The organism is Roseateles sp. P5_E8 (assembly GCF_054177665.1).
The window spans coordinates 1-111554 of the sequence record NZ_JBGCUM010000009.1; the positions used below are offsets into that span (position 1 = coordinate 1).

The 111554-nt window shown below is 69.4% G+C and carries 104 protein-coding genes and 1 pseudogene (1 of these 105 running past the window's edge); 57 read left to right on the top strand and 48 right to left on the bottom strand.

The features are described from left to right. Positions 1 to 337: 337 nt before the first annotated feature. Complete coding sequence (locus ACXRVZ_RS07305) at positions 338 to 1930, top strand: acyl-CoA dehydrogenase family protein (protein WP_457421708.1); 1593 nt, start codon at positions 338 to 340, stop codon at positions 1928 to 1930. On the opposite strand, the gene ACXRVZ_RS07310 is transcribed toward ACXRVZ_RS07305, so the two are convergent. Both ACXRVZ_RS07310 and ACXRVZ_RS07315 read right to left on the bottom strand, forming a co-directional pair. After that, a complete protein-coding gene (locus tag ACXRVZ_RS07310) occupies positions 1919 to 2908 on the bottom strand; it encodes a hypothetical protein (RefSeq protein ID WP_457421710.1) in 990 nt (329 codons plus the stop codon). The two genes, ACXRVZ_RS07305 and ACXRVZ_RS07310, sit on opposite strands and share 12 nt — an antisense overlap. Further along, entirely contained in the window at positions 2905 to 4050 is a 1146-nt protein-coding gene (locus tag ACXRVZ_RS07315) for a hypothetical protein (RefSeq protein ID WP_457421712.1), read from the bottom strand. The genes ACXRVZ_RS07310 and ACXRVZ_RS07315 overlap by 4 nt, the downstream gene beginning before the upstream one ends. 172 nt (positions 4051 to 4222) lie before the next feature. On the opposite strand from ACXRVZ_RS07315, the gene ACXRVZ_RS07320 reads away from it, so the two are divergent. Then, positions 4223 to 4411 carry a hypothetical protein gene (locus ACXRVZ_RS07320; RefSeq protein ID WP_457421714.1) on the top strand — a complete coding sequence of 63 codons (189 nt, stop codon included), beginning with the start codon at positions 4223 to 4225 and terminating at the stop codon, positions 4409 to 4411. 80 nt (positions 4412 to 4491) lie between these two features. Here ACXRVZ_RS07320 and ACXRVZ_RS07325 read toward each other — a convergent pair whose 3' ends face one another. Then, positions 4492 to 5142, bottom strand: coding sequence for a response regulator (locus tag ACXRVZ_RS07325; RefSeq protein WP_457421716.1), 651 nt, complete (start codon positions 5140 to 5142; stop codon positions 4492 to 4494). 195 nt (positions 5143 to 5337) lie between these two features. On the opposite strand from ACXRVZ_RS07325, the gene ACXRVZ_RS07330 reads away from it, so the two are divergent. The 4 genes from ACXRVZ_RS07330 to ACXRVZ_RS07345 all read left to right on the top strand — a co-directional run bounded on the left by ACXRVZ_RS07330 (position 5338) and on the right by ACXRVZ_RS07345 (position 8089). Then, a complete protein-coding gene (locus ACXRVZ_RS07330) occupies positions 5338 to 5664 on the top strand; it encodes a BON domain-containing protein (protein WP_457421718.1) in 327 nt (108 codons plus the stop codon). Positions 5665 to 5779: 115 nt separating this feature from the next. After that, positions 5780 to 6193 carry a response regulator transcription factor gene (locus ACXRVZ_RS07335; RefSeq protein ID WP_457421720.1) on the top strand — a complete coding sequence of 138 codons (414 nt, stop codon included), beginning with the start codon at positions 5780 to 5782 and terminating at the stop codon, positions 6191 to 6193. Beyond that, positions 6156 to 7601 carry a CHASE3 domain-containing protein gene (locus tag ACXRVZ_RS07340; protein WP_457421722.1) on the top strand — a complete coding sequence of 482 codons (1446 nt, stop codon included), beginning with the start codon at positions 6156 to 6158 and terminating at the stop codon, positions 7599 to 7601. Before ACXRVZ_RS07335 ends, ACXRVZ_RS07340 begins: the two co-directional genes overlap by 38 nt. An 89-nt stretch (positions 7602 to 7690) precedes the next feature. Further along, positions 7691 to 8089 (top strand): hypothetical protein, encoded by a 399-nt coding sequence (locus tag ACXRVZ_RS07345; RefSeq protein ID WP_457421724.1) that lies wholly within the window; start codon positions 7691 to 7693, stop codon positions 8087 to 8089. Here the strand turns inward: ACXRVZ_RS07345 and ACXRVZ_RS07350 are convergent. Continuing rightward, positions 8086 to 10599, bottom strand: a complete 2514-nt coding sequence (locus ACXRVZ_RS07350) for an EAL domain-containing protein (RefSeq protein WP_457421726.1) — start codon at positions 10597 to 10599, stop codon at positions 8086 to 8088. The genes ACXRVZ_RS07345 and ACXRVZ_RS07350 overlap by 4 nt on opposite strands. Before the next feature lie 170 nt (positions 10600 to 10769). Between ACXRVZ_RS07350 and ACXRVZ_RS07355 the strand changes: the two genes are divergently transcribed. From ACXRVZ_RS07355 to ACXRVZ_RS07370, 4 genes are all read left to right on the top strand, one after another. Further along, a complete protein-coding gene (locus ACXRVZ_RS07355; RefSeq protein ID WP_457421728.1) occupies positions 10770 to 11189 on the top strand; it encodes a hypothetical protein in 420 nt (139 codons plus the stop codon). Positions 11190 to 11648: 459 nt separating this feature from the next. Further along, positions 11649 to 13730, top strand: a complete 2082-nt coding sequence (locus ACXRVZ_RS07360; protein ID WP_458232279.1) for a hypothetical protein — start codon at positions 11649 to 11651, stop codon at positions 13728 to 13730. Between the two features lie 169 nt (positions 13731 to 13899). Then, positions 13900 to 15693 (top strand): DUF1800 domain-containing protein, encoded by a 1794-nt coding sequence (locus ACXRVZ_RS07365; protein ID WP_457421732.1) that lies wholly within the window; start codon positions 13900 to 13902, stop codon positions 15691 to 15693. A 12-nt stretch (positions 15694 to 15705) separates the two neighbouring features. After that, positions 15706 to 17121: a DUF1501 domain-containing protein gene (locus ACXRVZ_RS07370; protein ID WP_457421734.1), complete on the top strand. Its 1416-nt coding sequence runs from the start codon at positions 15706 to 15708 to the stop codon at positions 17119 to 17121. On the opposite strand, the gene ACXRVZ_RS07375 is transcribed toward ACXRVZ_RS07370, so the two are convergent. Further along, positions 17118 to 17987 carry an SDR family oxidoreductase gene (locus tag ACXRVZ_RS07375; protein ID WP_457421736.1) on the bottom strand — a complete coding sequence of 290 codons (870 nt, stop codon included), beginning with the start codon at positions 17985 to 17987 and terminating at the stop codon, positions 17118 to 17120. The genes ACXRVZ_RS07370 and ACXRVZ_RS07375 overlap by 4 nt on opposite strands. A gap of 113 nt (positions 17988 to 18100) precedes the next feature. Between ACXRVZ_RS07375 and ACXRVZ_RS07380 the strand changes: the two genes are divergently transcribed. Continuing rightward, positions 18101 to 18979, top strand: coding sequence for a LysR family transcriptional regulator (locus tag ACXRVZ_RS07380; RefSeq protein WP_457421912.1), 879 nt, complete (start codon positions 18101 to 18103; stop codon positions 18977 to 18979). A gap of 66 nt (positions 18980 to 19045) precedes the next feature. Beyond that, positions 19046 to 21103 (top strand): elongation factor G, encoded by a 2058-nt coding sequence (gene fusA / locus ACXRVZ_RS07385; RefSeq protein WP_457421738.1) that lies wholly within the window; start codon positions 19046 to 19048, stop codon positions 21101 to 21103. A gap of 3 nt (positions 21104 to 21106) precedes the next feature. Here the strand turns inward: fusA and ACXRVZ_RS07390 are convergent, their stop codons facing one another. Continuing rightward, positions 21107 to 21520, bottom strand: coding sequence for a nuclear transport factor 2 family protein (locus tag ACXRVZ_RS07390; protein WP_457421740.1), 414 nt, complete (start codon positions 21518 to 21520; stop codon positions 21107 to 21109). 134 nt (positions 21521 to 21654) lie between these two features. On the opposite strand from ACXRVZ_RS07390, the gene ACXRVZ_RS07395 reads away from it, so the two are divergent. The 4 genes from ACXRVZ_RS07395 to ACXRVZ_RS07410 all read left to right on the top strand — a co-directional run bounded on the left by ACXRVZ_RS07395 (position 21655) and on the right by ACXRVZ_RS07410 (position 23910). After that, positions 21655 to 22218, top strand: a complete 564-nt coding sequence (locus tag ACXRVZ_RS07395; protein WP_457421742.1) for a hypothetical protein — start codon at positions 21655 to 21657, stop codon at positions 22216 to 22218. A gap of 287 nt (positions 22219 to 22505) precedes the next feature. Next, positions 22506 to 22697, top strand: a complete 192-nt coding sequence (locus ACXRVZ_RS07400; RefSeq protein WP_457421744.1) for a hypothetical protein — start codon at positions 22506 to 22508, stop codon at positions 22695 to 22697. Between the two features lie 65 nt (positions 22698 to 22762). Next, positions 22763 to 23002, top strand: coding sequence for a hypothetical protein (locus ACXRVZ_RS07405; RefSeq protein ID WP_457421746.1), 240 nt, complete (start codon positions 22763 to 22765; stop codon positions 23000 to 23002). Positions 23003 to 23067: 65 nt separating this feature from the next. Continuing rightward, complete coding sequence (locus ACXRVZ_RS07410; RefSeq protein WP_457421748.1) at positions 23068 to 23910, top strand: HDOD domain-containing protein; 843 nt, start codon at positions 23068 to 23070, stop codon at positions 23908 to 23910. On the opposite strand, the gene ACXRVZ_RS07415 is transcribed toward ACXRVZ_RS07410, so the two are convergent. The 3 genes from ACXRVZ_RS07415 to ACXRVZ_RS07425 all read right to left on the bottom strand — a co-directional run bounded on the left by ACXRVZ_RS07415 (position 23895) and on the right by ACXRVZ_RS07425 (position 25682). Then, the gene (locus ACXRVZ_RS07415; RefSeq protein ID WP_457421750.1) at positions 23895 to 24548 is read right to left on the bottom strand and encodes a PEP-CTERM sorting domain-containing protein; all 654 of its coding nucleotides are present in this window, start codon (positions 24546 to 24548) and stop codon (positions 23895 to 23897) included. The genes ACXRVZ_RS07410 and ACXRVZ_RS07415 overlap by 16 nt on opposite strands. 71 nt (positions 24549 to 24619) lie before the next feature. Further along, positions 24620 to 25156: an RNA polymerase sigma factor gene (locus ACXRVZ_RS07420; protein WP_457421752.1), complete on the bottom strand. Its 537-nt coding sequence runs from the start codon at positions 25154 to 25156 to the stop codon at positions 24620 to 24622. A 43-nt stretch (positions 25157 to 25199) separates the two neighbouring features. Next, positions 25200 to 25682 (bottom strand): Lrp/AsnC family transcriptional regulator, encoded by a 483-nt coding sequence (locus ACXRVZ_RS07425; RefSeq protein WP_457421754.1) that lies wholly within the window; start codon positions 25680 to 25682, stop codon positions 25200 to 25202. 120 nt (positions 25683 to 25802) lie between these two features. Between ACXRVZ_RS07425 and hppD the strand changes: the two genes are divergently transcribed. Next, entirely contained in the window at positions 25803 to 26942 is a 1140-nt protein-coding gene (gene hppD, locus ACXRVZ_RS07430; protein WP_457421756.1) for a 4-hydroxyphenylpyruvate dioxygenase, read from the top strand. Here hppD and ACXRVZ_RS07435 read toward each other — a convergent pair. After that, a complete protein-coding gene (locus ACXRVZ_RS07435) occupies positions 26894 to 27760 on the bottom strand; it encodes an esterase/lipase family protein (protein WP_457421758.1) in 867 nt (288 codons plus the stop codon). The two genes, hppD and ACXRVZ_RS07435, sit on opposite strands and share 49 nt — an antisense overlap. A gap of 34 nt (positions 27761 to 27794) precedes the next feature. Between ACXRVZ_RS07435 and ACXRVZ_RS07440 the strand changes: the two genes are divergently transcribed. Continuing rightward, positions 27795 to 28496 carry an FFLEELY motif protein gene (locus ACXRVZ_RS07440; RefSeq protein ID WP_457421760.1) on the top strand — a complete coding sequence of 234 codons (702 nt, stop codon included), beginning with the start codon at positions 27795 to 27797 and terminating at the stop codon, positions 28494 to 28496. A 64-nt stretch (positions 28497 to 28560) separates the two neighbouring features. Next, the gene (locus ACXRVZ_RS07445) at positions 28561 to 30315 is read left to right on the top strand and encodes a long-chain-fatty-acid--CoA ligase (RefSeq protein ID WP_457421762.1); all 1755 of its coding nucleotides are present in this window, start codon (positions 28561 to 28563) and stop codon (positions 30313 to 30315) included. Positions 30316 to 30381: 66 nt separating this feature from the next. Here the strand turns inward: ACXRVZ_RS07445 and ACXRVZ_RS07450 are convergent, their stop codons facing one another. Genes ACXRVZ_RS07450 through purE form a run of 4 tightly spaced genes read right to left on the bottom strand, consistent with a single transcriptional unit; the run spans position 30382 to position 33977 of the window. Next, complete coding sequence (locus tag ACXRVZ_RS07450) at positions 30382 to 31332, bottom strand: SGNH/GDSL hydrolase family protein (protein WP_457421764.1); 951 nt, start codon at positions 31330 to 31332, stop codon at positions 30382 to 30384. A 25-nt stretch (positions 31333 to 31357) separates the two neighbouring features. After that, positions 31358 to 32353 carry an L-threonylcarbamoyladenylate synthase gene (locus ACXRVZ_RS07455; protein ID WP_457421766.1) on the bottom strand — a complete coding sequence of 332 codons (996 nt, stop codon included), beginning with the start codon at positions 32351 to 32353 and terminating at the stop codon, positions 31358 to 31360. Beyond that, the gene (locus ACXRVZ_RS07460) at positions 32353 to 33516 is read right to left on the bottom strand and encodes a 5-(carboxyamino)imidazole ribonucleotide synthase (protein WP_457421768.1); all 1164 of its coding nucleotides are present in this window, start codon (positions 33514 to 33516) and stop codon (positions 32353 to 32355) included. Before ACXRVZ_RS07460 ends, ACXRVZ_RS07455 begins: the two co-directional genes overlap by 1 nt. Next, positions 33513 to 33977, bottom strand: a complete 465-nt coding sequence (gene purE / locus ACXRVZ_RS07465; RefSeq protein ID WP_457421914.1) for a 5-(carboxyamino)imidazole ribonucleotide mutase — start codon at positions 33975 to 33977, stop codon at positions 33513 to 33515. The genes ACXRVZ_RS07460 and purE overlap by 4 nt, the downstream gene beginning before the upstream one ends. 130 nt (positions 33978 to 34107) lie before the next feature. Here purE and ACXRVZ_RS07470 point away from each other — a divergent pair, with 130 nt between their 5' ends. Beyond that, complete coding sequence (locus ACXRVZ_RS07470; protein WP_457421770.1) at positions 34108 to 35052, top strand: tetratricopeptide repeat protein; 945 nt, start codon at positions 34108 to 34110, stop codon at positions 35050 to 35052. 43 nt (positions 35053 to 35095) lie between these two features. On the opposite strand, the gene ACXRVZ_RS07475 is transcribed toward ACXRVZ_RS07470, so the two are convergent. The 7 genes from ACXRVZ_RS07475 to fba form a co-directional block, all read right to left on the bottom strand. Continuing rightward, positions 35096 to 36763, bottom strand: coding sequence for a serine/threonine protein kinase (locus tag ACXRVZ_RS07475; protein WP_457421772.1), 1668 nt, complete (start codon positions 36761 to 36763; stop codon positions 35096 to 35098). A gap of 217 nt (positions 36764 to 36980) precedes the next feature. Beyond that, a complete protein-coding gene (locus ACXRVZ_RS07480; protein ID WP_457421774.1) occupies positions 36981 to 38108 on the bottom strand; it encodes a hypothetical protein in 1128 nt (375 codons plus the stop codon). Positions 38109 to 38232: 124 nt separating this feature from the next. Continuing rightward, positions 38233 to 39129 carry a phosphoribosylaminoimidazolesuccinocarboxamide synthase gene (locus ACXRVZ_RS07485; protein WP_457421776.1) on the bottom strand — a complete coding sequence of 299 codons (897 nt, stop codon included), beginning with the start codon at positions 39127 to 39129 and terminating at the stop codon, positions 38233 to 38235. Between the two features lie 46 nt (positions 39130 to 39175). Next, positions 39176 to 39547: a response regulator gene (locus ACXRVZ_RS07490; protein WP_457421778.1), complete on the bottom strand. Its 372-nt coding sequence runs from the start codon at positions 39545 to 39547 to the stop codon at positions 39176 to 39178. Between the two features lie 197 nt (positions 39548 to 39744). Then, positions 39745 to 42870 (bottom strand): PAS domain S-box protein, encoded by a 3126-nt coding sequence (locus ACXRVZ_RS07495; RefSeq protein ID WP_457421780.1) that lies wholly within the window; start codon positions 42868 to 42870, stop codon positions 39745 to 39747. Between the two features lie 84 nt (positions 42871 to 42954). After that, positions 42955 to 43380: a gamma-glutamylcyclotransferase family protein gene (locus ACXRVZ_RS07500; RefSeq protein WP_457421782.1), complete on the bottom strand. Its 426-nt coding sequence runs from the start codon at positions 43378 to 43380 to the stop codon at positions 42955 to 42957. Beyond that, positions 43377 to 44441 (bottom strand): class II fructose-bisphosphate aldolase, encoded by a 1065-nt coding sequence (gene fba, locus ACXRVZ_RS07505; RefSeq protein ID WP_457421784.1) that lies wholly within the window; start codon positions 44439 to 44441, stop codon positions 43377 to 43379. Before fba ends, ACXRVZ_RS07500 begins: the two co-directional genes overlap by 4 nt. A 158-nt stretch (positions 44442 to 44599) precedes the next feature. Here fba and ACXRVZ_RS07510 point away from each other — a divergent pair, with 158 nt between their 5' ends. Further along, positions 44600 to 45607: an STAS-like domain-containing protein gene (locus ACXRVZ_RS07510; RefSeq protein WP_457421786.1), complete on the top strand. Its 1008-nt coding sequence runs from the start codon at positions 44600 to 44602 to the stop codon at positions 45605 to 45607. Here the strand turns inward: ACXRVZ_RS07510 and ACXRVZ_RS07515 are convergent. Continuing rightward, positions 45604 to 46506 (bottom strand): pirin family protein, encoded by a 903-nt coding sequence (locus ACXRVZ_RS07515; protein ID WP_457421788.1) that lies wholly within the window; start codon positions 46504 to 46506, stop codon positions 45604 to 45606. The genes ACXRVZ_RS07510 and ACXRVZ_RS07515 overlap by 4 nt on opposite strands. Continuing rightward, a complete protein-coding gene (locus ACXRVZ_RS07520; protein ID WP_457421790.1) occupies positions 46503 to 47057 on the bottom strand; it encodes an NADPH-dependent FMN reductase in 555 nt (184 codons plus the stop codon). The genes ACXRVZ_RS07515 and ACXRVZ_RS07520 overlap by 4 nt, the downstream gene beginning before the upstream one ends. Before the next feature lie 120 nt (positions 47058 to 47177). Here ACXRVZ_RS07520 and ACXRVZ_RS07525 point away from each other — a divergent pair, with 120 nt between their 5' ends. Beyond that, positions 47178 to 47387: a heavy-metal-associated domain-containing protein gene (locus tag ACXRVZ_RS07525; protein WP_457421792.1), complete on the top strand. Its 210-nt coding sequence runs from the start codon at positions 47178 to 47180 to the stop codon at positions 47385 to 47387. Positions 47388 to 47464: 77 nt separating this feature from the next. After that, positions 47465 to 48430 (top strand): PEP-CTERM sorting domain-containing protein, encoded by a 966-nt coding sequence (locus ACXRVZ_RS07530; RefSeq protein ID WP_457421794.1) that lies wholly within the window; start codon positions 47465 to 47467, stop codon positions 48428 to 48430. A 58-nt stretch (positions 48431 to 48488) separates the two neighbouring features. Here ACXRVZ_RS07530 and ACXRVZ_RS07535 read toward each other — a convergent pair whose 3' ends face one another. The 5 genes from ACXRVZ_RS07535 to ACXRVZ_RS07555 all read right to left on the bottom strand — a co-directional run bounded on the left by ACXRVZ_RS07535 (position 48489) and on the right by ACXRVZ_RS07555 (position 59223). Further along, a complete protein-coding gene (locus ACXRVZ_RS07535) occupies positions 48489 to 50708 on the bottom strand; it encodes a molybdopterin cofactor-binding domain-containing protein (RefSeq protein WP_457421796.1) in 2220 nt (739 codons plus the stop codon). A 10-nt stretch (positions 50709 to 50718) separates the two neighbouring features. After that, the gene (locus ACXRVZ_RS07540) at positions 50719 to 51174 is read right to left on the bottom strand and encodes a (2Fe-2S)-binding protein (RefSeq protein ID WP_457421798.1); all 456 of its coding nucleotides are present in this window, start codon (positions 51172 to 51174) and stop codon (positions 50719 to 50721) included. 58 nt (positions 51175 to 51232) lie between these two features. Then, a complete protein-coding gene (locus ACXRVZ_RS07545; protein ID WP_457421800.1) occupies positions 51233 to 55003 on the bottom strand; it encodes an ATP-binding protein in 3771 nt (1256 codons plus the stop codon). Between the two features lie 216 nt (positions 55004 to 55219). Beyond that, a complete protein-coding gene (locus ACXRVZ_RS07550) occupies positions 55220 to 57601 on the bottom strand; it encodes a CHASE2 domain-containing protein (RefSeq protein ID WP_457421802.1) in 2382 nt (793 codons plus the stop codon). Next, on the bottom strand, positions 57598 to 59223 hold the full coding sequence (locus tag ACXRVZ_RS07555; RefSeq protein WP_457421804.1) for a FecR domain-containing protein: 1626 nt from the start codon (positions 59221 to 59223) through the stop codon (positions 57598 to 57600). The genes ACXRVZ_RS07550 and ACXRVZ_RS07555 overlap by 4 nt, the downstream gene beginning before the upstream one ends. Positions 59224 to 59299: 76 nt before the next feature. On the opposite strand from ACXRVZ_RS07555, the gene ACXRVZ_RS07560 reads away from it, so the two are divergent. The 17 genes from ACXRVZ_RS07560 (at position 59300) to ACXRVZ_RS07640 (ending at position 75604) form a co-directional block, all read left to right on the top strand. Then, positions 59300 to 59581 carry a hypothetical protein gene (locus ACXRVZ_RS07560; RefSeq protein WP_457421806.1) on the top strand — a complete coding sequence of 94 codons (282 nt, stop codon included), beginning with the start codon at positions 59300 to 59302 and terminating at the stop codon, positions 59579 to 59581. 56 nt (positions 59582 to 59637) lie between these two features. Further along, positions 59638 to 61245: a carboxyl transferase domain-containing protein gene (locus tag ACXRVZ_RS07565; RefSeq protein ID WP_457421808.1), complete on the top strand. Its 1608-nt coding sequence runs from the start codon at positions 59638 to 59640 to the stop codon at positions 61243 to 61245. 300 nt (positions 61246 to 61545) lie between these two features. Next, a complete protein-coding gene (locus ACXRVZ_RS07570; RefSeq protein WP_458232280.1) occupies positions 61546 to 62451 on the top strand; it encodes a hypothetical protein in 906 nt (301 codons plus the stop codon). A gap of 11 nt (positions 62452 to 62462) precedes the next feature. After that, positions 62463 to 63008: a GNAT family N-acetyltransferase gene (locus ACXRVZ_RS07575; RefSeq protein WP_457421812.1), complete on the top strand. Its 546-nt coding sequence runs from the start codon at positions 62463 to 62465 to the stop codon at positions 63006 to 63008. Beyond that, positions 63005 to 63793 carry an enoyl-CoA hydratase/isomerase family protein gene (locus ACXRVZ_RS07580; RefSeq protein ID WP_457421814.1) on the top strand — a complete coding sequence of 263 codons (789 nt, stop codon included), beginning with the start codon at positions 63005 to 63007 and terminating at the stop codon, positions 63791 to 63793. The genes ACXRVZ_RS07575 and ACXRVZ_RS07580 overlap by 4 nt, the downstream gene beginning before the upstream one ends. Further along, the gene (locus ACXRVZ_RS07585) at positions 63790 to 64290 is read left to right on the top strand and encodes a hypothetical protein (protein WP_457421816.1); all 501 of its coding nucleotides are present in this window, start codon (positions 63790 to 63792) and stop codon (positions 64288 to 64290) included. The genes ACXRVZ_RS07580 and ACXRVZ_RS07585 overlap by 4 nt, the downstream gene beginning before the upstream one ends. Before the next feature lie 12 nt (positions 64291 to 64302). After that, positions 64303 to 64917, top strand: a complete 615-nt coding sequence (locus tag ACXRVZ_RS07590; protein WP_457421818.1) for a DUF4126 domain-containing protein — start codon at positions 64303 to 64305, stop codon at positions 64915 to 64917. After that, positions 64914 to 66194: an adenosylmethionine--8-amino-7-oxononanoate transaminase gene (bioA, locus tag ACXRVZ_RS07595; RefSeq protein WP_457421820.1), complete on the top strand. Its 1281-nt coding sequence runs from the start codon at positions 64914 to 64916 to the stop codon at positions 66192 to 66194. The genes ACXRVZ_RS07590 and bioA overlap by 4 nt, the downstream gene beginning before the upstream one ends. Beyond that, on the top strand, positions 66181 to 67395 hold the full coding sequence (gene bioF, locus ACXRVZ_RS07600) for an 8-amino-7-oxononanoate synthase (protein ID WP_457421822.1): 1215 nt from the start codon (positions 66181 to 66183) through the stop codon (positions 67393 to 67395). The genes bioA and bioF overlap by 14 nt, the downstream gene beginning before the upstream one ends. Next, on the top strand, positions 67392 to 68066 hold the full coding sequence (bioD, locus tag ACXRVZ_RS07605; RefSeq protein WP_457421824.1) for a dethiobiotin synthase: 675 nt from the start codon (positions 67392 to 67394) through the stop codon (positions 68064 to 68066). Before bioF ends, bioD begins: the two co-directional genes overlap by 4 nt. Continuing rightward, on the top strand, positions 68063 to 69103 hold the full coding sequence (gene bioB, locus ACXRVZ_RS07610) for a biotin synthase BioB (protein ID WP_457421826.1): 1041 nt from the start codon (positions 68063 to 68065) through the stop codon (positions 69101 to 69103). Before bioD ends, bioB begins: the two co-directional genes overlap by 4 nt. A gap of 69 nt (positions 69104 to 69172) precedes the next feature. After that, positions 69173 to 70906, top strand: a complete 1734-nt coding sequence (locus ACXRVZ_RS07615; RefSeq protein WP_457421828.1) for a hypothetical protein — start codon at positions 69173 to 69175, stop codon at positions 70904 to 70906. Between the two features lie 28 nt (positions 70907 to 70934). Beyond that, positions 70935 to 71177 (top strand): hypothetical protein, encoded by a 243-nt coding sequence (locus ACXRVZ_RS07620; RefSeq protein WP_457421830.1) that lies wholly within the window; start codon positions 70935 to 70937, stop codon positions 71175 to 71177. Positions 71178 to 71282: 105 nt separating this feature from the next. Further along, positions 71283 to 71414: a hypothetical protein gene (locus ACXRVZ_RS07625; RefSeq protein ID WP_457421832.1), complete on the top strand. Its 132-nt coding sequence runs from the start codon at positions 71283 to 71285 to the stop codon at positions 71412 to 71414. After that, positions 71407 to 73389, top strand: coding sequence for an ATP-binding protein (locus ACXRVZ_RS07630; protein WP_457421834.1), 1983 nt, complete (start codon positions 71407 to 71409; stop codon positions 73387 to 73389). Before ACXRVZ_RS07625 ends, ACXRVZ_RS07630 begins: the two co-directional genes overlap by 8 nt. A gap of 3 nt (positions 73390 to 73392) precedes the next feature. Then, positions 73393 to 74301, top strand: coding sequence for a hydroxymethylglutaryl-CoA lyase (locus ACXRVZ_RS07635; protein WP_457421836.1), 909 nt, complete (start codon positions 73393 to 73395; stop codon positions 74299 to 74301). A gap of 175 nt (positions 74302 to 74476) precedes the next feature. Next, positions 74477 to 75604: an HD-GYP domain-containing protein gene (locus ACXRVZ_RS07640; RefSeq protein ID WP_457421838.1), complete on the top strand. Its 1128-nt coding sequence runs from the start codon at positions 74477 to 74479 to the stop codon at positions 75602 to 75604. Positions 75605 to 75753: 149 nt separating this feature from the next. Here the strand turns inward: ACXRVZ_RS07640 and ACXRVZ_RS07645 are convergent, their stop codons facing one another. The 3 genes from ACXRVZ_RS07645 to ACXRVZ_RS07655 form a co-directional block, all read right to left on the bottom strand. After that, the gene (locus ACXRVZ_RS07645; RefSeq protein ID WP_457421840.1) at positions 75754 to 76176 is read right to left on the bottom strand and encodes a nuclear transport factor 2 family protein; all 423 of its coding nucleotides are present in this window, start codon (positions 76174 to 76176) and stop codon (positions 75754 to 75756) included. A gap of 73 nt (positions 76177 to 76249) precedes the next feature. Next, positions 76250 to 78508, bottom strand: a complete 2259-nt coding sequence (locus ACXRVZ_RS07650) for a M56 family metallopeptidase (protein WP_457421842.1) — start codon at positions 78506 to 78508, stop codon at positions 76250 to 76252. Beyond that, positions 78505 to 78903: a BlaI/MecI/CopY family transcriptional regulator gene (locus tag ACXRVZ_RS07655; protein ID WP_458232281.1), complete on the bottom strand. Its 399-nt coding sequence runs from the start codon at positions 78901 to 78903 to the stop codon at positions 78505 to 78507. Before ACXRVZ_RS07655 ends, ACXRVZ_RS07650 begins: the two co-directional genes overlap by 4 nt. Positions 78904 to 79043: 140 nt before the next feature. On the opposite strand from ACXRVZ_RS07655, the pseudogene ACXRVZ_RS07660 reads away from it, so the two are divergent. Then, positions 79044 to 79202, top strand: a pseudogene (locus ACXRVZ_RS07660) (hydroxymethylglutaryl-CoA lyase); the annotation flags it as partial. Positions 79203 to 79343: 141 nt separating this feature from the next. Here the strand turns inward: ACXRVZ_RS07660 and ACXRVZ_RS07665 are convergent. From ACXRVZ_RS07665 to ACXRVZ_RS07675, 3 genes are all read right to left on the bottom strand, one after another. Beyond that, positions 79344 to 79832, bottom strand: coding sequence for a hypothetical protein (locus ACXRVZ_RS07665; protein ID WP_457421846.1), 489 nt, complete (start codon positions 79830 to 79832; stop codon positions 79344 to 79346). Between the two features lie 310 nt (positions 79833 to 80142). Further along, entirely contained in the window at positions 80143 to 80331 is a 189-nt protein-coding gene (locus ACXRVZ_RS07670) for a PLD nuclease N-terminal domain-containing protein (RefSeq protein ID WP_457421848.1), read from the bottom strand. A gap of 252 nt (positions 80332 to 80583) precedes the next feature. Next, complete coding sequence (locus tag ACXRVZ_RS07675; RefSeq protein WP_458232282.1) at positions 80584 to 81987, bottom strand: aminotransferase-like domain-containing protein; 1404 nt, start codon at positions 81985 to 81987, stop codon at positions 80584 to 80586. A 292-nt stretch (positions 81988 to 82279) separates the two neighbouring features. Between ACXRVZ_RS07675 and ACXRVZ_RS07680 the strand changes: the two genes are divergently transcribed. Genes ACXRVZ_RS07680 through ACXRVZ_RS07715 form a run of 8 tightly spaced genes read left to right on the top strand, consistent with a single transcriptional unit; the run spans position 82280 to position 89276 of the window. Further along, a complete protein-coding gene (locus ACXRVZ_RS07680; RefSeq protein ID WP_457421852.1) occupies positions 82280 to 82762 on the top strand; it encodes an MSMEG_0572/Sll0783 family nitrogen starvation response protein in 483 nt (160 codons plus the stop codon). After that, positions 82762 to 83751 (top strand): Nit6803 family nitrilase, encoded by a 990-nt coding sequence (locus tag ACXRVZ_RS07685; RefSeq protein WP_457421854.1) that lies wholly within the window; start codon positions 82762 to 82764, stop codon positions 83749 to 83751. The genes ACXRVZ_RS07680 and ACXRVZ_RS07685 overlap by 1 nt, the downstream gene beginning before the upstream one ends. 34 nt (positions 83752 to 83785) lie before the next feature. Beyond that, a complete protein-coding gene (locus ACXRVZ_RS07690) occupies positions 83786 to 84868 on the top strand; it encodes an MSMEG_0568 family radical SAM protein (RefSeq protein ID WP_457421916.1) in 1083 nt (360 codons plus the stop codon). A gap of 14 nt (positions 84869 to 84882) precedes the next feature. Next, positions 84883 to 85449 carry an MSMEG_0567/Sll0786 family nitrogen starvation N-acetyltransferase gene (locus tag ACXRVZ_RS07695; protein ID WP_457421856.1) on the top strand — a complete coding sequence of 189 codons (567 nt, stop codon included), beginning with the start codon at positions 84883 to 84885 and terminating at the stop codon, positions 85447 to 85449. 4 nt (positions 85450 to 85453) lie between these two features. Continuing rightward, positions 85454 to 86473: a sll0787 family AIR synthase-like protein gene (locus ACXRVZ_RS07700; protein ID WP_457421858.1), complete on the top strand. Its 1020-nt coding sequence runs from the start codon at positions 85454 to 85456 to the stop codon at positions 86471 to 86473. After that, positions 86470 to 87666: an MSMEG_0565 family glycosyltransferase gene (locus ACXRVZ_RS07705; RefSeq protein ID WP_457421860.1), complete on the top strand. Its 1197-nt coding sequence runs from the start codon at positions 86470 to 86472 to the stop codon at positions 87664 to 87666. Before ACXRVZ_RS07700 ends, ACXRVZ_RS07705 begins: the two co-directional genes overlap by 4 nt. A 10-nt stretch (positions 87667 to 87676) precedes the next feature. Next, entirely contained in the window at positions 87677 to 87967 is a 291-nt protein-coding gene (locus ACXRVZ_RS07710) for an MSMEG_0570 family nitrogen starvation response protein (protein WP_458232283.1), read from the top strand. A 22-nt stretch (positions 87968 to 87989) separates the two neighbouring features. Beyond that, positions 87990 to 89276 (top strand): MSMEG_0569 family flavin-dependent oxidoreductase, encoded by a 1287-nt coding sequence (locus tag ACXRVZ_RS07715; protein ID WP_457421864.1) that lies wholly within the window; start codon positions 87990 to 87992, stop codon positions 89274 to 89276. A 6-nt stretch (positions 89277 to 89282) separates the two neighbouring features. Here ACXRVZ_RS07715 and ACXRVZ_RS07720 read toward each other — a convergent pair whose 3' ends face one another. Together ACXRVZ_RS07720 and ACXRVZ_RS07725 are read right to left on the bottom strand one after the other, a co-directional pair. After that, positions 89283 to 89756, bottom strand: a complete 474-nt coding sequence (locus ACXRVZ_RS07720; RefSeq protein ID WP_457421866.1) for a hypothetical protein — start codon at positions 89754 to 89756, stop codon at positions 89283 to 89285. A gap of 84 nt (positions 89757 to 89840) precedes the next feature. Beyond that, positions 89841 to 90299, bottom strand: a complete 459-nt coding sequence (locus tag ACXRVZ_RS07725; protein WP_457421868.1) for a VOC family protein — start codon at positions 90297 to 90299, stop codon at positions 89841 to 89843. 64 nt (positions 90300 to 90363) lie between these two features. Here ACXRVZ_RS07725 and ACXRVZ_RS07730 point away from each other — a divergent pair, with 64 nt between their 5' ends. The 4 genes from ACXRVZ_RS07730 (at position 90364) to ACXRVZ_RS07745 (ending at position 96140) form a co-directional block, all read left to right on the top strand. Then, positions 90364 to 90819 carry a YciI family protein gene (locus tag ACXRVZ_RS07730; protein ID WP_457421870.1) on the top strand — a complete coding sequence of 152 codons (456 nt, stop codon included), beginning with the start codon at positions 90364 to 90366 and terminating at the stop codon, positions 90817 to 90819. Positions 90820 to 90874: 55 nt separating this feature from the next. Beyond that, positions 90875 to 92707, top strand: a complete 1833-nt coding sequence (locus ACXRVZ_RS07735; protein ID WP_457421872.1) for a hypothetical protein — start codon at positions 90875 to 90877, stop codon at positions 92705 to 92707. Positions 92708 to 92772: 65 nt separating this feature from the next. Beyond that, positions 92773 to 94485, top strand: coding sequence for an Hsp70 family protein (locus ACXRVZ_RS07740; protein WP_457421874.1), 1713 nt, complete (start codon positions 92773 to 92775; stop codon positions 94483 to 94485). Between the two features lie 5 nt (positions 94486 to 94490). Beyond that, entirely contained in the window at positions 94491 to 96140 is a 1650-nt protein-coding gene (locus ACXRVZ_RS07745) for a hypothetical protein (RefSeq protein WP_457421876.1), read from the top strand. Here ACXRVZ_RS07745 and ACXRVZ_RS07750 read toward each other — a convergent pair. From ACXRVZ_RS07750 to ACXRVZ_RS07770, 5 genes are all read right to left on the bottom strand, one after another. After that, on the bottom strand, positions 96127 to 97344 hold the full coding sequence (locus ACXRVZ_RS07750; protein WP_457421878.1) for a 6-phosphofructokinase: 1218 nt from the start codon (positions 97342 to 97344) through the stop codon (positions 96127 to 96129). The genes ACXRVZ_RS07745 and ACXRVZ_RS07750 overlap by 14 nt on opposite strands. 67 nt (positions 97345 to 97411) lie before the next feature. Next, a complete protein-coding gene (locus tag ACXRVZ_RS07755) occupies positions 97412 to 99628 on the bottom strand; it encodes a putative bifunctional diguanylate cyclase/phosphodiesterase (protein ID WP_457421880.1) in 2217 nt (738 codons plus the stop codon). Positions 99629 to 99743: 115 nt separating this feature from the next. Then, on the bottom strand, positions 99744 to 102044 hold the full coding sequence (locus ACXRVZ_RS07760) for a YgiQ family radical SAM protein (RefSeq protein ID WP_457421882.1): 2301 nt from the start codon (positions 102042 to 102044) through the stop codon (positions 99744 to 99746). A gap of 87 nt (positions 102045 to 102131) precedes the next feature. Further along, a complete protein-coding gene (locus ACXRVZ_RS07765; RefSeq protein ID WP_056875433.1) occupies positions 102132 to 102338 on the bottom strand; it encodes a cold-shock protein in 207 nt (68 codons plus the stop codon). 137 nt (positions 102339 to 102475) lie between these two features. Continuing rightward, positions 102476 to 102700: a (2Fe-2S)-binding protein gene (locus ACXRVZ_RS07770; RefSeq protein ID WP_457421884.1), complete on the bottom strand. Its 225-nt coding sequence runs from the start codon at positions 102698 to 102700 to the stop codon at positions 102476 to 102478. Between the two features lie 107 nt (positions 102701 to 102807). Between ACXRVZ_RS07770 and bfr the strand changes: the two genes are divergently transcribed. From bfr to ACXRVZ_RS07790, 4 genes are all read left to right on the top strand, one after another. Next, entirely contained in the window at positions 102808 to 103284 is a 477-nt protein-coding gene (gene bfr / locus ACXRVZ_RS07775) for a bacterioferritin (RefSeq protein ID WP_457421886.1), read from the top strand. 107 nt (positions 103285 to 103391) lie between these two features. Then, the gene (locus ACXRVZ_RS07780) at positions 103392 to 103988 is read left to right on the top strand and encodes an RNA polymerase sigma factor (RefSeq protein ID WP_457421888.1); all 597 of its coding nucleotides are present in this window, start codon (positions 103392 to 103394) and stop codon (positions 103986 to 103988) included. After that, positions 103985 to 104470 carry a hypothetical protein gene (locus ACXRVZ_RS07785; protein ID WP_458232284.1) on the top strand — a complete coding sequence of 162 codons (486 nt, stop codon included), beginning with the start codon at positions 103985 to 103987 and terminating at the stop codon, positions 104468 to 104470. Before ACXRVZ_RS07780 ends, ACXRVZ_RS07785 begins: the two co-directional genes overlap by 4 nt. An 18-nt stretch (positions 104471 to 104488) precedes the next feature. After that, positions 104489 to 105601: a hypothetical protein gene (locus tag ACXRVZ_RS07790; RefSeq protein ID WP_457421892.1), complete on the top strand. Its 1113-nt coding sequence runs from the start codon at positions 104489 to 104491 to the stop codon at positions 105599 to 105601. 120 nt (positions 105602 to 105721) lie between these two features. Here ACXRVZ_RS07790 and ACXRVZ_RS07795 read toward each other — a convergent pair whose 3' ends face one another. The 7 genes from ACXRVZ_RS07795 to ACXRVZ_RS07825 all read right to left on the bottom strand — a co-directional run. Then, positions 105722 to 107404 (bottom strand): flotillin family protein, encoded by a 1683-nt coding sequence (locus tag ACXRVZ_RS07795; RefSeq protein ID WP_457421894.1) that lies wholly within the window; start codon positions 107402 to 107404, stop codon positions 105722 to 105724. Between the two features lie 14 nt (positions 107405 to 107418). Beyond that, positions 107419 to 108045, bottom strand: coding sequence for a YqiJ family protein (locus ACXRVZ_RS07800; protein WP_457421896.1), 627 nt, complete (start codon positions 108043 to 108045; stop codon positions 107419 to 107421). A 34-nt stretch (positions 108046 to 108079) separates the two neighbouring features. Continuing rightward, positions 108080 to 108748, bottom strand: a complete 669-nt coding sequence (locus ACXRVZ_RS07805; protein WP_457421898.1) for a PspA/IM30 family protein — start codon at positions 108746 to 108748, stop codon at positions 108080 to 108082. A 1-nt stretch (position 108749) separates the two neighbouring features. After that, the gene (locus tag ACXRVZ_RS07810) at positions 108750 to 109253 is read right to left on the bottom strand and encodes a hypothetical protein (RefSeq protein WP_457421900.1); all 504 of its coding nucleotides are present in this window, start codon (positions 109251 to 109253) and stop codon (positions 108750 to 108752) included. Between the two features lie 113 nt (positions 109254 to 109366). After that, entirely contained in the window at positions 109367 to 110092 is a 726-nt protein-coding gene (locus ACXRVZ_RS07815) for a hypothetical protein (RefSeq protein ID WP_457421902.1), read from the bottom strand. Further along, positions 110089 to 111141 carry a homocysteine S-methyltransferase family protein gene (locus ACXRVZ_RS07820; RefSeq protein ID WP_457421904.1) on the bottom strand — a complete coding sequence of 351 codons (1053 nt, stop codon included), beginning with the start codon at positions 111139 to 111141 and terminating at the stop codon, positions 110089 to 110091. Before ACXRVZ_RS07820 ends, ACXRVZ_RS07815 begins: the two co-directional genes overlap by 4 nt. A gap of 81 nt (positions 111142 to 111222) precedes the next feature. Further along, positions 111223 to 111554: the end of a tartrate dehydrogenase gene (locus ACXRVZ_RS07825; protein ID WP_457421906.1), read on the bottom strand. The gene runs 748 nt beyond the window's last position; only the last 332 of its 1080 coding nucleotides appear in the window; its start codon lies beyond the right edge, outside the window; it ends in the stop codon at positions 111223 to 111225.

A 111554-nucleotide genomic window follows, 5' to 3' on the forward strand; every position in this document is an offset into this window, starting at 1 on the left:
CGACGTTGATGCGACGAACCGGGTTCGCGGGTTCGCTACCCCACCTTGCGGATGCATGCTCATGATTGGCAACTGTTCGGGCTACACGGTTGGACAAGACGGGTGGCTGCGTTGACCATAGGCTCGGGGACGAACTTCAAGCTCCGGGGGACAACAGGTTTGGCGCAGCTACCGCGACACGGAAGGCATTCAGCGCGTGCCGCCAAATGCTTGATTGGAAAGATACAAGGGGACGGCGATGCTCGCGGCATTGAGCCACGAGCACATCGCCGGCGCGGGCCGGCTTGGGAGCGGCCCGGCGCTCGGTCCGCAAGTTTCCTGGGGTGGGATCACTGAGATGTCCACACCGGACAACCTCGTTGACGAGTGGGTCGGCCACAACCTGCTGACCAGCGACCCTGCGCTGCTCGCCGCATTGCGCAGCGCGGCACCCCAGGCCGTCGAGCCGCTGACAGCCTACGGCGCCGAACTCGGCAGCGCCGAGACCGCCCAGCTCGCCCGCGACGCCAACCGCTTCGGCCCTGCGCTGCGCCAGCTCGACGCGCGCGGACGCCGCATCGACGCGGTGGACTTCCACCCCAGCTGGCACGTGCTGCTGGCCATGTACCGCCGCCAGGGCCTGGTGGCCGACGTCTTCGCCACCGACACGCCCGGCCGCTGGGCCAAGTTCGCCGCGGGCTGCTACCTGCACGGTCAGGTGGAGGCCGGCTCACTGTGCCCCGCGACGATGACGCAGGCCGCTGTTCCCCTCCTGGCCCGGCAACCCGAGCTGTTTGCGCCGCTGCGCGACAAGTTCTTCAGCCGCGAGCACGACCCGCGCGATGCGCCCATCGCCGACAAGTCGTCCATCTGGGTCGGCATGGGCATGACCGAGAAGCAGGGCGGCTCCGACCTGCGCCGCGTGACGACCACTGCCACGCAGCAGCCGGACGCAAGCTACGCAATCACCGGCCACAAGTGGTTCTTCTCCGCACCGACGAGCGACGCGCATCTCGTGCTGGCCCGCACAGACGCTGGCCCCACCTGCTTCTGGCTGCCGCGCTACACGCCCGACGGCACGCGCAACGCCGTCCAGGTCATGCGCCTGAAAGACAAGCTGGGCAACCGCAGCAACGCCAGCAGCGAGGTGGAGTTCCACGGCGCCTGGGCGCAGCGCCTGGGCGACGAGGGGCGCGGCATCCCGACGCTGATCGAGATGGCCGGCTACACACGGCTGAACTGCGTCATCGGCAGCGCCGCGCTGCTGCGCGCCGGCCTGGTCCAGGCCCTGCACAACGCTCGTGAACGCAGCGCCTTCGGCCGCCATCTGGCAGAGCAGCCGCTGATGCAGACCGTGCTGGCCGACCTCGCCCTGGAGAGTGAAGCTGCGATGCGCCTGATGCTGCGTCTGGCGCAGGGCTTCGAGCACGGCGAGCCGGCCTGGCAACGCCTGATGACGCCGGCCGCCAAGCTCTGGGTCTGCAAGCGCGCCATCGAATGCACCGGCGAGGCGATGGAGCTGCTGGGTGGCAACGGCTATGTGGAAGACGGCGTGCTCGCGCGGCTGTACCGCGAGGCGCCGGTCAACTCCATCTGGGAAGGCTCGGGCAATGTGATGGCGCTGGACGTGCTGCGCGCCGTGGCCCGCGAGCCGCAGGTGGCGTTGGCGCTGCTCGACGGCTTTGCCGCCAGCTCGGACGCACCGGTGCAGGCCGAGGCGCAGGCGCTGCGCCAGCTGCTGACCGGCGACCCCGCAGCGCTGGAGGCCCAGGCACGCCGCGTTGCCCAAGGCCTGGTGCTGTGCGCACAGGCGCTGCTGATGCGCGAGCAGTCGTCCACCGTCTCGGCCGACGCCTTCATCGCCACCCGCTTCGGCGGCAGTGGCCGCCTGCTCGGCACGCAGGCCGTGCCGCAGGCGGCGCAGATCCTTGACGCTGCGCTAGCTCTGTAGCGCCCAGCGCTTGCAGGACTGGTAGTTGCGTTCAGCGTCCCTGTCGCTGCCCCAGGCGTCCAGCTCCGGCTGGTCGATGGTCTTCAATGCCGCGGCAGCCACTTCACGGTCCTTGGCCATGCAGGCCAGCACTGCGCGCCGGTTGCGCCAGTAGTCGCCCGGATAGGCCGCCACCAGCCGTTCGAGGCCTTGCCGCATCAGCGGCCAACTCACCCGCGTGTTCTCGAACAGCGACTGCTCGTAGTGATGGACGGCCGCATCGTTGTAGAGCCGCGCGTAGCGCATGCTGGCCTCGCCATCGGGCAGGGTGCGCATGGCCTCGCGCACCCAGGCCTCCAGTTGCTGCGGGGTGCCGCCCCATCTCGGCATCAGGCCGTTGATGGCGGCGCGGTAGATGCACTCGTCCCCAGGCTCCTTCGACAGCGCGCGACGCGCCGCCGCCAGCCGTTCGTCCACGCTGACGCGGCGGAACAGCATCACCTCCAGCATCACCTCGGCCGCATGGCTGTCGCCAGACAGCGCGGCTGCATGCTGCTCGGCGTAGGCCTGCACGCGGTCCACGGTGACGCGGTAGTCCTTGCGGCGGTCGCCCGGCGTGGTGTTGGCGAAGGCGCTGCCGGACTGGAACCAGGCCATATCGACCAGCGCGCGCAGATGGCTGGCATGCGCCAGCGCCAGCTCGGGCCGACGCTGCGCCCAGGCCAGCGTTCCGGCGACACGTGCCTCGTGGTAAGCCAACGACTGATCGATGGCCCCACTCCCCAGACCATGACGAAAGCTGCACAAGGCCAGCGCGCCATCGCGGGACCACTGCGGGGCAGCACGCGCAGCGGCGCCAAGGCGCTCCAACTCATCCCAATCGGCCCAGTACGTCGCACTGGCTGCCTGGTAGTGGATGTCGTCGCCCGCCGGCCGCGCATGGGGCAGCGCGTGCGCGCAGAGCAGGCTCAGGGCCAGCAGCGCTTGTCCTGTTCTCATGGCAAGCTCCATTCGAATTCGCGGTCGAAGGCACGCAGCCCTTTCGTGGGCGCCCACACCTTCCAATCCATGTCGCGCGCCTTGGCCAGCGTCGCCAGATCGAGGACACCTTCGAATGCCAGCGGACGCGCATTGCGCACGCCCGGCACCGTCATCTCGCGCTGGACCACCGTCGGGTGCAGCAACTGGCCTTCCGGATTCAACGCGGCCCGGATGGTGATGACGCCACGGATGGTGAAGAGGCTGCCCAGCTTGGGGTAGGGCTCGCTGTCGCTGGTCGGACCGGCGGCTTTCAGACGGTCGATTCCCAGCACATCGGCGGCCTGCATGGCCGTGGCGGCACGGAATTGCACCGGACGGGCACCCGCCCACTGGTGCAGGGCGCAGCGCACCACGGGCTCGGCGACCCAGGGGTTCAACCGGGTGTTGTCCGAGTCGCCGAGGTAGAGCTGGGCCAGCACCGGGGGCAGCGGTGTCTTGGCAGGCTGGCCGCTGGCACGCAGCGTCAACAGCACGTCCTCGGCATCCAACGGCTCGGTCTCGTCGACCTGCCTCGGCTCGCCCCAGCGGGCCAGCAATTCACGCTCGGCCTGTACTGCGGCGCGCCGCACAGGGGGCGGCAGCCCGCGCAGCCGCGCCAGGCGCATGACCAGCTCGCTCGGCCGGGAGCCAATCGGGCGGCACATGCCCGGCAGCTGCAACGCCTGGGCCAGCGCGGCATCCTGGGCGGGCCCGATACTGTCGCGGCCCCACAGGGCGAACTCATTCGCCAGCCGCGCCAACATGCGGCGCGGCCATTCCGGTCCTTCTGGCTGGCGGATTTCCTCCAGTGCCCATCGCGCCATCAGCGCCTGCACGCGCGGCAGGTGCTCGGCCTGCATTGCCTGCGCAGCAGCGCGTGTTTCATCGTCGAGGGCGTCTTCGGCCAGCACGGCAAAGCGCGGCGCCACGAGGTTTTCGAACATCTGCTCGACGAAGCCACGCTGTACTACGTTGAGAGCTGACGCTGGCGCCTGTGCGACCGCTCCCACAGGCGGCGCCTTGGCGGCGGGCTTGGCCGGCGCCTTGTCGGCGGCGCTGGCGAGGCCGGCGCACAACAGCAACGCGGCCAGGATCGACAGAGCCGCAGCTTTCCATCTCATCTTGTTCTCCCTTGGACGGCCGCATTGTGGCCAAGCCGCCCTGCCTCGCGCCTCATGGTTTTCTTGAGCGCCGTGTCGGCCTTCTCCGACACGCCGAGGCGCCGCCGGCCGATGCGAAAGCACACGCGCCGCAGCGATCCTTGACGGCGACATCACATCACTGGAGCACTTGATGGCCGACCTCAGCACCCATTCCGAGCCCGCGATGCCGGCCGCCCAGACGAACCGCATGCTGCTGTCGTCGCTCACGCGCTGGTGGTCGCCGGCCGAAACCTCGTCGTCGGTAGACCCGGATTTGGGCTATGAGTCCGCGCTGCCGTGGACGCTGGGCGACACGCCCGAAGGCCGCAACCACGACTGAATGCCAGGGGCCAACGGCCCCGCACCGCAAACGCAAACGCCCGCTCCGGCATCGCCGCAGCGGGCGTTTGCGTTGCCGGCTTACTGAATCAGTCCGTTCTTCAGCGCGTAGTAGGTCAGGTCGCTGTTGGTCGCCAGCTTGAGCTTTTCCAGCACGCGCGTGCGGTAGGTGCTGACGGTCTTGACGCTGAGGAACAGCGCCTCGGCAATGTGGCCCACGGTCTCGCCCTGGGCCAGACGCAGGAAGACCTGAAACTCGCGCTCCGACAGCAACTCGTGCATGGGCTTGTCGGCGCCGCTGCCGCCCGCACCGCCGCCGACGACGCTGTCGGCCAGCTGCTCGGCCACGGCCGGGCTGATGTAGCGCCGGCCGCGCGACACCAGCCGGATCGCGTTGGCGATCTCCTCCGGGTCGCACTCCTTGTTCAGGTAGCCGGCGGCGCCCTGGCGCAGCAGCGTCGTGGCGTAGTGCGCCTCGGGGAAGCCGCTGAGGATGAGCACGGGCAGTTCGGGGAAGCGCGCCTTGATGGCCGCCAGCGCATCGACGCCGCTCTGGTCGGGCATGGAGATGTCCAGCAACAGCACGTCGACGTCGCCGCGCCGCGCCATCTCCAGCGCCTCGTGTCCGCTGGCGCCTTCGCCGGTGACGCGCAGGTCGACGTGGTCGGACAGGAACTGGCGCAGTCCGGTGCGCACGATGGCGTGGTCGTCGACGATACCGATGCGGATCATGATGGGCCTGTTGTTTGGGGGAACGTCTTCAGCGTAGCAGCCAGTCAGGCCGGGCGGCAGAGGCCGGTGTCCTACAACGATGACAGCCGTGTCCGACAAGCCGCCCCGCTACGGGACTATCCCGGCAACTGCCCGCTGCTCCGATAGTCGCTTCACGGCCCCAGGGCCGCCATCAAGCTACACAAGGAGCCCCAAATGCTGAACAACAAACCCGTCCTGACCCTGGCCCTCGCCGCCGCCCTCGTCGCCACGCTGGGCGCCACCAGCGGCTGTGCCGTTGCCCGCAAGCAGGAAACCGTCGGCGCCTACGTCGACGACGCCGCGCTGACGACGCGCGTCAAGGCCAAGTTCGCCGCCGACCCGACCGTCAGTGCCATGTCCATCAGCGTCGAGACGCTGAAGGGCACCGTGCAGCTTTCGGGCTTCGCCAAGAGCATCGAAGAGCGCCTGGTCGCCGAGAAGCTGGCGCGCGAGACCTCCGGCGTCGTGGCGGTCCGCAACGACATCGCCGTGCGCAACTGAAGCTGAGCCCCCGTCGCGCCTAGGATCAGTCCTACAGCGCGACGCGTTCCTGGCGCCATCGGCAAGGCGCCGAAGCAGTTCATACTTGACCCCAATCACACCGCTGCCGTCGGCCATGCCTGTACTCAAAGCCTTCATCGTCGAGGACAGCCCGGTCATCCTGGAGAACCTCGTCGCCACGTTGGAGGAACTCGCCCAGGTCGAAGTGGTTGGTTCTGTCGCCGATGAGGCGAGCGCAGTGCGCTGGATGAGCCGGGACCCCGACGCCAATGCCGATCTGTTCATCGTCGACATCTTCCTGCGCTCCGGCACCGGCCTGGGCGTGTTGCAGGCGGCGCAGAAGCTCGGCTTGCGTGCACGCCGGGTCGTGCTGACCAACTACGCCACCGAGGAAATGCGCCGCCGCTGCGCCAGCCTTGGCGCCGAGCGCGTGTTCGACAAGAGCCGCGAGCTGGACGACCTCATCGCCTACTGCGCCGAGCTGGCCGAACATGTCGCCGCTCCACGCCCCGCTGCTGCAGCGAGCTGAGCGAGGCGCGGTGCTGCGTCATCTCGACCCCTGGCTGGAGGGCGCTAGCCGGCGCCGCGGCATCGCCGTGGCCTGCGCCGCGCTGGCCGCCGCCGCCGTCATGGGCGTCAGCGAGGCCGCATTCTGGGGCGCCGACCAGGCCATCGCCCAGTCGCGTGCCCGCCATCTCGCCCGCGACGACAGCCTGCGCCTGCGCGAACTGCTCACCAGCGCCGAGACCGCCCAGCGCGGCTTCCTGCTGACCGGCCGCGACAACTACCTCGCCCCGGTGGAACTCGCCGAGCGTGAACTGCCTGCCGTGCTGCAGCGGCTGCGCGGCCAGTACGAAAGCTCGGAGTGGGCGGCCCTGGTGGCCGACGCCAGCCTGCGAGCCAACGAGAAGCTCTCGGAGCTGCAGCTGGTCATCAAGCTCTACCGCGAAGGCAACGTACCGGCGTGGCAGGGGCTGGTGGAGTCCGACATCGGCCGCGAGAAGATGGTGGCCGTGCGCGATGCCGTCGGCCAGCTGGATCGTCACGAGCTGGGCCAGATCGCGCTGGAACGCGAGGCCGTCTACCGTTCGCTGACCTACGGCCGGCTGGGCGTGCACGGGTTGACCGTGCTCAGCCTGTTCGGTTTGGCCATCTTCCTGCGCCGCAACGAGGCGCTGCACAAGGCGCGGCGCCAGCACTCCAACGAGCTGGCCCAGGAGCGTGACCGGCTGGACGGCGAAGTCGCCCGCCGCACCGCCGAGCTGACCGAGCTGGCCCGCCACCTGCAGACCGTGCGCGAGGACGAGCGCGCCCACCTGGCCCGCGAGCTGCACGACGAGCTCGGTGCGCTGCTGACGGCCGCCAAGCTCGACGTCGCCCGCATCCGCCGCATGACCAAGACGGCGCCCGACATCGACGAGCGCCTCAAGCACATGAGCTCCCTGCTCGACCAGGGGATTGCGCTGAAGCGCCGCATCATCGAAGACCTGCGCCCCTCGGCGCTGTCCAACCTCGGCCTCACCTCCGCGCTGGAGATCCTGGCGCAGGAGTTCGCCCAGCGCTCCGGCCTGAAGCTCGACCTGGATCTGACCGAAACGGCCACCTCCGATGGCGACCGCCTGGCGCTGTACCGCATGGTGCAGGAGGCGCTCACCAATGTGCTGCGCCACGCCAAGGCCAAGAACGTGCGCGTGACGCTGGGCGAGGCCGACGGCTGGCTGCAGCTGCACATCCGCGACGACGGCGAGGGCTTCAACCCCGATGCCGTCGCCTCCGGCCACCACGGCCTGCTGGGCATGCGCTACCGCATCGAGAGCCTGGGCGGCACGCTGCAGCTCCTGTCGGCACCCGGCCGCGGCACGCTGGTGCTGGCGCGCCTGCCCCGCCGGGCCGAGCCGGCGATAGACGCTGAGCCGGCCGCAGAACCGGCCGCCTGAAGTCCTACAGGCCAAGCCTGCTGGCGCCGACACGGCGGCTTGGCCGGCAAAGCCAAACTGGACTCAAATCTTCAGTACGGAGGCCCATCATGCGGCTCCCCAAATCGATCCGTTCCAAGGGCCGGCTGGCGCGCCTGAAGCAACTGCGCTCGTCGTTTCATGAGCGGCGCCCCCTGCCAGCGTCGCGCGAACGACGCGGCCTGCACGTGCTGATTGCCATCGCGGCCGTCGGTGGCCTGATCACCAGCGGCGCACTCGGCATGGCTGAGGACCCCCGCTCGCTGGATGTGCAGCTCAGCAGCGCCATGCGCGAGGCCGGCACCACGCTGGCAGCCTGGGAACAGCAGCTGTCGCACGGCCTGCAGGTCTCGCTGCGCGCCGTGGCGGATGGCCGGGAGGCGCCCGCTGCCACGCAACCCGTGGCTGTCGCCATGCCGGCCATGCTGAAGCCAGCGGTGCTCCAGACGGCGCCCCAGGCGGTGCACTAAGCCGCCGCGGGCTCCCGCGCCGCCGCCAGCAACCCGGCCAGCGGCTCGGGGCGGTGCAGCAGGAAGCCCTGCACCTCACCCACGCCCAGGCGCACCACCTCCAGCAACACGTCGGGCGTCTCCACGCATTCGGCCACTGTCGTCAGGCCGAGTGTGCGGGCGACATCCACGAAGCTGCGCACGGCCACCTGATCCAGCGGGTCGGTCATCAGCGAACGGATGAACTGGCCGTCGATCTTCAGCACGTCCACCGGCAGCGCCTTCAGGTAGCCGTACGAGGACGCGCCCGCGCCGAAATCGTCCAGCGCGATGCGGGCGCCCAGGGCGCGCATCTGCGTGATGAAGCGAACGGCGTCGGTCATCCGCGTGATGACGGCCGTCTCGGTGATCTCCAGGCACAGGGCGCGAGCGCGCGTCGGGCCAAGCGCCGAGAGCAGCGCTCTGGCTTCCTCATGGAAGGCGGCGTCCTGCAGCGTCAGCCCGGACAGGTTGACCGACAGCGAGGCGATGTCCGGCAGCTCCTCGCTCTGCAGCAGGGTCACGGCCTGGCGCAGCACCCAGCGGTCGATGCGCGGTGCGATGTGAAAGCGCTCGGCGGCGGGCATGAAGGCGGTGGGCGGCACGCGGCTGCCGTCGCGCTCGCGCAGGCGCAGCAGCAGTTCGCCGCGCAGGCGGCCGTCGTCCTCCAGGCCCTGCGCCGGCATGACGCGCTGCAGGTCGAGCTCGAAGCGGTCTTCGTCCAGCGCCTGCTGCAGCCGGGTGGCCCAGCGGTGCTCGCTCTGGTGGGAGCGCAGCGTCGCGTCGTCGGGCGCCCAGACGTGCACGCGGTTGCGGCCCTGCTCCTTGGCGATCATGCAGCAGGCATCGGCCTCGCGCAGCGCGGCCTCGGCGTCAGGCCAGCGGCCGTCCAGCGGCGCCACGCCAATGCTGGCGCCGATGCGGAAGTTCTGCCCGTCCTGCGCGTAGCGGTATTGGTCCAGCGCGTCGCAGAGCTTCTGCGCGACATGCAGGGCCTCCTCCGGCGAGCAGTTCTCCAGGATGGCCGCGAACTCGTCGCCGCCCAGCCGCGCCACCGTGTCGCGGCCGCGCACGCCGGCCTCCAGCCGGTGAGCCACCTCGCGCAGCACCTCGTCGCCGGCGGCGTGGCCGCAATGGTCGTTGACGAGCTTGAAGCGGTCCAGGTCAAGCGCCAGCAGCGCGTGCTGGCTGCCGTCGCGCTTGGCACGCTCGAAGGTGCGTGCCAGGCGCTGGCCGAACTCGGCGCGGTTGACGAGGCCGGTCAGGCTGTCGTGGCTGGCGCGCCAGCGGATCTCGTCGAACTGGCGGCGCTGCTGCGTCACGTCGCGGAACACCAGCACTGTGCCGAACACGTGCCCGGCCTTGCCGCGGATGGGCGCGACCGAGTCATCCACGGCGCGCTGCTCGCCGTCCCGCGCCAGCAACACCGCGCCGGGCGGCAGCTTGGCCGGCTGGCCGCTGCTCAGGCATTGCTGCACCGGGTCGGGCAGAGGTTCCTGGCCGTCCTCGCGGCGCGGCTGGAAGACGCGGCTGGCCGGCTGGCCGCGCGCCTCGTCGGCCGTCCAGCCCGTCAGCCGCTGCGCCACCGGGTTGAGCCAGGTCACGCGGCCATGGGCATCGGTGGTCAGCACGGCGTCGGCGATGGATTGCAGCGTCACCTCCAGCAGTTCGTGCTGCTCCTCGAGCTGCTGCTGCAGGCGGCGCTCCTCGCTGACATCCCAGCAGACGCCGGACAGGCGCAGTGCCTGGCCGCTGCCGTCGCGCAGCACACGGCCCGAGCCGCGCAGCACGTGGAGGCTGCCATCCGGCCAGACCACCCGCCATTCGCCGTCGAACTGCGGATTGCCATCCCGGGCATCGCGCAGGGATTGCAGCGCTGCGCGGCGGTCCTGCGGGTGCACGCGCCGCTGCCAGGCGGCGGGCGTGATGCGCTGGCTGTGCGTCGCTTCGCCGTGCAGGCGCCACATGGCGTCGTCCCAGGTCAGCTCGCCCTGGCGTGAATGCTGCAGGTCAAGCTCCCACACGCCGATGCCGCCCCCATGCGTGGCCAGATCCAGGCGCTCCAGCGTGCGCTCCAGCTCGGCGCGCACGGCGGCCGGCTCGGTCACGTCCTGCATGACGACACCGACGCGACCGAGCCCATCCTCGCCGTCCCGCCCGCCCACGACGCGCAGCACGCGCGGGCCGCGCTCGCCGGCGTCGCAAGGCAGTTCGACGTCCCAGCCCAGCCCCTCAGCCGCCGCGCGGCGCAATGCAGCGTCCAGCATCGCGGCGCCATCGGGACCGAAGCGTTCCAGCAGGCCAGCAAGCGTCGGCACCCGCGCGGCGGGCAGGCCGAGCAGGTCGCAGGCCGAGTCGGACAGCACCAGAGCCTCGGTGTCGGCTTGCCATTCCCAGGCGCCGAGACCGGCCAGCCGGCTGCAGCGCTCCAGAAGGCGCGCGTTCTGCGCCAAAGCCTGCTCCATGACGTCCGAGTACAGGGGGTCGCTCATCAATAGTTAGTTCGATAAAGACGAGAAAGCTTGAAGCCGACCCCGGTCCAACGGCGTCAGCGGCACCGGGTCGGCCTTGTAGGACAAAGACTCGTCTGCCATTTGTTACAGCGCGGCCGCCAACCGCTGCGCCCGCCGCGCGTTCAATACCCACAGCAAAGGAGCACGACATGAACATCCACCAACCCTCCCTCACCCGCTGGATCGCACCCGCCCTGATCGGCCTGGCCGGCCTGGCGGCCTTGCCCGCAAGCGCGGCCGACGTCGGCGTGTCCATCGGCTTCAGCCAACCCGGCGTCTATGGCCGCGTCGACATCGGCCGCTACCCGCAGCCGGTGCTGATCGCGCAGCAGCCGGTCTACGTTGGCCGGCAGGTCTACCGCGAACCGGTCTACCTGTGGGCGCCGCCCGAGCACCGCCGCGACTGGCGCCACCACTGCAGCCGCTACGGCGCCTGCGGCGCGCCGGTCTATTTCGTCGACGATGGCTGGTATCGCCGCACGGTCGTCGTGCGCCATGAGCCCCCGCATCGCCATCACGACCATGACCGCGGTCGCGGCCATGGGCACGGGCACGGCCACCGGGACTAGGGCCTGCTAACGCTGCGGAAATGGGTCGCGAAGGCCCGCCGCCAGGGGCCAATCAAGGCGCAGCGCGACGCCCGCACTCGCGTGCGGGCTAGCGATGCAACGCCGAGTGGCCCCTGGCGGCGGGCCTTCCCTTCGGGTTGTGGCCAGAAAAGCCGCGCGCGGCGTTGCAAATGCTCGCCGGGTGTGCAACCCGGCTCCGCTTTGCGCCTTGCTCGCGGCTTTTCTGGCCACAACGCGGCCCGTTGCCGCAGCGTTAGCAGGCCCTATCCAGCGCAAAACGCCACGCCAGGCCCGCAGTTCCGGGCATCGCAGGTCGGGCCGTCGGCCTAAAGTCAGTGCATACCCTGACCGTTGCGCCGCTCCCGAGCGGCTGGCCGGATGCCTGACGCTGATTCCACTGCCCTCCCCCCGCTGACCCCTCCGCCGGCCCCGCGCTGGCGCTCGGCCTACGCCTGGCCCATGGCCCTGGCCCTGGCCGCCTGTGGCGGCGGCGGTAGTTCGTCGCCCGGGGATACCGGCACGCCGGTCCCGCCGCCGGTGGCCACGCCCAGCCCGCTGCCAATGCCGACGCACACGCCGACGCCCGGCGCGCCAGCGCCCACGCCTGGCTCCCCCGCGCCGACACCGGGCACGCCCCCGCCACCTCCGCCCCCCCCACCGCCGCCACCGCCGCCGGCAGCAGCGGTCTCCGGCATCGCCGCAGCCGGCCTGGCGCTGACCAACGGCACGGTGCGCGTGCTGGATGCGACCGGCAAGGCCCTCGTCTTCACGAACACGGCCGTGGCGCCCACGACCGGCGTCTACGGACCCATCCCGCTGGGCAACGTCATTCCCTACCGCATCGAAGCCTGCGGCACGGTCGGCGACAAGCCGGTGTGCCTGTGGGGCGCGACGAACGTGGGTGGCACGGTGAATCTGACGCCACTGACCAGCGCGATCACGGTGCTGGCCAGCGGCGTGGCGCCCGACATGCTGATGAAGGACGGCCAGGCCGCCAAGGGCCTGACCGATGCCGACATCACCGCCGCCCACACACAGGTGCGCACCGCTGTGGCGCCGGCCCTGTCCTATGCCGGCCTGGCCAGCGACTTCGATCTGCTGACCGGTGCACTGACACCCAACTCGCACGCGGGCCAGGATCTGCTGCTGGACGCCATCTCCCTGGGCTTTGGCGTCGACACCAAGCCCTACGTCACGCTCGCCTCGCGCTTTGGCGCCGGCGTGGCCTATCTTGAGCCGGGCGCGACTCCGCAAGGCAGCATCAGCGTCGATACCGCGGCCGCTGCGCTGGACTTGCCAGGCCTGAGCACGCTGTTCACCGGCATGGCGGCCGGCATGGCCACCGAGGTGGGCTGCGTGGCCGGCCTTGCTCCGTACCTGGACACCAACGTGCGCGTCTCCACCGACACGCAGGTGGCCGGTGGCCCCGATCTGGCCTCGCAGGTGCTGTGCTTTCGCCTGGCTGGCGTGCTGCCCGGCGCGTTCGGCGAGATCGACAAACTGTTCGGCGGCAAGCTGCTGCCCACGAATGTGGACCGCTGCGAATTCGACATCGGCCTGGGCGACCCGGTCTGCCGCGTCAGCTTCGTCTATCAGTTCAGCATCCAGGACCCGACGGACGCGACCAACAAGACGCCCTGGGTGCTGCAGCGGCCCCTGGGCATCGACCAGGCGGCCATCAAGCACGGCGACGGCTGGAAGTTTCTCGGCAACCGCCTGGAGGTGCAGGCCAGCGCCAAGGCCCGCCTCGTGCTGGCCCGGCGCGTCGATTCGCCGACGACGCCCGACGTCTACTCCCGCTTCCTCGACATCGCCATCCCCGCCGGGGGCAACCTGCGCTGCGCCCGCGCCAGCCAGAAGGACACGAGCGGCGCCGACGTGACGCTGGCCTTGTTCAAGCCGCATGGCACCGGCCGCTACCTGAGCCTGTGGAGCCTCAGCGCCAGCATCGCGACGCCCAGCCTCACTGCCGCCAGCGGTGCGACGCGCGGCGCCGACATCATCACCGTGCCCGTGCCCGTCGGCGCCGTTGGCGACGCGACGGCGCGCAACTTCGCGCGCGCCGGCCGGGCGCTGAAGATCGAACTCTTCAGCGACAGCGCCTGCGCCACGCCCCTGGGCGGCGCCGACGGCGACGCCATCAGCGTCACCGTGGCCGGCCAGTTGCCCGTCGCCACCGCCGCCATGAGCAGCCAGCCCTGGCCGGCACTGGCGCCCACGTCCGCAACGGCACTGGTCGACCTGAAAGGGGCCGTCGCCGTCAAGCTCAACTACGGCCCCACCTGGACCTTTCCGCGCGCCGACGTCGCCATGACCCGCGCCCAGCTCTGCATGCTGGATGCCGCCTGCAGCGTCAAGCTGGTCGACCTGGAACTGCCCGGCACCGCCAAGGCCGCACGCCTGAGCGCCACCCTCGGCATCCTGCCGCTGGTGGTGGGCGACTACAAGCTGCTGCGCCTCACCGGCCGCGCCTCGGACGGCCTGGTGCTGCAAATGGACAACGCGTCCTGCAAGGCGCAGGTCAGCGGCGTTCCTTGCTGATTGCAGTGGTTGCCGCGCGGTCAGCGTGCGAGATATCACGGGGCCGCGAGATACAAGCGCTGGTCTGTAGCCACCGGTAAGCGGATTGGCTTTACCGCAACCTGGTGTTACCGCAGTTGCGTCAACGCGGCCATCATCCGCGGCCGCCACACCTCGCTGCCCGCCGACGATGCGCCTGCCCACCCCGCCCCTCACCCTCCCCCGCCGGGCCGGGCCTGCCAGCGCGTGGGTCATTTCATTGGCGCTGCTGGCCGGCTGCGGTGGCGGCGGGGGAGGCGGCAGCAGCAGCCCCTCAAGCACACCAACCGGCACGCCCACCGGCACCGACCCGACCCCGCCCCCTGCCGCCGCCACCGTGCCGCCCATGACCCAGCGCGACGCCGTCCGCCTCGCCTCGCAGGCCAGCTTTGGCGCGACGGAGGGTCTGGTCGCGCAGATGCGCACGCAGAGCGCCGCGTCCTGGGTGCAGGCCCAGCTGCAGCTGCCGCAGGCGTCGCGCTACACCTCGGGCGGCACGAGCGCCGTGCACATCGACACCACCGGCGTGGGCTATTGCGACCAGGCCGCCAACAAGGGCGACAACTGCTGGCGCGACGCCTTCTCCAGCCAGCCGCTGCTGTGGGACTTCTACCGCAACGCCGTCAACCAGCCCGACCAGTTGCGCCAGCGCGTGGCTTTCGCGCTGCAGCAGATCCTGGTCGTCAGCAACCTGGAGGTGGAAGGCACCTACGGCCTGCGCCGCTACCAGAACGCGCTGCTGGACAACGCATTCGCCAGCTACCGCGACGTGCTGCGCCAGGTGGCGCTGAGCCCGGTCATGGGCGACTACCTGAACGGCGTCAACAACGACAAGGCCGCGCCCAACGAGAACTTCCCGCGTGAACTGCTGCAGCTCTTCTCCCTGGGCACCTGCCTGCTGGAGGCCGACGGCAGCCTGAAAGGCGGCCGCTGCCAGCCCACCTACGACAACGTCACGGTGCGCAACTACGCCTATGCGTTGACCGGCTGGACCTATCCGGCCGGCGGCAAGTCCAAGTGGGCCTGTTCGCCCAAGGGCGCCAACTGCCAGTTCTACGACGGCGAGATGGCGCCGCTGGCCAGCCTGCACGACGGCGCCGAGCGCGCCCTGCTGGCCGGCGGCAAGAAGGCGGCCGGCAGCACGCCCGCGCAAGCGCTGGACGCGGTGCTCGACAGCCTGATGGCCCACCCCAACATGGCGCCCTTCATCGGCCGCCAGCTCATCCAGGCCCTGGCGCGCTCCAACCCCACGGCGGGTTATGTGAGCCGCGTGTCCACGGCCTTCCAGACCGGCAAGTTCAGCAAGGACGGCATCATCTTCGGCACGGGCAAGGTGGGCGACCTGGCCGCCAGCGTGGCCGCCGTGCTGCTGGACAGCGAGGCCCGCGGCGACGCCGCGCCAGGCGCCCGTGGCGGCAAGCTGCGCGAGCCGGTGCTGATGATGACCGGCGTGCTGCGCGCGCTGAACGGCCAGACCGATGGCGACCCCATGGCCTGGTGGTGGGGCGAGACCCTGCGCCAGCATGTCTTCCGCCCGCCCTCGGTCTTCAACTTCTACCCGCCCGACTACCCGGTGCCCGGCACCCAACTCACCGGCGGCGCCTTCGGCATCCACAACGCCAACACCTCGCTGGAGCGGCTGAACTACCTGACCTATCTGCTGAACTGGGGCGGTTCCCAGCCCGTCGCCGGCATGCCCGGCGCGACCGGCACCAGCGTCACGCTGGACGCTTTCGACGCCGAGGCGGCGGACGCCGCCAAGCTCGTCGACCGCCTCTCGCTGCTGGCGCACGGCGAGGTGCTGCCAACTGCCCCGCGCACCAAGGTGCTGGAAGCTGTGTCCTGGTGGACGGACAAGACCGACGCCAAGGACTGGAAGCGCAATCGCGTGAAGACTGCGGCCTACCTCGTCTTCGCCGCGCCCCAGTTCCAGATCATTCGTTGAGGGGTCATTTCAATGTCTCACCACCATCACCCCTCCCTCAGCCGCCGCCGCGTGCTCGCTGGCGCTCTTGGTCTCGGCACGCTTGGCGCCCTCGCACCGCTGCGCCCGGCCCGCGCGGCCGACTTCAAGGCCCTGGTCTGCATCTTCCTGTACGGCGGCAACGACGGCATGAACACCGTCGTGCCCATGGACGCCACGCGCTACGCCGACTACGCCCGCGTGCGCGCCGGTCTGGCCCTGCCGCAAGGCAGCCTCGGCCGCCTGGGCACGAGTGACTTTGGCCTGCACCCCAGTCTGGCCGCGCTGAACCCGCTGTTCGCCGCCGGTCGCATGGCCGTGCAGTTCAACGTCGGCCCGCTCTATGGCCCGCTCACCAAGGCCCAGTACCGCGCCGACGCCGGCAAGACGGTGCTGACGCCGCCCAGCCTGTTCTCCCACAGCGACCAGCAGGTGCTGTGGGAAAGCGGCAGCACCGACGCGCAAAGCCGCACCGGCTGGGGCGGGCGCGCGTTCGCCACGCTGGGCCTGGTGAGCCCCGTCATCAGCGTCGGCGGCAACGGCCACTTCGGCCTGTCCGAGCTGGCTGCGCCGCTGGTGCTGCCTGGCCCGGGCGACGGCTTCGGCGCTGCCGGCCTGGCCACCGCCGACGTAACCTGGAAGCCCAACGCGCTCAAGCTCGACGCTGTGAAGGCCCTGGCCGAACAGTCCGCAGACACCGACCTTGCCGGCGCCTTCCAGAAGCAGCAGATCGACGCGATGGCGCTGTCCGAGCAATTGGGGCCGCTGGTCAAGCGCAAGCCCGGCGAGGCCGGCAGCAATGCCGCCATCGACGCCGCCTTCGCGCCGCTGATCGTGAACGGCAATGTGTCGACCGGGCTGGGCAAGCAGCTCTACCAGGCCGCCAAGATGCTGGACGTGCGCGCCACGCTGGGCGGCAGCCGGCAGATCTACTTCGCCCAGCTCGGCGGCTTCGACACGCATGGCGAGCAGATCGGTACGGACGCAACGACCGGCCAGCACGCCGGCCTGCTCAAGCAGCTTGGCGACGCGCTGGCCTGCTTCCAGGCCGCACTGACGGCGCTGGGCCTGGCCGAGTCGGTCACCACCTTCACGCAGAGCGACTTCGGCCGCACCTTCAAGCCCAACAACAGCAGCGGCACCGACCACGCCTGGGGCAACCATCATTTGGTGCTGGGCGGCGCGGTCAGGGGCGGCTTCTACGGCAGCTACCCGACGCTGGCTCTCGGCGGGCCGGACGACGTCGGCGTGGACAGCTGGGAGCAGCAGGGCCGCTGGCTGCCGACCAGTTCGGTCGACCAGTACGCCGCCACGCTGCTGGGCTGGATGGGTGCCAGCGCCGGGCAGCTCGACACCATCCTGCCCAACCTCGCCAACTTCGGCAGCGCGCGCAGCCTCGGGTTCCTCTAGCGCGCCGTAACCCGCTCGGCCACGAAGGCTTCGTAGCTGCGCAGCGGGCGGCCCAGCAGTTGCTCCAGCTTCCGGGCGGCGCCGTCTGCGGGAATCTGGCCGAGCTGCTGGATGCGGCTCATCATCAGCCGCAGGTCGTAGGCCATCCAGCCCGGCGCGTTCTGCGCCAGTTGCGCCTCGAAGGCCTGCACATCGTCGCCCGCATAGTGGATGTCGCGACCCAGCGCCTGGCTCCAGATGGCCGCCGCCGCCGGGCCGTTGATCACCTCCGGGCCGACCACTTCCAGCGTCAGGCGGGGCAGCGGCTGCGGCGCGCGGTCGCGGCGCAGCAGCTCCGCCACGGCGATGTCGGCGATGTCGCGCGCATCCACCATCGCGCAGCCCAGTGAGCCGATGGGCATCGGGAAGACGCCGTAGCTTTCGACGACCGGCTGGATCTGGATGTCGTTCTGCATGAAGTAGGCCGGGCGCAGGATGGTCGCGGGCAGGTCGAGGCTTTCGATCATCCGCTCCACGGTGTACTTGCCGGTGAAGTGCGGCACGTCGGTGTACAGGTCGGCGTTGATGACCGACAGGTAAACGATGCGCTGGACGCCGGCCTCGCGGGCCACGTTCAACGCCTGCAAGGACTGGGTCACCTCATCGGCGGCCAGCGCGTTCAGCAGGAACAGCGTGCGCACGCCAGACATTGCCTGGCGCATGGAGGCCACGTTGGTGAGGTCGGCCACCACGCCCTTGACGCCTGCGGGCAGGGACTGCGTGCCGGTCTGGCGCACGAGGGCCGTGACGTCGGCGCCCTGCTGAGCGAGGCCTTGGACGACGAGGGAACCGATGGTGCCGGTGGCACCGATAACGAGGATGCTCATTTGAAACTCCGTTGAATGAGAAGAAAGATGGATGAGGCAGACGAAAGATAGGGCGTTGCACTTCATAAACACAGACGCCAAAATTAAGACTCACCGTCTTGAATTCAAAACACATGGACCTGAACGCGCTGGCGGACTTCAACCTGGTGGCCACCCACGGCGGCTTCGGGCGGGCGAGCCGGGCCAGCCGGCGCTCCAAGGCGACGCTCTCCCGGCGCGTGGCGGACCTGGAGGAGCAGCTCGGCGTGCGGCTCATCGAGCGCAGCACCAAGGGACTGGAGCTCACCGAGGCGGGTCAACTGCTGCTGGCCCGCACCGAAGGCCCCTTGCACGAAGTGGCCGACGCGATCACCTCGGCCGGCGAGGGGACGGGCAAGGTCAGCGGCCGGCTGCGCATCGCCGCGCCGATCCTGTTTTCACAACTGGCGATGGGGCGGCTGTGCGCAGACTTCCGGCGCCTTTACCCCGACGTGACCGTCGAGGTGGTGGCGGAGGACCGCGTGGTGAACCTCGTCGACGAACAGTTCGACGTGGCGATCCGCCCCAACCCGCGCGCGGACACAGCCCTCGTCGGCCGATGCTTTGCGAAGGACCGTCAGGTGGTGGTGGCCGCGCCCGCCATCGAGATGCCCAAGCCCGGCAAGACACCCGTGCGCGTGCCGGCCGCCGTCAGCGCCTACCGCGATGGCGACACCTGGGCCCTCGATGGCGGCCGACTGACGCTCGAACCCATTCCCGTGCTCCGGCTGTCCTCGATGCTGATGCTCAGAGATGCCGCGATTGCCGGCGCCGGCGTCGCGCTGGTGCCCCAGTCCATCGTCTGGCAGCAGCTCAACAGCGGCGCCCTCGTGCAGTGGGGCGCGGCGGGCGCCAAGGACGTGGAGCTGTGGGTGCTGCACACCTCACGTCGCCTGGCCAGCCCGAAGGTGAAAGCCTTCGTGGAGTTCATGGGCTCGCGTTACCCGGATGGCTCGCTGGTGCTGAGCGGCTGAGCCACCAAGGCCCTTGCCGACCCGGGCGCGTTCTTCTACGCTGGCTGCGCCACCGAGGAGCTTCCGATGAGCGAGACAAGCCTGGATTCACGAGTGAGCACGATCCGCACGGTCGCGCTGGTCGGGCCAGCAGCGAGCGGCAAGACGCTGCTGCTGGACGCGCTGCTGGCGCATGCCGGCGCCATCCCCCAGGCCGGCAGCATCGAGCGCGGCAGTACGGTCTCTGACCACGACCCGCTGGAGAAGCGCCTGGGCCATTCGCTGCAATCCAGCCTCGCCCACTTCACCCACGGTGGCATCCATGTGCACGCCATCGACACGCCCGGCGCGCCCGACTTCGTCGGCCAGGCCCTGCCGGCGCTGGAGGCGGCGGACACGGCGCTGATCGTCATCAATGCGCAGAACGGCATCGAGCTGATGGCCCAGCGCCTGCTGACCGCCGCCGGCGAGCGCGGCCTGGCGCGGCTCATCGTCGTCAACAAGATCGACGCGCCCGATGTCGACCTGCCGGCTTTGCTGGCCCAGATCCGTGAGGTCTTCGGCAAGGAGTGTTTGCCACTCAACCTGCCCGCCGACGGCAGCCAGCGCGTTGCCGACTGCTTTTTCGCGGCCTCGGGAGAGGCCGATTTTTCGTCCGTCGCCGACGCCCACCGCGCGCTGGTGGAGCAGGTCGTGGAGGTGGACGCGGCCTTCGTCGACCGCTACCTGACCGACGGCGACGTCGACCCGCGCGAGCTGCACGCGCCGCTGGAGCAGGCCCTGCGCGAGGGCCACCTGATCCCGGTCTGCTTCTGCTCGGCCAGGACGGGCGCCGGCGTCGGCGAGTTGCTCAACGCCATCGAGTTGCTGATGCCTAACCCGGCCGAGGGCAACCCGCCTCCCTTCCTTGAGGGCAAGGGCACCGAGCCCCAGGCCTATCCGGCCCGGCCCGACCCGGCCGCCCATGTGCTGGCCCATGTCTTCAAGATCGTCGCCGACCCCTATCTCGGCAAGATGGGCGTCATGCGCGTGCACCAGGGCCGCGTCGCCAAGGGCGGCCTGCTCTTCGTCGGCCATGCACGCAAGCCCATCCGCGTGGGCCACCTCTTCATGCTGCAAGGCGCCAAGCACATCGACATCGAAGAGGCACTACCGGGCGACCTCTGCGCCATCGCCAAGGTCGACGACCTCGCCTTCGACGCCGTGCTGCACGACGCCCAGGAGGATGAGCACATCTACCTGAAGCCGCTGGACTTCCCCACACCCGTGCACGGCCTGGCCATCAGCCCGGCGCGGCGTGGCGATGAGCAGAAGTTGTGGGAGGTGCTGGCGCGGCTGGTGGATGAAGACCCGTGTTTGCGCATCGAGCAGGCGGGAGAGACTCATCAAACCCTGGTCTACGGCCTGGGCGAGCTGCACCTGCGCCTGCTGCTGGACCGGCTGCGCGAGCTCTACAAGGGCGAGGTGCTCACCGAGCCGCCGCGCATTGCCTACCGCGAGACCGTGTCCCAGCCGGCCGAGGGCCACTACCGCCACAAGAAGCAGAGCGGGGGCGCGGGCCAGTTCGGCGAGGTCTATCTGCGGGTCGAGCCACTCGAGCGCGGCGCCGGCTTCGAGTTCGTCGACGCGGTCAAGGGCGGCACCATCCCCGGCCAGTTCATGCCGGCCGTCGAGAAGGGCGTGCTCTCGGGCCTGGCCAGCGGCGTCATCGCCGGCTACCCGCTGGTGGACCTGCGCGTGGTCGTCTACGACGGTAAGCACCACTCGGTGGACAGCAAGGAAATCGCCTTCGTCACCGCCGGCCGCCGCGCGCTGATCGAGGCCGTGCGCGAGGCCCGGCCGCTGGTGCTGGAGCCCATCGTGCAAGTCGAGATCACCGCGCCGGAGCATGGCATTGGCGACATCACCGGCGACCTGGCCTCGCGCCGCGGCCAGGTCAACGGCACACGTGCCGCCGTGCCGGGCAGCCTCATCGTGCAGGGCCTGGCGCCGCTGGCCGAGCTGGCTAGCTACCAGACGCGGCTGAACGCGATCACGGCGGGTGAAGGGCGCTACACGCTGGTGCTGTCGCATTACGAGGCGGTGCCGCCCAACACCCAGGCCGCCCTCGTCGGCGCCTACAAGGCGCACGACGAGAGCGACTGAAGGTCAGTGCTTCGCCTTTGCCTTCTTGGCCTTGGCATCGACTTCCGTCTCGGTGTGCATTACGCACAGCCACTCGCCGTCCTTGCGCAGCCAGACGGAAGAATCGGCCATCTCCTGCTCGATCTCTGCCGATTCGCCGCGCTGGGCCATGGACTGCTTGACGCGGTAGGTCAGCACGGCCGTGTCGGCGTTCGGGTGGGTGACGTGCATGTCGCTCAACTTGAACGACTTGATCACCATGCTGCCCTTCTCCGCCATCTCGCGGTATTGCTCATGGTTGAACTCCATGGCGCCATGCGAGCTGACCATCACGGACGGTTCGGCCAGCAGGCCGAGTGCGGTATCGGTGTCCTCGTCCACCATGGACTGCCAGAACTTCTTTTCGAGGGCGATGAGGGTGCTGTCTGCGGTACTCATGTCAATCTCCTTGACGGCCTAAAACATGAATATGGGTGCCGATCGCAGCGAGGGCCGTAGGAAGTCCCAGTGCTGCCCGGTCGGCCACCTCCTACGGCGCAGCACCAGGTCAAGACGCCTTTATCATTCCGCCCATGCCAAGCGCCAATCGCGACGTCGCGCAGATCCGTTTGGACAACGCGCTGCGGCTGTTCGAAGAGTTCGTCAGCGCCACCATCAAACACCCCGACGCCGCCACCCTGCGTGGCCTGGAGGGGCGCTTTGCCGAACGCTTGCAGATCCAGCCCAGCTACTGGAGCCAGATCAAGGGCCGCTCACGCCAGATCGGCGAGCGCCTGGCGCGCCAGTTCGAGCAGCTTTGCCACAAGCCGCCGGGCTGGATGGACATCGAGCACGGCGTGGTCGCGCCCGCCGCCACAGCACCTGCACACGCAGCCCCGACGCCGGCTGACGCTTCGCCCAGCCTGCCCCAGGATGACGACGAGCGCTTCATCATCGGCCTGGTGCTGACCTACTACCGCCGCCATCCACAGCGTGCCCGCGCGCGGCTGTTGGACCTGCTCGGCGAGGTGCTCACGCCGACCGCCGCCGCACCGCCACCCGCTGCCAAGCCGGCCGCCCCAAGCCCGCAGGCCGAGCTTGACGAATGGCGCAAGCTGCAAGCGCGCATCGCGCCGCTCAAGCCCAAAAAACGCTGATCGTTCAGCGCATCCGTCATTGGACGGCGCCACCCCTCCACGTTAGGGATGTTGGATAAAAACAGCTTGCGCATGAGCAACGTTTGTTTATCATTTGCGCAAGTCGTGCTGCTGAAGTTCTGCGCACACGGCGAGGTCGCACACCACCAAGCCCTCTGACCGCCCGGCCCCGCTTGCCTCGAGCGCAAGCCCCGAGCACCCCAAACCTTGTCTGCAAATGCTGGCCCATCCCGGGCTGAGCTGCTGCATCGCCCGCCGCCACCGCGCGGCACTCACCGGAGCCCGCCATGCCCCAGTTCATCTCTCCCCGCCCGATGCGGATCAAGACGCTCAAACCGCGCAACCCGCTCGTCGCCCCGGCCCTCAAACGCCAGGCCGGCCGACATCAAAGCGCCAACGACGCCCACGCTCAACGCCAACAAGCCCGCCTCGAACTGCGAAGCCTGCTCCGCGACCGCTACCCGGACGAAAGCCCCTGACACAGCCGCACCGCCAGCCCTCTCATCCATGTCATGAGGGCCGGCCAGGTGCCAAGGAGACCCTCATGAGATTGATCGAGTTGAGCGGCCCCGACGCCGCCGAAACCCACGAAGCCTGGGCCCGCCGCTGGGTCCGCATCAAGCGCGCGGCCCGTGCCATCCGGCTGGTGTTCTCGCCGGCCTATCGCCGGCGCCGCGCCCGCCACAAGCACCTGGAGTTCTACGCCGAAGCCGGCGCGCCCGAAGGGGCGCTCTATGTCGACGGCGTGTTGACGGCGCAACTGGACGGCGTGCGCAGACTGTGAACTGAGCCGCAAAAGGGGGTCGCCTCCGACAAGCAGGCGGCCCCGCACAGGCCTAGCATCGTTCCATGTCCGACCGCCTGCGCCTCACCACGCCGCTGCCCAGCCTCGACGCCTGGGTGCAAGCCTTTGCGCAGGCCGAGATTCCGGTGCTGGCCGAGACGGCCGAGTCGCTGGAGCAGATGCGTGCGACCGAGGACGATGTGGACGCCCACGGCCTGGGCGAGATGATTTCCACCGACCCGTTGATGACGCTGAAGGTGCTGGCCCACGCCAGTGAGCTGAGGCGCGGCCGCAGCAGCCGTTATGAGGCCGACCCGGAGACGGTGACGGCCGCCCTGGTGCTGATGGGCATCACGCCCTTCTTCCGCGATTTCGGCCCTCAGCCGACGCTGGACGCCGCGCTGGCCGACCATGACGAGGCGCTGCTCGGCCTGTCGCGCGTCATGCAGCGCGCCGAGCGGGCCTCACGCTATGCGCTGGGCTTTGCGGCCCACCGGGCCGACCCGGACGCCGCCGTCATCCACAGCGCGGCGTTGCTGCACGACTTTGCCGAGATGCTGCTTTGGGTGCATGCGCCCGACCTGGCCTTGCAGATCGCCACGCTGCAGGGCGCCGACCGCACGCTGCGCAGCAGCGCGGCGCAGCGCCAGGTGCTGGGCATCGAGCTGGCGGACCTGGAGCAGGCGCTGATGAAGCGCTGGCATCTGCCGGAACTGCTGACACGCATCACCGGCGACAAGCAAGAGCGCGACCCGCAGGTGCGCTGCGTACACCTGGCCGTGCGCCTGGCGCGGCACACGGCCCGGGGCTGGGACGACGCGGGCGTGCCGGACGACCTGCACGACATCGCCGAGTTGCTCAACCTCGGCGAAGCCCACGTCCTCAAGCTACTTCACGAGTTCGACTGACGACTGCGCCGGTAGGCCGCCACCAGGCCGAGGCCGCCGAGCAGCAGCGCGGCGCTTGCCGGCTCCGGCACGGTCGTGACCGTGGCCGTGAAGTTGGCGTTGTTGGGCGCGAAGTCCGAGATGGCGCCGATGCCCGTGCTGGCAAAGGCGAGGTCGCGCGGCCACAGATTGAAGGTGTAGTCCAACTTGTTGGTGAAGCCGGTGGTCGGCAGCAGGCTGCCCTTCACAGCGGCGGTGATGGTCTTGCCGCTGATGGTGACGGCGCCGGGTGCCAAGTTGGTGCCGGCCACGGTGCCGGTGCCGTCCGGGCGCACGAGGATGACACGGTCGAAGCGCACGCCGTCGAGGCCGAGGCTGGCGCCGAAGCCGGCCGTGCCCGCGCCGCGGTTCACGCCCCAGACATAGACGCCGGTGGCCGTGCTGCCGACGTTGCCGTCCAGCGTCGCCTTCAGAAAGAAGGTGTCGAGGCTGGCGTTGTAGAGGACGGTGGCGGCAACCACGTCCAGGTCGGCGCTGGCACTGCTGCCGGCAAAGGTGGCGAGAAAGTCGCCCTTGGGGTCGGTGATGCCGTCCAGCGCGTGGCTGGCCAGGGGCAGGCCGAGGGCGAGAGCGGCGACGGTTGAGGCGAGAAGACGCATGCAGAACTCCTGGTGAGGTCTAAGGAAGCGGCCGGGATGGCCACGGTGATGTGGACGGGTAAAGGAGGCGGCTATTCCAGCCACCCCCTGGAAGCGGGGGCACGGCCGTTCACCAGCGCGCGCAGGCGTTCGCGGCCACGAGAGACGCGCGACATGACAGTGCCGATGGGGATGTCCAGCGCCTGGGCGATCTGGGCGTAGGCCATGCCTTCGAGGGCGACGAGCAGCAGCACCTGCCGCTGCTCGAATGGCAGCGAGGCCAGGGCGCTGTCGAGGTCGCGCAGGGCCAGGCGTTCGGCTTGCGCTGCGGCGACAGGGATGTCAGGCGGCTGCTCCAGATCGACCAGATCAAGGTGGCCGCGGCGCAGCGTGTCGACGTGCAGGTTGTGCATGATGCTGAACAGCCAGCCGCGCATGTCGCCCACGCCCTGCCATAGCCCGGCACGCGTCCAGGCGCGCTCCAGCGTGTCCTGCACCAGGTCGTCGGCGTCCTCGCGGTTGCGGTGCAGCGCGCGGGCATAGCGGTTCAGGCGCGGCATCCAGCCCAGCACCTCGCCGGGGTCGGGCGGGGCGGCGTGGGTCCGGTGCAGTTGCGGGGCGGTGGCCATGGCCAGTTGATTCCGGCCGCCACCTCAGAGGTTCAACGTATCCCTAGACTGGAACCGCCGTGGTGTTCTTCAAGCGCTCCAGCACGAAGCTGGTCTTGCAGTCCTGCACGCTGGGGTGCATCAGCAAGGTGTCGCTGATGAAGCGGGCGTAGTGCTGCATGTCCTGCACCAGCACGCGCAGCAGGTAGTCCATCTCGCCGGTCAGCGCTGCGCATTCGACGACCTCGGGCCAGGTCTGAACGGCGGCGCGGAACAGGTCGCGCGGGTTGCGAAGCGGGTTGTCGGTCTGCTTTTCCAGCCTCACGTTGATGTAGGCCGTGAGCCCCAGGCCAATGCGCTCGGGCGCGACCAGCGCGACATAGGAGGCGATGACACCTGCCTCCTCCAGCCGGCGCACGCGGCGCAGCACGGCAGAGGACGACAGCCCCGCCTCGGCGGCCAGGGCGTCGTAGGTCAGGTGGCCATCGGCCTGCAACGCACGCAGGATGCGGCGGTCTATGGTGTCCAGCTCAACGGGGGCGTCCATTCGCACATTTTTGCAGTTTTCCTGCGTCGGTAGCCAAAACGGCGCCTGATATTGCATAAAACCTGCGCGGTCCGCGCCGCAGAATTTTCAGCTTCAACAGCTTCTCCGCGCGAGGTCACGATGGCCAAGTTCACTCCTTGGGACAACCCCATGGGCACCGACGGTTTCGAGTTCATCGAGTTCGCGGCGCCCGACCCGGCCGGCCTGGGCGCGCTGTTCCAGACCATGGGCTTCCAGGCCGTGGCCCGCCACCGCCACAAGAACGTGACGCTCTACCGCCAGGGCGGCGTCAACTTCATCATCAACGCCGAGACCGACTCCTTCGCGCAGCGCTTCGCGCGCCTGCACGGCCCGTCGATCTGCGCGATTGCCTTTCGCGTGCAGGACGCCGGCCACGCCTACAAGCGCGCGCTGGAGCTGGGCGCCTGGGGCTTCGACAACAAGGCCGGGCCGATGGAGCTGAACATCCCGGCCATCAAAGGCATCGGCGACTCGCTGATTTACTTCGTTGACCGCTGGCAGGGCAAGGGCGGCGCGGCCGCCGGCGCAATCGGCAACATCTCCATCTACGACGTCGACTTCGTGCCCGTGCTGGACGCGCAAGGCCAGCCGGTCGACCCCAACCCGGTCGGCCACGGCCTGACCGAGATCGACCACCTGACGCACAACGTCTTCCGCGGCCGCATGAAGGAATGGTCGGAGTTCTACGAGCGCTTCTTCGACTTCCGCGAAGTGCGCTACTTCGACATCGAAGGCAAGCTGACCGGCCTGAAGAGCAAGGCCATGACCAGCCCCTGCGGCAAGATCCGCATCCCGATCAACGAGAGCAGCGACGACAAGAGCCAGATCGCCGAGTACCTGGACCTGTACCACGGCGAGGGTATCCAGCACGTGGCGCTGGGCACGACCGACATCTACGGCACGGTCGAGGGCATGAAGAACGGCGGTGTGGTGTTCCAGGACACGATCGAGACCTACTTTGACCTGATCGACAAGCGCCTGCCGGGCCACGGAGAGAACCTGGCCGAGCTGCGGCGCTTGCGCATCCTCATCGACGGCGCCACGCACATGGGCGTGGACGACGAACTGCTGCTGCAGATCTTCACCAAGGAAGTGATCGGTCCGATCTTCTTCGAGCTGATCCAGCGCAAGGGCAACGAGGGCTTCGGCGAGGGCAACTTCAAGGCGCTGTTCGAGAGCATCGAGCTGGATCAGATCCGCCGCGGGGTGCTCAAGGATGAACCCGCCAAGGCCTCTTGAAGACATCTCCACGCCTCGTCCGAGTGGACGAGGCCCATATGGCCGACGCCATCCACGCGGTGCGCGCGTGAGCCCGGCAGGATGGCCGTCTCGGCCGGGTTGACGATCTGGTCGCATGGCGTCCAAAAGCAATCCACGTCGGTCAGCAGCGACAGCTCGGTCACCCAGGGACTGCGCAGGCGCATCTGCCTGGCGTTGTGCCCCTGCCCGAAGCGCGCCATGCGCGTGCCGCCATGCGGCGATCCCAGCGTGATGACGCGCGGCGGCACCTCGTGCCCGGCGCCATGCTTGCGCCACCACGCCCGCAGCGCCAGGCCGCCCATGCTGTGGGCGACCAACACCGGTGGGCGGCCGGTCGCAACTTCCAACTGGCGCACGCCGCGCTCGATCTCGTCGGCGTAGTCGTCGATGCTGCCGAAGGCCGGCTCCAGCGACGGCGCGACGAAGGCGACGCCCTGTGCGCGCAGCTTTTTCATCCAGCCGTTCCACCGCCCGCGGTTGCAGGCAAAGCCGTGCACGAGCAGCACGCCCGTCTGCGCGCCCACCGGCAGGTGATCGGCCTCGGCCCACTCACGCCAAGGCTGGCGCCAGGAGAAGGCCAGCTCGCTGGCGACGACTTCGCGGCCCCAGGCGCGCAAGAGCTGACCCCAGCCCGGCGCCGGCCGGTTCACCCAGCGCAGCTGCACAAAGCCCAGCGCCAGCACGGCGGCATGCACGCCCAGCGTCAACAGCCCCCAGGCCCAGCCAAAGCGCCAGCCGACGCCCAGCGCCACGGCCAGCCGCAACAACACCCAGATCCTCTGCAATCGCGCATTCATGGGCGCAGTGTAGGAAGGCAGAATTGCCCGACTCATGGATGCCCTCAGCGCTGAATCCCTGCTGACCGAACTGCGCGCCGTGGACGCCGAGCGCGCCCGCCGCGCCGCCGACCCCGAGCTGGCGGCGCGCGTCCAGGCCCTCAAGGCCTACCAGCAGAAGCGCTTCGCCGCGACCTATGCCGACCTGCTCGCCAACCCGCGCTACGAGGCCGCCACGCGCTTCTTCCTGCACGAGCTCTACGGCCCCGGCGACTACCGCCAGCGCGATGCGCAGTTCGCCCGCGTCGTGCCGGCGCTGACCCGCCTGTTTCCGCAGGAAGTGGTCGACACCGTCGCCAAGCTGGCGCGCCTGCATGCCTTGTCCGAACGGCTGGACACCCGCATGGGCGAGCACCTGATGTCGCCCGACATCAGCGCCCAGGAATACGGCATCGCCTGGCGCGCCTGCGGCGACCCCGAGGCGCGCCAGCAGCAGATCGCGCTGACGATGGCCGTGGGCGAATCGCTGGACAAGCTCACGCGCCGGCCGCTGCTGCGCCAGTCGCTGCGGCTGATGCGCGGCCCGGCGCAGATGGCCGGCCTGGGCGCGCTGCAGAGCTTTCTCGAAAGCGGCTTCGACACCTTCCGTGCGATGCGTGGCGCGGGCGAGTTCCTGTCCACTGTGCGACACCGCGAAGACGCACTCGCACTCGCTTTGTTTCGAGCTGATGCGTCCGCGTTAGGGCAACTCCCCTAGCTTGATGTAACCGGCAGTCCCACCATCATTGGCTTCACGCAAAGCTCGCGAAGAGGCCACTCCGATGACCGCCGTTCTTGCCGAAGTCCCCCAAGTGACATCACGCGCCAAGCCCTGGCTGGCCAGCTATCCGGCCGGCGTGCCGGCGCAGGTCGACACCGGCGCCTATCGCTCGCTGGTGGACCTGCTGAACGAGGCCTTCCGCACCCACGCAAAGCGCGATGCGGCCATCTGCATGGGCCAGCGCATGCGCTTCGACGAGATGGACCGGCTGTCGACGCAACTCGGCGCCTGGCTGCAGACCCAGGGGCTCAAGCCCGGCGACCGCGTCGCCATCATGATGCCCAACCTGCTTCAGTACGGCGTGGCCATCGCGGCCATCCTGCGCGCGGGCTTCGTCGTCGTGAACGTGAACCCGCTGTACACGCCGCGCGAGCTGGAGCATCAGCTCAAGGACTCCGGCGCGCGCGCCATCATCGTGCTCGAGAACTTCGCCCACACGCTGGCCGAGGTCATCGACGCGACCGACGTGCACCACGTCATCCTCGCCTCCATGGGTGACCTGCTGAACTGGTGGAAGGGCCCGCTGATCAACTTCGCCGTGCGGCATCTGAAGAAGATGGTGCCGGAGTTCCGCCTGCAGCTCATGTCCAAGGGCGGCGAGGGCCGCACCGTCGTGCGCTTCAACGAGGCCCTGAGCCACGGCGACCGCCTGCACCTGAAGAAGCCCGAGCTGGGCCCCGACGACGTCGCCTTCCTGCAGTACACCGGCGGCACGACCGGCGTGTCCAAGGGCGCCACGCTGCTGCACCGGAACATCGTCGCCAACATCCTGCAGGTCGAGACCTGGTTCCAGCCCATGCTGGCCAAGGTGCCCGGCCATGCCGAAGGCCTTGTGCAGTTCACCAACGTCTGCGCGCTGCCGCTGTATCACATCTATGCGCTGACGGCCTGCTTCATGCTCGGCGCGCGCATGGGTCACCTCAACATCCTGGTGCCCAACCCGCGCGACATCCCCGGCTTCATCGAGACGCTGCGCGGCCACAAGGTCCACATCTTCCCGGCCGTCAACACGCTGTTCAACGCACTGGCCGCCGAGCCGGGCTTCTCGCGGCTGGACTTCTCCGAGCTCGTCATCTCCAACGGCGGCGGCATGGCCGTGCAGCAGGCCACGGCCGAGAAGTGGCTCAAGGTCACCGGCTGCCCGGTCGTGGAGGGCTACGGCCTGTCCGAAACCGCCCCGGCCGCGACCATCAACCCGCTGGACCTGCGCGTCTTCAACGGCAGCATCGGCCTGCCCATCCCGGGCACCGAGATCACCATCCGCGACGACGATGGGCAAGACCTGCCCCTGGGCGAGCGCGGCGAGATCTGCATCCGCGGTCCGCAGGTCATGGCCGGCTACTGGAAGCGTCCCGACGAGACCGCCAACGTCATGTATGCCGACGGCTTCTTCAAGAGCGGTGACATCGGCATCATGGACGAGCGCGGCTATGTGCGCATCGTCGACCGCAAGAAGGACATGATCCTGGTCAGCGGCTTCAACGTCTACCCGACCGAGATCGAGCAAGTCGTGAACATGCACCCCGGTGTGCTGGAGTGCGCCGCCATCGGCGTGCCGGACGCCAAGTCCGGCGAGGCGGTCAAGCTGTTCGTCGTCAAGAACGACCCGGCCCTGGCCGAGGAAGACTTGGCCAGCTACTGCGCCGGGCAGATGACGGCCTACAAGCGACCCAAGTTCATCGAGTTCCGCGACGAACTGCCCAAGAGCAACGTCGGCAAGATCCTGCGCCGCGAGCTGCGCACGACGACGGCCTGAGCAGGCTCTCTAGCCAGTTGGGGACAGAGCTACTCGCTGCGCTCGATCGGTCTGTCCCGCAAAGTCTTAGAAAGGGTTGTTCTTGGCGCGGGTCAGCGCCAGCACGCCGATGCGCTGCTGCGCGGTCGGGCCCAGCAGCGTGTCGCCGGCCCACAGCCAGGTCGACGTGGCGTCGGCCTTCAGCGTTTCGGTCGTGCAGTCCTGCGGCGCGATCTCGCTGCGGCAGGCCGCCGTCGTCACGTCGGAGTAGCCGAAGGCGCCGGGGAAGCGGGCGATCTGCTGGATGGTTTCATCCACCAGCACCAGGCCGATCAGGCGGCCGTCGTTCAGCAGGTTCAGGCGCAACGAGATGTTGAAGGCTCCGCTGAGCTCGTCCAGGAAGGCGGCGCGGTCGATGTCGGTCTGCTGCTCCCGCTCTTTCCAGCCGAAGGGCGTCAGGCCCACGTCGAAGATGGTGGCCACCAGCACGCGGCCATTGGCATTGGCGATGCGGTTGGCCTGCTCGGCCAGCAGCTTGCCGCGCGCCTTGGCCTCGTTGATCAGCGAATCCCGGCTCTGGGCGGGGAACTGGCGATACAGCTCCAGGATGTCGTTCACACCGACCATGATGCTCACCAGGTCCTTGGGACCGAAGCGGTCGTTGGACAGATGCTGGTCGATCTTGTCGCGCACGTCGGCCACCTTGACGCCGGCCGCCGCGTACATGACACCCTGGGGCAGCGCGACGAATTCGGTGTTGCACTGGGAGAAGACGAAGTTGAAGCCGCTGGCCAGCACCTGCGTGTAGACAGGGTTGACCCGGCATTCCACCTGGCGCGTGTCGGCGTTGAGGCCGTTGATCGTGTACTTCTTGCCGCTCTGCAGGATGGCGCCGCTCTCGTCGCCGAAAGCAATGATGCGCGTCGGCGCAAAGGGCTCGATCTGCGAGGTGCCGCCACCGCCACAGCCGGCAATCAACGCGGCCGCTGCGGCCATGACGAGGCCGCGCTTCAGTTTCTGGGAGACAACACGTTGCATGACGATCAACTCAGGACAGGAAAACTCAATCGGTGAAGGCGGCGGCGGCCCGGCTGAGCCGGTCTCGCACACCATCCCAGGCCGAGTCGCGCGGTGGCGCCTCGACCCAGATTTCGCGGGCGCCGGCCGCGTCCAGCGTCCGCAGCACCGCAAATAACTCGTGGGCCACCGCCGCCGGGTCGGCAGGCAGGGGCTGCCAATCACAGGCCAGCCCGGCCGGCGGCTGGGCGCGTGAATATACCGCCACCCCTTCCAGGCCCCCGCTGGCCGCCACCGTAGCCAGACGTAAAGCCAGGCTGTCGGCATCCAGCAGACGCACGCGGGCGCTCGGCGCATAGTGCGCGGCCAACGTGCCCGAGGCCTTGGGCGCGGCCGCGTCGGGCTCGGCGAGCGGCTCGCCCAGCACGGCCTCGATGCGGGTACGGCTCAGCAGGCCGGGGCGCAGCAGCGCCGGTCGCTCGCGGCTGCAGTCGACGATGCTGGACTCGATGCCCACCTCGCAGGCGCCGCCGTCCAGCACCATCAGCGCGGGCCCGAATTCCTCGACGACATGGCGGGCCAGCGTCGGACTGACGCGGCCGAAGCGGTTGGCGCTCGGCGCGGCCACGCCGCTGACGCCCAGCGCCCGGGCCGCCGCCAGCACGGCGCGCGCAACCGGGTGGGCCGGCGCACGCAGCGCAATGGTGGCGTGCCCGCCCGCCGCGCCCGAGGCCACGCCGGGCTGGCGAGGCACGATGACCGTCAAGGGGCCGGGCCAGAAGGCATCCATCAGGCGGCGCGCGGTGGCGGGCAGGTGATCGGCGAACGGCTCCGCCCCGGCGGCGTCCAGCACATGGACGATCAGCGGGTGGTCGCTCGGCCGGCCCTTGGCGGCAAAGATCTTCGCAACGGCGTCATCCCGGTCCGCCCGCGCGGCCAGGCCGTAGACCGTCTCGGTCGGCAGGCCCAGCAGTTCGCCGTCAGCCAGGCGCTGCGCGGCGGCCTGGATGGCGGCGGGATCGTTGCCGGGCAGCAGGAGCATCAGAAGTCGGTCGGCAGACCCAAGATGGCGGCGGCCCGCACGGCGACGTCATGCGCGGCCTCCGGCGTGTCGGCCGTGATGTTCAAGTGGCCCATCTTGCGGCCATGGCGCGCGTCGGCCTTGCCGTAGAGGTGCAGATGCGTGCCCGGCAGCGCCAGCACGCGGTCCCAGGCGGGCGGCGTGGGGCCGCCGTCTTCGTTGAACCACAGGTCGCCCAGCAGGTTCAGCATGACCGACGCCGAATGCTGGCGCGGCATCGGCAGCGGCAGGCCGGCCAGCGCCCTCACCTGCAACTCGAACTGCGACACATCGGCGCCGTTCATGGTCCAGTGACCGGAGTTGTGCGGGCGCGGCGCCATCTCGTTGACGACCAGACGGCCGTCTTCCAGCCAGAAGAACTCGATGCACAGCACGCCGACATAGCCCAGCGTCTCGGCCACCTGGCGGGCGGCGCCGATGGCCAGCGCCTCCACCTCGGCCGGCACGTCCGGCGCCGGCACCTCGGTGACGGCCAGGATGCCGCCGCGGTGCAGGTTCTGCTGGATGGGGTAGTTGACGATCTGCCCGTCCGCGCCGCGCGCCACCAGCACGCTCAGCTCAAACTTCAGCGGCAGCAGTTGTTCCAGCACGCAGGGCACGCGCCTCAGCCCTTGCCAGGCGTCAGCCAGCTCGGCGGCGGTGGCCACACGCACCTGGCCCTTGCCGTCGTAGCCCATGCGGCTGGTCTTCAGGATGCCGGGCAGCAGGGCCTGATTGACGGCAGCCAGCTCGATCTCGTTCGTGATGACGGCATGTGGCGCACAGGGCACGCCGGCGGCCTCGAAATGCGCCTTCTCGACGGCGCGGTCCTGGCAGACAGCCACCGCCGCACCCGACGGCGCGACAACGCGCATGCCGGCCAGCGTCTCCAGCGCCAGCGCCGGCACGTTCTCGAACTCGGTCGTGATCGCGTCGCAGTCGCGCGCCAGCTGGGCCAGGCCGAAGGAATCCAGGTAATCGGCCTTGACATGCTTCTCGGCCACGGCGCCGGCCGGGCTGATGGCGTCCGGGTCCAACACCACGCAGCGATAGCCCAGGGCCTGGGCGGCGTGGACGAACATGCGGCCGAGTTGACCGCCGCCGAGGACTCCGAGGGTTGCGGAGCCCGGAAGGAGGGCGCTCAACGCAGGTCCTCGGTCATCGCCTGGGCAACGGCGGTCTGCTTGGCGCGGAAAGCGTTCAGCTTCTCCAGCAAGGCCGCGTCGCCGGTGGCGAGCATGGCCACCGCGAACAGCGCCGCGTTGGCCGCGCCGGCATTGCCGATGGCAAACGTCGCGACCGGGATGCCCTTGGGCATCTGCACGATGGAGTGCAGGGAATCGACGCCCTGCAGGTGCCGGCTGGCCACCGGCACGCCCAGCACCGGCACCGTTGTCTTGGCCGCCAGCATGCCCGGCAGGTGGGCGGCGCCGCCCGCGCCGGCGATGATGGCCTTCAGGCCCCGGCCGGAAGCCGCCTCGGCGTAGGCGAACATCTCGTCGGGCATGCGGTGGGCCGACACGACCCGGGCGTCGAAGCCGATACCGAACTCGGTCAGAATCTCGGCCGCTTGCTTCATCGTTTCCCAGTCGCTGCTGGAGCCCATGACGATGCCGATGACGGCGTCCGGGTTCAAAGGGGCTGACGTGGACAAAGCGCGCTCCGAGGCTCAGGAAAGCCTTGAATTGTAGAAGCCGAGGCTCAACCTCCCGCTTGGGCCCAATCTCCTGTCCGCCATGATCGACATCAACCTCCAGAACTTCCAAGCCGAACTCATCGTCGCCTCCCAGAGCCAGCCCGTGCTGCTGGACATCTGGGCGCCCTGGTGCGGCCCCTGCCGCACACTCGGCCCCATCCTGGAGAAGCTGGAGACCGCCTACGCCGGCCGCTTCACGCTGGCCAAGCTGAACAGCGACGAGGTGCCCGAGATCGCCACCCAGCTGAGCGAAATGTTCGGTGTGCGCAGCATCCCCTTCTGCGTGATGTTTGCGGGTGGGCAGCCAGTGGACGGTTTCGTCGGCGCCATTCCCGAAGCGCAGATCCGCGAGTTCCTGGACAAGCATGTGCCGCCCGGCGAGGAACTGGCTGCCGACGAGGCCCCCAGCGACGACCTGATGGCCGAGGGTGACCTGGAGACGACCCTGGGCAAGCTGGCCCAGGCCGTGCAGGTCGACCCGGCCAACGACGCGGCCCGCTTCGACTACGTGAAGGCGCTGCTGGAGCTGGGGCTGGTGGACGAAGCCCGCGAGGCCTTCGCCCCGGTTGCTGCCAAGGCCGCCGACACGCTGGTGCCCTCGCCCCGCCTCGCAGCCCTGGCCATCTGGCTGACCGCCTTCGAGGCCGCGAGCGCGGCCGACCTGGCGACGCTGCAAGCGGCCATAGGCGCCAACAAGCGCGATTTCGAGTCCCGCTTTGCGCTGGCCCAGAGCCACTTGGCCGGTCAGCGTTTCACCGAAGCCATGGACGAGTTGCTGGAAATCATCATGCGCGACAAGGCCTGGATGGACCAGGCCGCACGAAAAACCTACGTCGCCATCCTGGAACTGCTCGCCAAGCCGGCCCCCAAGCCCGCGGCAGAGGCCAAGGGCGGCGCGCTGGAACTTGCGGCCAAGGCCACGGTCGTGCAGAGCGACCCGCTGATCGACCAGTACCGGCGCAAGCTGTCGATGGCGTTGTTCTGAGGCCGACCGCGGGTCGGAACGACCCGCACGATCCACACCAGGGCTAAGGCACCCCGCCGTTGCTGTTGCGCAGCTCGCGCAGCTTCACGCACTCGGCATCGTTGCGGAACTGCGGCTTGTCGCATTGCCGGTCGATGCACCAGGCACGCGCCAGCAGCACGCGGCCGCCGCAGGCTTCGCTGGCAGTGCGGGGCTCAGGCGCGGCGGCGGTTGACGCGGGTGCCGCCTGTGTGGGCGTGGCGACGGCCGAGGCGGCCGGCTCCGGCGCCGCGAAGACGGGGCTGCGCGGCACCGGGCGGAAGTCCCCGGCCTTCTCGGTAACGATGGGCTTGAGTGCGCCGTCGCGCCGGGCCGGCGCGGAGGCTGCCGGCGCAGCCGACGGACGCGGACCCGGGACGGACACGGTCGTCACCCTGGACAGCGGGACAGACGCGATTGGTGCAGCGGCTGAAGCGGCTTCTACCAGAGCCGGCACGCTGGCGGGCATGGACGACGCGGATGCAGGTTCGGCCGCGCTCGCCGACGCCGAGGCGGCCGACGCGGCAGGCTCGACGGGCGGCGGCGCGTGCTTGGCTATGTTGTCGCGCAGTTGCACGACGAAGAGGCCGAGCAGCGCGAGGGCCAGCACGCCAGCGGCGGCCAGCAGCAGCGTTTTGGGCCGGCGAGGGGTCGCAACATGCACCGAGGGAACGATGGTGGTAGGCAGCATCTCCTCGGGAGAGCCCTGCACGGTGTCCATGAACTCGATGTCAAGGGCGGCATCGGGCGCGGCCGGCGGCGAGGGTTCCGCGCGCTTGGAAGCGGCCTGCGGCAGTGGCACATTGGCGCGGCCGTCGATGACCTCGCGCCAGGCCGCCACGCTTTGTGGGCGCTGGTGCGGCGGCACGCGCAGGCCCCAGTCCATCACGGCGAGGAAGGACGGCGAATAGCCTTGCACGGCGAGCGGTGCCAGTTCGTCGCCCATGGCACGCGCGGTGCACGGCGGCGGCGGGCGGCCGGTCAGCAGGTCGTGCATGACGGCGGCCAGCGCATAGAAATCGGTCCAGGGCCCCTGCTTCAGGCTGGTGGCCTCGGCGTATTGCTCGATGGGCGCGAAGCTGGGCTTGAGGATGGCCGTGAAGACCTGAGTGCGGTCGCCGATGGCCTGGCGGGCGGCGCCGAAGTCCAGCAGGATGGGTGCGCTGCCATCGGCAGGCAGGAAGATGTTGTCGGGCGCGACGTCGCGGTGCCAGACGTTCTGGGCATGCAGCGCCTCCAGGCCGCCGAGCACGGCATCGAAGACGCGCCGCGCCCAGGCCTCGGGGGGCGGCGTGGACAGGGCCTTGCGGGCGTCGCGCAGGTTCTTGCCGACCAGCCGCGGCATGGCCATGTAGGCGGTGCCGTTGGCCTCCCAGAAGCGGTAGACCTTGAGCAGCGAGGGGTGGTCGAAGCGGGCCAGCAGGCGCGCCTCATTGACGAAGCTGCGCCGGCCCAGCTCGAAGGTGTCGCGCATGGACATGGAGCGCACCGAGACGTGGGAGCGCCCGTCGCGCTGCGCGAACTGGCTGGGCATGTACTCCTTGATCGCGACCTCGCGCTCCAGCGAGTGGTCGCGCGCGAGGTAGACGATGCCGAAACCGCCGACACCGAGCGTGCCGAGGATTTCCAGCTCGCCAAAGCGGGTGCCGGGCGGCAAGGCGTTGATGGAGTCGTCGTCGGATGCGGCGGTCATGGCGCGCGAGGGTAACGCAGCCATGGCTGCGGGAAAGCCCGAAAACCCGCGCCCAAAGCGCGCTGTCGGATTTCTTCGGGCCGAGCGCCGGGCCGCTCCCAAGCCGGCCCACCATGGCGATGTGCGGGCGGCTCAATGCCGCTCGCATCGCTGTCCCCCTGGGGACCGGCTAGGCTTGCCCGCGTGCAGCGCGGCAAGACTGGACGAGGGGCCAACATTACTTCGGTGGCGTGGCCAGACCGGCTGCGGTCAGCCGCTCGGCCCAGTGGCAACGCTGGGCGGCGTCCTGCGCCCAGGACACCGTTGCCGCGTCGGCTTCGCGGGCAGCGAGCGCGTCTTCGCCCAGCTTGGCATAGACCTGGCCAAGGCGAGCATGCAGCACGGCGCACTCGTCGAGGTCGCAGTAGGAGGCGTCCTCGGCCAGCACCTCCACGGCGGCCTGATCGGCCAACGCGCGGGCGCGCTGCAACTCGCCGGTGTTAACCCAGCACCAGGCCAGGTCGGCCAGCAGGCTGTAGCCGACGCGCGCGAGACCAGAGGCCGTGGCAGCGGGTAGATTGGCTTCGAGCAGGACGGCCGCCTCGGCAAAGTTGCCTTGCACAACAAGCAACTGGGCGTGCAGCAACGGCGTGAGGTTGGCGCGGGCGGAGCCGCCAAGGGCGGCGTCGTAATTGCCGATGGATTCGACACTGAGCAGCGCCACCGGCGTTTCACCGGCCCTGCCGGTCAACGCGGCGTGGCGGACACGCAGAGCGCGCATCTGGGTCTGGTTGTAAACCACCGCTACTAGCCCCACGTCGTCGCCCTCAGCGATGGCTTGCCGGCGAGCCCAGGCGTACCACGGCGAAGCTGCTGCCTCCCCGACGACGAGGCCCCAGGCCGAGGCCAGGGCGGTTGCGACGCGGTAGGCTGGGGAGTGATCGCTAGGCGCTATCAGGGCGAACGTTGCCTTCGCGTGACGAATGAGACCATCGATGTCTCGGCCGACGAAGTCCATTTGTGCCAGCCATGCGGCAGCCCAAACCTGTAGGACCGGGAGCCGGGCGGCGGAAGCCATCACGCTTGCACGACGCACGCGGTCGCGGCCGTCACCACCAGATACGCCAAAGTACGCCACCAACCCTTCCGCCAGATGCAGCCAAGCCGCCAGTTCGATGCGTGGATGGGCTAGGACGCTGGCGTGCAATCGTTGCAATTCCTCGCGGGCCTCGGACTCATGGCCATGGCGCAGCCACAGGATGGCGCGCTGCACTCGCAGCACGGCGCAGCGCGCCGGGTTGGCGGCCATTGCGGCGATTTCGCCGTCCAGCCTTTGCGCCAGCCGGCTGTGCAGCTTGACGTTCACGGGTGCGCCCTTCGCTCTGCGCACTTGCCGGGCCGATGCGGCCAGGCCCTCGCCAAGCACAGCATGCCCATGCTCACGCCCGCCCAGCGGGAACAAGCTTGCTTGAGGCAGTCCTGCGCGGCGCTCATGCCGTCAGACGCTGCAAGGCTTCTTCGTACTTCTGCACCGTGTTGGCGATCACCTCGGACGGCAGCGCCGGTGCTGGCGCAGTCTTGCCCCAGGGCTTGCCATCGACGGTGGCCTGCTCCAGCCAGTCGCGCACGAACTGCTTGTCGTAGCTCGGCGGATTGCTGCCCGGCGCATAGCTCTCGACCGGCCAGTAGCGCGAGGAGTCGGGCGTCAGCACCTCGTCCATCAGCGTCAGCGTGCCATCGGCGTCCAGGCCGAACTCGAACTTGGTGTCGGCAATGATGATGCCCTTGCTCAGCGCGAAGTCCGCCGCGCGCTGATAGAGCTGGATGGAGATGTCACGCACGCGCGTGGCCAGCTCCGTGCCGACGATGGCTGCGGCCTGCGCGAAGGAGATGTTCTCGTCGTGGTCGCCCATCTCGGCCTTGGTGGCAGGCGTGAAGATTGGCGCGGGCAGCTTGTCGGCATTGCGCAGGCCCGGCGGTAGTGCGACGCCACAGACGCTGCCGCTCTGCTGGTACTCGGCCCAGCCGCTGCCGGCCAGATAGCCGCGCACGACGGCCTCGATGGGCAGGGGCTTGAGCCGCTTGACGAGCATGGCGCGGTCACGCAGTTGCTCGGCCTCCTCGGGCGTGACGACGGAGAGCGGGTCCTCGCCGGTCAGGTGGTTGGGCACGATGCCTTGCAGCTTGTCGAACCAGAACAGAGCCATCTTCGTCAGCAGCGCGCCCTTGCCCGGGATGGGTTCACCCATGATGACGTCAAAGGCCGAGAGGCGGTCGCTGGCGACCATCAGCAGGCGGTCGTCGCCGACGGCGTAGTTCTCGCGCACCTTGCCACTGCCCAGCAGCGGCAGCGACGTGATGGAGGACTGGAGCAGGGCTTGAGGCATGGCGAACGGCTACGGCGAGCGCGGTTAGGGCGGAAGGCGGTGGATTTTAGGAGGCGACGAAGTCCCGCACCTGCCGCGCAAAGCGACTCACCTCGATGGGCTTGGCCAGATAGCCGTCGAAACCGGCGGCGACGAAGCGCGCTTCGTCGCCCTGCATGGCATGCGCGGTGAAGGCGATGACCGGCACGCCGGCCAGCCGCGCGTCGGCCTTGAACTCCCGTGCGAGGCTGAGGCCGTCCACGCCGGGCAGCTGGATGTCCAAGAGGATGAGGTCGGGCCGCCGCGCCCGCAGCACCGCGCGGGCCGCTTCGGCATCCAACGCACGCAGCACCTGCATGCCGTCGGCTTCCAGCACGCATTCGGCCAGCAGCAGATTGACCTCGTGGTCATCCACAACCAGGATGCAGAGTGGGTTCATCTCAGTTATCCATTCCGCATTCGCGACACCCGCGACGCATGAAAGCGTCTTCGGGCCGAGCGCCCGGCCGCCCCAAGCCGGCCCGGTAGGCGATGTGCTCGCGGCTCGATGCCGCGAGCATCGCCGTCCCCGCGGGGGACCGACTGGGCTGGCCCGCGTTCAGCGGCGCAAGGCTGGGCGAGGGGCTCACTTTCACTTCAGGCTTCGCGGGCCGGCACCGCCCGGGCTTGCTCGCGAACCCAGCGCAGCAGCGCGTCCCGCACCTGGACCAGCGAACCGGCGTCGCCCTTGCCGGCAATCACTTGCGCCGAGGCGGCAAGCCGCGCGAGCTCCTCGGGCGCCAGCGTCATCGCGGTCCAGATCACCACGGGCAGCCCCGCCTGCGCCGGGTCGCCACGCAGCCGGTGCAAGACCTGGAAGCCATCCATGCCGGGCATCATCAGGTCCAGCACGACGGCCGACGCCGCATGACCGGCCAGCCAGGCCAGCGCGGCCGGCCCGTTGTGCATTGCGACGGCATCGACCCCCGCCTGCGCCAGGGCCTCGCACATCAGGTCACGCGCCGAAGCCTCGTCGTCGACGACCAGCACCGTGAAACCCGCGCCCCCCGCCGGCCGCAGCGGCGCCAGCACGCGCGCCAGTTCGGCGTGGTCCAGGGGCTTGGCCAGCACGTCGGCCACCAGGAAGGCTACTTCCGCAGACGTGTCGCCGCCAAAGCCCAGCGCCTTGACCGGGGATTCGCGGGAGGCCCCGGCGGCGCGCAGGTCGGCCAGCATGGCCAGCCCGGGTGAATCCGGCAGCGCCAGGTCCAGCGCCAGGCCGCTGTAATGGCGCACCCGCGTCAGCTGCACGACCTCGGCGGCACTGGCGGCGGTGTCGGTATCGAAGCCGGCATGGGTCAGCTCGCGCGCGAGGTGGTCGCGCCAGGGGTGGGCGCGCAAGGCGACCAGCAGGCGGGCGTCGGCATCCACCGCCTCGCCCTCGGCGTCAAGTGACACGGCGTGGCGCGGCAGCACCGCGTAAAAGCAGCTGCCCTCGCCGGGTTTGCTGTAGACGCCGACCCGCCCGCCCTGGGCCTCGACGAGACGGCGCGTCAGCGACAGGCCCAGGCCGGTGCCCTGATGCCGCTTGGTCAGGCCGTCGTCCAGCTGCTGGAACTCGACGAAGAGCCGCGCCAGGTCGGCCGCCTGGATGCCGATGCCGCTGTCCTGCACCTCCAGCCGCCAGCGCTGCCGGCCCTCCCCCGCAGCGCGCACCTCGATGCGGCCGCCGGGCTCGGTGAACTTGATGGCGTTGGACAGGTAGTTCAGCAGCACCTGCTTGAGACGACCCGCATCCACATGCACATGGTGCAGCTCGGGCGCGATGCTGGACGTCAGCGTCAAGCCGCGCTGCTCGGCCAGCAACGCCACCGTGGCCATCAGCTCGTCCACCAGCACCGGCAGGTCCAGCCTCTCGGGCCGGAACGTCAGCTTGCCGGCTTCGATCTTGGACAGGTCCAGCACGTCGTTGATCATCTGCAGCAGGTGGCGGCCGCTGCTGGAGATGTGCTGCAGCGCCGCCGCGTGACGCGGCGAATCGGCGGGGATGGCCCCGGCGGCGAGCAGGTCCGAGAAGCCGATGACCGCGTTGAGCGGCGTGCGCAGTTCGTGGGACATGTTGGCCAGGAACAGGCTCTTGAGCCGACTCGACTCCTGCACGCGGCGGTTCTCGGCTTCCAGCCAGCTCGTCTGCTGGCGGGCCTGCTCGGCCGTGCGCACCGCCGTGACCTCGGCCACGATGCCGACCACGCGCACCGGCCCGTTGTCGTCGCGCACCAGCCGCGCATCCATGCGCAGCCAGTGCAGGCTGGCATCGGCCCAGAGGACGCGGAACTCGGCATGCCAGGGCGTGCCGTGCTCACGCAGCGCGTCCAACGCGGCGCGCACGCTGCTGCGGTCTTCGCCCTGCACCGCCATCAGCATCTGCTCGCCGCCCCAGTCGGCCGGCGTGGCGGCATCCAGGCCGAAACACTGGTCGAAGCGGCGCGAACGGTGCACGCGGCCGCCGTCGAGTTCGAGCTCCCAGTCGCCCAGCGAGGCGGACTCGAGCGCGAAACGCAGCCGCGCCTCGCTTTGCCGCAACGCCACCTCGATCTGGCGCTGGTGGGTCAGGTCGCGGGCCGACTTGACGCCGCCGATGACCTGGCCGGTGGCGTCACGTAACGGCGACACCTGGGCCGAGATGTCGATGCGCCGCCCGTCCTTGGTGAGCCGCACGGTGCGGAACGGCGGCACCTGGCGGCCCTGGGCCAGCTCGACCAGGATGCGCTGCTCCTCGGCCTCGCGCTCGGGCGGCACCAGCATCAGCACGGACTGGCCGACGGCCTCGGCGGCGCTGTAGCCGAACATCCGCTCCGCCGACGCGTTCCAGTTGGTGATGAGCCCGTCGTTGGACTTGACGATGATGGCGTCCGCCGACGATTCGACGACCGCCGCCAGCCGCCTGACCTCGGCCTCGGCCTGGGTCAGCGCGCCGATGTCGCGGAAGACGATGCTGACGCCACGCGCGCGGCCGTCGGCACGGCGGGTCAGGCCGGCATGCAGCTCGACCGGCGTGCGGCGGCCGTCACGCGCAATGCAGATGACCTGCTGGCGGCGCAGCCCATCGCGTTCGCGCTCGGCCACCACGTCCACCGGGTTGCGAGCACGCATCTCAGCCGGCCGGTCGACACGCTCGAACACCTCCCACACGCCGCGCCCCAGCGCGTCGGCGGCCGGCCAGCCGGTCAGCTGCTCGGCCACCGCGTTGATGCGCGTCACGCGCCCTTCGCCGTCGGTCGTGATGAAGCCGGCGTCGATGCTGGCCAGCGTGGCAGCCAGGCTCTGCTCGGTCTCCAGCAGGTCATCCTCGGCATCGTGGCGGCGGCCGGCCTCGGCGCGCAGCTTGTTCAGGGCCTCGCTGTGCTCATGCGCCGACGGGATGGCCAGGATGCTGGGCAGCAGGCGCCAGGCGACCCAGGCGGTCAGCACCGACGCGATGGCCGTCACCACCTTGCCGGCGGCCTGCACGCCGTAGTCGGGCCGCCAGATGGTCCAGACGTCGAGCACATGGGTGGCGCCGCAGGCCAGGATGAAGGTACCGAACAACGCGGGCAGGCCGCCGAAATTCAGCTGCGGCCGCTGGCGCGCGTAGGCGAGGATGAGCGCCGGGATGGAGAAGTAGGCCAGCGCGATCGCGACGTCGGCGCCCACCATGGTCCACAGCAGACCGGGCGACCACTGGAAACAGTAGCCATGCGGCAGGAAACCCGAGCGGGCCACCAGGCTGGTGAGCGCGTCCATGCTTGTCCTCCTTGGGGCCCTGACTTGGGGCACCCTGTCGGACGATTGTGCGCCCTGCTAACGCCTCGCTGACTGCTACGTTCGTCAGGCCGCAGTGGGTGGCGTGAAGCCCGCGTAGCGCGCCAGAAAGCGCTCGCGGCCCTCGCTCTCAAACAGCTGTGGATCCCAGTCGCCGGGCAGCAGACGCGTGGCCAGTTCAGCGCGGAAGCGATAGACGCAGGCCGTCTCGGCGCGCCCATCGGAAAGCTCGACCGCGACCGGCACGCGTTCATAGTCCGCGCCTTCGAAGGCATCCAGCCGCGCCCACTGTGCCGCAGCTATGCCGCGGTACAGCCGGCCCTCCACCACGCCGCCTTCGGCGGGGCGCAGGCCGGGATAGTCTTCACCCTGCACCGAGTGGCGTCGGTGGCCCGGCAGCCGCGCGGCCTCCGACGGCAGCACGCAGCCGCAGACGCGGGCCATGATGTCGGCCCACATCAGCGAGCCGTAGGTGAAGCAGCTATCGATCACTGCACCTTTTGCGCCAGCTCGCCACGCGCATAGGCGCCGGCGATGTCGACCAGCGTGCGGCCCTTGATCTTGCCGGCCTGACCTTCGCAGCCGAACTCCATGTAGCGCTGCTTGGCGATGACCTTGGCGGCCTCGCGGGCGGGCTTGAGCCACTCGCGGGCATCGAACTTGTCGGGGTTCTCGGCCAGGAACTTGCGCACTGCGCCCGTCATCGCCAGGCGGATGTCGGTGTCGATGTTGATCTTGCGCACGCCGTGCTTGATGGCCTCCTGGATCTCCTCGACGGGCACACCGAAGGTCTCCTTCATCTTGCCGCCGTACTGGTTGATGATGGCCAGCAGGTCCTGCGGCACGGACGACGAACCGTGCATTACGAGGTGTGTGTTGGGGATGCGCGCGTGGATCTCCTTCACGCGGCCGATGGCCAGGATGTCGCCTGTGGGCTTGCGGCTGAACTTGTATGCGCCATGGCTGGTGCCGATGGCAATCGCCAGCGCGTCCAGCTGCGTGGCCTTGACGAAGGTGGCAGCCTCCTCAGGGTCGGTCAGCATCTGGGAATGATCGAGCTTGCCCTCGGCGCCGACGCCGTCTTCCTCGCCGGCTTCACCGGTTTCCAGGTTGCCCAGGCAGCCCAGCTCGCCCTCGACGGTGACGCCCACCTTGTGCGCCATCTCGACGACCTTTCGCGTCACTTCCGTGTTGTATTCAAAGGAGGCAGGCGTCTTGCCGTCTTCCATCAGCGAGCCGTCCATCATCACCGAGCCGAAGCCCAGGTCGATGGCGCCGGCGCAGATCTTGGGGCTGGTGCCGTGGTCCTGGTGCATGACCAGCGGGATGTGCGGGTAGGCCTCGCAGGCCGCCAGGATCAGGTGCTTGATGAAGGGCTCGCCCGCGTATTTGCGGGCGCCGGCGGAAGCCTGCAGGATGACGGGTGCGCCGACCTCGTCGGCCGCAGCCATGATGGCCTGCACCTGCTCCAGGTTGTTGACGTTGAAGGCTGGGATGCCATAGCCGTTTTCGGCGGCGTGGTCCAGCAACTGACGCATGGAAACGAGAGGCATGGGAAATTCCCGGTGGAGTTGAGAAATCTGGGCCGACTGCGGTACGGACACTAGGCCGTAACCGCTTCGTAACTTGTCGGGGATTCTATGGAGTCCCGGGCATGCCCCACCCCCGCGCTTGAGAGTAGTCAGCACAATGCTCATTCATGACAAGACTGGTGTTTGACCACCTCACCAACTGGATCACGGCGGCTGCCAGCGAGCATTCGCACGATCTGGCCACCCATGTCGAGGAACGCACCGGCGCCAGCCACCGCGCCGCGATGGCCGCGCTGAAGCGTCTGGTGGAGGCCGGCTGGCTGGCGCGCTCGGGCAGCAGCCGTCGCCCCGTTTTTGCGCCCGGTGCGCTGCGCCAGGTGGCGCGCAGCTACACCCTGCACGGCCTGCAGGAAGACCTGCCATGGCAGCGTGACTTCGCGCCTCACTTCGCACTGCCCAGGCATGTCGAGCGCATGGTTCAGCACGGTTTCACCGAACTGGTCAACAACGCGGCGGACCACTCCGGCGGCAGCAGCGTCACCGTGTCGCTGCGCCAGACGCCCACGCACGTGCAGTTGCTGGTCAGCGACGACGGCTGCGGCGTCTTCGACAAGATCTGCACCGCCTTCCAGCTCGAAGACACGCGGCACGCGATGCTGGAGCTGAGCAAGGGCCGCCTCACCAGCGCACCCGACGCCCACACCGGCCGCGGCTTGTTCTTCAGCAGCCAGTTGGCCGACGTCTTCGACATCCACGCCAACAACACCGCCTACCAGAAGCGCGCCTGGGAAAGCAGCGGCTGGAAGAAGGGCCGCGCGCTGCCGCGCCAGGGCAGCAGCATCTACATGGCCATCGCGCTGAACACGACGCGCACGCTGGACGGCGTCATGGAAGCCTGGAGCATCCAGGGCGACGGCATCGAGTTCGATCAGACCCGCGTGCAGCTGCGCCTGCTGACGACGGAAGGCCAGGCGCTGGATTCCCGCGCCGCTGCCCGCCGCGTCGGCTCGCGGCTGGCGGCCTTCAAGCGCGCCGAGATCGACTTCGACGGCGTGACCGACGTGGGCCACGGCTTCACGGACGAGTTGTTCCGGGTGTTCGCCAAGGCGAATCCGCAGATCGACCTGGTGGCCATCAACACCAGCCCGCGCATCGCGGCGCTCGTGAAGAGCGCCCGCGCCGGCTAGGGTTTGCGCAGGGCGGGCACCGGCGGCACGGGGATGCGCGGTCCCTTGTAGCCCTGCACGCTGCCGAAGCGGCCACCGTCTTCGCGTGTCCAGTCTTCTGCCCAGGCCTGCATCTCCGCCGGCTCGCGGCCAACGAAGTTCCACCAGAGCAGCGGCGGCTGGGCCCAGGGTTCGCCGCCGAGCAGCAGCAGGCGTGTCGACGCCGCACAGCGCAGCTCGACGGACGCGCAGCCCGCGCCGACATAGAGCAGCGTGCCGGGCGTGACCGTCTCGACCGCGTCGTGGCCGGCCGGGCTGACCTCGACTTCGCCTTCCAGCAGCATCACGCCATGTTCGAAGCCCGCGTCCAGGGCCAGCGTCGCGCAGGCCGGGCCGGCGGCGGCGAGGTCGACGCCCAGAAGCGGCGTGAAGCTGGGCACCGGCGAACGCTGGCCAGCGAATTCGCCAATCAGCACAGTCGCGTCCCAGCCCTCGTCCAACGCGGCACGCGGCAGATCGGCGAAATGCTGGAAGCTCGGCGCCCGCTCCCGCTCGGCGTCAGGCAGCGCGATCCACAACTGCGCCAGGTGGATGCGGTCACTCAGCGACTCCTCGCTGTGCGAGATGCCGTGGCCGGCCGTCATCAGGTTGACCTGGCCGGCGCGCAGCACCTGCTCTGAGCCCAGGCTGTCGCGGTGCAGGATCTCGCCTTCGATCATCCAGCTGAAGGTCGCCAGTCCCGTGTGTGGATGCGGGCCGACATTCATGCGCTTCTCGGGTGGCAGCGTGGCCGGGCCGGCGTGGTCGGCAAAGCACCAGGCGCCGATGACACGGCGGGCCTTGTTCGGCAGCGCGCGCTGGATGGGCAGGCCACCGACGTCGCCGACATGGCTGGTGATGCGCTCGACGAGGCAGCTCATGCCGCCCTCTTCTGCACGAAGGCCACGAAGCCCTGCACGAACTGCCGCAACTGCTCGCGCACCTTGTCGTCGACGAGCTTGCCATCGGCGTCGAACACCGTGCCGGCCCGGGACACCATCAGCCGACCGCCCATCCAGAAGTCGTTGCCGAAGGCACGCAGCACCGACAGCAGCGCGTCCTGCGACTGCACGGTGCCAAAGCCGCCCGGCGTGGCACCGATCAGGCCGGTGGGCTTGCCGCCGAACAGCTTGGCGCCCTCGCCGCTGGGGCGGGACAGCCAGTCCAGCCCGTTCTTCAGTACGCCGGGGATGGCGTTGTTGTATTCGGGCGTGCTGATCAGCAGCGCGTCGGCGGCGCGGATCTCTTCGCGCAGCGTCGTGACCGCCTCCGGGATGCCTTGCGCCTCGACATCGCCGTCATACAGCGGGATGCCATGCAGCGTGCGCAGCTCGATGGTGACGCCCTCCGGCGCCAACTCGATGGCAGCGCGCAGCAGGGCGGTGTTGTAGGAGGCGCGGCGCAGCGCACCGCTGAGGGCAATGATCTTCATGGCGAGGGCTTTCGGGGGGCGATGCGGCCATGATGCCAGCGCGTCAGCAGCCAGGCCTTGCCGACACGTTCTCAGGACTAGGATCTCCGGCCCGCCTTGATCTGCACCAGGAATTTCACCATGCACCGGTTCACCCTGCCCGACATGAGCTGCGGCCATTGCGTCGCGGCCATCACCGAGGCCTTGCAGGCGGCCGACGCCCAGGCCCGCGTCGGCGTCGACCTCCAGACGAAGACCGCCCAGGTCGACAGCGCCCTGCCCCGTGACGCGCTCGCCACCGCGCTCACCGAAGCCGGTTATCCACCCGCTTCAGCCCCCACCCCCATTTGAGGGGGTGACCCCGAAGCCTGGGACACACAAGGCCTGCGTCGGCACCTAGCATCGCCGCACACGACCCCGGAGCCGCCATGCACGCCCTCAAGACCCTCTGCCTGGCCGCCACGCTGGCCGCCCTGTCCGTGCCCGCCTGGGCCGCCCTGACCTATGCCGGCAGCGGCTCCTACAACCTGGGCAGTTCCGCCGGCCCCGGGGGCACCGCAGCCGGCACGTCGAATTGCGGCAGCCTGCAGCCCTTCAGCGGCACTGACGCGCTGGAGTTCAACGGCAGCGGCATCAACAACATCGGCATCCACGCCTACTCGTGCTTCGACTCAGGCTTCATCAGTTTCGGCAGCCGCTCATCCGGTGAGAACACCTACTACGCCCAGGGCGTCGCGTCGGTCTCGGGCTTGCTGTCCATCGCCGATCCCGGCGACACCTTTTCCTTCTTCATCAACCCTGGTGAAGTTGGCGCCTTCGGTAGCACGGCCTTCAGCAGCGGCGAGTTTCAGAAGGCCAGCCTGACGATCCAGCTCGTCATCACGGACGCGGCTGGCACCAGCGTTACCTACCTTGACGAGGCCTGGAGCGCCGAGGTCGGCGAAAACGGCTCAATCACAAAGAGCCACGAATCCAACGGCACGCGGTCAGTGTCCAGCAACTTCAATACCGGCTCCGGCTACTACAGCTATGGCATCGCGGGCGGCGGCTACGACATCGACCTCGGTCCAGGCGACTACAACATCTCCTATGTGATGACGTCCATCGCCTCGGGCAACGTCCTCACGACCGGGATCTGCACGGCCTATCTGCAGGGCAACAAGAACCAGGAAGGCGTTGCAGCCCGCGTTGCGGAAGGGCCGGAAGGCCCACCCACCGGCGAGGCTTTCACGTCCTACTGCGGTGCCGGCGCGCGCTCGGGTGACCCCTTCCCTGGCGGCGGCGAACCCATCGCCCGCGCCCAGGCCGTGGAGCTGCCCGAACCCATGACCGTCGGCCTGACGCTGACGGCCCTGCTGGCTGCAGCCGGCGTGCGTCGCCGCAACAAGCGCTGAAGCAAGACCCCAATGACAAGGCGGGCCCGAGGGCCCGCCTTTTTCATGCACGAAAACTTCAGGCGAAGCGGAAGGGCAGCTCGCGCTGGCGTTGGCCGGTCAGCCGCGCCACGGCGTTGGCGAATGCCGGGGCCAGCGCCGGCAGGCCCGGTTCGCCCATACCCTTGGGCGGGTCGTTGCTGGGCACGACGCTGACCGTCATCACCTTGGGTGCGTCCGTGATGCGCGGCATGGCCATGTCGTAGAAGTTGTTCTGCTCGACCACGCCGTCCTTGAACGTGACGCGGTGGGTCGGCATCGTCGTGGCCAGGGCCATGATGGCCGCGCCCTGCACCTGCGTCTCCACGGAGCGCGGGTTCACGCAGAGGTTGCAGTGCACGCCGGCATGCACCTCGTCCAACACGGCCTGGCGGTCCTTGCCTTTGCCCTTCAGGTGGGCGACGACGACATAAGCGACGACCGACTCGAAGCTCTCGTGCACCGCCACGCCCCAGGCCTGGCCGGCTTTCAGCTTGCGCTTGCCGTAGCCGCTCTTGTCCACCGCCGCTTGCAAGGCCAGGCGGTGGCGCTCGGCCTTGGCGTTGCCCGCCATCAGCTTGAGCCGGTACGCCACCGGGTCCTGCTTCGTTGCAAAGGCGATCTCGTCGACCAGCGTCTCCATCACATAGGCCGTGTGCGTGGAGCCCACCGAGCGCCACCACAGCACCGGCACGTTGACGTCCGGGTGGTGCACGCTGAGGTTCATCGGGATCTCGTAGGGGTCGCGCATGCCCTCGGTCGTCGTGCCATCCACGCCCTTCTGGTAGCCAAAGCCTTCCAGCGGCGTGCCCTTGAGGATGCTCTGGCTGACGATGCGGTGCTGCCAGCCCAGGACCTTGCCGGTCGCGTCGAAGCCGATCTCGGCGCGGTGCACGGTCATGGGTCGGTAGTAGCCGGCCTTGACGTCGTCCTCACGGCTCCAGATCACCTTGACCGGCATGGGCTTGCCGGCCTGGGCCAGCGCCAACGCCACGGCCGCTGCCTCGCGCGGCCATTCGCTCGCGGGCGTGGCGCGCCGGCCGAAGCCGCCGCCGGCCATCTGCACGTTGATCTGCACCTGCTCGGGTTTCAGGCCCACCGTCTTGGCGATGCTCATCGCGTCGAGGCCGGGCATCTGCGACGCGAAATAGACGTCGCAGCGGTCGGCCTTCAGGTCCACCGTGCAGGCCAGCGGCTCCATCTGCGCGTGGTTGAGGTAGGGGAAGACGAAGTCGGCGGTGATCTTCTTGGGCGCCTTGGCCCAGCCGCTCACGTCGGCCTGGAACTCAGGCTTGGGCGCGGGCGTGCCGGCCGTCTTGGCGAGCGCCAGGTATTGCTTGGTCAACGCCGCCGTGTCGGGCTTGGCCAGGCCGCCCAGATCCCAGTCGACCTTGAGCGCATCGCGGCCCTTCTTGGCGGCCCAGTAGCCGCTGGCCACCACGGCCACGCCCTGGCCGCCACGGTCCAGCGTCACCGGCAGCACGGCCTTGACACCCTTGACCTTGAGCGCCTCGCTGGCATCGAGCTTGGCCACCTTGCCGTTGAAGACCGGCGGCCGCTGGATGACGGCCACGGCCATGCCCGGCAGTTGCACGTCCATGCCGTAGGCCTGGGCGCCGGTGCTCTTGGCCTGGCTGACGACCAGGCCGGTGGGCTTGCCGATGAGCTTGAAGTTCTTCGGGTCCTTCAGCGTGATGGCCTCGGGCACGGCCTGCTTCATCGCCGCGTCGAAGAACTCGCCGTAGCCGGCGCTCTTGCCACCGCCCGAGATCACACCGTTCTCGGCTTTCAGTGACGACGCCGGCACACCCCAGCTCTCGGCCGCCGCGCCCACCAGCATGGCCTTGGTGCGGGCGCCCAGCTCGCGGTACTGCTGGTAGCTGTTCTTCACCGAGTTGGAGCCGCCGGTCAGGTGCATGCCGAACAGCGGGTCGACGTAGGCGCCCTTCTGGTCGCCGAAGCCGGTGCGGACCTTGCTCCAGTCCGCGTCCAGCTCCTCGGCGCAGATCATGGCCAGGCCAGTCTCGATACCCTGGCCCATGTCCATGCGGTTGCACAGGATGGTGGTGGTGCCGTCCTGGGCGATGGTGACGAAGGCGAGCGGCTGCTCGGTCGGCTTGGCGCCGGGCTTGGGCGCCTGCGCGCCGCTCATGCCGGGCAACAAGGCCAGGCCGACGGCGCCGCCGACGGTGGTGGTGACAAAGCTGCGGCGGGACAGTCCGCCGGTCAGGGCTTGATCAATGCGACGTGGATTCAGCATGTGAGCCCCTTCAAGCAAGCTTGCCCGCAGCCGCATGGATGGCGGCGCGAATGCGGGTGTAGGTGCCACAGCGGCAGATGTTGCCGGCCATGGCTTCGTCGATCTGGGCGTCGCTGGGCTTCTTGTTGTTCTTCAGCAGGGCCACGGCGCTCATCACCTGGCCGCTCTGACAGTAGCCGCACTGGGCCACGTCATGCTCGACCCAGGTGGCCTGCACCGCCTGGCCGACCTTGTCGTTGGCGATGCCCTCGATGGTCGTCACCGGGCCTTGTACCGAGGAAACCGGCGTCATGCAGGCGCGCACTGGGCTGCCTCCCACATGCATGGTGCAGGCGCCGCATTGCGCCGCACCGCAGCCGAATTTGCTGCCGGTGAGCTGCAGCTCCTCTCGCACGGCCCAAAGCAAGGGCATGTCGGGGTCGGCGTCGAGCGAGACGGCGCGACCGTTCACGGTCAGATTGATCATCGGGGGGCCTTTGGGTGTGGGACGCGGCGACTCTAGCCACAAGCAGCGTCCCAGTACATCAGTCAGGTATACCGCTTGCTGTGGCCGGCTGAATGGCCTTTGCCAGCGCGTCCATGGCGACCGGCTTGACAAGATGACCGTCAAAACCCGCCTGGGCCGAACGCAGCAAGTCCTCCGGCCGGCCGTAGCCGGTCAGCGCGACGAGGCGCATCGACGCGGCCGACGGGTCGGCGCGCAGGCGTCGGACCACCTCGTAGCCATCCATGTGCGGCAGGCCGATGTCCAGCAGCACGACGTCGGGCCGCCAGGCGACGGCCATCGTCAGCGCGTCGTCGGCGCTGAAACCGGTCTGCACCTCATGGCCGTCGGCGCGCAGCATCAGGGCCAGGGACTCGGCGGCGTCCTCGTTGTCATCGATGAGCAGCACCCGGCGCGGCGGCGGGTCGGCCGTGGGCACCACCGCACCGGCGGGTGCCGCCAGCGTCGTCAGCGGCAGGCGGATCTCGAAGGTGGCGCCTGCGCCAGCCCCCGGGCTGCTGGCCTTGACCTGGCCGCCGTGCATGTCCACCAGGCGTCGCACGACGGACAGGCCGATGCCCAGCCCCCCCTGGGCCCGATCCAGCGTGCGGGCACTCTGCACGAAGAGGTCGAAGACGATGGGCAGCACGTCGGGCGCGATGCCGGCGCCGCTGTCCTGCACGCGAATGACGGCCTCGTCGGCGTCGCGCAGCAGCGCCAGGTGGACGTCGCCACCCGGATCGGTGTACTTGGCGGCGTTTGACAGCAGGTTGACGACGCACTGCTCAAGCCGGGCGGCGTCTCCCAGCACCGCCAGCGCGGCCAGCGGCGCCGGCGCCGGTGCCTGGACCGTCAGCCGGTGCCGACGCTCCTGCATGGCCGGCCCGGCAGCCTCGACCGCCGAGGCGATGACGGCGGCCAGGTCCACCGGCAGGCATTCCAGCTCGATGCGGCCATGGGTGATGCGCGACACGTCGAGCAGGTCGTCCACCATGCGCGTCATCTGCTGCACCTGGCGGTTGATGATCTCGACCGCGCGGCGCGCCGGCGCCTCGCTGGGCAGGGTGCGCAGCATCAGCTCGGCCGAGTTGCGGATGGGCGCCAGCGGGTTGCGCAGCTCGTGGGCCAGCATGGCGAGGAACTCGTCCTTGCGGCGGTCGGACTCGCGCAGCGCATGCTCCATCTGCTTGCGGTCGGTGACGTCGAAGGTCAGCCCGCTGATGCCGGCCACCGCGCCCGGGCCGGCGCGCACCGGCACCGCCCTGACCTCCAGCCAGCGCTCCTCGCCGTTGTCCGGCCGCAGGATGCGGATCTCTTCGGTGAAGGCGAGGCCTTCGCGCAAGGCCACGTCGATCTGGCCGCGAAACCGCGGCAGATCGTCGGCATGCACGAGGTCGAAAGCCGTCTCAAGGCTGGCGGGCGCGGCGCCCAACACGTCGGCGGCGTTGTCCGAGAGGGTCAGCCGAAGGGTGCCGGCATCGATGTCCCAGGTGAACATCTGCGCATTGGCCAGGAACAGCCGCAGTTGCTCCTCGCCGGCGCGGCGCTGGCGGTCCAGCTCGATGAGGGCCGACACGCGCGCCAGCAGCTCGCGCGCCGTGAAGGGCTTGACGAGGTAGTCGTCCGCCCCGGCGCCCAGGCCCTCGATCTGCGCCTCCTCGCCGGCGCGGGCCGACAGCAGCACGACGGGCAGCGTGCGCGTGCGCTCGTCGGCGCGCAGCGCGGCCAGCAGCTCGAAGCCGTCCAGCCTGGGCATCATCACGTCGGACAGCAGCAGCGCCGGCCGCTCGCGCTTCACGGCGGCCAGCGCCTGCTCGCCGTCGGCCGTCTCCTCGACTCGGAAATAGGGCGCCAGCAGGCTACGCAGGTACTGGCGCATGTCGGCGTTGTCGTCGGCAATGACGATGCGCGCGCCCAGCGTGGTGCGGTAGCGCTGGCCGATCTGGGCCAGTGGGTTGCCCGGCCCGCCCGTGCCCACCACCTCGGCAGCATCCTCGCCCGGCAGCCAGCGCAGCGCCTCCTGCACATAGCTGGGCGCCAGGCTGGCGTTCGGCACCTCGGCGCGGTCGCGGCTGACCTGATCGGCCGGCAGGTGGGCGTGGCCGAAGGGCAGCCGCAGCGTGAAACGTGTGCCTTGGCCGAGCTGGCTGTCCACGGCGATGTCGCCATGGTGCAGGCGCATCAGTTCCTGCACCAATGCCAGGCCGATACCGCTGCCCTCGTGCGTGCGCGCCGGCCCGCCCTCGATGCGATGGAAGCGCTCGAACAGCCGCGGCACCTCGTGCTCGGCCACGCCGACGCCGGTGTCCTCGATGGCCACGACGGCCATGCCCTTCTCGGCCGTCACCTGCACGCTGACGCCGCCCTGAAGCGTGTACTTCAGCGCGTTGGACAGCAGGTTCAACACGATGCGCTCCCAGTGGTCGCGGTCGACATAGACCGGCATGGGCAACGTCGGGCAGGCGACGCGGAACACCAGGCCAGCCTTCTCCATCGCCGAGCGGAAGGTGCTGGCCAGCTCGCCGGTCAACGCGGCCAGGTCGGTGGGCCGGAAGGTGGACGTGACACGGCCGGCCTCGATGCGCGAGAACTCCAGCAGCGCGTTGACGAGCTTGGACAGCCGGCGCGCGTTGCGCTCCACCATCGTCAGGCGCTCCTGCTGCGCGTGCGACAGGCCGCCCTGGCTCAGCGCGTCGTGCAACGGCCCCAGCATCAGCGTCAGCGGGGTGCGGAACTCGTGGCTGATGTTGGAGAAGAACTGCGTCTTGGCGCGGTCCAGCCGCGCCAGCTCCTCGGCCTTGTGGCGCTGCAGCTCGTAGGCCTGGGCGTGGCCGATGGCGGCGGAGAGCTGCTGCGCCACCAGCAGCAGGAAGTCGGTGTAGCCACCTCCGGGCAGGCGATGCGGGCTCAGGCCGACGACGAGCACGCCCTCCTGGCCGGTATCGCCAGAGGGCCGGATGGGCAGCAACATGGCCTGGCGCGGCGCCTCCTGCCAGTCCCCACAGGGCCAGGCAATGTCGGCCGGCAGGGTCTGCACCACCTGCGGCCGCTGGGCCGCCAGCACCTCGTCCGCCCACCACGGCGCGCTGCCGAAATCCAGCGCCTGCGCCGCCTCCAGCCAGGGCCCCGGCGCACCGGCGGCGGCGGCCAGCGTGAAGGCCGACTCGCCATGGGAGCGCAGCAGCACCAGCGCGAAGGGCAGGTCGCGGCGGTTGGTCTGCAACGCCTGGGCACAGCGCTGCACCGCCTCGTCGACCGTGCGCGCATCGGCAGCGCGCATGGCCAGTTCGCGCAGCAGCGCGAGCTGGCGTTCGCCGATGACGCGCTGCGTCTCGTCGGAGTTGGCGCAGATGATGCCCGCCGGCAGGCCGTCGTCGCCGGGGATGGGGCTGTACGAGAAGGTGTAGTAGGTCTCCTCGGGGTAGCCGTTGCGCTCCATGATGAGGAGCTGACTCTCGGCAAAGATGCCATCGCCGTTCATCGCGGTTTCGAGCAGGCCGCGGATGTCGCCCCAGATCTCGCGCCAGACGGTGGCCGTCGGCAGGCCCAGCGCCCACGGGTGCTTGCCGCCAATGATGGCCTTGTAGGGGTCGTTGTAGAGATAGGTCAGCTCGGGGCCCCAGCCGATCCAGATCGGCTGGCGCGAGGTGAGCATGATGCGCACGACGGTCTTGAGGCTGCGCGGCCAGTGGGCCGGGGGGCCAAGCGGCGTGGCGGTCCAGTCATGATCGCGCATGAGCTGGCCCAGCTCGCCGCCGCCCGCCATGAAGGCAGTGTCAGGATCTCGCGGCGCGATCACGGGTTCACTCATGGGGCGGGAGGGGCAGTGGGGCAATGCACGATACCGCGTGCAAGCGGCTTCGGCTGTAGGCGGCGGCCGCTGAACTGCGGGCCGAGCGCCGGGCCGCTCCCAAGCCGGCCCGCCCATGGCGATGTGCTCGCGGGTCGATGCCGCGAGCATCGCCGCCCCCTCGGGGGGCCGACTGGGCTCGCCCGCGTCCAGCGCGGCGAGACCGGGCGAGGGGCCTCATCCCCTCGCGTACTTCGCCAACGCCTGCAGCAGCGCGGCCAGGCTGAGCGGCTTGGTGAGGTGGGCGTCGCAGCCGGCGGCGAGCGACTGCTGCACGTCGGAGTCGAAGGCATTGGCCGTCAGCGCGACGATGGGCGTGCGCGGCAGCCCCTCGGCGGCCTCGATGGCCCGCCATTGGCGCGTGGCCGACAGGCCGTCGACGACGGGCATCAGCATGTCCATCAGCACCAGGTCGAATTGCCCTTCGCGCAGCGCGGCCACGGCCTGCTCGCCGTCGCGCGCACGGGTGATGCGATGGCCCAGCGGCGCCAGCATGCCCTCGATGACGAGCACGTTGACGTCGTTGTCCTCCGCCAGCAGCAGGGCCAGCGAGCGGCTGGGCGCGACGCGCTCGACGCGCGGGTCGCTGCCCACGTCGGCATGTGGTGGCACGGTGTCGGGCAGGTTCAGGCTGACCTCGAAGCGGCTGCCCTCGCCGGGGCGGCTTTTCACGCTGACGTCGCCGCCCATCAGGCGCGCCAGGCTGCGCGTGATGGACAGGCCCAGGCCGGTGCCGCCGAACTCGCGCGCGATGGACGCGTCCGCCTGCGCGAAGGGCTGGAAGATGCGCTCCAGCCGCTCCGGCGCGATGCCGATGCCGGTGTCCTGCACGGCGATGACGACCAGCCCGTCCGCACCACGCGACAGCTCCACCGTCACGCCGCCCACCTTGGTGAACTTGATCGCATTGCCGACGAGGTTGGTGACGATCTGCGCCACGCGCTGCTGGTCGCCCCGCACCCAGCCGGTGGCTTCGGTGCGCGCGAACACGCGCAGCCACAGGCTCTGGCTCTGCGCCCGCTCGCGCAGCAGTTCGAGCTGCAGGTCGACGAGGTCGACGAGGTTGAAGGGGTGGGTGGCCAGCTCCAGCCGGCCGCTCTCGATGCGGGCGTTGTCGAGCAGGTCGTTGATGAGGGCGAAGACCTGGCGGCCGGCGTGGCCCAGCACCTCCACGTAATGCGCCTGGTCGGGCTTGAGCGGCGAACGGGCCAGGATGTCGGAGAAGCCCAGCACGGCGTTCATCGGCGTGCGCATCTCGTGGCTGACCTGGGCCAGCAGCTCGGTCTTGGCGCGGCTGCGCGCCTCGGCCAGCTCGCGCTCGCGCGTCAGCTCGCGTTCGCGTGCCTGGGTCTGGCGTTCGTGCTCGATGGCGGCGAACAGCAGGGCCAGGCCCAGCAGGTAGAGGGCCGGCGCGGGCGTGGGCAGCAGGCCGTTCAGCACGCCCGCCCAGGCGGCGGCGGCGATGGCCAGCATGGCCAGCCCGGCCGCCCAGGCCTGGTGGCGCAGCAGCAGCGGCAGCGCGCCGAGGGCCAGCAGCACGGCGTTGAGCGCCCAGACGGCGGCGCCACGCTCGTGCAGCAGCGGCGCCGGCTCGGCACCCAGGGCCTCGAAGACGGCCGCGTTGTGCGCCGCGCCGAACAGCCGGCCTTCCGGCAGCATGACCTCGTCCGCGAAGAACGCGCTGCTACCGACGAAGACGCTGCGACCGGCGAGCTGCCGCGCGAGGTCCGCGTCGTCCACCTCGCCGAGGGCCGCACGCATCAGACGCTGCCAGCTCACGCGCGGCAGCTCGCCGCCCTCCTTCATCGACATCACGGGCAGGCGCAGGCGCAGGCGGGCCTGCTCGTCGACCGGCCAGCGGCGTGCGCCGGCGATCAGCTCGCCGCCCTCGATGCGCCAGCCGGTCGCACCATCGGCCCGCAGCCGCGCGGCCAGGGCTAGGCTGGGCAGCGCGCGGCCCTGCACTTGGTGCAGCAGCGGCAGCCGGCGCAGCAGGCCGTCGTCGTCCAGCGCCGCCGAGATCAGCCCCAGGCTGCCGCGCGCCGTCAATGCGTCCAGCAGCGTGTCGGGCGGCGCCGTCAGCGCGGCCCAGGGCTTGCCGGCCGGTGCGCCGCCGACGCGCTGCAGCGCGGCCTCTTCGGCCGGGCTGGGGGTTGCCAGCTCGACGGCCACGCGCTGGCCCGGCAGCAGGCCGGCCGCGGCCAGCACCACTGGCGGCTCGGCAGCGAGGGCCTTGGCCAGTTGGGCATCGCCCTCGCGTGGGCCGGCGAAGACGATGTCAATGACGACGAGGCGGGCGCCGGCCTGGCGCAGGTAGTCCAGCATCAGCGCATAGACCTCGCGCGAGTACGGCCACTCGCCCAGCGGCTGGCGCAGCGCGCGCAGCGAGGCGTCGTCGATGTCGACGACGACACTGCCGGTCTCGCCCGGCGCGGGCGCGGCAGCGCGCACCAGCAGGTCGCCGATGGCGCGGTCCACGCGCGGCTGGGCGCCGACGAGGCTCAGCAATGCCCAAAGCGCCAAAGCGCCGGGTAAGGCCAGCCAGGTCCAGCGTTTCAAAGCAGCGGGATCAACGCGAGCGGCAGCAGCCAAAGCCAGCGCGGGTAGGGCACCTCGATCATCTGCGTCTGGCTCCAGGGGCCCGCGACGCCGGCCGCGTTGTAAGCCCGGGCGCGCAGGAAATACTTGCCCCAGGACGGTTTGACCATCGTCACCTCGGGCTTGTCGGTGGTCAGGCGCTGAAGGTCGGGGCCGTCGAAGGTCTCCAGCTTGGCCCACTCCAGCTCGTAGCGCACGACGCCCTTGTCGGCACGCCAGCGCAGCTTGAGCTGGTCGCCGCTGAGGTCGGGCTCGGCCGGCGGCGGCGCGGGCGGTGGGGGCTGGATCTCGAAGGTCTGCGCATCGCTGAACGGCCCGGCGCGGCCGCCGGCTTCGACCGAGGCGATGCGCCAGTGGTAGGCACCGTCAGGCAGCTTGGCCTCGAAATTGGCAGCGTCAATGGGCGGCGGCTGCAACGCCAGGTCCTTGAACTCGGCATCGCGCGCGACCTGGAGCCGCACGTCGGGCGCGGCGGTGTTGCGCGTCCAGGCCAGCGCCATCGCGCCGTTGTAGCTGACGGCGCCGGCCGCAGGTGACTGGATGAAGGGCGGCTCGGGGCGGGCCTTCAGGTTGATGTCGGCATCGGCGGCGGCGCCCTCCTGGCCGCGCGCGTCGATGGCGCGCAGGCGCAGCGTGTAGTCGCCGTCGGCCAGCTCGCGTGCCTCGGCCCAGGCGACCACGGGCTCGGTCACGCGGGCGTCGAGCATCAGGCGGTCGAAGTCGCCCTTCGGAAAGAGCTGGGCGCGCCAGGCCACGGCACCGGTGGGCGAGGCCGCCCAGGTCAGGCGCAACGGCAGGCGCTCGGCGGTGCGCGGCAGGCTGCCGAGGTCGGGCGCCGGCAGCAGCGCGGCGACGGAACGCGCCGCGCCGTCGGCCAGCAAGCCCTGGCCGGTCGCCACGTCGGGGCCCAGGCCGCCGGCATGCACGGCGCCGGAGAGCACCTGCATGCGGCTCTGGCCGCCGGCCGTCTGAACGCGGAACTCGGTGCCGCGCACGCCCAGGTTGACATGTGGCGTGCGCAGTTCGTACAGCGGCACGCGCTGGGCATTGGGCGCCACGCGGCTGTCTGCGCCGCCCTTGGCCAGGCCCAGGCGCACGGCGGGGATGGCACCGCGGCCGAGCACGAGAAGCTGCTCCAGCGTGACCTCGCTCTCAGGCGGGATCAGCAGCCGCGAGCCATCGGCAAAGCGCAAGGACGCGCTGGCCTGGGCGCCGGTGCGGACGCGGTCGCCGCTCTGCAGCGTGGCCCCCGCCGCCAGTGGCTCGGTGCCCGCACCGCGCAGGCGCTGCACGTCGCCGCGCACGAACACGGCCTCGGCCACGCTGGCCTCGCGCCGCAGCCAGGCCACGGGCATGCGCAGCGTGGCACCGGGCATCAGCCGCAGCGGGTCGGGCACGCGGTTGAGTTTCTGCAGGTCGCGCCAGGTCTTGGGCGGCGCGAGCCAGGCGTCGGTCAGCGTGATCAGCGTGTCACGCGGCTGGATGACATAACGCCAATCGGCATCGGCGGCCTGCGTCTGCGCGCTGGTCGCACCACTCAGCGCCAGCAGGCCCACGGCCAGCCAGACTCTCAAGGTATTCATATGACCTCCCACTCCCCTGCAGGAAGGTGGATGGTAGCCATGGTCCAGAATGCCGCTGGCGTTTTGAGGAGGGCCGATGGTCGCGTTCCCGAACTTTGTCACGTGGCTGCGCCGGCACCGCTGGGCCTGCTTCTGCCTGATGACGGTGAGCTTCATGGCCTTCGGCCTGCTGACGCTGGACCTCGTGCGGCTGGTGAGCGTCAACGCCGCCTTCCTCTCGGACAATGGCTGGCAAGGCCTGCAGGACGGCGGCCTCCGGCAGTTGCTGGAGCTGCTGATCTCGTGCGTTGGCGCGATGGCGGCCTGGCTGCTGTTCAAGCTCTGCGAGACCGTGCTGGTCCAATCGCTGACCAAATAGAGGAGGCAGGCGCCACAAGCGCTGCGCCCCAAAACCACAAGACCCGAGGAGACCCCATGCCGGTTCTGAACACCCAGCTCAACCCCCGCTCGGCCGATTTCAAGGCCAATGCCGACGCCATGCGCGGCCTGATCGACGACCTGAACGCCAAGCTTGCGCAGATCGCCCAAGGCGGCGGCGACGCGGCCCGCGCCAAGCACACCGCCCGCGGCAAGTTATTGCCGCGCGACCGCGTCGAGATGCTGCTGGACCCGGGCACGCCCTTCCTGGAGCTGGCGCCGCTGGCCGGCCTGAACCTCTACGACAACGCGGCACCGGGTGGCGGCGTGGTGGCCGGCATCGGCCGCGTGTCGGGCGTGGAGTGCGTCATCGTCTGCAACGACGCGACGGTCAAGGGCGGCACCTACTACCCCATCACCGTGAAGAAGCATCTGCGCGCGCAAGAGATCGCCCAGCAGAACCGCCTGCCCTGCATCTACCTGGTCGACAGCGGTGGCGCCAACCTGCCGAATCAAGACGAAGTGTTCCCCGACCGCGACCACTTCGGCCGCATCTTCTTCAACCAGGCCAATCTGTCGGCAGCGGGCATCCCGCAGATCGCCGTCGTCATGGGCTCGTGCACGGCCGGCGGCGCCTACGTGCCGGCGATGAGCGACGAGACCATCATCGTCAAGAACCAGGGCACCATCTTCCTGGGCGGCCCGCCGCTGGTGAAGGCTGCCACGGGCGAGGTCGTCACCGCCGAAGACCTGGGCGGCGGTGACGTGCACACGCGGCTGTCCGGCGTGGCCGACCACCTGGCCAACAACGACACGCATGCTCTGGCGATTGCGCGGCAGTCGGTGGCGCGATTGAACTGGTCCAAGACCAACCCCTTGGCGATGCAGGAACCCCGGGCCCCGCTGTCCGACCCCGCCGAGCTGCACGGCGTCATCCCGACCGACACGCGCAAGCCCTTCGACATCCGCGAGGTCATCGCCCGCATCGTCGACGGCAGCGAGTTCGACGAGTTCAAGGCCCGCTATGGCGCCACGCTGGTCTGTGGCTTTGCGCACATCGAAGGCATGCCGGTGGGCATCGTCGCCAACAACGGCATCCTGTTTGCCGAGAGCGCCAACAAGGGCGCCCACTTCATCGAGCTGTGCTGCCAGCGCAAGATTCCACTGGTCTTCCTGCAGAACATCACCGGCTTCATGGTCGGCCGCAAGTACGAGAACGACGGCATCGCCCGCGCCGGCGCCAAGATGGTGACCGCCGTGGCCTGCGCCGCCGTTCCGAAGTTCACCGTCATCATCGGCGGCAGCTTTGGCGCCGGGAACTACGGCATGTGCGGCCGCGCCTACTCGCCACGCTTCCTGTGGATGTGGCCCAACGCGCGCATCTCGGTGATGGGCGGCGAGCAGGCGGCCAGCGTGCTGTCCACCATCCGCCGCGACGCCATCGAGGCCAAGGGCGGCGCCTGGAGCGCCGACGAGGAGGAAGCTTTCAAGGCGCCGCTGCGCCAGCAGTACGAAGACCAGGGCCACCCCTACTACGCCTCGGCCCGGCTGTGGGACGACGGCGTCATCGACCCGGCCGACACGCGCCGCGTGCTGGCGCTGGGGCTGTCGGCGTCGTTGAATGCGCCCATCCCGGAGACGAAGTTCGGCGTGTTCCGGATGTAGCAATGAGCGCCTCGCCGGCGCCAGGTAGATTCAATGAGCAAAAGATATTTCGCGGCGATTCTCGGGTTGTGGCTTGCAACGGGCGCCGCGCTGGCGGCACAGCCCAAGGACTTCCCGGCAGAGGACCGCCTGCGCATTGCCGCTGAAAGTGCGGATCTCCAGGCGCGGCTGTTCGAGCTGAGCCGCCTAGCGGCACCTCTGTGCCCCAACCTGGTCCAGTGGGGCGGCGGCGGCAGCGCCCACCTCATCGCAACGCGCGAACCCAAGGACGAAGCAGACGCAAAGTTCCGCAGCCTGCTGATGGAGCGCTTCTCGGCCAAGCCCGCCGACCGCGTCTGGCTCACCGTGCCGACAGGCTCGCCGCTGTGGCAGGCCGGCGTGCGGCCCGGTGATCGCCTGGTGCCGGTCGAACCCGCAGCGGGTTCGGTGAGTCAGTCCGCCCCCCCAGCAGTCACTCTCAACCCGTTTGCCATCCAGGAGCAACTTGACGGCATTCGGGAGAAGCTGGAAAAGATCAGGCTCCTGACCAACGAGGCGCGCAAGCTGGCGCCCACCTACCAGCTGCAGTATCACCGTGGCGACGAGAGCAGGATCACCGAGGTGACCGCGCTGCCTTACTGCGGCATCTCCCTGGCGGTATGGAACAGCGAATCCAGCTACGCGGGCGCCAAGTACCAGAGTGCAGTCATCACGCTGCCCTTGCTGCGTAGCCTCGATCCGCGCGGCGCCCTGATGGCGGTGGCTCATGAAGTCGCCCAGATCCTGTCCGGCTTCACCGAGGAGAACCAGACGGTTGCCCGCACCTCGCTGTTCGGAGCCCTGCTCGGCAAGAGCGGTGGCAGCGCCACGAATCCCGAACTCGGCCGCAACAGCCCAGACGAGGACTCGCTGATCCAGATTGATCGCCTGACCGTGATGCTGCTTGATCCCTACGGCTTGACGCCCGCGGACTTCAAGCAGTTCCTGGAGGCGCGCGCGGCGGCATCCAGCTGGCGCCGCATCGCCTACACCGCCGCCCGACATGTTTCAGTGGCGCGCCTGGCGGCCTTGGCCCAGTTGCAGTCGGATCGCGCTGCGGGACAGGGCTGGCCCCAGCCGGCCTATGTGCCCAATGAAGTGTTTGAGCCCTTCCTGGCCAATCTGGCCGAAGCGAAGAAGCAGCAATGGCTGAGACCGCTTGACCAGGTCGTTCGCCAAGGCGAATGAATGCACTTTCCATGATTACCGTCCGACCGTTGACGCGAGAAGACACGCTGGACGAGCTGACTGCATTGCTGCATGCGGCCTACGCCAGTCTGGCCGCCCAGGGCTGGAACTTCACCGCCGTGGACCAGAGCATCGAAGTCACGCGCCAGCGGCTGCATGGCGCGCAAGCCTTCTTAGCCACCGCTGGCAGCCGCATCGTCGGCACGGTGGCTGTGCGCGGCCCCAAGCCCGCGGGCGAGGCCTACATCGCCGACCCGCCGCCAGCGCTGTACACGACGGCCGGCACGGCCATCCTGTCGCAGCTCGGCGTGCACCCCGACTGGCGCGGCCAGGGCGTCGCCGAACGCCTCATCGACGGCGCCGAGGCCTGGGCACAGTCCCAGGGCCATCATCAGATTGCCCTCGACACCGCCGAGCCCGCCGCAGCCCTGCGCGCACGCTATGCCCGTCGCGGCTACACCGAGGTCGGCGTCGTGCAATGGCAGGGCAAGACTTACCGTTCCGTGCTGATGTGCAAACCGCTCCACGCCCTGAATTCCACCCTCGCCACGCCATGAGCACCTGCCTGACCGTCACGATCGAGGGCCGCGTAGCCCGCGTCACGCTGAACCGCCCCGAGGTCCGCAACGCCTTCAACGAGGTGCTGATCAATGAGCTGACGCACGCGTTCACGACGCTGGGCCAGGACAACACGTTGCGCGCCGTCGTGCTGGCCGCCGAAGGCAAGGCCTTCTGCGCCGGCGCCGACCTGAACTGGATGAAGGCGATGGCGGGCTACTCGTGGGAGGAGAACCACGCCGACGCCACCAGGCTGGCCGACATGCTGTGGGCCATCTACAGCTGCCCGGTGCCGGTGATCGCGCGCGTGCAGGGCGACGTGTACGCCGGCGGCGTGGGCCTGGTCGCCTGCGCCGACGTGGTTGTCGCAGTGGACACGGCGGGCTTTTGCCTGAGCGAGGCCAAGCTGGGCCTGCTGCCGGCCACCATCGGGCCCTACGTTGTGAAGGCGCTCGGTGAGCAGGCCTCGCGGCGCTATTTCGTGACGGCGGAGCGCTTCTCGGCAGCGGAGGCGAAGGCGCTGGGCCTGGTGCACGAAGTCGTCGCGGCCGACGCGCTGGACGCCAAGGTCGACGAACTCGTCGCCGCCATCGCCGCCAACGGCCCCGCCGCCGTGCGCGCCTGCAAACGGCTCGTCAAGGACGTGGCCGGCCGCGAGATCACGCGGGACCTGCGCGACGACACGGCGCGGCGCATTGCCGACATCCGCGCCAGCGACGAGGGCCGCGAGGGCGTGCAGAGCTTCCTGAACAAGGGCAAGCCGTCGTGGCTGGCCTCGTCATGACCATCCTCAAGTACAGCTTCCCGCTGACGCCACCCGCGCCGCAGCCGCCGGACAGGCGCACCTACGACAACTCGGAGTTCCTGCTGGAGCTGGCCGCCAAGTGGCACCAGATCCCGACTGACGAAGACGGCGCGCTGAACTTCCAGTCGGACGACGACGGCGCCGCGATCATCATCTCGGCCGACTTCTTCGACATCCCGGACGATCGGGCGCAAGACATCGCCGAGCGCTGCATCAGCAGCCGCATCGCGGCCATCCAGGCGGCCAGCGCCAAGCCCGTGCAGGTGCTGCAACAAGCCATCAAGCCGCACACCGGTGGCGTCGGGCTGGAGATGTCCTTCGCGTCGGAGGTGGCGGGCGAGCATGTGCATCTCTACCTGGGCTATGTGACGTCGCGCAAGATCCTGAACTTCTCCATGGTCTGCCAACCCGGCAGGCAGGAAGCCGTGACGCTCTTCAATGCCACCGTGCCCGGGTTCCGGCCACGCCTGCCGTAACGCGCCGCCTGCATGCCCCAGCTCGACACGGTCCACCTGCTCGCCCTCGCCGCCGCCCTCGGCTGGGCCAGCGGCCTGCGCCTGTACCTGACCGTGCTGCTGGTCGGCATCGCCGGGCACTGGGGCTGGGTCACGCTGCCGCCGGGTCTGCAGATACTGGCGTCGCCTCTGGTGATGAGTTGCGCTGCGGCGCTGGCATTCATCGAGTTCCTGGCCGACAAGATCCCCCTCGTCGACAGCGCCTGGGATGCCCTGCACACGCTGATCCGCATCCCTGCCGGCGCGGCCCTGGTGGCCGGCCTGGTGAGCGGCTGGGCGGGTGACCACGGCAGCGCCTGGAGCGTGGTCGCCGCGCTGCTGGGCGGCGGTCTTGCCGCAACCGCCCACACCGCCAAGGCCAGCACGCGCGCGGCGGCCAACACCTCGCCCGAACCCTTTTCCAACATCGGCCTGTCGCTGATGGGCGACTTCGCCGTGCCGACGATGCTGTGGCTGGCCTGGGCGCATCCCTTTGTCTTCTTCCCGGTCCTGGCGACGACGCTTGCCGTCATGGCCACGCTGATCTGGTTCTGCTTCAAGTTCCTGCGCGCACTGGTCCGCCGCGTGCGCCGCCCCACTCCCGCATGACTTCTCTCCAAGACCGCAGCCGCGCCGCCGTCTGGCACCCCTGCACGCAGATGGCCCGCCTGGCCGACGTGCCGCCCCTGCCCATCGCTCGCGGCGATGGCCCCTGGCTGTTCGGCACCGAGGGCCGCCGCTACTTCGACGCCAACTCGTCCTGGTGGGTCAACCTCTTCGGCCACAGCGACAAGGCGCTGCACGACGCCATCAAGCACCAGCTCGACACGCTGCCCCACGTGATGCTGGCCGGCTGCACGCACGAGCCCGCCGTGCGGCTGGCGGAACGGCTGTCGGCCCGCACCGGCGGCGCGCTGGGCCACACCTTTTTCGGCAGCGATGGCGCCAGCGCCGTCGAGATTGCGCTGAAGCAGAGCTTCCACTCATGGAAGAACCGTGGGCGCGCGGAGAAGCGCGAGTTCGTGTGTCTCAAGAACAGCTATCACGGCGAGACGCTGGGCGCGCTCAGCGTGACCGACGTGCAGGTCTTCCGCGATGCCTACGACCCGCTGCTGATGCGCGCCCACATCGTCGCGTCGCCCGATGGCCGCCAGGGCAACGAGGCCGAGGCTTTGGATGCAATGCGCGCGCTGCTGGCCGAGCGGCACGCCTCAATCGCTGCCGTCATCGTCGAGCCGCTGATCCAGGGCGCGGCCGGCATGGTGATGTACGCGCCCAGCTACCTGAAGGGCCTGCGCGAGCTGACGCGCGAGTTCGGCGTGCATCTCATCGCCGACGAGATCGCCGTCGGCTGCGGGCGCACGGGCACCTTCTTCGCGTGGGAGCAAACCCAAGCCGAGTGGCCGGACTTCATCCTGCTGTCCAAGGGCATCACCGGCGGCACGCTGCCGCTGTCGCTGGTGCTGACGACGGATGACGTGTTCGCCGCCTTCTGGAGCGAGGACGTCACGCGCGGCTTCCTGCATTCGCATTCCTACACCGGCAACCCACTGGCCTGCGCGGCGGCCAATGCGGTGCTGGACCGCTTCGACGCCGGCCAGCTCGACGCCAACCGGACACAGGCCGAAGCATTGACCCGTGCCTTCGCACCCTTGGCCCCGCGCGTGACCCACCTGCGCCAACGCGGCATGATCCTGGCCTTCGACGTGCCCGACGCGCCACCGCGCTTTGCCGAACGCTTCCACCTCGCCGCGCGCGAACACGAGCTGCTGATCCGCCCTATTGGATCGACTGTCTACCTGATGCCCCCCTACCTGATTGACGACGCGACCGCGGCCTTCCTGGCCGGGGCCGTGACGCAAACGTTGAACGATGTCCTTGCTTGACCACCTGAGCGCCAAGCTCAACGCCCTCGCCGCCCAGAGCCTGACCCGCAGCCTGCGCCGGGCCGACAACGGCACCGCGCCGCGCCAGACCATCAATGGCCGCCCGCTGCTGATGTTCTGCTCCAACGACTACCTCGGCCTGGCCGCCGAGCCGCGAATAGCCGAGGCCATTGCCGAAGGCGCGCGGCTATGGGGCGGCGGCTCGGGCGCATCGCCGCTGGTCAGCGGCCACAGCGCCGCGCACCAGGCCGTCACCGACACGCTGGCGCGCTGGTACGCGCCGCACATCCCGCAGGCGCGTGCGATTGGCTTCTGCACCGGCTACATGGCCAACCTCGCCGTCGTCACGGCGCTGGGTGACGAGCACACCGAGATCTTCTCGGAGCAGCTCAACCACGCCTCGCTGATCGACGCCGCGCGCCTCGCCAAGGCACAGGTCACGCGCTATGGCCATGCCGACGTGGCCGGCCTGCGCGCGCTGCTGGCGGCCAGCACCGCCAAGGTCAAGCTCATCGTCACGGACGCTGTATTCAGCATGGACGGCGACCTGGCGCCGCTGCCCGGGTTGTTGAAGCTGGCGGAAGAGTTCGACGCCTGGCTCATCGTCGACGACGCCCACGGCTTTGGCGTGCTGGGAGAGCGCGGTCGCGGCTCGCTGGAGCACTTTGGCCTGCACAGCGAACGCCTCATCCTTGTGGGCACGCTGGGTAAGGCCGCAGGCCTGTCGGGCGCCTTCGTCGCGGCGCACGCCACCGTCGTCCAGTACCTGCTGCAGGCCGCCCGCAACTTCATCTTCTCGACCGCGTCGCCTCCCGCCATCGAGCATGCGCTGCTGACCAGCTTCGAGCTGATCGACGGCCCGCTGGGCGCCGCCCGCCGTGCCAACCTCGTCGCGCTCCAAGCGCAGTTGCGCGACGGCCTGATGGCGCTGATCGACCACCACCCGCGCCTGGGCTGGCAGCTGACCGACTCGGCCACGCCCATTCAGCCTTTGATCGTCGGTGGCAACGCCGAAGTCATGGCCCTGGCTGCCGCGCTGGAGAACGCCGGCCTGCGCGTGCCCGGCATCCGCCCGCCGACCGTCGCGGCCGGCACGGCGCGGCTGCGCATCACGCTGTGCGCGACACACACGGCCGCCGACGTCGACGCGCTGCTGACGTCGCTGGAACGCGCCGCCGCCGCGCAGGAACAGGCCGCGTGAAGGGCTTCTTCATCACCGGCACCGATACGGAAATCGGCAAGACCTTTGTCACCGCCGCGCTGACCCGTGCCTTTGCCGCTCGTGGCCTGCGCGTCGCGCCTATCAAGTCGCTGGCGGCAGGCCAGGAATTCGTCGACGGCCGCTGGGTCAACGAAGACGTGGCCACGCTGCTCGCCGCACAGAACCTGGGCCTGACCGACGCCGAAGTCGGCCCGCTGCAATTCCGCGAACCCTGCGCGCCCCACATCGCCGCCCGGCTCGAAGGCCGCGCAATCGACCGAAACGCGCTGCTCAACGCCATCCGCGCCACGGCGGCACGCGCCGACCTGGCTCTTGTCGAAGGCGTCGGCGGCTTCCGAGTACCGCTCACCGACAGTTGGGACACCGCCGACCTCGCTGTCGACCTGGGCCTGCCCGTCATCCTTGTCGTGGGCCTGCGCCTGGGCTGCATCAACCATGCGCTGCTCACCGCAGAGGCCATCCGCGCCCGTGGCCTGACGCTTGCCGCGTGGGTCGCCAACACCGTCGACCCGCACCAGCCGCATGTCGCCGACAATCTCGCCTCGCTCCAGGCCGGCCTGAAGGCGCCCTGCCTTGGCCACCTGCCTCGACTTTCCGACCCGCTGGCCGCGCCAGCCTGTCTAGACATCTCAGCATTGCTCACCGCATGAACCAGATCCAGACCCTCACCCCGACCGCCGACGCTGACCGCCGCCAGGCCAAGCCCTGGACCGTGAACGAGATCGCGGCGCTGTTCGAGCTGCCCTTCAACGACCTGCTGTTCCGCGCGCAGACCGTGCACCGCGAGCACTTCGATGCCAACGCGGTGCAGCTGTCCACGCTGCTGTCCATCAAGACCGGTGGCTGCGAAGAGGACTGCGCCTACTGCCCGCAGTCGGCCCACTTCGACACCGGCCTGAAGGCCGAGAAGCTGATCCCGCTGCAGGAGGTGATGGAAGCCGCCCGCGCGGCCAAGCAAAACGGTGCGACGCGTTTCTGCATGGGCGCCGCCTGGCGCAGTCCCAAGCCCCGCCACCTGGACGCCATTGGCGAAATGATTGCCGAGGTCAAGGCGCTGGGCCTGGAGACCTGCCTGACCGCCGGCATGCTGGAAGACGGCCAGGCCGAGCAGCTGAAAAGCGCCGGGCTGGACTACTACAACCACAACCTCGACACCGCGCCCGAGTTCTACGGCCAGATCATCACGACGCGCACCTACCAGGACCGCCTCGACACGTTGGAGCGCGTGCGCCAGCAGGGCTTGAAGGTTTGCTCCGGCGGCATCGTCGGCATGGGCGAGACGCGCCGCCAGCGCGCCGGCCTGATCGCCCAGCTCGCCAACCTGGACCCCTACCCCGAGAGCGTGCCCATCAACAACCTCGTGCAGGTGGAAGGCACGCCGCTGGCCGGCGTGGCGCCGCTGGACCCGCTGGAGTTCATCCGCACGATTGCCGTCGCCCGCATCACGATGCCGCGCGCCATGGTGCGCCTGTCCGCCGGCCGCGAGGAGATGCCCGAGACCATGCAGGCTCTGTGCTTCCTGGCCGGCGCCAACTCCATGTTCTACGGCGACAAGCTGCTGACGACGAGCAACCCGCAGGCCGAAAAGGACCGGGCGCTGCTGGAGCGGTTGGGCATGCGCTGCGCCACCGAGGCCGAGCTGCCCGTTCCCGCGGCCGACAAGCTGGACGTCTGCCGCGCACACTGAGCCCACGGCGACCGCAACGCCGGCAAGACGACAACCGCGGCCGGCGCTTTTCAGGGAGGAAAAGCGTTCATGTACCTCACGAAGACGGGCCGCCACTGGCTGGCCGCGGCTCTGGCTGCACTGGCCGGCACCGCATCGGCAGGGGAGCTGCTGATCGAGCAACGCGTGACTGACGACGGCACGCTGCTCGTGCGCTACACGCCGCCCGAGGGCGTGCGCGAACTGTCGTTGTTCACGCGCCAAAAGGTGATGGAAACGCTCTGGGGCGAGATGGTCTCGCCAGTGGGAAGTTGCGCCACGGTCACGCTGAAGCCGCGCGTCACGATCACGCTGGCGCCCGGCTGTTCCTCGGCCATCTTCCGCGTCACGCCGCGCCTGCTGAACCGCTACGCCGTCAACGAGCCCGCCTTCAAGGTCGGCGACGGCGCCACGATGGCCTACCTCGGCTACTACACCGTCGTGCTGCCGGGCCACACGCTGCGCTGGCGCTGGATGCCGGGCCCTGGCGCGCACGCGGTCGTCGCAGGTCAGGTGTCCGCGCTGCCTATCGAGCGGTTGCTGTCTGAAGCCCAGGCGACTTTTGCGGCCGCCGATGAAGGCCGCACGCAGGCGGGCTTTGCGGCCGCCGCAGCGCATGAGTACGTGCTGATCGGCAAGGCCGAGATCGAGCGGCTGCCGGGCGGCGTGCTGGTCCACGACCGGGCCGTCGATGCCGTGCGACTGGGGACGGTGCGCGAGTCGCTCGCACGCGTCACCGAGCGCCTGGGGCGCGCCTACGGCGTGAAGCCAACGGGCCCGTGGGCCGTGGTGGCGAGTGCGCCGACAGGCATGCAGGGTTTCCGTGGCGACGTGACGGCGGGCCGCATGATGAGCCTGCGCTTCGACGGCAACGCGCCCGAGGACGTCGATGCGGCCAGGCGCTCGGTCGACGCGTTCGTGGCGCACGAGGTGACGCACTGGTGGGATACCGGCGTGTTCCGCACCGACGGCGAACGCCCGTGGATACACGAGGGCCATGCCGACTGGATGGCCGGGCTGCTTGCCCGCGAGTCCGGCCAGTTGGACGACGCCGGCTGGCGCGAGCGCATCGACATTGCATTGAACAACTGCCAGATAGCCCGCGGCGACCGCCCCTCGGCCGGCCTGCCCGCCTTCCACCACCCCGCCGATGACGCCTATGCCTGCGGCCAGGTGCTGTGGCTGCTGGCCCAGTGGGCGCAACCGCGCACCGGCACACCGGTGGATGCGGGCGCCAGCCTGTTCCGCGGCAGCACGGCGGCCATCGACGCCGAGGCCGTCGCCCGCTGGGCCGACGGCGGCGACGCAGGCCCCATGCACCGGCTGCTGTTCGACCCGCAGCTGGGCTTTCGCAGCGCGCTGCTGCGCGACTGGGGCGATGCCATCGAGGCCACCGAGCTGAAGCCCGGAGGATCGGTGCCCGCCTTCTTGAGCGGGCGGCTGGCCGGCGAGCTGATGAAGGCGCTGATGGCTGCCGACTGCAACGGCGCGATCAGCTTCTGGGCGCAGCCCGACCACTTCCGCATCGACGCCCCGCCCGCCTGCCGCGTGCTGCGCAGCAACCCCAACGTGCGCCGCATCGCGGGCGTGTCGCCGTTCGACGACCCCGTCGGCGCCTGGCTTGCCGTGCGCGCCGCCTGCACCGCCGGCCAGACCGTCGCACTGGGGACGGATGCCGTCGAGCCGCTGTCGCTCGCCTGCCCGGCCAAGCTGCCCGACCTGCCTGTCCAGCACCTGCTGCGCCTGCGGCCCCAGGCCCTGGAGCGGCTGGGCCTGAGTGGTTGACCGGATGCCCCTGCCCCGTATGCTGACCATGCGACCCACTCACACCTCGCCCATGCGCCTCCTTCCTCGCCTGCTGCTGTTGACGCTGCCGCTCGTTCTGGGCACCGGCTGCTCCACCGTCTACGACTACGTGCAGGATCTGGCCGTGGCCCAGTGCGCCAGCAGCAACGGCAACCCGCAAGACCGGCGCGCCTGCGAGAAGCGCAATGCGCCGGACTACGACGACTATGAGGCCCGCCGCAAGCGGCTGAAGGAAGGCAAGACCTCCTAGCCGCCGCGCGGCCCATCCGCTTCACCACATCCCGGCTCCAGCCTTGCCAGCGACCCTGGCCGGCGCGGAGCCTCCAACAAGGTTCACGAGACCGGAGACAAAGAGATGTTCAAGAAGATCCTGATCGCCAACCGCGGCGCTCGCGCCGAAGGCGCGGTCGCGCCAGCGACAGATTGCATGCTGGTCGGCGTAGCCGGCCTGGCAGGCGAGTTCACCCCGGGAGCTCGCCATGTTTAAGAAGATCCTCATCGCCAACCGGGGTGAAATCGCCTGCCGCGTTGCGGCCACGGCCCGCCGCCTCGGCATCCAGACCGTCGCCGTCTACTCCGACGCCGACCGCGACGCCCAGCACGTCCATGCCTGCGACGAGGCCGTCCACATTGGCAGCCCGGCGCCCCGCGACTCCTACCTGCAGTGGCAGCGCATCCTCGCCGCCGCCCAGGCCACGGGCGCGCAGGCTGTCCACCCCGGCTACGGCTTTCTCAGCGAGAACGAGGCCTTCGCCCAGGCCTGCGCCGACGCCGGTCTCGTCTTTATCGGCCCGCCGCCGTCGGCCATCCTCGCCATGGGCCTGAAGGCCGAGTCCAAGCGGCTGATGGACGCGGCCGGCGTGCCTCTGGTGCCCGGCTATCACGGTGCTGATCAAGACCCCGTGCTGCTCAAGCGCGAGGCCTCCGCCATAGGCTACCCCGTGCTCATCAAGGCCAGTGCCGGCGGCGGTGGCAAGGGCATGCGCGCGGTCTACGGCGCCGACGAGTTCGACGCGGCGCTGGCCTCCTGCAAGCGCGAGGCCATCAACAGCTTCGGCGACGACGCGGTGCTGATCGAGCGCTATGTGCAGAAGCCGCGCCACATCGAGATCCAGGTGTTCGGCGATTCGCATGGCGACTGCGTCTACCTGTTCGAGCGCGACTGCTCCGTGCAGCGCCGCCACCAGAAGGTGCTGGAGGAAGCACCCGCCCCCGGCATGACACCGGAGCGCCGCGCGCAGATGGGCGAGGCCGCCGTGGCTGCCGCCAAGGCCGTTGGCTATGTCGGCGCAGGCACGGTCGAGTTCATTGCCGAACAGGACGGTCGCTTCTATTTCATGGAGATGAACACGCGGCTGCAGGTGGAGCACCCGGTGACGGAAGCGATCACGGGCCAGGACCTGGTGGAGTGGCAGCTCCGCGTGGCCTCGGGCGAGCCGCTGCCGCTCAAGCAATCCGAGCTGCGCATGCAGGGCCACGCCATCGAGGCGCGCATCTGCGCCGAGAACCCGGATGGTGGCTTCCTGCCAGCGACGGGCAGGCTGGACGTGGCGCGCTGGCCGGCGCATGTGGCCTTCGAGCGGGGCAACGTTCGCATTGACGCCGGCGTGCGCGAGGGCGATGCGATCAGCCCCTTCTACGACTCGATGATCGCCAAGCTCATCGTCTGGGGCGAGGACCGCGCGCAGGCGCTGGCCCGGCTGGACCTGGCGCTGCGCGACACCCACATCGTCGGCCTGCAGACCAACGTCGCCTTCCTGCGCCGCTGCGCGGCCACCGCGTCGTTCGCCAACGCCGATCTCGACACGGGCCTCATCGAGCGCGAACGCGCGGTGCTGTTTGACCAGCCGGGCCTGCCGCTGCGCGTCAGCGCGGCTGCCGTCGTCGCGCACACGCTGGCGGTCGAGGGCTCAACCCAAAGCGCCGACCCATGGAGCGCGCGCGACGGCTGGCGTCTCTTCGGCTCGGCGACACGGCGCTTCGACCTGGAGGCCGGCGGCGTGCATCACGAGGTGCTGCTGTCCCGCCACCACCGCGGCGGCATGACGCTGACGGTCGAGGGCGAAGCCATCGAGTTCGCCGTGCAATCGGCCGACACCGAGACGCATGAACTCTTCCTCGGCACCGAACGCCTCCGCGTGAAGACCTATGCCGAGGGCGAACGCGTCGCCGTCTTCGCCGCGAACGGATCGGCCGTGCTGACCGAGGTGGACCTCATCGCCCACGCCGGGGACGCGCCCAGCGAAGGCGGCCGCCTCACGGCGCCCATGCCCGGCAAGCTCATCGCCTTCCTCGCCCAGGCCGGCGACACCGTCACCAAGGGTCAGCCACTGGCCGTCATGGAGGCGATGAAGATGGAGCACACCATCAGCGCGCCGCGCGACGGCAAGGTGGCGGAGCTGCTGTTCGCTGTCGGTGACCAAGTCGGCGACGGCGCTGAGCTGCTGAAGCTGGATGCCTGAGCCATGCCCCTGCCCACCCACGTCAAGATCCTCGACGTCGGCCCCCGCGACGGGCTGCAGAACGAGAAGGCCAACGTCGCCACCGAGCACAAAGCCCAGCTCGTGGCGATGCTGCAGGACGCCGGCCTGAAGGAGATCGAGGTCACCAGCTTCGTGTCGCCCAAGTGGGTGCCGCAGATGGGCGACAACAGCGCCGTCATGGCGGCCATAGCCCGCCGCGCCGGGGTGCGCTACTCGGTGCTGGTGCCCAACCTCAAGGGGCTGGAGCCGGCACTGGCATCCAACCCCGACGAGATCCTCGTCTTCACCGCCGCCAGCGAAGCCTTCACGCAGAAGAACATCAACTGCTCCATCGCCGAGAGCCTGGAACGCTTTGCGCCGGTCATTGCCGGTGCGCATGCGGCTGGCGTGAAGGTGCGCGCGGCGCTGTCGTGCTCGCTGGGCTGCCCGTATGAAGGCGAGATCACCGCCGACCAGGTCGAGCGCGTCGTGAAGCCCTTGCGTGACCTCGGCGTGGACGCCATCGACATTGCCGACACCATCGGCGTCGGCACACCGCGCAAGGTGCAGGCGGCGATGGAGCGGGCGTTGCGGCACTTCCCGCTCGCAGAGGTGTCGGGCCATTTCCACGACACCTATGGCCAGGCGCTCACCAACATCTACGCCAGCATGGAACTGGGCATCCACAGCTTCCACGCCAGCGTCGCGGGCCTGGGCGGCTGCCCCTATGCCAAGGGCGCGACGGGCAATGTGGCGACGGAGGACGTGCTGTTCATGCTCGACGGGCTGGGCATTGAAACCGGCATCAATCTCGACAAGCTGGTCGACGCCGGCGCCTTCATTTCCGGCGTGCTGGGCCGCCCGCCGGTGTCGCGCGTGGCGCGCGCCGTGCTGGCCAAGCGCGGGGGTTGATTCCGGTTTTCATTCGATTGCAAGGGGCTGCGCGTGTCGCTTGTCACGACCGGCCGCACTGAAACCTTGCACAAGACCTGCCGATGCCGGCTGTAATCCGCCCGTCATAAATACAAGGACGTTGGGTTGGCCGGGGCGCACTCGAACACGGGTTGCGGGCCACCTGCGGTAGGCGATGAACTTTCAGCCACTGAGTCTGCACAAGACCCGTTTCAAGGCGGGCAAGCCCACGCCGTTCGGCATCTTCGATGTCAGCGGGCGCCTGCTGCTGGCACGCGGCCATCAGTTCGACAGCATGGATCAGCTCGAAAAGCTGATCGAGCGCGAAGCGACGGTGGACGTCCGCGAGTTCGAGGACCCGGCGCGCAAGATCGCCAACGCGCGGCGCGATCAGCTGCCAGCGTACTGGGACGAAAGCATGGGCGAAGTGGGGCGGCTGTTGCGTGCCAGCCCGACGGGCGATTTCACGCAGTCGCTGGACCAAGCCTCCCGCCCGCTGATGGCCCTCATCGAGCGCGACCCCGATCTGGCCATCCTGCAGGCGGTTCGAACCGAGGCCGTCGACGGCGGGCCGACTGCGTATGCCGCCCGCCATGCGGTGCACACGGCCACTGCGGCCTGCCTGGCGGCCACGCGGCTGGGCTGGTCGGTGGCGCAGCGGCAATGCGTGGTGCGCACGGCGCTGACGATGAACATCGCGATGGCTGAGCTGCAGAACAAGCTGGTGACCCAGGTCTCACCCGTCACGCCGATGCAGCGCGCCGAGATCCAGTCCCACCCCGAGCGCAGCGCGGCCATGCTGGAGATGGCCGGCGTGACGGACGGCGACTGGCTGGAGGCCGTGCGCCAGCACCATGAGGAGCACGACGGCACGGGCTACCCGCTGCGGCCGGCCAAGGTCCACGAGGTGGCGCAACTGGTGCACAGCGCCGACTGCTTCACGGCCAAGCTCAGCCCACGGTCGAAACGCCAGCCCTTGCTGGCTGACGCGGCGGCGCGACTGCAATATCAAAGCGCCAAGGGTGACGCCCTGACGGCGGCCCTCATCAAGGAGTTCGGGCTGTACCCGCCCGGCTGCACGGTGCGCTTGAAGTCGGGCGAGGTGGGCATGGTGATGCGCCGGGGCGAGAGCACCAACACACCGGTCGTGGCGGTGATGACGGATCGCAACGGCAACTGGCGCCTCGAGCCCGCGCGGCGCGACACGTCCAGGCCGGAGTTCGGCATCGCGGCCGTGGTGCCCATGGCCGGGCTGAAGGTGCGGGTCGGGCTGGAGAAGCTGCTTCAAGCAGTCCCCGATTGAGATGGAGCCCCTCGTCCAGTCGTGCCGCGCTGAACGCGGGCGCGTCTGGCCGCCCCCCCTGGGGGACGGCGATGCTTGCGGCGTTGAGCCGCAAGCTCATCGCCCTACGCGGGCCGGCTTGGGGGCGGCCCGGCGCTCGGCCCGCAGGTTCAGCTCCTCAGCTCCCACAGCACATTGACGATGCGCCAACGCCCGCCGTCGTGGGCCAGGTGCAGGTAGTCGATCCAGCTCTCGGCATCCACGCGCACGCTGGCCGTGCGGCCGAAGACGTCGAGGATCTTCACGTCCGCCCGCTTGCCGGTCTCGGGCTTGTGGGCCCGCGTGTACTGCACCAGCGCCATCGCGCCCATGTTCTCCAGCTCGCCGCGGCCGTCAGGCAGCCGCTTGACGATGCGCTTGGCCAGCTCGGGGTGCAGCGCGCGTTCCATGCGCGCGGCGTCGCCGGCGTACCAGCCTTCGATGTAGTCGCGCGCACAGGCCTCGATGGCAGCGGCCTCGGGTTCCGGCGCGGCCACGGCGGCGGTGGAGGCCGTGGCCAGCGCGGCGCTGCTCATGAAGATTCGTCTTTGCAAGATGGGCTCCGGTCCGGTTGGAACGGGGCGCAGCATCGCAGCAACCGCCCGCAGAGAACACCGTAGGGGTTTGTCAGCTGATCTTGTCCAGCGCGTTCTCGATCTGGCCGCGCTCGTGGTCGCCCAGGCCGCGGCCGGCGCGGCGCAGGCGGTCGATGAGCCCAGCGTCCACCGGCTTGGCCTGGCCCAGGCGCTCGGCCACGCGCAGCAGCACCTGCAGGCGCTCGAAGCCGCTCTCCATGCTCTCGGCACTGGTCAGCACGCGCTCCAGGCCCGCAGCGCCCAGCTTGGGCCGGTCCAGCAGCAGGTTCAGCGCCTCGCGCCGCTCGAAGCCGCTGCCGATGCCGCCCGCCGCGCGGGCATAGGCCTCCACCAGCTGCGCCTCGTCGCCTTGCAGGCGGCGCGCGATGGCACTCAAGGCCTCGCGCTTCTCGAAGTCGCTCTGGATGCGGCTCGCCGCCTGCACCGCCGCGCTCAACACGGCCGGCTGGGGCTGGCTGCCGACCTGGGCCTCGATGGCGGTGCGCAGCTCGAAGTCGCTGCCGATGTGGCCCATCGCCTCGCTCCAGGCCGCCAGCACCTCGGGCGTCGGCAGCAGGCGCGGCGCAAAAGTGGCCAGCGCCTCGCGACGTTCGAAGTCGCTGTCGACACCGCCCGCAGCCTTCAGCCAGGCCAGCTGCTGCGGCTCGGCCAGCGTCAGCCCGGCAATCGCCTGCAGCACCTGGCGCCGCTCGAAGCCACTGCCCATGCGGGCGGCCACGGCGATGAGGCGGTCCTGTGCCAACGCCGGCAGCGGCTGGCCCAGGCGCAGCAAGGCCTCGACACGCTGGCGGCGCGGGAAGTCGTCGACGGCGCGCTCCATGTCGGCCAGCACGGCGCCAACGCCGCCGCGCTCGAACAGCCGCCTGGCGCGCACCAGAGGGTCGGTCAGGTGCTCGGCCATGCGCGGCACGGCCCTGGCCCACCACTGGCGCGCGGCGTCGTCCATGGGCCGGCTTTCGTTACCGACGCGGTAGTCGCGCGCTATGCGGCCTTCGCCCATGGACTTCAGCGCCATCTCGCGCGTCAGCCCGCCTTCGCGCTCACGCACGGTGAGCGTACCGGTCAGCGTCTGCACGTCGTCTTCGGCATCGTTGAAGACGACCTGGCCGCTCAGCTTCACCGAGAAGCTGCCGCCGGGGTAGCGGCTGATGATGCGCGTGCCGCCGCCCAGGAAGTCGCGATCGACGATCCCGTCCAGGCCGACACGCTCCAGCAACCCGCGTGCATCGGTGTGGCTGACGACGACCGCCGGCAGCGCGACGAGGCCGGCCAGCATCACCACCACCAGGCCCCACCGCACGCTGCGGCGCTCACGCGGCGCGTCGCCATCGCTCTTGAGCAGGCGGCGCACGCGGGCAAACAGCGGCGAGCCGGCGCTGGCTGCGCCGCAGGCCAGCGCGGGGCCGTGGCCGCCGCCATGGGCCTTCAGCGCCTCGGCGCAGCGCAGCAGGCTTTGCGCCAGGGCCAGGCGCTGGCCCGAGGGCGCGGCGGCGGCGGCGTCGCAGGCCAGCTCGGCGAGCAGGTCCAGGCGCTGCACGGCGACGCGGTTGAGCGCCTGCGGCCACAGCAGCGCCTTCATGACGGCAGCGAGCAGCCGCCAGGCCGGGTCGCGCCGGCGCAGGTGGGCCAGCTCGTGGCCCAGCACGGCGCGGGCTTCGTCGTCGGGCAGGTCCAGGCACCAGGCCGGCAGGCACAGCACGCGGCCCGGCGCCAGCAGCGGGCTGGCCCAGCCGGGGCGGGCGTGGCGCAGCGCGGGCAGGGGCAAGCGCAGCTCGGCCGCCAGGCGCGCGGCCAGGGCCTGCCAGCGCGGGTCGGCCAGCACGGGAAGGCGGCGCACGGCACGGCGCAGCCAGGCCCATTGCAGGGCCAGGCCGGCCAGCATCAGCGCGGCACCCAGCAGCCAGACGGCGACGAAGCCGACGGCGAGGTCATGGGTCGTCGGCGCCAGGCTGGTCGTGACACGGAGTGTGCCGAGCTGGGCACTGGGTGGCGCGGCGGCGGGCAGGTCGAGCACGACCGGCAGCGCGTTCAAAGGCGGGGCGGCTTGCGCCACGACGACCGGTCGCACCATGTCGGTCGGCGCCTGGACGGGCATGGCCGGCAGCAGCGGCAGGCCGGCACTGACGAGCCCGCCCAGCAGCGCCAGGCGCCACAGCGTCTCCTGCGTGCCCGTGGCCAGCCGCGCCAGCAGCCCGGCGCGTTCGGCCGCCCACAGGCCGGCGATCAGGACGCTGCTGTGCAGCAGGTAGCTGCACAGCCAGGTCAGCAGCACATCGGTCATGGCAGTCATCGTGCTTCTCCCTTGCGTTGCTTCAACAGCGCCTGCAGCTCGGCCAGCTCGGTGGCGTTGACGCTGCGCGCGTCCAGCAGATGGCTGACCAGCGCGCTGGCACGGCCAGCAAACAGGCTGTCGACGAGGCTGCCCACCATGGAGCGCTGCACGTCCGCCTCGGTCACCAGCGGCGTGTACAGCAGCGCCCGGCTTTCGCGGCGGCTGCTGAGCAGGCCACGCTTTTCCAGGCGCGTCAGCAGCGTTGCCACCGTCGTGTGCGCCAGGTCGCGCTCGCCGCGCAACGCCTCGGCCACGTCGGCCGTGCTGGCCTCGCCGTGCGCCCACAACACGCGCATCAGGCTGAGCTGCAGCTCGCTCAGCGACACGTCTCCACTGCCGGTTTCTTCGTCCATGACTTATCTTCTACAGTTGTCGTACTACAAATGTAGTTGAACAAATCGCGGCGGTGCAAGTGGCTTTTGGCAGGGGTGTGCGCTGATGAATCGTTCTGTAGAACAACTTGCAGACCCATCCACAAGGATGGCCAGCCGGTGCGACTTCAGCCGTGGTATTCATGCTCAACGGCCTCGGCATTGAAACCGGCATTGACCTGGACAAGCAGTTGCACGCCGGCGCCTTCATCTCCCACGTGCTGGGCCGCCCGCCGGTGTCACGCGTGGCGCGAGCGATGCTGGCGAAGCGGGCTGGTTGAGGGCTCTGCCGCGCAACGCCCGAAGCGCGTGCGGGCTTTGATCAGACGACGGCGCAAGGCGCGCGGCAAACCTGAATCTGCCTGAGCGCAGACGAAAAAAAACAGACAGGCGCACCTGTCTGTTTCTTCATTGCGAATCGCTTACTTGGCGACCGCGGCCTTCACGTCGGCCTTGCCCTCGGCCTTCACGGTCTCGGTGTTCTTCTTGGCTTCGGCCTTGTCGGCATGGGCTTCGACCTTGGCCTTGTCTGCCTTGGCATCGGCCCGGATAGCCTTGGTGGCTTGCTTGCCATCGGCCTTGGCATCAACGCTCTCGGCCTTCGCCTGCGCCTTCATCTTGTCGGCGTCATCGGCCTTGGCCACCTTGGCATGCGCCTTGGCCTTGGTCTTGTTCGCGTCCGCCTGGGCGTCGACCTTCACGTCTGCAGCCTTCATGTCGGCCTTGGTGGCCATTGCGTCTGCCTTCGCATCGACCTTGGCTTCCGACGCCATGGCCTTCGCCGTGTTCTTGTCAGCCTTGGCCTCGGCCTTGACCACGGCCGGTGCGGATGCCGCGACAGGCGTGACCGGCTGCGCAATGGCCACGGAAGCAAAGAAGCTGGCAATCAGGGTCAGGAGCAGTTTGTTCATGGAAGCCTTCAACGGTTGGGTTCGCTGGGTTCGTCACGCTGGATGAACCCTGCGATCACAACGCGCCCTGAACTGCGCCGCCGACCGAATGCAAAGAAACGCGTATGCGCATGTAACAACGCCTGGCACTCAGAGGGTGAGAGTTTTTCAGACATGCCCGAAAGGCGCGTCAAAACGCTCTCGAACTAGGCGCAAAGCGCAGCCATAGCTGGCTATGGCGAGCATTTGCAACGACGGGCGAGGGTGTTTTGGTGGGCAAGGCGGGTGTGGATGAAAAGCTATCACCCTCTCAGTCCTCGCCCCTTGCCCGCTACGCCTTGCCGCCCCGCGGACCGAGGAAGAACCACAAGATCAAGCCCAGGACCGGCAGAAGCACCACCGCGAGTATCCAAAGCAGCTTCTTCTCATTGCTGGCCGAGCTCTGGAAGATGTTGATGATGGCCCAGATGTCACCGGCAAGAATGAGCACGCCCAGAAGGCCGTTGTATCCAAAGTTCATCGAGCTTGACTCCTATAGGGGAGCCAACATCGTACCGGCGCGCTGACGTGAACCCCCGGCGAATGCGCGCCATTCAGCCCCGCATCTCCCACAACACATTGACGATGCACCAGCGGCCCGCCACCCGGGCCAGGTGCCGATAGTCGATCCAAACCTCGCTCGGCAACGACCTGCATGCTGGCCGTGCGGCGCGAGAGCGCCGAGGATGCTCACGGCGTCGCACTTGCCCGCCTCGGGCTTCCGTCGCGTGCCTCAGGTCGCCCTTCGTTCGCCCAACGCCCCCACCACCGCCTGCAGCGCCCGCCCGCAGTCGTCGCGGTTGAGCCCGCCACCCAGGCACAGGCGCAGGCCTTCGGGCGGTTGCCGGTCGGTGGAGAAGGCACTGGCGGCCACGGCGGCAATGCCCAGCTCGCGCAGTGCGTTTGCCATCGCACTGGCAGAGGACTCCGGGCCGACGGCCTCCGGCAGCGGCAGCCAGCCATGGAAGCCGTTGGGTTGGGTGCGCACGCCGAACGCGCCCAGGCGCTCGCGCATCAGTGCGCTGCGCCAGCCGCACTCCGTCCGCACGGCCGCCAGCACCTGGGCGGCGTGCCCCTGCTCCAGCCAGCGCGAGACGATGGCGTTGATGAATGGGGACGCCATCACGGTCGTCGCCCGCAGCGCGCCGGACAGGCGCTGATGCGCCGCCACCGTCGGCGACAACACATAGGCGACGCGCACGCCCGCGCCCAGCCACTTGGACAGGCCGCTGACGTAGTAGGTGACGGCGCCGGCAAAGTCGGCCAGCGCGGGCGGCGTGGCGGCGGGCAGCATGCCGTAGGCGTCGTCTTCGATGATGGGCACGCTGTAACGCAGCGCGATGTCGGCGATCTGCTCGCGGCGCTGGATGGGCAGCGTCGCGGTGGTGGGGTTGTGCAGGTTGGGGCACAGGTAGAGCGCGCCCACCGGCGTGCTCTTGCAGGCGGCTTCGAACTCCTCGGGGATGAGGCCGTGCTCGTCCATCGCCAACGGCAGCAGTTGCGTGCCCAGCTGCGCTGCAATCGCCTTCATGCCGGGGTAGGCCAGGCTCTCCACGCACAGGCTCTGCCCTGGCTTGACGAGCAGGGACACGAGGGCCAGCAGCACCGCGTGGATGCCCGGCGCGATCAGCACGCGCTCGACGGCCGCGTCGGGCACCCACTGCGCCAGCCAATGGGCGGCCAGCTCGCGCTCATGTGCGGTGCCGCCGAAGTCCTGGTAGCGCATCAAGTCGTGCAGCGGCGTCTGGGCCACGGCCTCGGCGCCGCTGAGCTGCAGCGCCTGCATGGCGGGGTGATCCTCGATCTCGGGCGGCATGTTCATCGTCATCTCGGCGCCGGTGCCGGCGCGCAGCGGCAGGCCGATGAAGGAGCCGCGCACATACGAGCCCATGCCGGGGCGTGAGGCGATCAGCCCGCGCTCGCGCGCCTGCGCAAAGCCGCGCACGACGGTGGTGTAGTTCAGCTGCAGCGTGCTTGCCAGCGCGCGCAGCGGCGGCAGGCGTTCGCGCGGCACCAGCCGGCCCTGCTGCAGGTCTTCGGCAATCAGCTCGGGGATGAGCTGGTACGCAGGCAGCCCGCTGTTGCGGATGCGGGCGATCCAGTGCGTGAAGGGCATGGCCCAGTGTGCCTGTCGCACGGCCTGATTTGATGGGTTTGCCCCGTTGCAGCGGGGCATCCGAGGTGCGGCCCGGCCATTGATCGGGTGCATTGATTGCATGGCCCCGCCGCGTTGCGGTGCGCGCCGCCGGCAGCAGCGGCAGAGCGGCCGCCAGCCGGCCCGAGCGTGACGCCCGCACGACGCCCGTTTGATCGCATGTTGATCGCCCGCCCACCGCGCCACGTGGCATGTGATTCGCAATGAAGAGCTTGTCCGGCGCCCCAGGCACCACCAGGCACCGGGCTCCACCGCAACCCCAAGAGGACTCTCCATGCCCAAGGTCACCCATCCCGCCGCCCAGAAGGGCGATTTCCTGGTCGACTACGAAGAGAAGGTGTTCGAGGACGTCAAGGCCGAGCCCGGCGAGAAGGCGCTGGTGACCTTCCACACCGTGGCCTTCGAAGGCTCCATCGGCTTCGTCAACCTGCTGCAGGCCACGCGCCTGCAACGCAAGGGCTTCGACACCTCCATCCTGCTCTACGGCCCCGGCGTCACGCTGGGCGTGAAGCGCGGCTTCCCCAAGCTGGGCGATGCGGCCTTCCCCGGCCACCAGAACTTCAACGAGCAGATCACCAAGTTCATCGCCGAGGGCGGCAAGGTCTACGCCTGCCGCTTCGCGCTGCAGGCGCTGTACGGCCACGGCGAAGGCGCGCTGATCGAAGGCATACGCCCGATCAACCCGCTGGACGTGCTGGACGTGGTGCTGCTGCACAAGAAGGCCGGCGCGGTCATCATCGATACCTGGACGCTGTGATGCCGGCGCCGAAGACGGTCAGGGCTGCGGCGGCCCAGATCTCCCCTGATCTGGACAGCGCCGACGGCTCGCTCGCTCGCGTGCTGGAGACCGTGCGCGGGGCTTCCCGCAAGGGCGTGGAGCTGATCGTCTTCCCCGAGACGCTGCTGCCCTACTACCCTTATTTCTCCTTCGTGCAGCCGCCGGTGCAGCAAGGCCCGGCCCACCTGCTGCTGATGGAGCGCGCGCCGACCGTGCCGGGGCCGATGACCGACGCCGTCTCGGCCGCCGCCCGCGAGGCCGGCATGGTCATCGTGCTGGGCGTCAACGAGCGCGACCACGGCAGCCTCTACAACACGCAGCTCATCTTCGACGCCGACGGCCGCCTGCTGCTCAAGCGCCGCAAGATCACGCCGACGTACCACGAGCGCATGGTGTGGGGCCAGGGCGATGGCGCCGGCCTGACGACGGTGGCCACGCGCGTGGGCCGCGTCGGCGCGCTGGCCTGCTGGGAGCACTACAACCCGCTGGCCCGCTACGCGCTGATGGCGCAGCACGAAGAGATCCACTGCGCGCAGTTCCCCGGCTCGCTGGTCGGCCAGATCTTTGCGGACCAGATGGGCGTGACCATCCGCCACCACGCGCTGGAGGCGGGCTGCTTCGTCGTCAACGCGACCGGCTGGCTGCGCGAAGAGCAGGTGCGGGCCATCACCCCTGACGAGAAGCTGCAGGGCGCGCTGCGCGGGGGTTGCCACACGGCCATCGTGTCGCCCGAGGGCAAATACCTAGCGGAGCCGCTGACCGAAGGCGAAGGCCTTGTCATCGCCGACCTGGACATGGCGCTGATCGCCAAGCGCAAGCGAATGATGGATTCGGTCGGCCACTACGCGCGGCCCGAGCTGCTGAGCCTCGTGATCCGGCGCGACGCCAACAGCACCACCCAGCCCTGGCCAGGCGCCGCCTCGCAAGAAGCCACCCTCCCCTTGCCCGAAGGAGTTCCCCATGACTGAAGCCCTGGCGCTGCCCGACGCCTCGCGCGCCTTGATGACCGAGCTGCAGTCGCAAGGCCTGCGGCTGCTGGACCCCGGCGCGGGCGCCGCCAGCCGCCGAGGCGGCGCAGGCCCGTCGGACCACAAGGCCGTGACGGTCGACGGCGTGACGCTGATGGTGCCGGTGCACACCCACACCGCCTTCAGTTCGCCCTTTGTCGCCGATGCGCCGGGGCCCGATGGCCGCAGCGTGCTGCGTCGGGGCAGCATCCCGATTGCCAGCGTCAGCTTCCCGCGCCAGCCGCGCTTCTATGCGCGCAGCACGGCGGACGGCATCGCCTACTCGCAGATCGCCACGCTGCACGGCGCCGACGTGCTCGCCACGACGGTGCTGCAGACCTGCATCCGCTACGAGAGCCGGCGCAAGGCCTGCAAGTTCTGCGCAATCGGGCAGTCACTCGCGGCGGGCCGCACGATTGCGCACAAGACACCGGCGCAGCTGGCCGAGGTCGCTCAGGCCGCCGTCGAGCTGGACGACGTGAAGCACATGGTGATGACGACCGGCACGCCGCCCACGCCGGACCGGGGCGCCAAGGTGCTGTGCGACAGCGCCGAGGCCATCCGCGCCGCCGTCGACCTGCCGCTGCAGGCGCAGTGCGAGCCGCCCGACACCGATGCATGGTTCCGGCGCATGCGGGACGCCGGCATCGACACGCTGGGCATGCACCTGGAAGTGATTGGCGACGACCTGCGCCGCCAGATCCTGCCCGGCAAGGCCGAAGTGCCGATGGCGCGCTACTGGGACGCGTTTGGCGCGGCGGTCGACGTGTTCGGCCGGGGCCAGGTCAGCACCTATCTGCTGGCCGGCCTGGGCGACAGCGCCGAGCTGCTGCTGGCCACCAGCGAGCGGCTGCTGGCGCTCGGCGTCTATCCCTTCGTCGTGCCCTTCGTGCCGATCAGCGGCACGCCGCTGGAAGACCGCCCGGCGCCCACCGCCGAGTTCATGCGCAGCGTGCTGGAGCCCCTCGGCCGGCTGGTGGCCGACGCGGGCCTGCGCGCCGGCGACATCAAGGCCGGCTGCGGGCGTTGCGCCGCCTGCTCGACGCTGTCGCGCTACGAGACACCGCTGGCGGCTTAAACCAGGAGAACACCATGCAGCTCCACGCCCTCCACCACCAGCCCTGGTGCGACCTCGACCGGTCGTACACGCCGCAGGAGTTCCGCATCCAGTGGGCCAGCGACCCGTGGATGGCGCGCGAGGCGCTGGCGCTGCGCCGGCAGGTGTTTTGCGACGAGCAGGGCCTCTTTGCGCGCGACGATGCGGACGCCATCGACCGCGAGCCGAGCACGCGCTCGCTTGTCGCCGTCACCTGCCTGGCCGGCGAGGCCGACGAGGTGGTCGGCACGGTGCGCATCCACCAGGCCGCGCCCGGCGTCTGGTGGGGCTCGCGCCTGGCGGTGCGGGCCGACTGGCGCCAGCACAAGCGCCTCGGCACCAGCCTGATCCGCCTGGCCGTCACCAGTGCACATGCGCTCGGCTGCGAGGAGTTCCTCGCCCACGTGCAGGGGCAGAACGTGCCACTGTTCGAGCGGCTGCACTGGCAATCGCTGGAAACGGTTGAGCTGCATGGCAAGCCGCATGCGCTGATGCGCGCGTCGCTGGCCCACTACCCGCCCTGCACGACGCCGTACGCCGGCTTCGTGCTGACGCAGGGCTGATGCGATGACCCACCTGGCCCAGCTCACGGACGCGCTGCGCAGCAGCCGCGGCTTCCGCCACAAGCGCGACATCGCGGCCGTGCTGCCTCAGCTCAGTGGCGTCGCCGGCATCACCAGCGTGCCCAACGGCGACGACTGCGCCGTGCTGCCCGACCCCACCGGCGACGGTCACCTGCTGCTCGCCATCGAAGGCCTGATGCAGGACTTCGTCACCGCCACACCCTGGTTCGCCGGCTACAGCGGCGTGATGGTCAACCTCAGCGACATCGCCGCCATGGGCGGCCGGCCCGTGGCCGTGGTGGACGCGCTGTGGGCTGGCGATGCCGACGTGGCGCAGCAACTGCTGGCCGGCATGCGCAGCGCCTGCGAGCGCTACGGCGTGCCGCTGGTGGGCGGCCACAGCAACCTGCGCGCGGGTGCGGGCCAGCTGGCCGTGGCCGTGCTGGGCCGGGCACGGCGGCTCATCAGCAGCTTTGCCGCGCGCCCCGGCGACCGCATCCTGATGGCCGTCGACCTGCGCGGGCAGTGGCAGGACGGCCAGCCGTTCTGGAACGCATCGACGGCTGCACCGCCCGAGCGCCTGCGCGCCGACCTGGCGCTGCTGCCGCAGCTCGCCGAAGCGGGCCTGTGCGACGCCGGCAAGGACATCAGCATGGCCGGCGTGCTGGGCACGCTGCTGATGCTGCTCGAATGCTCGGGCGTGGGCGCGCAGGTGGACCTGGCGCGGCTGCCGCTGCCGCCCGGCACACCCGGCTGGCGCGAGGCCGGCGCCTTGGCCGAGCACCTGCGCTGGCTCAGCGCCTTCCCGAGCTACGGCTATCTGCTGAGCGTGCGCGAGCCGCAGGCCGCCGCAGTACACGACGTGTTCGAGTCGCGCGGCATTGCCTGTGCCGACATCGGCACCGTGCAACCCGGCAGCCGGCTCACGCTGCAGCTCGGCGACGCACGAACGACCTTGTGGGACCTGGCCGCCGAGGCCTTCATCGGCGCAGCACCTGCCGTGGCACAGAGGCCAGCCGCATGAACATCGCCCTGCTCACCCACTCCGTGCGCCCACGCGGCGGCGTCATCCACACGCTGGAGCTGGCCGGTGCGCTGCAGCGGCGTGGCCACCATGTGACGGTGATCGCGGCGGCGGAGCGCGGCGAGTCGCTCTTCCGCACAACAACCTTCCCCGTCCACGTGATCCGCCTGCCGGTGCTGGGCGGCGACCTCGTCCAGCAGGTGAGCCAGCGCATCGCCGCGCTGGTGCAGGCCTTGCCGGCGCTGCTGCAGGCCGGCCGCTTCGACCTGCTGCACGCGCAGGACAGCCTGAGCGGCAATGCGTTGGCGCTGCTGCGCGCCCAGGGCCTGCCGCTGCCGCGCTGGCTGCGCACCGTGCATCACCTCGATGTCTTCGCGCAGGACACGCTCAACCAATGGCAGGAGTTCGCCTGGCGTTCGGCCGACGGCGTGGCCTGCGTCAGCGACTGCTGGTGCGAGCACTTCCGCGACCGCCTGGGCGTGACGGCGGAGCGCGTGTTCAACGGCGTCGATCTCAGCCGCTACCGCATCGCCACCGATGCCGGTGATGCGCAACGCCTGAGCGAGTTGGGGCTCGACGAAGCCGGCGGGCCGGTCTGCCTGCTGGTAGGCGGCGTCGAAGCGCGCAAGAACACGGTGCGCCTGCTGCAGGCCTTCGCCCGGCTGCGCGCCGACGACCCGGCCTGGGCTGAGGCGAGATTGGTCATCGCCGGCGGCGCCAGCATGCTGGATCACAGCGCCGCGCGGCGGGCGTGGAAGCAGGCACTCACCGAGCTGGACCTGGCCGAGGGACCGGGCCAGCCCGTGCTGCGCACCGGCCCGCTTGCCGACGAAATACTGCCCGCGCTGATGCGCCGCGCCGACTTGCTGGCCATGCCATCGCTGGTCGAAGGCTTCGGCCTCGTCGCGCTGGAAGCGCTGGCCTGCGGCACGCCGGTGCTGGTGTCGGAGCGCCCGCCGTTCACCGAGCATTTGCGCGGCACGCCGGGCGTCGCCTGGTGCGCCCCTGAAGACATAGCTTCCATCGCCGCCGGCCTGCAGGCCGCCGCGCAGATGCCGCGGCTCACGGCCCCGCCGCCGGTGAGCGTCGACCACTCGTGGGAGCGCAGCGCCGCAGTGCACGAGGCCTGGTACCAGCGCACGCTGCGCGCCTCGCCCGATCTGCAGGCCCGGCCCCTTTCCCTTTGCCTCTGAGATCCACGCCATGCCCGCCATGCACTACCGCCTTCGCTGGCCCGACGCCAGCGAGACCCTCTGCTACTCGCCCTCGCTTGTCATGCATGACTACCTGCGCCCCGGCGACGACTACCCGCTTGCCGAGCTGCTGAGCCGCGTGCGCGAGGCCACCCGCATCGCCAACGAGCGGGTGCAGGCCAAGTTCGGCTTCACCTGCTCGCGTGCCGGCGACCAGTTGCTGCAGACCGAGGCACACGCCGCTGCATTCGCCACCGACGCTGAGGCGCGCGTGCGCGTGGTCTCGTTCGAGCCCGCCTGAACCCCCTCCCAAGGAGCACCCCATGAAGAACCTGATTCACCACGAAGTCGTCATCGTAGGCGGCGGACAGGCCGGCCTGTCCGTCAGCCACGGGCTGAAGGCCCGGGGCGTGGAACACGTCGTGTTCGAGAAGCACCGCGCCATGCACGTCTGGCAGACCCAGCGCTGGGACAACTTCTGCCTGGTGACGCCCAACTGGCAGTGCCAGCTGCCGGGTCACCACTACGCCGGCCCCGACCCACATGGCTTCATGAAGAAGGCCGAGATCCTGCAATACCTCGACGCCTTCCGCGCCCATGTGAACCCGCCGCTGCGCGAGGGCGTGGCGGTGGAGCTGGTGAAGCCGCTGGCCGAAGGTGGTTTCCTGGTGCGCACCAGCGACGGCGAGTGCACGGCCGGCCAGGTCGTCGTGGCCTCCGGGGGCTACCACGAGCCCATCGTGCCGCGTCTGGCCGAAAGGCTGCCGCCGGAGATCACGCAAATCCATTCGGCGCAGTACCGCAATGCCGCGCAGCTGCCGCCCGGCAAGGTGCTGGTGGTGGGCTCCGGCCAGAGCGGCGCGCAGATCGCCGAGGACCTGCACCTCGCCGGCCGCGAGGTGGTGCTGGCGGTGGGCGACGCACCGCGCTGCGCCCGCTTTTACCGGGGCCGCGACGTGGTCGACTGGCTGGCCGACATGGGCTACTACGAGATGCCCGTGGGCCAGCACCCGCTGCGCGAGGGCGTGCGCGACAACACCAACCACTATGTGACCGGCCGCGACGGCGGGCGCGACATCGACCTGCGGCGCTTCGCCGCCGAAGGCATGGCGCTCTACGGCCAGCTCACCGGCCTGGACGACGACCGCGACACGCTGCGCTTCGCGACCGGCCTGCGCAACTCGCTGGACCAGGCCGACCGCACCTACAACGGCATCAATGCGTCCATCGACCGCTACATCGCGGCCAATGGCGTGGATGCCCCGCCGGGCGGCGCGTACGAGCCGGTGTGGCAACCGGCCGAGGAGCGTGACAGCCTGTCCCTGCGCGACGCCGGCATCACCAGCATCGTCTGGTGCATAGGCTTCACGCCGGACTTCCGCTGGCTGGACGCGCCCGTCTTCAACGGCCGGGGGCAGCCTATCCAGCAGCGCGGCGTGACCGCCGTGCCGGGCCTGTACTTCATCGGCCTGCCCTGGCTGCACACCTGGGGCTCGGGCCGGTTCTCTGGCGTCGCACGCGATGCCGAATTCCTCGTGCAGCGGGCCGTGCTGCGCAGGGAGGCGGCCACCGGCGCCCCGGCGCAGCGGGCGGAACTGGCCGCCGCTTGATCGTCATCAAACAGCCGCTTCCGCCACGCGCTCGCGGAACAGCAGCGCCCGCTCGGCGCTGGCCGCGGCCTCGATGCATGCTGCGGCCTCGGCCAGCCATTCGAGGAAGCGCGACTCGCTGTCCACCTCACGGGCACTGGCGCGCAGCTCGGCGTCGCGGCCGGCCAGCATGCGGCCGGCCAGGTCCAGCGCGAACATCTTGGCGCGCATCAGGCGGCGCAGCTCGGCGGCGGGGTCGGCAGCGGGCGGCAGCGCTTCGCGCAGGGCGGTGACCAAGCCTTCGTGCCGCAGCGTCTGCAACGCCTGCGCGTCCAGGCCCAGCGAGCGCGCAATGGCCAGCAGCTCGTCTTCGCCACGCCGGCCGTCCACGCTGATGAGCAACATGCGCAGCGGCACGGGCAGGCTGCCGCGCGGGCCGGCCAGCAATCGGCGAGCGGCATCGGTCTTGGCAGGAGCGGCGGGCGGGGGACATGCGCACATCAGGGCCAGCGCATTTGCAGGCGCTATGACAGGGCCGTGACATCCCGGTGAGACCGCGCCGGCCGGGCGGCTTTCAGTCGCCGTTCAGGCCTTGGCCGGCGGGTTGCGCAGGCGCTGACTGAACCACCACAGGTGCCCGTCCGGGTCCACGCAGCCGTAGCTGCGGTCGGTCCAGTAGTCGGCGCCGTAGTCGTTGTCGGTCAGCTCATAGCTCACGCGGGCGCCGGCCGCGCGGGCCTGGGCGCAGTGGGCGTCGACATCGTCCACGTAGAGAAACAGGCTCTGCGTGTTGACGCCACCAGCCGCCGTGGGCGCGCGGCTGGGCACGCCGAAGCGCACTTCGCGCGCCGCGCTGCCCTCGGCCACCATGACGATGGCCTCGCCATAGCGCATCTCGCTGTGCATGACGCTGCCGTCCGGCGCGTCGACGACGATCTCGACCGTGAAGCCGAAAGCCTGGCCGTACCAGGCAATGGCCTCGCGGGCGTTCTCGCAGTACACGGCCGACGACAGGCGCGGCCAGCCGGGTGGGGTGGGTTTCATCGCGGTCTCCGAGGAGCTGGGGTGCGGTTCAATCCTCGCACCCAGTCACCGGCGCCGCCACACCATGAAACTGATCGCCTGCCTGCTGACGCTGCTCTGCGCCCTGCCCGCAGCCCATGCGCAGGACGCCCCCGCCGCTTACGACGCCGCCAAGGCCCAGGCCTGGGGTGCCAACGAGCAGGGCCTGCGCCCTTACGTCTTCGTGCTGCTGAAGACCGGCCCCAACCGCATGCCCGACGGCCCGGCGCGCAATGAGATGTTCCAGGGCCACTTCGCCAACATGACGCGCCTGGCCAAGGAGGGCCTGCTTGTCTATGCCGGCCCGCTGGACGGCAAGGAAGGCCTGCGCGGCCTGTTCATCTTCGCCACCGCCGACCTGGAGGCCGCCCGCAAGGCCGTGGACACCGACCCGGTCATCGTCAACGGCGAGATGGTGGCCGAGCTGCACAAGCACTTCGGCTCGGCGGCGCTGCTGGCGGTCAACGAGTGGCACCCGAAGCTGATCAAGCCCAAGCCCTGAGCCGCGCCTGCCACGCGGCTCCGTTACGCTCGCGGCCCTCTGGGGAGGGAAAACAATGCGACGGACGGTTGCGGCGCTAGGCTGCGCAACGACTTTGGGGCTGGTGGCGTGCGGCGGCGGTGGTGGAAGCAGCGGCAATGGTGACGTGCCGGGCGGAACGCCCGAGTTGCGCATTGCAGCGATCGCGGACGACACCGGCCGCGTGCCCAGCGGCGTCGTGCAGACGCGCCGTGTGGAGGTTCGCAATGTCGGCAACGCCCGCGCGCTGGCCGTCATGGTCTCGGCCAGCACGGACGCACAGGCCCTGCAACTGCCGCTGAGCTGCGAATCCGCCGGCTGTACCCAGCGCAGCGACGGCGGCGTGGAAATTGCCGAGATCCCGGCCGGCAGCACGGTGCTGCTGCGCCAGCCGCTTCGGGTCAAGCCCGGCCATCGCGGTGCAGTGGTGACCGAATGGCAGGCGAGCGGCGGTGGTAGCGCCCGGTGGCGGCAGGAGTTGACGGCCTACATCGCCGACCTGGCCGTGACGGTCGGCGAACCGACGGGCACCGCGCCAACGCGCAACTACGAGGTCACGCTGGCCAACGCGGGGCCGGACGAGGCGGCCGACGCGAGCTGGACGCTGCTCACGCCGACGGGTCAGACCTGGCGCGTCACCGGTTGCGCGGCCAGCACCGGGGCGAATTGCCCGGCCACGCTGGGCGAGACGATGAAGCTGGCCCGCCTGCCCGCCGGCGGCAGCGTCAGGCTGCAGGTGCAGATGCAGGAGTCGGCCGATTCCCGCGTGAACGGCCTCGCCAGCCGGGCCGACGCGGCCGGCGACCCGGACCCGCGCAATAACGAGGCCAGGAGCGGCATGGCCGCCGCGTATCTCCTCTTCATGACCGACCTGGAAGGCCGCCACTACCGGTTGAACCTGGGCCTTGGCCCGGGGCAACCGCTGCGTGCCATCGCGGCGGATGTGGACTACCGCGCCGGCTTCTGGGTCGACGTGACGGGCGCCGGCTTCCTGGGCGATATGGGCAGCGTGAACCCAGCTTGGAGCCGTGGCCTGCTGAGCTTCCAGGGGCCGGTGCGCGTGTTCGGCCTCGACATCGGCGGCATGCGCAAGCCCCATGTGGCGCCGCGCGACCTGGTCACGCAGTTGAGCGAGCTGGAGGGCTTCAGCTTCACCGTGTTGGGCTCGCGGGCCGACGCCAACGGCAAGGCGCTGGATGCCTACGCCGGCTCGGCGCGCTTCCAGGACGGCGTACTGCTGCTCTGCCTGCCGGATACCCCGACGCCGTTTTCGCAATGCCCGGCCGCGCGCCTGAGCCGCTTCGAGGCAGCCATGGCGGGCAGCGAAGTCGAGCTGGTGTCGCGCGACCGGGTGATGCGGCTGCGGGCGGCGCGCAGTGCCGACGGGCCGATCCTGATTTCCTCGTCGCGGGACGCCACGGCCGGCACGAGCGAGTTCTGGATGGGCTTGCCCGTCGCCGCCGCGGCCTACCTCTTCTCCAACGACGGCGTGGTGACCGAAGCCACCTTCGAAAGTGCCAGCGGCCGATCCGCCGCCGTGATGGCCAGCATCGGCCGCAACACTGACGACCAACCGGACATCACGGGCGCGACGAGGGGTGTGCCCAACAGCTATCTCCTCTACCAGTTCGCGATCGGCCCGCTGGACATCTGCAACCTCAGCGGCGTCATGTCGGCCAGCGGCCAGCCGGGCCTGTACCGGGGAAGCTTGCGTGGCGACGTGGCGAGCGCGACCAGCAACGGCATGACCGTAAGCGGGCGAGCCTGCTTTGCCGGCGCCGTCCATCATGCGCAGACGTCCAACGTCGCCGTCTTCGTCGGCGCACCTGGCAGCACGTTGATGGGTCGCTGGCTGATCACGGCCCGCTAGGTCCGTGCTGCAGCCGCGCCACGAGCGGCTAAGCTGCCGCCCGTTCTCAAGGGAGGCTTCTCAACATGATCCTGGGCATCGACCTGGGCACCACGCACAGCGCAGCGGCGGTGTTTCGCGACGGCGCGCCCGTCCTCATTCCCAACGCCCACGGCGACTATCTGACGCCGTCCGCCGTCAGCTTGGACGAGCAAGGCCACACCCTCGTCGGCCTGGCCGCGCGCGAGCGTGCCGGCCTGCATGCCCAGTCCACCGCGCTGGCCTTCAAGCGCTGGATGGGCAGTGACAAGGCGCTGACGCTGCGCACGGGCAAGCACGAGAAAACCTTGCGCGCCGAGGAGCTGTCGGCCCTGGTGCTGCAGACGCTGAAGGCTGATGCCGAGGCCTTCCTGGGTGAGGCCATCACCGAGGCCGTCATCACCGTGCCGGCCTACTTCAACGAGGCGCAGCGCCGCGCCACGCGCACGGCGGGCGAGATCGCCGGGCTCAAGGTCGAGCGCCTGCTCAACGAGCCCACTGCGGCCGGCCTGGCCTATGGCCTGCAGGAGCGGCCGGAGCACAGCAGCTTCCTGATCTTCGACCTGGGCGGCGGCACCTTCGACGTGTCGGTGCTGGAATATTTCGACGGCGTGGTGGAGGTGCGCGCCAGCGCGGGCGACACGCGTCTGGGCGGCGAGGACTTCAGCCGTGTCATCGCGCAGCTATTCGCCAGGCAGTGCGAGGCTCTGAGCGCCGAAGAGCGCCAGGCCTGGTTCGAGGGCGAGACCTGGTGGCGCCTGGCCGAGCAGGCCAAGCGCGACCTGGGCGAGCGCGACAGCGCCGAGGTCAGCACCGTCTGGCGCGAGCGCACGCTGACCGCGACGCTGAGCCGCGCCGACTTCGAGACCGCCTCGCAGGAACTGCTACAGCGCCTGCGCCGCCCCATCGAACGCGCGCTGGCCGATGCCCAGCTCGACCCCGCCGGCCTCGCCGAAGTCGTGCTGGTGGGCGGCGCCACACGCATGCCCATGGTGCAAAAGCTCGTCACGCGCCTGTTCCAGCGCCTGCCGCTGCGCAAGCTCGACCCCGACCTGGCCATCGTCATGGGTGCGGCCGTGCAGGCCGGCCTGAAGGCGCGCGACGCGGCGCTGGACGATGTCGTGCTGACCGACGTGATGCCCTACTCGCTGGGCATCATTGCGGCCAGCCAGGTGAACGGCCACTTCGTCACCGATCGCTTCTCGCCCATCATCGAGCGCAACACGCCGGTGCCGGTCTCGCGCGTGGAGCGCTATCACACGGTGGCCGACCAGCAGCGCCAGATCCTCATCGACGTGCGCCAGGGCGAGTCGCCCGTGGGCTCCGAGAACCTGGGCCTGGGCAAGCTGGCAATCCCGCTGCAACCGGTGCCGGCCGGCGAGGCGGGCGTGGAGGTGCGCTTCACCTACGACGCCAACGGACTGCTCGAAGTCGAGGCCCATGAGACGCCCAGCGGCAAGCGCCACGAACTCATCATCGAGAGCCAGGGCGCGCGCCTGTCGCCCGCCGAACTCGCCGCCACGCGCGAACGCCTGCAGGCGCTGAAGCGCCATCCACGCGACGAACAGGACAACCGCTACCAGATCGAGCGCGCCAAGCGCCTGTTCGAGGACCGCCTGGGTAACGACCGCGTCATGCTGCAGGACTGGCTGGCCGGCTTCGAGGCCGCGCTGCAGACCCAGAACTCGCGCACCATCCGCACCGCACGCCAGCAATTCAAGGAAGCGCTGGACAGCATCGATACCTCGTTCCGGTTCTGAGCGCCATGTGGGAACAGGACTGGGCCCTGCTGGGCATTGAACCGACGACCGAGTTGGGCGCGATCAAGAAGGCCTACGCGCTGAAGTTGCGCGTCACGCGGCCGGATGATGATGCAGAGGCTTATCAGGCGCTGCGCGGGGCCTACGAGCGAGCGCAGCAGTGGGTGAAGTTGCAAGAGGCCCAGCCCGCCGAAGCGGCCAGCACAGAGCTTGTCGCGCCTGAGGCAGCGCTTGCGGCCGAAGTCGTTGACGCGGCGGACGACGAGCAGCCGCCGACACCCGACTCGGCCGAGCACGCCGTCAGGCGCTTGCACGCGTTGTGGCGCCAGCAGGGCACGCCCGCGCTGCTGGCTGAGTGGCCCGCTGTGCACTCGATGCTGGACGCCCAGCCGCTGGCGGAGCGGGCCGAATGGTCAGAGTATTTCGCACACTGGGTCGTGGAGCAGGATGACCTGCCCGACACCTTCGTCGACGCGCTCAACGGCTATTTCGACTGGCAACAGGACTTCCGCGCGGAGCGCCAGATCGGTAAGAAGCTCGCCGAAGCCGTCCGGCAGGCGCTGCGTGATCGCCAGTCACGACAGCGTGCGCAAGACATCCAGCGGGCGGTGCGTGATCGGCACCCGCCACCCGAGCCACCCAGGCCGCCTGAACCGCCAAGCGAGGCGTTGAAGGAGCAGGTCAGGCCATTGCGCGAGCTTGACGAACTGCGCTTCGGCGGCGCGCAGGCGCTGTGGCTCGCGCTGCTGCTGCGGCCCAAGCTGGCGCGGCTCCTGTACAGCCTCGATCAACGCACGCTGGAGCAATGCGGCATCGACCCGCTCATGCGAAGCTCCCTGGACCGGCAACTGGCAAGGGCCAGGCTGTTGCGCGCCGGAGTGCTGAGTGGGTTGGTGCTCGTACTGTTCCTGCTGAAGCCAGACGAAGCGGACACGGCAACGGTACGCATGATCATGTGGTGCATGGGAGTAATCAGCTGGCTCAGCGTCAGCCACCTCCTTGGAGCAGTCATGCACCAAGGGCTGTCTCCGGAGGTTCCCGACGGGCCTGCGCAGCGATGGCGGCGGCATCCACGGCAACCGGCCGCAGGCCTGGGGTTGATCGCCGTTGCCGCGGCAGTGGCCGCATGCGGCCAATACTGGGACCTCACAACCCTGGCGTTGCCAATCCCCGCTCACACGGCTGGGTTGCTGCAGACGTTGTTGGACGCGGCGCCGTGGATCGTGCTCTGGGTGGGCACGACGCTGGCCTGGCCACTACATCCGATCGTCAGCCCCGCCTGTGTCGGCTTGCTCGTGCCGGTGGCCGGACTGCTGTTTGGATGTGCATCTCCGGTCGCCCCATGGGCCAGCGTGATGGCAATCGCGCTGCTTTACGTGCTGTTGGGCGCGGCACGTTTCGAGGGCAGGTTGGGCGGCAACATCGTGCTCGACAACGTCTGCCGCCCGATCACGCACACGCTGATGATGGCCATGCGTTGGGGCTGGGTCTTCGCACTGCTGCCTAGCCTTCTGACGCTTGCCTATCTACTCTCCTCGCGGCCGCCCCCGTCGGTGCCCAGCCTCATGCTGGCCTGCGTGCTGCTGACGCTGGCGCTGCAGCAGTTGCAGCACCGCATCGAGCCCTGGGCACTGGAGAGACTCAGCCGCGCTTGAGCACCTTGGCCACCGGATTCGGCCTCAACCTGAACGCATCCGGCATCCCCGAGCCCAGCAGCGGGCGCAGGTAGAGGCGGAAGGCGTCGGTCACGTCGGTGCCGCTCTCGGTGATGAAGTGGTCTTCCATCGTGCGCGTCTTGCCGGCCACGGCGGTCAGCGGCAGCAGTTCGTAGTCGACCGAGTAATAGCCCACGCGCTTGATGGCGACGGATCCGTCACGATCGCCGTGGAAGGCGTATTGCACGGCCTTCTCGCCGACCTCGCGGGCCTCGCGTTGGTCCACATCGGACACGCAGCCGAGGAAGCTGCGTTGCAGATAGCCGAAGGTGTCGCCACGCACGCGCTTGATGCCCAGCTTGGTCTTGATTTCCTCGCACAGCAGGTCGGCCAGCGCGCCGGTGCCGCTGAGTTGCACGTTGCCATGCGCGTCGCGCTCCAGGTCGCCCGCGAGCTTGGACAGCATGGGCGTGCCCGACGCGTCGTGGATGCCCTCGCTGACGGCGATGACGCAGCGGCCGTAGCGCTCGTAGGTGGCCTTCACGTCGCGCAGGAAGTGCTCAGTGTCGAAGTGGCGCTCGGGCAGGTAGATGAGGTGGGGGCCGTCGTCGTCGAACTTCTTGCCGAGGGCTGCGGCGGCGGTCAGGAAGCCGGCGTGCCGACCCATGACGACGCCGACGTAGATGCCGGGCAGGGACGCGTTGTCGAGGTTGGCGCCGGCAAAGGCCTGGGCCACGAAGCGCGCGGCGGAGGCATAGCCGGGCGTGTGGTCGTTGCCCACCAGGTCGTTGTCGATCGTCTTGGGGATGTGCACGCAGCGCAGCGGGTAGCCGCCGGCCTGGGCCTCTTCCGAGACGATGCGCACGGTGTCGGACGAATCGTTGCCGCCGATGTAGAAGAAGTGCGTGATGCCATGCGCCTTCAGCACCGTGAAGATCTCGTGGCAGTAGGCGGCGTCGGGCTTGTCGCGCGTGGAGCCCAGCGCCGAGGACGGCGTGTTGGCCACCAGCTCCAGGTTGTGGCTGGTCTCCTGCGTGAGGTCGACGAAGTCCTCGGTGACGATGCCGCGCACGCCGTGGCGCGCACCGTAGACCTTGCCCACACCGGCCTGCCGCCGCGCTTCGAGCACGACGCCGACGAGGCTCTGGTTGATGACGGCGGTGGGGCCGCCACCTTGGGCGACGAGGATCTTGGCGAGACTCATGAACGCTCCTGGCTTGTCGAGAGGACGGCGGAGTTTAGGACCCCGCCGCTCGGACGCAATCAGGGGTTCAGCGAACCATCCAGGCTTCGAGTTGATCCGCCGGCATCGGTCGCGCGAACAGCCAGCCCTGGCCTTCGTGGCAGCCCAGGCCGATGAGGTATTGGCGCTGCTCCTCGGTCTCTATGCCTTCGGCGATCACGGTCAGGCCCAGGCCGCGGCCGAGGTTGATGACCATCTGCGCGATGGTGGAGCCGGCAGTGGAGGACTGCGCTTCCTGCACGAAGGCGCGGTCGATCTTGAGGCGGTCCACCTGCAGCTGGCGCAACTGGCTGAGCGACGAAAAGCCGGTGCCGAAGTCGTCGATGGCGACGCTGAAGCCGAGCTGCTTGATGTCGGCCAGCACGCGCAGCACGAGGTCGGCGTCCTCCATGGCCATGGACTCGGTGATCTCGAGTTCCATGTGCTCGCCCTCGACACCTGCGTCCTTCAAGGCGCGGGCCAGCGTGTCGAGAAAGCCCGGGTGGCGGAACTGCGCCATCGAGATGTTGACGGCCATGCGGAAGTCGTTGTGGCCCAAGGCACGCATCTTGGCGAGCTGCTGGCAGGCCGTGCGCACGACGAACTCGCCGATGGGAATGATGAGACCGCTCTGCTCGGCCAGCGGGATGAACTGGTCGGGCGGGATGAAGCGGCCGTCCGTCGTGCGCCAGCGCAGCAGCGCCTCGGCGCCGATGATGCGGCTGGTTTCCAGCTCGACCTGCGGCTGATAGACGACGAAGAGCTGGCTCTCCTCGAAGCCGGTGCGCAGGCCCTTGAGCAGCTTGAAGCGCTCGCGCGCGTCGCTGCCCATCGCCGCCGAGAAATATTGGGATGAGCCGCGCTGCTGCTGCTTGGCGCGCTTGAGCGCGATCTGAGCATCGAGTAGCAGCTCGGAGCCGACGGCCTTGGATTCGCCCAGCCGCACGAGGCCGGTGGTGGCCGAGAGCTGCAGGCGCTCCCCGGCCACCATGAAGGGCTCGGCGAAGACGTCCTGCACGGTCTCCGGGCAGACCTTGGCATGCTCGCCGAGGACCCCGAAGGTGTCGGCGCCGACGCGCGCCATGGCCGTGTTGCGGCCCAGCACCTCGCTCAGGCGGTGCACCACGGCTTGCAGCACCTGGTCGCCGAAGTGGTGGCCGAAGGCGTCGTTGATGTCGGCGAAGTCGTCGATGTCGATCAGCGCCAGGGTGACGCCGGCCGGGTCCTTCAGGTTCTTGTCGAGCAGCTCGACGAAGCGGTTGCGGTTGGGCAGGCGCAGCAACGGGTCGTTGTAGGCCTGGTCCAGCAGCTGGCTGTACAGCACGACGTTCTCGAAGCCGACGGCGATGTTGGAGCAGAAGGCGCGCAGCAGCTGCTGATCCAGTTCGTCCAGCTCGCGGCCGACATCCACCAGCGCGGCCATCGCACGGCCCTCGCCCATGCCGAAGTACAGGCAGGTGCCGTCGTCGTAGACGTTGCGCTCTTCCTGCAGGCAGCGCTCCAGGCGCTGGCGCACGTTGGGGATCTTGACCTGGGCCAGCGGCCGGTCGATGAGGCCGCTGTACTGGCCGGCTGCCGCCACGATACGGACCTCGTCGCCCGTCTCGCCGCCGACCTGCGCGCAGACCAGGCCTTCGGGGAGCATGCCCAGCAACGCGCAGAGCTGGGTCACGACACCCTCGGCAAAGCGGCTCAGGCCACGCATGCGCGACAGCGACGCACTGCTCTCGACGATCATCTCCAGCCCGCGGCGGTTGGCCTCCAGCGCGCAGATCTGGCGGTAGGAGCGCACGGCGGCAGTCAGCACCGTGTAGAGGCGCGTGCGGGTCAGCTCGGACTTGGTCTTGTAGTCGTTGATGTCATAGGCCTGCACCGTCTCGATCTCGGGCGCATAGCCGGGCTGGCCGGTGCGCAGCACGATGCGCACGGCCTTCAGGTCCAGCTCCTCGCGGATGTGTCGCACGAGCTGCAGGCCGGCGTCCTCGGTCTCCATGACGACGTCGAGCAGCACGACGGCGAGGTCTTCCTCGCTGGCGAGCAGTTGCCGCGCCTGGGCGGCGGACGAGGCGTGCAGAAAGATGAGGGGCTGGTCCTCGACGGTCAGGCCCTGCATGGCCAGTTCAGTGGCCTTGTGGACGTCGCCGTCGTCGTCGACGATGAGGATGCGCCAGGGCCGATCTTGCGGGCGGTGCTCGCCTTCTACAGGCTCGGGCTCGTCGAGCAGTTCGAGCAGATCGTCGTCAACGGCGGACGTGGTTTCTTGCATGGGGGCGAGGACTCCGGCGGCCGCAGCAGCAGCTTCGTCGATCAGGACACGCAAGCGTAGTGCATCCGTGGAACCGTTGCCACGAAAAGCGCGGGCATATGCCCGGCAGTTCGGCTCAACGTTTACCGGGTTTGCCCGGACGCGATGCGGGCGCGCGGGCCGCGCCTGTCACGCGCGGCGGCAGGCCGGTGTGCTGGGTCAAGAGCTGGCCCTTGCGCGGCGTGACCGGCTTTGCGGCAGGTTGCGCAACAGGCTTGGCGGTCGTGGAGTTCTTGCGCCGGGCGCTGTCGTAACTCCCGTCGGTCAACGGCTGATAGCTCGGGATCAGGTGGTGCTTGCCGTTGCCGATCAGATCGGCGCGGCCCATGGCCTTGAGCGCCTCGCGCAGCAGCGGCCAGTGGTTGGCATCGTGGTAGCGCAGGAAGGCCTTGTGCAGCCGGCGGCGGCGCTCGCCACGCACGATGTCGACCTTCTCGCCGCGTGTCTCGTCACGACTGATGCCCTTGAGCGGGTTGAGCCCGGAGTGGTACATCGCCGTGGCCGTGGCCATCGGGCTGGGGTAGAAGGTCTGCACCTGGTCGGCGCGGAAGCCGTTCTTCTTCAGCCACACGGCCAAGTTCATCATGTCTTCGTCGCTGGTGCCGGGGTGGGCGGCGATGAAGTACGGGATCAGGTACTGCTTCTTGCCGGCGGCGGCGCTCGCGGCCTCGAACATCTGCTTGAAGCGGTCGTAGCTGCCGATGCCCGGCTTCATCATCTTGGACAGCGGCCCGCCCTCGGTGTGCTCGGGCGCGATCTTCAGGTAGCCGCCGACGTGGTGCGTGACGAGTTCCTTCACGTACTCGGGCGACTGCACGGCGAGGTCGTAGCGCAGGCCTGAGCTGATCAGGATCTTCTTCACGCCCCGCAAGGCCCGCGCGCGGCGGTACATCTTGATGAGCGGGTCGTGGCTGGTGTTGAGGTTGGAGCAGATGCCCGGATAAACGCAGCTGGGCTTGCGGCAGGCCGCCTCGATCTCGGGGCTCTTGCAGCCGATGCGGTACATGTTGGCCGTCGGGCCGCCGAGGTCCGACACGATGCCGGTGAAGCCCTTGACCTTGTCGCGCATCTCCTCGATCTCGCGGATCACGGAGTCTTCCGAGCGGCTTTGGATGATGCGCCCCTCGTGCTCGGTGATGGAGCAGAAGGTGCAGCCGCCGAAGCAGCCACGCATGATGTTCACGCTGAAGCGGATCATTTCCCAGGCCGGGATCTTGGTCGCGCCGTCGTGGCTGCCGGCTTCGTCCGCATAGCTCGGATGCGGGCTGCGCGCATAGGGCAGGTCGAAGACGTGATCCATCTCCGGCGTCGTCAGCGGAATGGGCGGCGGGTTGATCCACAGATCGCGTTCGCCGTGGCGCTGCACCAGCGCACGGGCGTTGCCGGGGTTGGTCTCCAGATGCAGCACGCGGTTGGCGTGGGCGTAGAGCACCGGGTCGCTCTTGACCTGCTCGTAGGCCGGCAGGCGCACGACGGTGTGCTCGCGCGGCGGCAGCGCAAGCCGGCCGGTTTTCTTGCTCAGATGCAGCTGGATGGGCTTCGAGCCGTCGGCGGCCGGCGGCGTGGCGCAGGAGGCGCCCTTGTCGGCAGCCGTTTCTTCCACCGTCTGGTAAGGGCTGATCAGCTCATCGATGCGGCCCGGGCGGTCCACCTCGGTCGAGTCCAGCTCGAACCAGCCTTCGGCCGTCGGGTCGTCGGTACGGCGCATGAAGGCGGTGCCGCGCACGTCGGTCAGGCTTTCAATCGGCTCGCGGCGTGCCAGGCGGTGGGCGATCTCGATGATGGCGCGCTCGGCGTTGCCGTAGACGAGCAGGTCAGCCTTGGCATCGACCAGCACGGAGCGGCGGACCTTGTCCTGCCAGTAGTCGTAATGGGCGATGCGGCGCAGCGAGGCCTCGATGCCGCCGATGACGACGGGCACATCCTTGAAGGCTTCCTGGCAGCGCTGCGTGTAGACCAGCGTGGCGCGGTCGGGGCGCTTGCCGCCGCCGCCGCCGGGCGTATAGGCGTCGTCGCTGCGGATTTTTCGATCAGCCGTGTAACGGTTGATCATCGAATCCATGTTGCCGGCCGCGACGCCGAAGAACAGGTTGGGCTTGCCCAGCGCCTTGAAGGGCTCGGCCGATTGCCAGTCCGGCTGGGCAATGATGCCGACGCGGAAGCCCTGGGCCTCCAGCGTGCGGCCGATGACGGCCATGCCGAAGCTGGCGTGGTCGACGTAGGCGTCGCCGGTGACGATGATGATGTCGCAGGAATCCCAGCCGAGCTGCTCCATCTCCGCCCGGGTCATGGGCAGAAACGGCGCGGGGCCGAAACGCTTGGCCCAGAACGGGCGGTAAGCGGTCAGCGCCTTGGGCGGTTGGGGCAGTGCGGACATAAGACGTGGATTGTCGGTGGACAGGCCCAGAAAGCACAAAGCCCGCGCTAAGCGCGGGCTTCACTCAACGGCCGAAGCCGTGAGGGATTACAGCGAACGGATGTTCGAAGCTTGCAGACCCTTGGGGCCTTGCTTGACTTCGAATTCAACCTGGGCGCCTTCGGCCAGGGTGCGGAAGCCGCCGTTGTTCTTGATTTCGCTGTGGTGGGCGAACAGGTCCTTGCTGCCGTCGGCCGGCGTGATGAAGCCGAAGCCCTTGCCGTCATCAAACCATTTGACGGTGCCGGTTTGCATGGTGCTCATGAGATTTCCTTGGTGTCGTTACTGAATTCGCCCGCAGCCCGAGCGGCTGCGGCAAAACACAACACTCAAGATCAGACGCAACGGGCGCCCGGTGGCAAATGCCGACCGAAGCCAAAGATTGTACTGGGTCAGGCGGCAAAGTGGGGGCGGATCGCAATTGCGACGCCACGACCGCGCGGCGAACTGCTGTCGACGCGGCTTTCCTCGAACACCGCGCAGGCGCATTCACGGCAGGCGCCGCAGGCCGTAGCCACGCGCAGGTCGTCCTGCAAGGCCTCGAAATTCGGGCAGCCGCTGGAGGCGGCAATCGCGATGTCGCGATCAGAGACTCGGTGGCAGACACAGACAATCATGGGCACGAAGTCTAATGCGAATCGGTCTCATTTGCAGAAAGAGCGGTTTTGACTAAGGGCTTTCTGTCGGGATACTGCGGCCCAATGTCACGAATTCGGAGCACTCCATGAAAGGCGACCCCCAAGTCATCGCCCACCTCAACGCCCAGCTCAAGCTGGAGCTGACGGCCATCAACCAGTATTTCCTGCATGCCCGCATGCTGAAGAACTGGGGCCTGCTGAAGATGGCCAAGCACGAGTACGACGAGTCCATCGAGGAGATGAAGCACGCCGACAAGCTCATCGAGCGCGTGCTGACGCTGGACGGCCTGCCCAACCTGCAAGACCTCGGCAAGCTCTACATCGGTGAGAACGCCGTCGAGACGATGGAGTGCGACCTGAAGATCGAGAAGGCCGGCTATGCCCATCTGAAGGACGCCATCGCCTACTGCGAGAGCGTGCGCGACTATGTCTCCCGCGAGCTGTTCGTGCAGATCCTGGACGACACCGAGGAACACATTGACTACCTCGAAACCCAGCTGGAGCTGGTGACGACCGTGGGCGTGCAGAACTATCTCCAAAGCCAGATGGGCGATCCCAGCTAAGCCATCCGGAAGTCACGGCGGGTTAGTCCGGAGTAACAAGACCGGACTCCCGCGCTCAATAGGGGCATGCAAGTTCTGCAGGCCCCTTTTTTATGCAGCCGCCCGTCATGAGCTGGCTGACCCGGCTCGGCTTCGTTGCGCCGGCAGGAGCGCAGGCGGACGACGGCGTGCTGCTGGCGCGCTTGGCGGCGGGTGACGCCGATGCACTGGCCCTGCTCTATCGGCGCGAGAGCGGTTCGGTCTACCGCTACGCGCTGGCGCTGGCCGGTGACGAAGCCGCCGCGCTGGACGCGGTGCAGGAGGCCTTCGCCCAGTTGCTGCGCGGCCCCCAGGGCTACCAGGCCGGCCGTGGCTCGCTGGGCGCCTACCTGGCCGGCATGGCCCGCCACCAGTTGCTGAGCCAGTGGCGCGACGCCCGCCGTCATGTGCCGCTGGACGATTCGCTGGCTGACGACGAGCACGCCGAACCCACACCCTCAAGTGACGCCCGCCTTGCCCAGGCCCAGCAGCAGGACAGCCTCTGGGCCGGCATCCGCCGCCTGAGCTGGCCGCAGCGCGAGGCCCTCGTCCTCGTCGACCTGCAGGAACACAGCTACGACGCCGCCGCAAACATCGCCGGCATCAGCGTCGACGTGCTGCGCACCCGCCTGCACCGCGCACGCCAGCGCCTGGCCGAACTGCTGGCCGTGGGAGAACGCTCATGAACCCCGACGACACCCCCGCCTGGCTGCGGCCGGCCCGCGCCGAGTTCGCGCGACTGCGGCCCGACGCCGAGCAGGACACCGGCTTGCTGGCACGGTTGACTCAACAACTGCAGGCGCGCCACGCGGTCGACGCGAATGAGCCGCGCTGGCTGCGCCGCCTGGCCTGGGGCAGCGGCGCGCTGGGCGCCACGGCCGCCGTGCTGCTGAGCGCCGTGCTGCTGCTGGATCCGCCCGACAACCGCGCCKCCTCGGTTGTCGCAGCCGGCAGCGGCTTCATCCCCCTGGTGCCCGAGCGCGAGTTCCGCGCCGCGCTCGCCGCCGGGCGCAGCGCCGCTGTCTGGTTGCAGCCCGCCGAGCTGCCGCGCGAGCGCCTGGCGCTGCTGGGCCTGCCCTTTGACGCCGCACGCGCCGACGAGCCGGTGCGCGCCGAGCTGATGTTGAACCCGCTCGGCCAGGTGCTGGCCGTGCGCATCCTGAACTGACCCGCTGGAGACCCGACCATGAAGAAGCCCCTGACAAGCCTGACCCTGTGCGCCCTCGCCGCCTGCGCCGTCGCGCAGGACACCGATGGGCTGCGGCTCAACATCGAACGCGAAGTGGCACTGGCACTGGCCGACCTGCCGGTGCAACTGGCGCTGGGCGACCAGGCCCTGAGCTTCGCCGGCCGGGAGCTGGAGGCGGAGCGCGTCGTCAAGGGCGCGCCCTATTGCGCGACCGCCGTGCATGAGAACGTGCAGGCCCTGGCCGACGGCAACCGCATCGTGCGCAGGCAGCAAAGCCAGCTCTGCCGCGACGGCGAAGGGCGCACGCGGCGCGAGGTGCAGCGCGAGGGCGGGCCCAAGGTCGTCTACCTGAACGACCCGGTGGCCAAGGAAAGCTGGGTCATCCACCCCGAGCAGAAGCGCGTGCAGCGGCTGCGCGGCAGCACTGTGTCGTTCCGCGGTGGCGACGACGCCGCGCACGCAGCCTGGCAGGCCTCGATGCAGGACTGGGGCGAGCGCATGAAGGAGCAGGCCGGGCGCTGGCGGGAATGGGGCGCCCGCGTGGCCGAGCGGGCCCGCAGCGTGGACGCCGAGCGCGTGCGCATCCGCGCGGCGGGAGGCGAACCGGGCATCGTCATCGAGCAGGAACTCATCGCGCCGCCGGCGCCATCAGCGCCAGGCGCCAGCGGCCTCGAGCGCCGCCGCGAACTGCGCGTCCTGCGCGCCAGCGAAATGCCCGCGCCGCCCGCCTTGCCGGCGCTGCCAGCGCCCATGGCCATCCCCGTGCCGCCCATGCCACCGCTGCTGCTGAACGGCCCGCTGCTGCCGCGCGAAGGCGGCACCACGACGGCGCTGGCGCCCAAGGAGATCGACGGCGTCAAGGTCAACGGCGAGCGCACGACCTGGACCATCGCCGCCGGCAAGATCGGCAACGAGAAGCCCATCGTCATCAGCCGCGAGGTGTGGCGCAGCCCGGAGCTGATGCTGACCGTGTCCAGCCGCGACGCCGACCCGCGCCAGGGCGAGCAGAACTACCGGCTGGAAAAGATCAAGCGCGGCGAGCCCGACCCGGCGCTGATGAAGCCGCCAGCGGATTACACAAGCGCCCCTCGCCCAGTCGCGCGCCGCTGAACGCGGGCGCGCCTGGTCGGTCCCCCGAGGGGACGGCGATGCACGCGGCATTGAGCCTCGTGCACATCGCCCAACGGGCCGGCTTGGGAGCGGCCCGGCGCTCGGCCCGAATTACCAGGCCTATTCGGCGGCCGGCGCCGCCGGCTTCAGCATCGTGGCGATGTTGTGCGCCAGCCCGGTGATGCCCTGGTTGGACAGGCCCGCGTCGTGCATGACGGCGTCGACGATGGGCTTGGCGACCTGGTATTGCAGCGCCGAGTTCATGACCTGCTCGGGGAAGGTGGCGCCGGCTGATGCGCCGCCTTCAGAGCCGCCCCCCTGCCCACCCGGCATGCCGTTCACCTGGACGATGCGGATGGAGTCGATCTTCTCCATGGGCTTGACCGCCTCGGCCAGGATGGCGGGCAGTTGCTGCAGCAGCTGGGTGCGCACCTGCAGGTCGACCTGAGCGGCTGACAGCGTGTTCAACGCCTCGTTGATCGCGCGGCGGCCCTCGGCCTCGGCGATGGCCGCGGCCTGCTTGGCCTTGGCCTCGATGGTCAGCGCCTCGGCGCGGTCGATGGCCGCTTCCTTCTCAGCCGACGCCGACACCTTCACCGCGATGGCGTTCTGCTCGGCATCCTTGCTCGCCTCGATGAGCTGAATCGCCTTGTCGCGCTCGGCCACAGCCACCTGGCGCGCGGTGTTGACGGTTTCCTCAGCCTTCACGGCCTCGGCGCGCGCGAGGTTGGCGGCCGCGTCGGCCTCGGACTGCTCGCGTGACTTGGTGGCGATGGCGATCTGCGTGTCCTGGCGCGCGATCTCGACCTGCTTGCGCTGCTCGGCGCGCTTCATCTCGGTCTGGCGCTCCTGCTCGATCTCGCGCGTCTGGATGACCAGCGTCTTCTCGATCTCGGCCGCCTTGATCTCGCGCTCGGCCTCGATGCGGCGCTGGCCCACCTGGCGCTCGGCTTCGATCTTCACCGTCTCGGCCTCACGGTGGCGCTCGGCCTGCTGCGACGCGATCTGCGCCGACTGCTCGGCCCGCGCCATCTCGATCTCGCGCTTCTGCGTCAGCGAAGCGAACTCCTGGTCCTTCTCGATGGTCAGCTTCAGGCGTGAGGCTTCGAGGTTCTTGGTGCGCACCTGCACCTCGGTGTCCTGCTCGACGTCGTTGCGCTGCTTGCGGCGCGCCTCGGTCTGCTCGGTCAGGCGCGTCAGGCCCTCGGCGTCGAAGGCGTTGTTGGGGTTGAAGAACTGCTTGTCCGTCTGATCCAGGCTGGTCAGCGAGACGGACTCCAGCTCCAGGCCGTTCTTCTCCAGGTCCTCGGCCACGGCGTTCTGCACCGCCTGCACGAAGTCGCGCCGCTTGTCCTGCAGCTCCTGGATGGTCATGGTCGCAGCCGTGGCGCGCAGGCTGTCGACGAACTTGTCTTCCACCAGCGCCTTCAGCTCGTTCGGGCTCATGGTGCGCAAGCCCAGCGTCTGGGCCGCCGTACTGACGGCTTCTTCCGTCTGCTTCACGCGCACGAAGAAGGCCGCCGTCACGTCGACGCGCATGCGGTCCTTGGTGATCAGGCTCTCGCGCTCGCGGCGCAGCACCTCGAGCTTGAGCGTGTTCATGTTGACGAGCACGCGCTCGTGGAAGACCGGCAGCACGATGGCGCCGCCGTCCATGATGACCTTCTGGCCGCCCAGGCCGGTGCGCACGAAAGCCAGCTCCTTGGTGCTGCGCTTGTACAGGCGCGCGAAGACGAAGCCGATGGTCAGCAGGCCGACCAGTGCAATGCCGGCAATGCCGGCGATCTCGATGATGTTGTCCATGTTGTCGGTCTCCCTCAGATCAGGTTGGGGTGCGGGTTCGCGATGCAGCGGTAGAACGCACCCAGCTTGCGCACGATCAGTATCTGCGCGCCTTCCTCGAACACTTCGTCGTCCAGGTCGGGCTCGACCATCAGGTAGTGGACGCGGCCATGCGCGTCGCGCACCCGCGCCTGGGCGGCCAGCCCACGGCGCGCTGCACCGCCGCTGATGACACCACCGCGGCCCACCAGCGACTGCTCGCTGACGGCAGTGGTCTCGTCGCGCGGGATGATGTGGGCCACCAGCGACCCGAGGCCGCGCACCGTGGCCAGCCCCGGCGGCACGGCCAGCAACCCCGCCAGCCAGGCGGGCAAAAAGCCGCCGAGCAGGTTGAAGGCCACCTTCTGCAGCGCATAGCCGAACAGCGCATAGCCCAGCAGGAAGAGCAGCAGCAGCACCAGCGCCGGCACGCGCCCGAGATGCAGCCAACCGAGCACCTTGTCCGTGCCGGTCTCGACCGAGTGGTCGGGCAACCAATGGTCGATGAGATTGCTGGGGCTGAGCGCGACCAGCATGCCCAGGCCCTCCAGCAGCGCAATGGCCACGATCAGCGCCACGGCGACGCCGAAAGGCAGGGTTTCGGGCGAGGTGAACAGGTTCATCGAAACGTTCCTGGATTGCGGACGGAGGTGAGTGTCATGCCTGGCCGGCCTTGATTTGAGCCAGCCGCTCGGCGATCTTGTGGTCGCGCACCAGCTCGTCCAGTTCGCGCAGCTTGGCTTCCTGCTTCAGGTCGCCGGCTTGCTGCGTTCCGTCCAGGCCAGTCTGGCGCTGGAAAATCTTGTCGAAGGCATCAGTGACCTTGCCCAGGCGCTGCTCCACGTTGGACTGCCCCTGAGGTTGAGCAGCGGATTCGGCCGCCGTGCGGCTCTTGCGGAACTCGGCCAGCGCCTCCTGCATCTCGCGCTTCTTGGCCAGCAATGCAGCGGTGAAGCCCTGCAGTTCCTGTTCCTGGCGGGCCAGGTCGGCCAGCGTCGTTTCCAGCACGGGGATCTGCGCCTCGATGTCGATCTGGCGCGACACGGCGGCGCGCGCCAGGTCTTCTCGCGCTTCAGCCAGGGCTTGCGCAATCTGGTCGCGCAGGTCCTCGTGGCTGCGGTTGAGCTTGGCGTGCTGCTGCTGGGCCAGGTGGCGATTGGCACTGACGAGGCCGAGTTCGTGGCGCACCTCGTCGATGACGCCGTCGGCCTCGCGGATGGCCTGCTCCATGGCGGCGTGCGGGTTGAGGTCCTCGATCTTGTCCAGCAACGCGTGCACGCTACCGGCAATCACACGGCCCACGCGGGTCTTCAGGGAATCGGCCATCTCAGGCTCCTTTCGCAGTGTTGAGCGCCGAGGCGAGCTCGACGGTGGCGGACAGGTGGCGCTTCACCACCTCGGGGTCGAACGCATGCGCGCCACCGGTGGTGGCCTGGCGCAGCAACGATTCACTGAGCAGCGCGGCGCGGCGCACCAGCGCGTCTTCCAGCTTGGTGGCGTCGTCGGCTGTCGTGGGGGCGCTGCTGATGACCAGGGCCATCAGCGTCGTGACCTGCTCCACCAGCAGGTTGAGCACCTCGGAATGCCGGCCTTCGCTGCCCTCGATGCGCACCATGGCCTCGCGCAGCCGGTGCGTCAGCTCGCGCGACCAGGCATGGGCGGCCACGTAGTCGAAGGCGCCGTCATGCTGGCGCTTGAGCTGGCCCAGCAGCACGCGCAGCTTGTCGCTGTTCGTCGTGGCTCCGTCCACCTGGAGCTGCGCCAGCCACAGGTACAAGTCGCTCGGGATCCGCGCGGACAGCGGCTCCATCGTGATGGTCTGCGTTGCCATGCAGGCACCTGCCTTCAAATGAGTTCCAACGAACACGAATGTATTCGTTTGAATTCATTTGTCAACAACAGCGCGAGGCGACTTTTTGGGAAGCACGTCGCCGCGCCGCAGCCTCAACAGCCAATCGTGTCGTGACAGCCCGCCGAACGAAAGATGTGAGACCGCTTCGCGCCACGAGACAGAAGCAAACAAAGGCTGCCGGAATTCGCGCCGCTGCCCTCAACGACCAGATCAAGACGACCATCACCGTCCAAATCTCCCATCCAGACAACCGTCACACTACTTTCGTAGTCGCCCAGACCGGAATCGCCCAGATCGATGCTGTGTCGGCCGACGGAAACCGTGAGTGGGTAGGACACCAAGTCGCGTGCATCCGCTCCGTCGACATCCCGACGCGCCTCGGCTGGCTGCTCAACCCTGCGCCTGAGCATGAACCGATAGTCGATCCCTTGAATGCGCACAACGGCGGTTGCAGCCGTCGGCCCGTCCGCTACATCTCGACTCTGGGAACTGACAGCTTGCACCGCTTCCAAACCTGGCACGAAGTTCAACGGTCGGCCGCGCAAGCCTGGGATACGAAGCAAAACCAAGGTGTCTGGCTTCGAGCTCGTGATCTCCAGCGAATCAGCAAAGGCTGCTTCGGGCGCAGGCTTCACGTGGACCTGGGCGTTGCTCAAGTGCCAACGATCACCAGCCTTGTGCAAGGCCAGCCAGCCTCCACCCGGCTTTGCGGGTGCCTCGTCACCATGCACCACGCCGGGCCGGAGGATGCGCCATTCGCTCGCTGCGCCAGCGAATCCAGGCAGCAATGCCAACGCAAAAAGCAGCGTCCGAATCAAGCCGCATCCAGCATCTGGCTGAAGAACTTCTCCCCGCTGACCCGCGGCTTGTAGGCCGACACGGCCTTGGCGATGGCCGCGATATGGTCGGGCGTCGTGCCGCAGCAGCCGCCGGCGATGTTCAGGAAGCCGGCCTTGGCGAACTCGCCCACCAGCCGGGCCGTCACTTCGGGCGTCTCGTCGAAGCCGGTGTCGCTCATCGGGTTGGGCAGGCCAGCGTTGGGGTAGCAGCTGACAGCCACCTCGCCCGCCACCTTGGACAGCTCCTCGATGTAGGGCCGCATCAGCGTGGCGCCCAAAGCGCAGTTCAGGCCGATGGCGATGGGGCGAGCGTGGCGCACGGAGTGCCAGAAGGCGGTCACCGTCTGGCCCGACAGGATGCGGCCCGACGCATCGGTCACCGTGCCGGAGACGATGACGGGCAGGCGCTCGCCGGTGTCTTCCATCAGCTCGTCCAGCGCAAAGATGGCGGCCTTGGCGTTCAGCGTGTCGAAGATGGTCTCGACGAGGAAGACGTCGCAGCCGCCTTCCAACAGCCCCTTGGCCTGCTCGTAATAGGCGGCGCGCAGCGTGTCGAAGTCGACGTTGCGGGCGCCGGGGTCGTTCACGTCGGGGCTGATGGACGCGGTGCGCGGCGTGGGGCCGAGGGCGCCGGCCACGTAGCGCGGCTTGTCGGGCGTGGAGTACTTGTCGCAGGCGGCGCGGGCGATCTTGGCGGCCTCGACGTTCATCTCGTAGGCCAGCTCGGCGAGGTCGTAGTCCTCCTGCGCGACGGTGGTGGCGCCGAAGGTGTTGGTCTCGATGAGGTCGGCGCCGGCGGCGAGGTATTGCTCGTGGATCTCGCTGAGCACGTCGGGCCGCGTGAACATCAGCATCTCGTTGTTGCCCTTCAAGTCCTTGTGATGGTCCTTGAAGCGCTCGCCGCGGTAGTCGGCCTCGGTGAGCTTGTAACGCTGGATCATGGTGCCCATCGCCCCGTCGAGGACGGCGATGCGGCTTTGCAGCAGGGCGGGCAGGCCCTGGGCGCGGGTGTAGGCGATGGACTTCATGGCGCCATTTTCGCTGGCTCTTGGCGCGTGAACCGTTGACGCGCAGGAAACCCCAATTTGCGAGCATTCCTACGGTAGGCATCAACGCGCCAAGACCCTAGTCGCAGCTTGCGCTATGGCCTCACCGACCTGGGTGCATGACGAAGTACCGCCCAGGTCGGCCGTCTTGGCAGCAGCGGGATCGGCGAGCACTTTTTCGATGGCCGCCATGACCGCGTCGTGCGCGGCGCGGTGGCCCAGGAAATCCAGCATCATGGCGCCGGCCCAGATCTGGCCGATGGGGTTGGCCAGGCCCTTGCCCGCAATGTCCGGCGCCGAACCGTGCACGGGCTCGAACAGGCTGGGCCATTCGCGCGTCGGGTTCAGGTTGGCGGAGGGCGCGATGGCGATGGTGCCCGTGCAGGCGGGGCCCA

Bases quoted from the DNA above. Each gene is read 5' to 3' on its own strand.
- ACXRVZ_RS07820 (WP_457421904.1), bottom strand. From the start codon at position 111,141: ATGAAGTCCATCGCCTACACCCGCGCCCAGGGCCTGCCCGCCCTGCTG.
- ACXRVZ_RS07560 (WP_457421806.1), top strand. From the start codon at position 59,300: ATGGTCGCGTTCCCGAACTTTGTCACGTGGCTGCGCCGGCACCGCTGG.
- ACXRVZ_RS07450 (WP_457421764.1), bottom strand. From the start codon at position 31,332: ATGCAACGTGTTGTCTCCCAGAAACTGAAGCGCGGCCTCGTCATGGCC.
- ACXRVZ_RS07770 (WP_457421884.1), bottom strand. From the start codon at position 102,700: ATGATTGTCTGTGTCTGCCACCGAGTCTCTGATCGCGACATCGCGATT.
- ACXRVZ_RS07760 (WP_457421882.1), bottom strand. From the start codon at position 102,044: ATGTCCGCACTGCCCCAACCGCCCAAGGCGCTGACCGCTTACCGCCCG.
- bfr (WP_457421886.1), top strand. From the start codon at position 102,808: ATGAAAGGCGACCCCCAAGTCATCGCCCACCTCAACGCCCAGCTCAAG.
- ACXRVZ_RS07315 (WP_457421712.1), bottom strand. From the start codon at position 4,050: ATGAGATGGAAAGCTGCGGCTCTGTCGATCCTGGCCGCGTTGCTGTTG.
- ACXRVZ_RS07345 (WP_457421724.1), top strand. From the start codon at position 7,691: ATGCGGCTCCCCAAATCGATCCGTTCCAAGGGCCGGCTGGCGCGCCTG.
- ACXRVZ_RS07520 (WP_457421790.1), bottom strand. From the start codon at position 47,057: ATGAAGATCATTGCCCTCAGCGGTGCGCTGCGCCGCGCCTCCTACAAC.
- ACXRVZ_RS07735 (WP_457421872.1), top strand. From the start codon at position 90,875: ATGCGACGGACGGTTGCGGCGCTAGGCTGCGCAACGACTTTGGGGCTG.
- ACXRVZ_RS07305 (WP_457421708.1), top strand. From the start codon at position 338: ATGTCCACACCGGACAACCTCGTTGACGAGTGGGTCGGCCACAACCTG.
- ACXRVZ_RS07395 (WP_457421742.1), top strand. From the start codon at position 21,655: ATGCCAAGCGCCAATCGCGACGTCGCGCAGATCCGTTTGGACAACGCG.
- ACXRVZ_RS07615 (WP_457421828.1), top strand. From the start codon at position 69,173: ATGTACCTCACGAAGACGGGCCGCCACTGGCTGGCCGCGGCTCTGGCT.
- ACXRVZ_RS07340 (WP_457421722.1), top strand. From the start codon at position 6,156: ATGTCGCCGCTCCACGCCCCGCTGCTGCAGCGAGCTGAGCGAGGCGCG.
- ACXRVZ_RS07515 (WP_457421788.1), bottom strand. From the start codon at position 46,506: ATGAGCTGCCTCGTCGAGCGCATCACCAGCCATGTCGGCGACGTCGGT.
- ACXRVZ_RS07790 (WP_457421892.1), top strand. From the start codon at position 104,489: ATGAAGAAGCCCCTGACAAGCCTGACCCTGTGCGCCCTCGCCGCCTGC.
- ACXRVZ_RS07495 (WP_457421780.1), bottom strand. From the start codon at position 42,870: ATGGACGCGCTCACCAGCCTGGTGGCCCGCTCGGGTTTCCTGCCGCAT.
- ACXRVZ_RS07575 (WP_457421812.1), top strand. From the start codon at position 62,463: ATGATTACCGTCCGACCGTTGACGCGAGAAGACACGCTGGACGAGCTG.
- ACXRVZ_RS07765 (WP_056875433.1), bottom strand. From the start codon at position 102,338: ATGCAAACCGGCACCGTCAAATGGTTTGATGACGGCAAGGGCTTCGGC.
- ACXRVZ_RS07325 (WP_457421716.1), bottom strand. From the start codon at position 5,142: ATGATCCGCATCGGTATCGTCGACGACCACGCCATCGTGCGCACCGGA.
- ACXRVZ_RS07445 (WP_457421762.1), top strand. From the start codon at position 28,561: ATGACCGCCGTTCTTGCCGAAGTCCCCCAAGTGACATCACGCGCCAAG.
- ACXRVZ_RS07725 (WP_457421868.1), bottom strand. From the start codon at position 90,299: ATGAAACCCACCCCACCCGGCTGGCCGCGCCTGTCGTCGGCCGTGTAC.
- ACXRVZ_RS07405 (WP_457421746.1), top strand. From the start codon at position 22,763: ATGAGATTGATCGAGTTGAGCGGCCCCGACGCCGCCGAAACCCACGAA.
- ACXRVZ_RS07655 (WP_458232281.1), bottom strand. From the start codon at position 78,903: ATGGACGAAGAAACCGGCAGTGGAGACGTGTCGCTGAGCGAGCTGCAG.
- ACXRVZ_RS07665 (WP_457421846.1), bottom strand. From the start codon at position 79,832: ATGAACAAACTGCTCCTGACCCTGATTGCCAGCTTCTTTGCTTCCGTG.
- ACXRVZ_RS07535 (WP_457421796.1), bottom strand. From the start codon at position 50,708: ATGCTGAATCCACGTCGCATTGATCAAGCCCTGACCGGCGGACTGTCC.
- ACXRVZ_RS07400 (WP_457421744.1), top strand. From the start codon at position 22,506: ATGCCCCAGTTCATCTCTCCCCGCCCGATGCGGATCAAGACGCTCAAA.
- ACXRVZ_RS07475 (WP_457421772.1), bottom strand. From the start codon at position 36,763: ATGACCGCCGCATCCGACGACGACTCCATCAACGCCTTGCCGCCCGGC.
- ACXRVZ_RS07375 (WP_457421736.1), bottom strand. From the start codon at position 17,987: ATGAGCATCCTCGTTATCGGTGCCACCGGCACCATCGGTTCCCTCGTC.
- ACXRVZ_RS07365 (WP_457421732.1), top strand. From the start codon at position 13,900: ATGCGCCTGCCCACCCCGCCCCTCACCCTCCCCCGCCGGGCCGGGCCT.
- ACXRVZ_RS07685 (WP_457421854.1), top strand. From the start codon at position 82,762: ATGCCGGCGCCGAAGACGGTCAGGGCTGCGGCGGCCCAGATCTCCCCT.
- ACXRVZ_RS07455 (WP_457421766.1), bottom strand. From the start codon at position 32,353: ATGCTCCTGCTGCCCGGCAACGATCCCGCCGCCATCCAGGCCGCCGCG.
- ACXRVZ_RS07700 (WP_457421858.1), top strand. From the start codon at position 85,454: ATGACCCACCTGGCCCAGCTCACGGACGCGCTGCGCAGCAGCCGCGGC.
- ACXRVZ_RS07555 (WP_457421804.1), bottom strand. From the start codon at position 59,223: ATGAATACCTTGAGAGTCTGGCTGGCCGTGGGCCTGCTGGCGCTGAGT.
- bioA (WP_457421820.1), top strand. From the start codon at position 64,914: ATGACTTCTCTCCAAGACCGCAGCCGCGCCGCCGTCTGGCACCCCTGC.
- ACXRVZ_RS07670 (WP_457421848.1), bottom strand. From the start codon at position 80,331: ATGAACTTTGGATACAACGGCCTTCTGGGCGTGCTCATTCTTGCCGGT.
- ACXRVZ_RS07580 (WP_457421814.1), top strand. From the start codon at position 63,005: ATGAGCACCTGCCTGACCGTCACGATCGAGGGCCGCGTAGCCCGCGTC.
- purE (WP_457421914.1), bottom strand. From the start codon at position 33,977: ATGGGCTCCAGCAGCGACTGGGAAACGATGAAGCAAGCGGCCGAGATT.
- ACXRVZ_RS07485 (WP_457421776.1), bottom strand. From the start codon at position 39,129: ATGCCTCAAGCCCTGCTCCAGTCCTCCATCACGTCGCTGCCGCTGCTG.
- ACXRVZ_RS07755 (WP_457421880.1), bottom strand. From the start codon at position 99,628: ATGCAAGAAACCACGTCCGCCGTTGACGACGATCTGCTCGAACTGCTC.
- fba (WP_457421784.1), bottom strand. From the start codon at position 44,441: ATGCCTCTCGTTTCCATGCGTCAGTTGCTGGACCACGCCGCCGAAAAC.
- ACXRVZ_RS07695 (WP_457421856.1), top strand. From the start codon at position 84,883: ATGCAGCTCCACGCCCTCCACCACCAGCCCTGGTGCGACCTCGACCGG.
- ACXRVZ_RS07780 (WP_457421888.1), top strand. From the start codon at position 103,392: ATGAGCTGGCTGACCCGGCTCGGCTTCGTTGCGCCGGCAGGAGCGCAG.
- ACXRVZ_RS07410 (WP_457421748.1), top strand. From the start codon at position 23,068: ATGTCCGACCGCCTGCGCCTCACCACGCCGCTGCCCAGCCTCGACGCC.
- ACXRVZ_RS07420 (WP_457421752.1), bottom strand. From the start codon at position 25,156: ATGGCCACCGCCCCGCAACTGCACCGGACCCACGCCGCCCCGCCCGAC.
- ACXRVZ_RS07525 (WP_457421792.1), top strand. From the start codon at position 47,178: ATGCACCGGTTCACCCTGCCCGACATGAGCTGCGGCCATTGCGTCGCG.
- fusA (WP_457421738.1), top strand. From the start codon at position 19,046: ATGAGCGAGACAAGCCTGGATTCACGAGTGAGCACGATCCGCACGGTC.
- ACXRVZ_RS07800 (WP_457421896.1), bottom strand. From the start codon at position 108,045: ATGAACCTGTTCACCTCGCCCGAAACCCTGCCTTTCGGCGTCGCCGTG.
- ACXRVZ_RS07810 (WP_457421900.1), bottom strand. From the start codon at position 109,253: ATGGCAACGCAGACCATCACGATGGAGCCGCTGTCCGCGCGGATCCCG.
- hppD (WP_457421756.1), top strand. From the start codon at position 25,803: ATGGCCAAGTTCACTCCTTGGGACAACCCCATGGGCACCGACGGTTTC.
- ACXRVZ_RS07380 (WP_457421912.1), top strand. From the start codon at position 18,101: ATGGACCTGAACGCGCTGGCGGACTTCAACCTGGTGGCCACCCACGGC.
- ACXRVZ_RS07440 (WP_457421760.1), top strand. From the start codon at position 27,795: ATGGATGCCCTCAGCGCTGAATCCCTGCTGACCGAACTGCGCGCCGTG.
- ACXRVZ_RS07625 (WP_457421832.1), top strand. From the start codon at position 71,283: ATGTTCAAGAAGATCCTGATCGCCAACCGCGGCGCTCGCGCCGAAGGC.
- bioB (WP_457421826.1), top strand. From the start codon at position 68,063: ATGAACCAGATCCAGACCCTCACCCCGACCGCCGACGCTGACCGCCGC.
- ACXRVZ_RS07320 (WP_457421714.1), top strand. From the start codon at position 4,223: ATGGCCGACCTCAGCACCCATTCCGAGCCCGCGATGCCGGCCGCCCAG.
- bioF (WP_457421822.1), top strand. From the start codon at position 66,181: ATGTCCTTGCTTGACCACCTGAGCGCCAAGCTCAACGCCCTCGCCGCC.
- ACXRVZ_RS07640 (WP_457421838.1), top strand. From the start codon at position 74,477: ATGAACTTTCAGCCACTGAGTCTGCACAAGACCCGTTTCAAGGCGGGC.
- ACXRVZ_RS07630 (WP_457421834.1), top strand. From the start codon at position 71,407: ATGTTTAAGAAGATCCTCATCGCCAACCGGGGTGAAATCGCCTGCCGC.
- ACXRVZ_RS07710 (WP_458232283.1), top strand. From the start codon at position 87,677: ATGCCCGCCATGCACTACCGCCTTCGCTGGCCCGACGCCAGCGAGACC.
- ACXRVZ_RS07435 (WP_457421758.1), bottom strand. From the start codon at position 27,760: ATGAATGCGCGATTGCAGAGGATCTGGGTGTTGTTGCGGCTGGCCGTG.
- ACXRVZ_RS07565 (WP_457421808.1), top strand. From the start codon at position 59,638: ATGCCGGTTCTGAACACCCAGCTCAACCCCCGCTCGGCCGATTTCAAG.
- ACXRVZ_RS07355 (WP_457421728.1), top strand. From the start codon at position 10,770: ATGAACATCCACCAACCCTCCCTCACCCGCTGGATCGCACCCGCCCTG.
- ACXRVZ_RS07650 (WP_457421842.1), bottom strand. From the start codon at position 78,508: ATGACTGCCATGACCGATGTGCTGCTGACCTGGCTGTGCAGCTACCTG.
- ACXRVZ_RS07745 (WP_457421876.1), top strand. From the start codon at position 94,491: ATGTGGGAACAGGACTGGGCCCTGCTGGGCATTGAACCGACGACCGAG.
- ACXRVZ_RS07705 (WP_457421860.1), top strand. From the start codon at position 86,470: ATGAACATCGCCCTGCTCACCCACTCCGTGCGCCCACGCGGCGGCGTC.
- ACXRVZ_RS07330 (WP_457421718.1), top strand. From the start codon at position 5,338: ATGCTGAACAACAAACCCGTCCTGACCCTGGCCCTCGCCGCCGCCCTC.
- ACXRVZ_RS07310 (WP_457421710.1), bottom strand. From the start codon at position 2,908: ATGAGAACAGGACAAGCGCTGCTGGCCCTGAGCCTGCTCTGCGCGCAC.
- ACXRVZ_RS07585 (WP_457421816.1), top strand. From the start codon at position 63,790: ATGACCATCCTCAAGTACAGCTTCCCGCTGACGCCACCCGCGCCGCAG.
- ACXRVZ_RS07805 (WP_457421898.1), bottom strand. From the start codon at position 108,748: ATGGCCGATTCCCTGAAGACCCGCGTGGGCCGTGTGATTGCCGGTAGC.
- ACXRVZ_RS07620 (WP_457421830.1), top strand. From the start codon at position 70,935: ATGCGACCCACTCACACCTCGCCCATGCGCCTCCTTCCTCGCCTGCTG.
- ACXRVZ_RS07720 (WP_457421866.1), bottom strand. From the start codon at position 89,756: ATGTGCGCATGTCCCCCGCCCGCCGCTCCTGCCAAGACCGATGCCGCT.
- ACXRVZ_RS07470 (WP_457421770.1), top strand. From the start codon at position 34,108: ATGATCGACATCAACCTCCAGAACTTCCAAGCCGAACTCATCGTCGCC.
- ACXRVZ_RS07690 (WP_457421916.1), top strand. From the start codon at position 83,786: ATGACCGAGCTGCAGTCGCAAGGCCTGCGGCTGCTGGACCCCGGCGCG.
- ACXRVZ_RS07370 (WP_457421734.1), top strand. From the start codon at position 15,706: ATGTCTCACCACCATCACCCCTCCCTCAGCCGCCGCCGCGTGCTCGCT.
- ACXRVZ_RS07740 (WP_457421874.1), top strand. From the start codon at position 92,773: ATGATCCTGGGCATCGACCTGGGCACCACGCACAGCGCAGCGGCGGTG.
- ACXRVZ_RS07545 (WP_457421800.1), bottom strand. From the start codon at position 55,003: ATGAGTGAACCCGTGATCGCGCCGCGAGATCCTGACACTGCCTTCATG.
- ACXRVZ_RS07590 (WP_457421818.1), top strand. From the start codon at position 64,303: ATGCCCCAGCTCGACACGGTCCACCTGCTCGCCCTCGCCGCCGCCCTC.
- ACXRVZ_RS07635 (WP_457421836.1), top strand. From the start codon at position 73,393: ATGCCCCTGCCCACCCACGTCAAGATCCTCGACGTCGGCCCCCGCGAC.
- ACXRVZ_RS07490 (WP_457421778.1), bottom strand. From the start codon at position 39,547: ATGAACCCACTCTGCATCCTGGTTGTGGATGACCACGAGGTCAATCTG.
- ACXRVZ_RS07750 (WP_457421878.1), bottom strand. From the start codon at position 97,344: ATGAGTCTCGCCAAGATCCTCGTCGCCCAAGGTGGCGGCCCCACCGCC.
- ACXRVZ_RS07715 (WP_457421864.1), top strand. From the start codon at position 87,990: ATGAAGAACCTGATTCACCACGAAGTCGTCATCGTAGGCGGCGGACAG.
- ACXRVZ_RS07540 (WP_457421798.1), bottom strand. From the start codon at position 51,174: ATGATCAATCTGACCGTGAACGGTCGCGCCGTCTCGCTCGACGCCGAC.
- ACXRVZ_RS07335 (WP_457421720.1), top strand. From the start codon at position 5,780: ATGCCTGTACTCAAAGCCTTCATCGTCGAGGACAGCCCGGTCATCCTG.
- ACXRVZ_RS07360 (WP_458232279.1), top strand. From the start codon at position 11,649: ATGGCCCTGGCCCTGGCCGCCTGTGGCGGCGGCGGTAGTTCGTCGCCC.
- ACXRVZ_RS07730 (WP_457421870.1), top strand. From the start codon at position 90,364: ATGAAACTGATCGCCTGCCTGCTGACGCTGCTCTGCGCCCTGCCCGCA.
- ACXRVZ_RS07425 (WP_457421754.1), bottom strand. From the start codon at position 25,682: ATGGACGCCCCCGTTGAGCTGGACACCATAGACCGCCGCATCCTGCGT.
- ACXRVZ_RS07530 (WP_457421794.1), top strand. From the start codon at position 47,465: ATGCACGCCCTCAAGACCCTCTGCCTGGCCGCCACGCTGGCCGCCCTG.
- ACXRVZ_RS07350 (WP_457421726.1), bottom strand. From the start codon at position 10,599: ATGAGCGACCCCCTGTACTCGGACGTCATGGAGCAGGCTTTGGCGCAG.
- ACXRVZ_RS07390 (WP_457421740.1), bottom strand. From the start codon at position 21,520: ATGAGTACCGCAGACAGCACCCTCATCGCCCTCGAAAAGAAGTTCTGG.
- ACXRVZ_RS07795 (WP_457421894.1), bottom strand. From the start codon at position 107,404: ATGGACAACATCATCGAGATCGCCGGCATTGCCGGCATTGCACTGGTC.
- ACXRVZ_RS07680 (WP_457421852.1), top strand. From the start codon at position 82,280: ATGCCCAAGGTCACCCATCCCGCCGCCCAGAAGGGCGATTTCCTGGTC.
- ACXRVZ_RS07570 (WP_458232280.1), top strand. From the start codon at position 61,546: ATGGAGCGCTTCTCGGCCAAGCCCGCCGACCGCGTCTGGCTCACCGTG.
- ACXRVZ_RS07415 (WP_457421750.1), bottom strand. From the start codon at position 24,548: ATGCGTCTTCTCGCCTCAACCGTCGCCGCTCTCGCCCTCGGCCTGCCC.